Below are 113,091 nucleotides of genomic sequence, written 5' to 3'. Positions count from 1 at the left end.
GTGTACAGCTCCAGCAACATCGCCGACAACTACCTGCGTGGCGTGCAGGCCACCGATGCGAGCGGCACGGTCACCTTCACCACCATCGTGCCCGGCTGCTACGCGGGCCGCATGCCCCACATGCACCTGGAGGTGTACCGCAGCCTGGCCGCCGCCAGCAGCGCGAGCAACAAGATCAAGACCACGCAGCTGGCCTTCCCCACCGCGCTGCTCAGCACCATCTACAGCGCCAATTCGGGCTACAGCGCCAGCGTGCGCAACCTGGCCTCCATGTCGTTCGCCACGGACAACGTCTTCAGCGACGGCACCACGCTGGAGATGACCACCATGCAGGCCAACAGCGGCGGCGGGTACTCGGCCAGCATCACGATCTCGATCGCAGCTTGACTGAAAGCCCCCCTGAGTCGCCTTCGGCGCCTTCCCCCGGAGGGGGACGCACCCGGTGGTCCGGCGAAGCCGGTTCCTCGGGTGCACTGGCCTGGGCGGCGCCGGTTTCTGACAACGTGCCCCACCCGTCAACCGCTTTCCTTAATCCATTGCGCCCTCAGACGCGCCGCGCCGGTAGCACGTGCTGGCGCTGACTTGCTGATCTCCTTTCTCCACAACACTGAAAGAAAAAACACCATGCCTATGCACTCTCTTCGTCCCCGCTGGCTGGCCCGCGTGGCGCTCACGACCATGCTGGCTGCAATATCCGCCACCCCCGTGCTGGCGCAATCCCAGGGCCGGCAGGACCCACCCGCGCCGCCGCCCGAGGCCTATGCCGCCTGCAAGGGCAAGACCGAAGGCGCCAGCGTGACGTTGACCATGCCCGATGGCAAATCGCTCGCAGGCACATGCCGCACAATGGGCGGCACCCTGGTGGCCATGCCCGCAGGCGGGCCTGGCGGCCCCGGCGGAGCAGGCGGCCCGCCCCCCGCCCGCTGACGACACCTGCTCCCCTATCGATGCCCCACCTGACCCTGCACCGCAAAGCCTTCATCGCCCTGGCCGCCCTGCTGGTGGCCTTGCTGCTGATTTTTGCGGGCTTTTCGCGCCTGGGTCTGCAGCGGGGCCTGGGGCCGTATGTGGCAGAGATCGAACTGGCCCGCATGGGCTGGCTGGCCGAGCGCCTGCAGGCCCACCACACGCAGACGGGCGGCTGGGACACCCTGCGCAACCAGCCCCACCTCTGGGGCCAGCTCAGCCACCCGGGTGGCAGCCTGCGCCGATCAGGCACCCAGGGCGTGGAAGGTTCACCCCCCACCGACCGCGGCGGACCACCCGGCATGCCCCCCGAACTGGCTAATGGCAACCCGGCAGTGGGCCGCAGCATGCAGCAGCCCCCGCCACCGCCCCCCGACGGCGGCCCGCCCCCGGGCGAACGCAGCGCGGGTGGCCCACAACGCCACCCCGATGACCTGTTCCCCCGCCTGGGCCTGGTGGATGCACAGCAAAACCTGGTGGCAGGTGCCACGCCCCAGCCCGGCAGCGCGCGCCTGGCCCTGACCGGTGCCGATGGCCAGACCATCGGCCAGCTGGTGCTGGCCCCCCCGCAGGGCGTGCGCAGCGAGGCCGATCAGGCCTTTCTGGCGCAACACCTGGGCTTTGTGGCGTGGACAGGCCTGGCCGGCCTGGCGCTGGCACTGCTGCTGTCGGGCTGGCTGGCACGGCGCTGGCTGGCGCCGGTCGAAGCCCTGGCCACCGGCGCACGCGGCATTGCGCAGGGCCACCTGCACACCCGTGTGCCTGTGCACGGCAACGATGAACTGGCCCAGCTGGCCCGCACCTTCAACACCATGGCCGAACAACTGAGCAGCATCGAGTCCTCGCGCCGCCAGTGGCTGGGCGACGTGGCCCACGAGCTGCGCACCCCCCTGGCCGCCATGCGCGCCGAGATCGAAGCCGTGCAGGACGGCGTGCGCCCCTTTGACGACAAGACCGCGCTGCGCCTGCACCGGCAGGTGATGCGCCTGATCCAACTGGTGGGCGACCTGCGTGCCAGCCTGGACGCCGCTGGCACCAGCGCGCCATCGGCCCAGGTTCCCGTGCACCCGCTGTCGCTGCTGACCGAAGCACTGGCGTCGATGCGCCCGCGCCTGGCGCAGGCAGCCATCGATGTAGATACCACGGGCCTGGACGCCCTGGCCGCGCGGTCGTCCGTGTCAACGCCCGCCCCAATACCCGCCCCATTGGTGCGCGGCGACGCGCAGCAGCTGCACCAGGTGTTTTTGAACCTGCTGGAAAACAGCCTGCGCTACACCGACGCGGGCGGCCTGCTGCGCATCGCAGCGCGCCTGCTGCCACCGGCCGATGGAGCCCCCCAACTGCAGGTGCAACTGGACGACAGCGCGCCCGGCGTGCCCCCCCACGAGCTGCCACGCATCTTTGACCGCCTATACCGCGCCGAAACCTCGCGCAACCGCGACCATGGCGGTTCCGGCCTGGGCCTGGCGATCTGCCGCGCCATCGTGCTCGCGCACGGCGGCACGCTGGTGGCCGACACCTCCCCCCTGGGCGGTCTGCGCATCACGCTGCAACTGCCACTGCTGGACAACCCCTCATGAGCCACCGCATCCTCGTCGTCGAAGACGAACCCGACATCGCCGCCATCGTGGTCGACTACCTGCGCCACGCGGGCTATACCGTTGAGTACCAGGCCGATGGCCGCGCGGCGCTCGCCAGCATGCTGGCCGCGCCGCCCGACCTCACGCTGCTGGACATCATGCTGCCCGGCATGGATGGCCTGGAGGTGCTGCGCCAGGCACGCCGCCACACACAGCACCCCATCATCATGCTGACCGCACGCGTCGAAGAAGTGGACCGCCTCATCGGCCTGGAGCTGGGCGCGGACGACTACATCTGCAAGCCTTTTTCGCCGCGCGAAGTGGTGGCGCGCGCCAAGGCCGTGCTGCGCCGCACCGCCGCCGCGCAAGAGCCCCCGGCAGCCACCACCACGGTGGCGGCGCTGATGCTGGACGAATCGCACTGGCAGGCCACACTGCACGGCACGCCACTGGGCCTCACGCGGCGCGAGTTCCGGCTGCTGCAGGTGCTGGCCCGCCAGCGCGGGCGCATCTTCTCGCGCGCGCAGCTGCTAGACCAAGCGTACGACGACACGCTGGACGTGAACGAGCGCGCCATCGACAGCCACATCAAGAACCTGCGCAAGAAGCTCAAGGCCGCCAGTGCCGATGGCAGCGACTGGATTCGTTCGGTGTACGGCGTGGGTTTTGCCCTGGACCCGACTGCGGCCGATTGAGCGTGGTCCGATCAAGCAGGTTGCTAGATTTTTTGTAGCTATTGGCGCTTATCCAATAAGCGCAGGAGCCATTTTTTACCCACAATGGTGGCACAACAGGCTACCGATTCGGTCCCTGTCTCACCCCTGCGCACGGAGCGCACCTACACCGCCACCGCCCGGGCACAGGTGTGATCGGGGCCACGCACTGGCCCTTACCACCTGCTCGCCCCGATGCACACTCCCTCCCCAACGCCCCGCGCGCCTGCGCCAGCCCGGCCCCCAACGCGCCCACAGAAGCTGCCCGGTGGGCTGGTGTACGTCACACCCGCCATGCCCGGCCTCACCCGCGTGCGCAACGGCGCCAAGGCGTTTCGCTACCGCCAGCCCGATGGCCAGTGGCTCCAAGACCCGGATGAGATCACCCGCATCAATCGCCTGGCCATCCCGCCCGCCTACACCGACGTCTGGATCTGCCCGCTGCCCAACGGCCACCTGCAGGCCACTGGACTGGACGCACGCGGGCGGCGCCAGTACCGCTACCACCCGCAGTGGCGCAAGCAGCGCGACGAGGGCAAGTTCGAACACATGCAGGCCTTCGGCCGGGCGCTGCCGCGCATCCGCGCCCGCGTGGCCCGCGAGCTGGCGGCGCACCGCAGCGGCCAGCCGCTGACCCGCAGCCTGGTGCTGGCCACCCTGGTGCGCCTGCTGGACACCACCTTCCTGCGCGTAGGCAACGAGGAATATGCCACCACCAACAAATCGTACGGCCTGACCACGCTGCGCACGCGGCATGCGCAGGTCAAGGGTAGCCAGCTCAAGCTGCGTTTTCGGGGCAAGAGCGGCGTGCAGCAGGAGGTCGAGCTGAGCGACCCCCGTGTGGCCCGCGTGGTGCGCCACTGCCAGCAGTTGCCCGGGCAGGAGCTCTTCCAGTACGAAGATGAGGACTGCACCCCGCGCACCGTGGGCTCGGGCGACGTGAATGACTACCTGCGCGAGATCACGCACGGCGCGTCCGACACCGACTGCGATCACTTCACCGCGAAGGACTTTCGCACCTGGCACGGCACCACGCAGGCGCTGGAGCTGACGCGCCTGGCGTGCACCCAGACCGACGCCTCCGGCGCGGCCGACAAAAACGTGCGCTACAGCGCCAAGGCCATCCTGGCCGAGGTGGCGCGCCAGCTGGGCAACACGCCTGCCGTGTGCAAGAAGTCGTATGTGCACCCGGCCGTGCTGGATCTGGGCTCGCGGCTGGCATCCGACGCGGGGCCGGGCATGCAGGAGGTGTGGAATCACATCGGCAGCACCACATCGCCACGGGGCCTGAGTGCGGCGGAGCGCCGGCTGCTGGCGTTTCTGCGCAAGCCACAAAGGCAGCACAAGGCGCCCCAGCGCCAAAGCGTAGGCAGGGCTGCGGCACCCGGCGATGGGGTGTCGCGCAAGTGCCGTGCAGGACCATCGCGGTGCGGGCTGTATCGCTAAACTGGCATGCTGCGCCTTGTCACCGTCTTTCCGCCCGGCCCTGCGCACAGGCCGGCCCCGCCCAACTCCAGCCTGCCGCCATGCCCACCGCCACCATTGCCTTGCCAGAGTCCACCCATTCCCTGGCCGACCACCACCTGCAACGCCCGTTCCTCAGCCAGACGGAGCGTGAAGCCATCAACCGAGGCCGCTGGTTCGCCGCGCTCACGCCGTCGCTGCGGCATGACATCTTCCGGCTGGGCCGCATCACGCGCTATACGCATGGCCAGATGATCGTCGAGCAGGGGGATCTGGCGCAGGACTGGTTTGCCTGTGCCAGCGGTGCCATCCGGTTTCGGCGCACCACACCGTCGGGCAAGCAGGTGACGCTGGCTTACGTGGAGCCCGGCATCTGGGTGGGCGAGGCCGAGGTGCTGCACCGCGGCCCCAACACCTACGACGCGCATGCCCACGGCCCCACCACGGTGCTGAGCGTGGCCGAGGGCGTGTTCCGCCAGCTGCTGCGCGAACACCCCGAGTTCGGCGAGGCCCTGCTCACGCTGCAGGCGCGCCGCATGCGCTACCTGTACTGGATGATGGAAGACATGGCCACCCTGCCCCTGCGCGCGCGGCTGGCCAAGCAGCTGCTGCACGTGCTGCGCCGATTCGGCGAGCGCGCCGCCGTGCCCGGCCAGCGCGGCGCCATCGGGCTGTCGCTGGTGCAGGACGAGCTCGCGCAGCTCCTGGGCGGCTCGCGCCAGCGCATCAACGTGGAGCTCAAGTGGATGGAACGCGAAGGCATCATCGGCATCCACCAGCGCAGCATCGTGGTCTACCAGCAGGAGCAGCTCGAGGCGCTGGCGCAGCAGGAAGTGGCCGAGCCCCACGGCTAGGCCCCGCACATCCCCGCCCGCCGCAGCGCATCACCAGCGGTACGCGGCCGAAAGCGTGGCCGTGCGCGGGCTGCCGTCCCGGCAGTGGGCGCCGTTGCAGATCAGGAAAGCCTTGTCGAACAGGTTGCGCACGTTGAGCGCCACGCGCCACGGCCCGTCCTGCCAGGCGAGCATGGCATCGACGAGTCCATAACCCGGGATGCGGTAGGCGCTGGCCGTGCCATCGACCATGTCGCCGGTGTAGCGCAGGCCCGTGCCCAGCGTCCACGCCGGAAGGCCCCAGGCCGCCAGGCGGTAGTGCCCCCAGACCGAGGCCTGGTGGTAGGGCACCTCGGCCGCACGGCGGCCCACTTCGTCCGGCAGGTTGCTGCGCGTGATGCGGCGGTCGGTGTAGGCATAGGCGCCCACCACCTCCAGGTGGCGCGCCACCTGCCCGCGCACCTCCAGCTCGGCCCCGCGCGAGCGTGCCTGCCCCGTCTGCACGCTGAACTGCGGATGGGCGGGATCTGGCGTGAGCACGTTGTCCTGGCGCAGGTCGTACACGGCGGCCGACAGCATCATCCCCTCGCTGCCGCTCGGCTGCCACCGCACCCCCAGTTCAAACTGCTCGCCCTCGGTGGGCTTGAAGCGCCGGCCCTGCGCGTCCGTGCCGCCCTGCGGCTGGAACGACTGGCTGTAGCCCGCGAACGGCGCCCAGCCGCCCGGCGCCAGGTAGACCACGCCCACGCGGCCGGTGAAGGCATCGGTGCGCTCCACCGACCACGGCGCGGCCGTGAAGAACGGGCGCGAGCGGTCGTCGCTCCAGTCGTGCCGCAGGCCGGCCAGCACCACCCAGCGCTCGCCCAGCTTGATCTGGTCCTGCGCATACAGGCCCGCCTGCCAGCGCTGCGACGTGTCCGAGAACGCCATCGGCGCGGGCGCGCCGGGCACGGCGCCGTACTGCGGCTGGTACAAATCCAGCGGGGCGAGCGTGCGCGCGTACCACTCCGATTCCGAGCGGTAGCGGGTGTAGTCCACGCCGGCGATCAGCGTGTGCTCCACCTCGCCACTGCGCCAGCGCTGCTGCAAGCTCGTGTCCGACGAGAAGCCGCGCACGCGCTCGAACTCGTCGATGGCGCGGCGCTGCACGCGCGTGGGCGCGGCCGGGTCCACGGTGGCGTTGGTGAAGAAGATGTCCGCCTCGGAGTCGAAGAACCGCAGCCCCTGGCGCAGGGTGGCATGCTCGTTCACCTGGTGCTCGAACAAGGCGGTGAGCGTGGTCTGCCGCACATCCTGCCGGTCGTAGGCAGGCTCGCCCACGAAGCGAAAGCGCGCGATGCGCTGGCCGCCGGGGCCGGGCAACAGGGTGCCCACCCGCGGCAGCGGGTACGAATAGCCCAGGCGGCGCTTCTGGTGCTGCATCAGCAGGGTGAGCGATGTGGCGGCCGACGGCTGCCAGCGCAGCGCGGGCGCGATGTACACCGCGTCGTCCTGCAGCGGACGCACGGGTGTCTCGCTGTCGCGCGCCAGCGCGGTGAGGCGCCAGGTCCAGTCGCTGCCCGGTGCCACCTCGCCACCCAGGTCCACGCCGATCTGCCGGTGCGCATACGTGCCCGCCTCCACCACCACCTCGCGCACGGCATCGGCCGTGGGGCGCTTGCTCACCGTGGCCAGCACGCCGCCGGGCGCCGACATGCCGTACAGCACCGACGCCGCGCCCTTGACCAGTTCCACGCGCTCCAGCCCGTACGGCTCCTGCTTGCCCGAGGCCCAGGAGTTGTCGGACACCTTGAGCCCGTCGGCAAACAGGCTGCCATTGCGCGCATCGGCCCAGAAGCCCCGGCTGTAGATCGCGTCGTACGAACCGCTGTAACCGGACACGGGACGCACGCCCGCAGAGTATTCGAACGCCTGCTCCAGGTCGCGCACGCGCTGCACCTGCATCTGCTCGGCCGTGACCACGGTGATGGTCTGCGGCGTTTCCATGAGCGGCGTGTCCGTCTTGGTGGCGCTGGCGCTGCGCCGGGCCACCAGTCCGCGCATGGGGCCGGTGGCGGTTTCGACCTCGGCCTCGGCGGCCACGCGCACCTCGGGCAGCGCGGCGGCGCCGTCGGCCGGAGCGCGTTCCACCACCAGGGTGGCGCCGTCGCGGCGCATGCGCAGGCCACTGCCGCGCAGCAGCTCGGCCAGCGCCGCCTCGGGGCTGCGCGCGCCCTGCACGGGCTGGGCATGCCGGCCCTGCACCAGCTCGGGCGGGTAGATCAGCTGCACGCCCGACTGCCGGGCGAATTGCGCCAGCGCGTCAGGCAGGGGCTGGGCGGCAATGTCGAAGGCCGCCGGGGCCGGTGCGCCCTGGGCGGTGGCCATGTCCATCTGCAGCGACGCCATGGCCAGCATGGCGGCGGCGAGTGCGTGGCGGGCAGGACGGGAGGTGCGTGCGGGGCCGGAAGGCCGGGGGGCCGGGGTGCGGGGCCGTTGTCGGTTCATGGTGAAGTCCTTTCCCCGCTACAACGAATGGGCCCTCCCACTTCCTGAATGGCGGCGCGCCTGCCAGCGCCCTGATCGGCCAAAGAGCTATTAAAACAATAGCTTTCAGCGCTTATGGAGAAAGCGCTGGCGGCCACTTTCACCAAAATTCACCAAAGTCGCGCGTCCTGCCCCATCCTCCGGCCTGGCCGTCAGCGCGCGGCCACCCGCCATTGCCCCGCCACGAGCCGCACCTGCACCGGCACGACGGAAGGCAGTGCCCGCACGAAGTCCTCGGCCTGTGCAATGCGCACCTGCCCCGACAGGCGCAGCGCGGCGGCACCGGCCTCCACCTGAACCGGGCGCGGCAGGTAGCGGCGCAGGCGGTCCACGGCCTCGGCCAGCGGCGCATCGGCAAAAGCCACCACGCCGTGGCGCCAAGCGGCGGCCTCGTGCGCCGGGGCGACGGCCTGGGCGAGCGGTTCGCCCGGCCGCACCCGCAGCGCCTGTCCGCCCGCGAGTTCCCGCACCGCCAGGGGCTGGCCATCCGGCCCCAGCGACTCCACCCGCACGCGGCCCGACTCCACCTGCACATCGACCCCGCTGGCGCCGTGCTCCACGCCGAAGCGCGTGCCCAGCACGGTCACGCGCACGGCGCCCCCCTCGGCGCCACCGGGCACCTCCACCACGAAGGGGCGGTCCGCGTCGCGCACCACGTCGAAGAACGCCGCCCCGGCCAGCAGGCTCACGCGGCGCTGCCCGGCGTAGTACGCCATGTGCACGCGGCTTTGCGCGTCGAGCGTGATGCGGCTGCCGTCGGGCAGCGGGTGGCGCAGCGTCTGCCCCTGGCCGGTGCGTGCCACCTGCTGCCACTGCGCGACTGCGCTGCGCCACCATTGCCAGGCCCCCACGCCACCCACGCCCATTGCGGCAAAGCTCAGCAATGCCGCCAGCGAGCGGCGGCGGCCGGTGCGGCGGGCTTCGTGGTGCGACGCCGGTGCCACAGGAGAGCTGCGGCCCGCCGCGTGCCACTGCTCCATGGCGGCCTGCACGCGGTCCATGGCGAGCATCATGTCGCGCTCGACCATGTTGCGCGAGATGCCGTATTCGGCCGCGAGCGCGCCCTGGCCTTCGCCGTTGATGCGGTGGCGCAGGAAGACCTGGCGCGCGCGCTCGGGCACGGCGGCGAGCGCGGCTTCGACCGCGTCCACCGCCTGCCGGTACATCAGGGCCTCGGCGGCATCGGGGCCGTGGCGCGCCGCCGTGCCGGCGCCCGAGTCCGCATGGGCCTGGGCCAGCGCATGGCGGGCCACCACGCCCGCGTGGCGCTGCCGGTCGATGACGAGATTGCGCGCCATGGCGAATACATAGGCCCGCGCCTCGGCCTCGCACAGCGCGGGCCGCTCGCCGCGCAGGTCCATGTCGGCCAGGCGCAGCCAGGTGTCGTGCGCCACGTCGCGCGCGTCATCGGCATTGCCGGTGCGGTGCGAGAGGTAGCGCAGCAGGTCGCGGTAGCTGTCGCGAAAGCTCGCGAGCAGCGGAGATGACGGCAGTGCCCCCGTGCCCATGGCGTGCAGGCCGACCCGGGCGGAATCAGCGGCCCACCATGTTGCCCGGCACCACCCACTGGTCGAACTGCTCGCCCGTGACGTGGCCCGAGGCCACGGCGGCCTCGCGCAGGCTGGTGCCTTCCTTGTGCGCCTTCTTGGCGATGTAGGCGGCCTTGTCGTAGCCGATGTGGGTGTTGAGCGCGGTGACCAGCATGAGCGAGCGGTCCACCAGCTCGGTGATGCGCTCGCGGTTGGGCTCGATGCCCACGGCGCACTGGTCGTTGAAGCTCACCATGCCGTCGGCCAGCAGGCGCACGCTCTGCAGGAAGTTGTGGGCCACCATGGGGCGGAACACGTTGAGCTCGAAGTTGCCCGAGGCACCGCCGAAGTTGATGGCCACATCGTTGCCGAACACCTGGGCGGCCAGCATGGTCACGGCCTCGCTCTGCGTGGGATTGACCTTGCCGGGCATGATGGACGAACCGGGCTCGTTCTCGGGGATGCTCAGCTCACCAATGCCGCTGCGCGGGCCGCTCGCGAGCCAGCGCACGTCGTTGGCGATCTTCATCATGCTGGCGGCCAGGGTCTTGAGGGCTCCGTGGGCGTGCACCAGCCCATCCACCGAGGCCAGCGCCTCGAACTTGTTCGGCGCGGTGACAAAGGGCAGGCCCGTGAGGCGCGCCAGCTCGGCGGCGGCCTGCTCGGCATAGCCCTTGGGCGCGTTCAGGCCCGTGCCCACGGCCGTGCCGCCCAGCGCCAGCTCGTAAAGGTGGGGCAGCGCGGCGCGCACGTGGCGCTCGCCATGGTCGAGCTGGGCCACATAGCCCGAGAACTCCTGGCCCAGCGTGAGCGGGGTGGCGTCCTGCAGGTGGGTGCGGCCGATCTTGACGATGCCGTCGAAATCCTGCGCCTTCTTCGCCAGCGTGGCGCGCAGCCTGGCGATGGCGGGCAGGAGCCTGTGCGTGAATGCTTCCACGGCGGCCACGTGCATGGCGGTGGGGAACACGTCGTTGCTCGACTGGCTGCGGTTCACATCGTCATTGGGGTGCACCAGGCGGCCTTCGCCGCGCTCGCCGCCCAGGATCTCGCTGGCGCGGTTGGCCAGCACCTCGTTCACGTTCATGTTGGTCTGCGTGCCCGAGCCCGTCTGCCACACCACCAGCGGGAACTCGCCCGGGTGCTTGCCGGCGATCACTTCGTCGGCGGCGGCCACGATGGCCTCGGTCTTTTTCGCGTCCTGCAGGCCCAGGGCCTGGTTGACCACGGCCGAGGCGCGCTTGACCTGCGCCAGGGCCTTGATGATCTCGCGCGGCTGCTGCTCGCCCGAGATGTCGAAGTTCTGCAGCGAGCGCTGCGTCTGCGCGCCCCAGAGCCTGTCGGCGGGGACCTCGATGGGGCCAAAGGTGTCGCGTTCGGTACGGGAGGTCATGGGCAGTGGTTCTCCAAGTGAAACAACAGGCGGGCGGACGCCGGACGCCCGGCGTGGCGGGAAGGCCACGGCGGCGGGCCGGCGTCTGGCCGGAAAAGGGTGCGACCGGGGAATGTCGGCGCGACCGGCAGCATAATGCAAAAACAAACCATTCTCATTTACAGACTTGTATGGCCCGTGCGGGAGCGTGGAGCAGTCAGTGTGCGGCAAGCCTTGCCCCGGAAGGAAACAGCCCGCACCGCCACCACTGCAGGTGGGGACATCCGCCCGGCCCCCCGACCCGGCCCAGCCAGGGCAAACCCCCACTCCGGCGCGGCTTCGCGCCCCTGGCTACACTCCGTCGCGCGCGGCCCCTGCCCTGCAGGCTTTCGCCGCATGTCTGCCCAGGCCCTTGACGGCGCCGCGCGCCCGATGCACCCTGCCCTTCCAACCCCAGCACCTTTCGCACCATGAACACGTTCATGCCCTCCAGCTACAACCTGTTCGTGGTGGCCGCCTCCTTTGCCATTGCCATGCTCGCGTCGTACGTGACACTCGACCTGGCGCGGCGGGTGCGCACCGCGCAGCGCCGCGTCGGCCTGGCGTGGTGGGCCGCGGGGTCCATCGTCATGGGCACGGGCATCTGGTCCATGCATTTCCTGGGCATGCAGGCCTTCCGGCTGCCCATCGAGATCGGCTTTGCCGGCGGGCTCACGCTGCTGTCGTGGCTGGCCGCCGTGGCCGCCTCCGCCATGGCCCTGCAGCTCGCAAGCCGCACACACTTTGGCCGGATGCAGCTGGCGCTGGGCGCGCTGGTGATGGGGGCCGGCATCAGCGGCATGCACTACATCGGCATGGCGGCCATGGAAATGGCGCCAGGCATCGTGTGGAACCTGCCGCTGGTGGCGCTGTCGGTGCTGATCGCGGTGCTGGCCTCGGCCACGGCCCTGCTGATCTTCAAGCTGCTGCGCCGGGTGCGGCCCAGCCAGCGCCTGCCCTACCAGCTGGCGGCATCGTTCGTGATGGCCGTGGCCATCTGCGGCATGCACTACACCGGCATGGCGGCGGCCAGCTTTGCCATGGGCTCCGTGTGCCTGAGCGCGGGAGAGCTCGGCGGCCCGGGCCTGACGGCCATGGTGCTCATGGCCACCGGCATGCTGCTGGTGAGCACCTTGTTCACCTCCATCCTGGACGCGCGGCTGCAAGCCACGGCCGAGCGTCTGACGCGGTCGCTGCAGGACAGCAACACCCGCCTGCAGGCGGCCAATGACGAACTGCAAAAACGCGCATTCGCCGATGCCCTCACCGGCCTGCCCAACCGGCTGCTGTTCGAAGACCGCCTCATCCACGCGCTGCTGCGCCTGGACCGCACCAACCACCACCGCGTGGAAGACCGCCTGGCCGTGCTGTTCGTGGACCTGGACGGCTTCAAGCCCATCAACGATTCGTTCGGCCATGCCGCGGGCGATGTGATCCTGCGCAGCGCGGCCGACCGGCTGCGCCGCGAAGCCCGCGAGGGCGATACCGTGGCGCGCGTGGGGGGCGACGAATTCCTGATCCTGCTGGAGGACGTGAGCGACGTGGCCGACTGCGTGACAGTGGCCAACCGGGTGCTGTCCTCCCTGTCGCAGCCGTTCGAGGTGTCGGGCAAGCAGGTGCAGATCGCCTGCTCCATCGGCGTCGTGGTGCACCCCGACCACGGTGACCGCAACAAGCTCGTGGCCAACGCCGATGCCGCCATGTACGCCGCCAAGCGCGCGGGCGGCGGCTGCTATGCGCTGTTCGAACCCCACATGGGCTCCGATGCATCCGAGCAGCTGGAGTTGCAGAACGACCTGCGCCAGGCGCTGGACCGGGGCGAACTGGCCCTGCACTACCAGCCCAAGATCGACGGCACGCGCGGCCAGATCAGCGGCGTGGAGGCCCTGCTGCGCTGGAACCATCCGAAGCATGGCATGGTGAGCCCGGTGGTGTTCATCGCGCTGGCCGAGCGCTTCGGCCTGATCGGGCGGCTGGGCAACTGGGTCATCAACGAGGCCTGCCGCCAGGTCGCCGAGTGGGCGCGCAGCGGCATGCGCATGCGCGTGGCGATCAACCTGTCGGTGCACCAGCTGCGCGAAAGCGGGCTGGCCGAGCGCATCGGGCAGGCCCTGCTGCGCCACGGGGTGGATGCCTCGCAGCTGCTGTGCGAGATCACCGAATCCGTGGCCATGGAAGACATCAAGGCCACCCAGCGCACTTTCGACGGGCTGGCGCGCATCGGCGTATTCCTGTCCATCGACGACTTCGGGACCGGCTACTCCAGCCTGAACTACCTGCGCCAGCTGCCCGCGCAGCAACTCAAGATCGACCGCAGCTTCGTGAACGACCTGGAAAGCAGCGAGGACGCCCGCGCCGTCGTGGCCGCCGTGGTCAGCCTGGCGCATGCCCTGGGCCTGCGCGTGGTGGCCGAGGGGGTGGAGACCAGCGGCCAGCGCGACATCCTGCTGGGCATGGGCTGTGACGAGCTGCAGGGCTTCTTCTACGCCCGCCCCATGCCGGCAGACACGCTGCTGGCCTGGTCGCAGGGCGAAAAGCCCGTGGGCAGCGCGGACTTCACCCCGTCCGTCATCGGGACGCTGCCGGACTTCTGAGCGCGGCAACCAGCGCACGGGCACCTTTTCAAGGCCTTGGGAAGGTACCGGCGAAGATGGACGACACCCATGTCAGCGCTGCCTGACGCGGGGCAGCGCCGTGCACGCCGACGATGGCATTGCGGCGGTGTTTCCGCCTCCGCGCCGCGGATCCGCATGGAGCCCGCGCCCCCTCCTCAACCATCGGAGCAGACCATGGCCACCAGCAGCCTTCTCGGCATCGACGCCGACAACCTTCCCCCCGCCCACAGTGCCACCGGCATCGACAGCCTGGGGCCCAGTGACGCCTCCGACTCCGGCAGCGACAGCGCAGGGGCCTACAGCACGGAATCGGACAGCGACACCGACCGCTTTGGCACGGGCGAGCGCGGCAGCGTGGAGCCCGACCCGCAGCCCACCGCCCGCGACATCCTCCCCGACCATGTGGAAACCATGCAGGCTGGCGGTCCCGGTGACGGCGGCGGCCCGGATGAAGGGATGCAGGACGACGAACGCGACGCCGTGGATACCGAGCGCGAGACGCCGGGGCGCGGCAACCGGCAGGCCGGCGCGCCCTTGAGCGCGGACGACCTGCCGGGCAGCAGCGACACCGACGAAGAACCGGAGGACGGGGAGGGAACAGGCGCGCCGTGAACACGGCGGACCGAACACCACCCCATGGGGGTATCTGGCGCCCCCGTGCAGGCGCCAATGGCCGACCGGCGGCGCCCGCCTTTGCCCGGGCGCAAGGTGGCGCCAGCGGGGGTCTGTCAAAATACGGTCCGCCTGCCATCGGCAGCGCGGTTTGCGGCCCAGCGCTGGTCGACAGGCGGCGTGTGCGGCGGGCAGGACAGGAACGCGTTTGCGTTCTCCACAAAAGACTCCCCCACGAACCGCCATGACCACCTCCATCCGCCAGGACGATCTCATCGAATCCGTAGCCGCCGCGCTGCAGTACATCAGCTACTACCACCCCACCGATTACATCGCCCACCTGGCCCGCGCTTACGAGCGCGAGCAAAGCCCGGCGGCCAAGGACGCGATCGCGCAGATCCTGACCAACAGCAAGATGAGCGCCACCGGCCAGCGCCCCATCTGCCAGGACACCGGCATCGTCAACGTGTTCCTGAAGGTGGGCATGGACGTGCGCTGGGACGGCTTCACGGGCAGCCTGGACGACGCCATCAACGAAGGCGTGCGCCGCGGCTACAACCACCCCGACAACACCCTGCGCGCCAGCGTGGTGGCCGACCCGCAGTTCGACCGCAAGAACACCAAGGACAACACGCCCGCCGTGATCTTCACCGAGATCGTGCCCGGCAACACCGTGGACATCACCGTGGCGGCCAAGGGCGGCGGCTCGGAGAACAAGTCCAAGATGTACATGCTCAACCCCAGCGACAGCGTGGTGGACTGGGTGCTCAAGACCGTGCCCACCATGGGCGCCGGCTGGTGCCCGCCCGGCATGCTGGGCATCGGCATCGGCGGCACGGCGGAAAAGGCCGTGCTCATGGCCAAGGAGAGCCTGATGGACGACCTCGATATGTACGAGCTGCAAGCCAAGGCCGAAGCCGCCAAGACCGGCGGCCCCGCGCTCGACAAGGTCGAAGCGCTGCGCCTGGAGCTGTTCGAGAAGGTCAATGCCCTGGGCATCGGCGCTCAGGGCCTGGGCGGCCTGACCACCGTGCTGGATGTCAAGATCAAGATGTACCCCACGCACGCGGCCAGCAAGCCGATCGCGATGATCCCCAACTGCGCCGCCACGCGCCACGCGCACTTCGTGCTGGACGGCTCGGGGCCCGTCTACCTCACGCCGCCCAGCCTGGACCTGTGGCCCAACGTGAACTGGGCACCCGACTACAACAAGAGCAAGAAGGTGAACCTGGACACGCTGACCAAGGAAGAAGTGGCCAGCTGGAAGCCCGGCGACACGCTGCTGCTCAACGGCAAGATGCTCACCGGCCGCGACGCCGCGCACAAGCGCATCCAGGACATGCTGGCCAAGGGCGAGAAGCTGCCCGTGGACTTCACGAACCGCGTCATCTACTACGTGGGCCCCGTGGACCCGGTCAAGGACGAGGCCGTGGGCCCCGCCGGCCCCACCACCGCCACCCGCATGGACAAGTTCACCGACATGATGCTGGAGAAAACCGGCCTGATCGCCATGATCGGCAAGGCCGAACGCGGCCCGGTGGCCATCGAGTCCATCAAGAACCACAAGAGCGCGTACCTCATGGCCGTGGGTGGCGCCGCCTACCTGGTGAGCAAGGCCATCAAGACCGCCAAGGTCGTGGGCTTCGAGGACCTGGGCATGGAAGCCATCTACGAGTTCGACGTGGTGGACATGCCCGTGACCGTGGCCGTGGATTCCGGCGGCACCAGCGCGCACATCACCGGCCCGGCCGAGTGGCAAAAGCGCATCGCCACCGGGGAGTTCAAGGGCATCGGGGTCGCCGCCACCGCCTGACAGGCGGCCCGCGCAGCCTGGTGGGTGGCCTCCTCGGGCCCTCGCCAGGCACGCGCTCCCCGGAGTGCCTCCCGCCGCGCGGCATTTTGCGCGCGACTGCGGCACACTGTCGACTTCATCTCCCCCAGCATCGCAGTGATTTTTTCATGATCCAGCCAACGCCGCCGCAGCCACAACAACCCATCGGCGTGTTCGACAGCGGGGTCGGCGGCCTGAGCGTGCTGCGCGCCCTGCGGGCTGAGCTGCCCCACGAGCGTTTCGTGTACCTGGCGGACAGCGCCAACGCCCCCTACGGCGAGCGCGGCGATGCCTACGTGAGCGCGCGCACCCACGCCATCACGCAGTACCTGCGCGGGCAGCACCACATCAAGGCCCTGGTGGTGGCATGCAACACCGCCACGGCGGCGGCCATCCACGAGGTGCGCAGCAACCACCCCGACCTGCCCCTGGTGGGCCTGGAGCCCGCCATCAAGCCAGCGCTGGCAGCCACCAGAACAGGCCGCGTGGGCGTGATCGGAACGCGGGGCACACTCACCAGCAGCAAGTTCGGCAAGCTGCTGGGTTCGCTGGCGGATCAAGCGGAGTTCGTGGTGCAGCCGTGCGACGGCCTGGCCCATGCCATCGAGCGCGGCGTGGCCCAGCCCATGCCAGCACCTGGCGGCGCCGTCGGTGCCACCGAAACCGGCGCCCTGTGTGAGCGCTACATCCACGCCATGGGCATGTTCGGCGCTTCAGCCGGGCAGATCGACACGCTGGTGCTGGGCTGCACGCACTACATCTTTGTGGCGCATGAATTGCGGGCGCTGGTGGGGCCTGACGTCCAGTTCATCGAAACCGGCGCGCCTGTGGCACGGCAGACGCAGCGGCTCCTGGAAACAGCGGGATTGCTCAACACGCCCTCCAACGCGACCGCGGCGCAATCGCCGGACATCCGCCTGCTCACGACCGGTCCGGTGGCCATGCTCGAGGCGGCGGCGCAGCGCTGGCTGGGCCTGCCCACGGATTGCTGCGAAACCGTTGCGGTGCCTTGCCCGGGCGCCTCGGGGGCCCTCAGCGCGCGCAGCGCAGGCCTGCCCATCACCTCCTGATGCCGCACCGCCCGCGGCCGTAGCCATCGCGCTGGTGCCCAGGAGCCGCTTCACGCAGGCTCCGCGCTCCAGAGCCGCTCTCCGGCATGCTCCACGTGCGTGAGGTACAGCCGCAGGTCGAATTCGTACTGGTGGTACTGCGGCTCCATGTGGGTGCACAGCTGATAGAACGCCTTGTCGTGGTTCTTCTCGCGCAGATGCGCCAGCTCGTGGACTACGATCATGCGCAGAAACTCGTCCGGCGCTTGCTTGAACATTGCGGCAATGCGGATTTCATGCTTCGCTGCGAGCCGGTTGCCCTGCACGCGCGACACGGCCGTGTGCAAGCCCAGCGCATGGCGCACCACATGGATCTTGTTGTCGAAAAGCACCTTGTTGACCGTGCCTGCGTTGCGCAGGTGGCGCGCCTTGAGCTCCAGCGCATAGTCGTACAGCGCCTTGTCGCTGCGCACCGCATGCGCGCGGGGGTACTTGCGCAACAGCATCGCCCCCAGGCGCCCTTGCGCGAGCAGGTCGCGGGCCTGGTCCTGCAGGGACTCAGGGTAGGAGCGCAGGTAAGGAAGATCGGATGTCATGGTTCATGAACAGCGAAGAGGCAGCGACGGCTACTACGGTGCCGGTTCAGCGCCAGCGCTTGCACCGCGCGCTGATGCCCGAGCCCGCTGCGGCCCCACGAATAGCGGAGCGATGCGAAGCCGGCGGCCGCTCAGTGGAGGTGGCGCGGACGGCGCCCCCCCCCGCCACCGTGTCCGCTGCCCGAGCCCCCCGGGCCCCTGGGGGGCTTGCCGATTTCCAGCGAGTTCACCAGGGCATCGAAGCGCTGGCTGAACAGCTTGTCGATCTCGGCCACCACGCCGCCGAGTTCCGCGCCGTCGAAATGGCGCTCCATCATGTTCACCACGTCCTGGACCAGGAGATCGCGCTGCACCTGCATGATGGCCGCAGGCGTCGGGCCCACGAAAAGCATGACGAAATCATCGCGCGACTCTGCGTCCTGCTCTTCCTCTTCCTCGTCGAAGTCCGCATCGTAGAACGTGACTTCAATGGCGGCACCCTGCTCGGCCAGCTCGTTCAGGCTCATGCACATCTCGTCGAGCGATTGGCGAAAATCCTCATCCCCCCGCACGGTCCAGCACATCTGCAGTAGGTGCTCCTGCGTGTCGAACTTGATGCCCGGCTCTTCCTCGTAGGCGCTCGCAGCACCGTCGGCCAGGGAGCGGGCTCCTGCGTACTTCCACAAGGGTTTGAGCGCCTCCTGGAGCTGGTCGAAGCTGGCATCGGCGCGCAGCTGGACTTGTCCGTGGACGTGGATTTCAAAGGGAGCGTTGTAACTTGACATGATTGAATCGTAGTGGTGCCCCGAGCCGGGGTCGAACCGGCACGCCCCTTTTCAGGAAAGCGGCGGATTTTAAGTCCGCAGTGTCTACCAATTTCACCATCGGGGCGCCGGCTGCCCAACGCACTCCTGCGTCGCAGCGTAACCCGGGCAGCGCATGCGCGCAATGCCCTGTCGCATCTCTGGTCACAGGGCCGCTGGTCGCCAAACCACCTTTGCTGCGCCGCCAAGAAAAAAGGGAAGCCGAAGCTTCCCTTACAAATATGGAGCGGGAAAAGAGTCTCGAACTCTCGACCTCAACCTTGGCAAGGTTGCGCTCTACCAACTGAGCTATTCCCGCATTTTGCCTACTGCAGCCGATGTTTCCATCTGCATGAATTAGCAAGCCTCAAATTATATCGCTATTTTTTGGCTCTATTCGATTGCAAGCCAAAAAATCAACCAACTGACCACCATCCATCCTCCACGATCCGGTCGATGCAAAGATCCCGCAGGATCCTGTGCCGCATCGACGGCACAAACCGTATCTGGAGGCGCGGTCCGGAGTCGAACCGGACTAACCGGATTTGCAATCCGGGGCATAACCGCTTTGCTACCGCGCCAGGAATTCACATTCCTCTGACAAAAAAGGGAAGCAATTGCTTCCCTTTTTGTGGAAATTGGAGCGGGAAAAGAGTCTCGAACTCTCGACCTCAACCTTGGCAAGGTTGCGCTCTACCAACTGAGCTATTCCCGCATTTTACCGAAGCCTCACATTGTACAACGTTTGCTGCGATGGAATGAATTGTAGCGCATTTTTTGAAGCATCCCAAAAACTTTTTCTTCAATGCTTCAAGCCATCCGTGGCCGCGGCCGAACCCGCGCTCTTCTCCGCCGCAGCAGCGGCCACCACGGCCACCTCCTCGTCCGTCAGGGGCACGGGTTTGGTTTCCAGCGCGATCTCGAGCACCTTGTCGATCCAGCGCACGGGCACGATCTCCAGGCCGCTTTTCACGTTGTCCGGGATCTCGGCCAGGTCCTTGACGTTCTCTTCGGGGATCAGCACCGTCTTGATGCCGCCACGCAGGGCCGCCAGCAGCTTTTCCTTGAGCCCTCCGATGGCCGTGACCTCGCCCCGCAGCGTGATCTCGCCCGTCATCGCGACATCGCCACGCACGGGAATGCCCGTGAGCGCCGAAACGAACGCGGTGGTCATCGCGGCACCCGCACTCGGGCCGTCCTTGGGCGTCGCGCCGTCCGGCACGTGGATGTGGATGTCGCGCTTCTCGAAGGCCTCGTCCTTGATGCCCAGGATGCGCGAGCGGCTTCGCACCACCGTGCGGGCAGCCTCGACCGATTCCTTCATCACATCGCCCAGCGAACCGGTGCGCGTGATCACGCCCTTGCCGGGCATGGCCGCGGCCTCGATGGTCAGCAGGTCGCCACCCACCTCGGTCCATGCCAAGCCGACCACCTGGCCCACCTGGTTCTGCGCCTCGGCACGGCCGTAGGTGTACTTGCGCACGCCCAGGAAGTCGGGCAGGTTGTCGGCGGTGACGATGACCTTCGGCTCGAGCTTCTTGAGCTGCAGGCCCTTGACCACCTTGCGGCAGATCTTGGACAGCTCGCGCTCGAGCGACCGCACGCCGGCCTCCCGCGTGTAGTAGCGCACCATGTCGCGCACGGCGGGCTCGGTGATCTCGAGCTCCTCGTCTTTCACGCCATTGTTCTTGAGCTGCTTGGGCAGCAGGTACTTCATGGCGATGCTGGTCTTCTCGTCCTCGGTGTAACCCGACAGGCGGATCACTTCCATGCGGTCGAGCAGGGCCGGCGGGATGTTCATCGAGTTCGACGTGGCGACGAACATCACGTCGGAGAGGTCGAAGTCCACCTCGACGTAGTGGTCGCCGAAGGTGTGGTTCTGCTCGGGGTCCAGCACCTCCAGCAGCGCGCTCGAGGGGTCGCCCCGGAAGTCGGTACCGAGCTTGTCGATCTCGTCGAGCAGGAACAGCGGATTGCGCGTGCCCACCTTCGAGAGGCTCTGCAGCACCTTGCCCGGCAGCGCGCCGATGTAGGTGCGGCGGTGCCCGCGGATCTCGGCCTCGTCGCGCATGCCACCCAGGGCCATGCGCACGTACTTGCGGCCGGTGGCCTTGGCGATGGACTGGCCCAGGGAGGTCTTGCCCACGCCAGGAGGTCCCACCAGGCACAGGATGGGCGCCTTCACCTTGTCCACGCGCTGCTGCACCGCGAGGTATTCAAGGATGCGGTCCTTGACCTTGTCCAGGCCGAAATGGTCTTCGTTGAGCACGCCCTCGGCATTGACCAGGTCGTGCTTGATCTTGGTCTTCTTGCTCCAGGGGAGCGCCGTGAGCACGTCGATGTAGTTGCGCACCACGGTAGCCTCGGCCGACATGGGCGACATGAGCTTGAGTTTCTTCAGCTCGGCGTCGGCCTTCTTGCGCGCCTCTGCGGGCATCTTGGCGAGCTTGATCTTCTTCTCGATCTCCTCGATGTCCGCGCCTTCGTCGCCTTCGCCCAGTTCCTTCTGGATCGCCTTGACCTGCTCGTTGAGATAGAAGTCGCGCTGGTTCTTCTCCATCTGGCGCTTCACGCGCCCACGAATCTTCTTGTCGACGTTCAGGATGTCGACTTCGCGGTCAAGCTGCTCGAACAGGTTTTCCAGCCGCGCCTTCACGTCGGCGAGATCCAGCACGACCTGCTTGTTTTCGAGTTTGAGCGGCAGGTGGGCCGCAATGGTGTCGGCCAGGCGGCCGGGGTCGTCGATGCTGGAGATCGAGGTCAGGATCTCTGGCGGAATCTTCTTGTTGAGTTTGACGTACTGGTCGAACTGCTGCATCACCGCACGGCGCAGGGCTTCGATTTCGCTCGGCTTGTTGGCCTCGGGCGTGGCTTCGACCGGCGTCACGGTGGCCGTGAAATGGGTTTCGGCATCCTCGATGGAGGCCACCATGGCACGCTGCTGGCCTTCGACCAGCACCTTCACCGTGCCATCGGGCAGCTTGAGCATCTGCAGGATGGTGGAGACGCAGCCCACGTCGAACATGTCCGACACGGAAGGCTCATCCTTGGCCGCGGCCTTCTGAGCGACCAGCATGATGCGGCGATCCGCCTCCATGGCCATCTCGAGCGCCTTGATGCTCTTGGGACGGCCCACGAACAGCGGGATGACCATATGAGGAAACACCACCACGTCGCGCAGGGGCAACAGCGGCAGGTCAATGGGGGTGGCTGGCAGGGGGGGGTGTCCGGACATGGAAATCCTCAAAGTGCTCTGTGGAAGTTGGTCCACATGTGGGGATTTTCAACCCTGGCGCGCAGCCGCACTGCCGCCAGGGTTGATGGTTCAAGGGGCGGCAACAAGGCGCCCGCTCCGGGCATTTCAGGCCTTTTTGGCCGCTTCGCGGTAAACGAGCAGCGGCGGCTTGTTTTCTTCGATGGTGGACTCATCCACCACCACCTTTTCGACATTGCTGGTGTTGGGCAGGTCAAACATCGTTCCGATCAGCGATTGCTCCAGGATGGAGCGCAGGCCGCGCGCGCCAGTTTTTCTGGCCAGCGCCTTGCGGGCAATGGCCTTCAGCGCGGCGGGGCGGATCTCCAGATCCACGCCTTCCATGGCCAGGAGCTTGCTGTACTGCTTGACCAGCGCATTCTTCGGCTCGGTCAGGATCTGCACCAGCGCGTCCTCGCTCAGCTCGGCCAGGGCCGTCACCACGGGCATGCGGCCCACCAGCTCGGGGATCAGGCCGAACTTGATCAGGTCTTCTGGCTCGATCTCGGTGAACACCTCGGTCAGCGAACGCTGCTTCTTGCTCTTGACCGATGCGCCGAAGCCGATGCCGGATGCTTCGGTGCGGTTCTCGATGACCTTCTCCAGGCCCGCGAACGCGCCCCCGCAGATGAACAGGATGTTGGTCGTGTCGATCTGCAGGAAGTCCTGGTTCGGGTGCTTGCGCCCGCCCTGGGGCGGCACGCTGGCCATCGTGCCTTCGATGAGCTTGAGCAGCGCCTGCTGCACGCCCTCGCCCGACACGTCGCGCGTGATGCTGGGGTTGTCCGACTTGCGCGAGATCTTGTCGATCTCGTCGATGTAGACGATGCCGCGCTGCGCGCGCTCCACCTCGTAGTTACAGCTTTGCAGCAGCTTCTGGACGATGTTCTCCACATCCTCGCCCACGTAGCCGGCTTCCGTCAGCGTGGTGGCGTCGGCCATCACGAAGGGCACATCCAGCATGCGAGCCAGGGTCTGCGCCAGCAGCGTCTTGCCGGAACCTGTGGGCCCGATCAGCAGGATGTTGCTCTTGGACAGCTCCACCTCCTCCTTGTGGGCCTTGTCCTTGTGGCGCAGGCGCTTGTAGTGGTTGTACACCGCGACCGCCAGCGTGCGCTTGGCCACATCCTGGCCAATCACGTAGTTGTCGAGATTGGTCTTGATCTCCACCGGCGTGGGCAGATCGGCGCGGCCTTCGCGCGCCAGGTCACCGGCCGGGAGCTCATCGCGGATGATCTCGTTGCACAGGTCAATGCACTCGTCGCAGATAAAGACCGACGGGCCAGCGATCAGCTTCTTCACTTCATGCTGGCTCTTGCCGCAAAAAGAGCAGTAAAGGGTTTTTTCGCTGGAAGAGCCTTTTTTCTCGGCCATGGGGGCAATGCCTTGCTTGTTACGGAAAGTTGTCGGGATGATAACCAAATAAAAAACGGCGTCTTCCCTCAGGGAAAACGCCGCCGCGCGACCCTGTGGCTATCAGGAGCGCTTGCTGATCACCTGGTCGACCAGGCCGTATTCCTTGGACTCGTCGGCCGACAGGAAATAGTCGCGCTCGGTGTCGCGCTGGATCTTCTCCAGCGGCTGGCCCGTACGCTCGGCCAGGATCTTGTTCAGTTGCTCGCGCGTCTTGAGGATCTCGCGCGCATGGATCTCGATCTCGGTCGCCTGGCCCTGCATGCCGCCCAGCGGCTGGTGGATCATGACTTTCGAGTTGGGCAGCGCAAAGCGCTTGCCCTTGGCGCCCGCCGCCAGCAGGAAGGCACCCATGCTGGCCGCCATGCCCGTGCACAGGGTCGACACATCGGGCTTGACGAAATTCATGGTGTCGAAGATCGCCATGCCGGCGCTCACCGAACCGCCCGGGGAGTTGATGTAGAACGAAATGTCCTTGTCGGGGTTTTCGCTCTCCAGGAACAGCAGCTGCGCCACCACGAGATTGGCGGTCTGGTCGTTGACCGGCCCCACCAGAAAAATCACACGCTCCTTGAGCAGGCGCGAGTAGATGTCATAGGACCGTTCGCCACGGCCCGACTGCTCGATGACCATGGGGACCATGCCCAGGCCTTGTGTTTCCAATGCGCTCATGTTTTCTCCAGACAAGCAGGTACTGTACCCAGAAATGAATTGGGGCTTGTGCACGAAAGCACAAGCCCCTGTATGTGTCGGCAACAACCGGGCAGTTCGGTAACCGACAAGCCGCCCGGCCAGGCCTATCAGCCCTGCTGGGCCATCAGTTCGTCGAACGACACGGACTTTTCGACCACTTTGGCCTTGCCCAGCACGAATTCGGTCACATTGTTCTCGATCACGACCGCTTCAACTTCCGCCAGGCGCTGGCGGTCACCGAAGTACCAGCGCACCACGTCCTCGGGCTTCTCGTAGCTGGCGGCCAGCTCGTCGATGTGGGCCTTGAGCTGCTCGGGCTTGGCCTGCAGTTCGTTGGCACGCACCAGTTCGGCCAGCACCAGGCCCAGGCGCACGCGGCGCTCTGCCTGGGGACGGAACACGTCTTCAGGGATTTCGGCCTTGTCGGCGTCCTTGATGCCGCGCTGCTTGAGTTCTGCACGGGCGCCTTCGAGCAGGCGGGCGATTTCAGCCTGCACGCTGGAATTGGGCAGGTCCAGTTCGGCCTTGGACACGAGAGCGTCCATCACGGCCTGCTTGTTGCGGGCCAGCAGGCGGAACTTGACTTCGCGCTCCAAGTTCTTCTTGATGTCGGCGCGCAGGCCTTCCACGGAACCATCGGCGATGCCCAGCGACTTGGCCAGGGCGTCATTCACTTCGGGCAGGTGGGCCGCTTCGATCTTCTTGACCGTGACGAGGAAGTCCGCCGTCTTGCCGGCCACGTCCTTGCCGTGGTATTCCGCAGGAAATGCCAGGGGGAAGGTCTTGCTTTCGCCCGACTTCATGCCACGCACGGCTTCCTCGAACTCCTTGAGCATCTGGCCTTCGCCGACCAGGAACTGGAAGTCTTCGGCCTTGCCGCCTTCAAAGGGCTCGCCGTCGATCTTGCCTTCGAAGTCGACCGTCACGCGGTCGCCGTCTTGCGCGGCGGCTTCGAGCGCGCGCTGCGCAAAGCTGCGGCGCTGCTTGCGCAGGATGTCGATGGTCTTGTCGATGGCCGCATCGGTCACTTCGGCCGACAGCTTTTCGACTTCCGCGTCCGCCAGATCGGCGATCTTGACTTCGGGGAACACTTCGAAGATGGCGTCGAAGGTCATCTGGCCCTCGGGAGCGCCGTCCTTCTCGGAGATGCGGGGCTGGCCGGCGACACGCAGGTTGGCTTCGTTGGCGGCCACGGCGAAGGCTTCACCGACCTTGTCGTTGAGCACTTCGTACTGCACCGAGTAGCCGTAGCGCTGGGCCACCACGTTCATGGGCACCTTGCCGGGACGGAAACCGTCCATCTTGACCGTGCGGGCCAGGCGCTTCAAGCGCGTGTCGACTTCGGACTGGATCAGGGTGACGGGCACGCTCAGCGTGATCTTGCGCTCGAGCTTCTCAAGGGTTTCAACAGTAACGGCCATGGCTATTCCTCTTATGAATGTGGATCGTGCTGGCTGCAGCGCAGCGGCGCCGTGTTCCGCAAAGTCTCACATGGGTGGTGCGCGGGGGGGGACTCGAACCCCCACACCATTGCTGGCGTCAGGACCTAAACCTGGTGCGTCTACCAATTTCGCCACCCGCGCGGTTCTACAACAAACAAACAGGCGGCAACCTCAGCTGCCGCCTGTGTGAAATCGGTCAACCTTCTATTTTACCCTGATGCGGGCAGGGTGGGAATCAAACCCCTCCAAGGACCTCCGGCGCCGGCCTTTTGACACGGAACCAGGCAGCATACATCGCGGGCAGCGCCAGCAGCGTGAGCACGGTGGCCACCACCAGCCCGCCCATGATGGCCACGGCCATCGGCCCCCAGAACACGCTGCGCGACAGCGGGATCATGGCCAGCACCGCGGCCGCGGCCGTGAGCACGATGGGGCGCAGGCGGCGCACGGCGGATTCGACGATCGCATCCCACGCCGGCACGCCCCGCGCGCGGTCCTGCTCGATCTGGTCGATCAGGATCACCGAGTTGCGCTGGATCATGCCCATGAGCGCGATCACGCCGAGCAGCGCCACGAAGCCGAAGGGGCGGTTGAGCAGCAGCAAGGCCGCCGCCACGCCCGCCAGCCCGAGCGGCCCGGTCAGGAACACCAGCATCGCGCGGCTGAAGCTGTGCAGTTGCAGCATGAGCAAGGTGAAGGTGATGAACAGCATGACCGGAATGCCCGCCGCGATCGATGCCGAGCCCTTGGAGCTTTCCTCCACGGCACCCGCCACCTCGATGCGGTAGCCGGCCTGCCCCGCGGCACGCCACTTCGCCTCGATCTCCTTGAGGGCAGGCAGCAACGCCGCCGTCACCGTCGCGCCCTGCAGGCCCTCGGTCACATCGCCCTGCACCGTGATGGCGTAGTCGCGGTTCTCGCGCCACATCACGCCCGGCTCCCAGGTGAACACCGGCTTGGCGATCTGCGTGAGCGGAATCGACTTGCCCGACGCCGTGGGCAGATAGGCATTGGCGATGTCGGTGATCGCGTTGCGCTCCTCCTGCGGCTGGCGCAGCAGGATGTCGATGAGCTTGTCGCCCTCGCGGAACTGGCCCACCTGCGTGCCCGACAGGATGGTCTTGGAGGCCTGTGCGATGGACTGGCTGGTCACGCCCAGGGCGCGCGCCTTGGCCTGGTCCACTTCCAGGCGCAGCACCTTCACGGACTCGTTCCAGTTGTCGTTCACGCCGCGCATGTCGGGGTTCTGGCGCAGCTGGGCTTTCACCTCGTCCGCGCGCTCACGCAGCACCAGCGGATCGGGGCCCACCACGCGGAACTGCACGGGGTACGGCACGGGCGGCCCGTTGGGCAGCAGCTTCACCCGGCCGCGCACCTCCGGAAACTCCTGCGCCAGCAGCGCCGGCAATTTCACGCGCAGCGATTCGCGCACCTTCAGGTCCTGCGGCAGCACGATGAACTGCGACACATTGCTTTGCGGGAACACCTGGTCCAGCGGCAGGTAAAAGCGCGGCACGCCCGACCCCACCCAGGTGCTCACGGAGCGGACCCCAGGCTCGGAGAGCAGGCGCTGCTCCACCCGCTTGGTGACTTCTTCGTTGCCCGCGAACGAGGTGCCCTCGGGGAACCAGATGTCCACCAGGATCTCCGGGCGGCTCGAATCCGGGAAGAACTGCTGCTGCACCTTGCCCATGCCGGCGATGCCCAGCGCGAAGGTGAGCACCGTGGCGCCGATGGTGAGCCAGCGGTGCTGCACGCACCAGTCCACCAGGCGGCGGAAGGTGCGGTAGAACGGACTGTCAAACACCTCGTGGGGATCGTCCGTGATGCCTTGGCTGGCCTGCGCGGCCAGCACGTGTGGCGGCACCTTGAGCAGCAGCGTGCCCAGGTACGGCACGAAGTACACCGACACGATCCAGCTGAGCACCAGCGCGATCACCGTCACGGCAAAGATCGCGAACGTGTATTCGCCCGTGGTGGACTTGGCCAGGCCGATGGGCAGGAAACCCGCCGCCGTGATCAGCGTGCCCGTGAGCATGGGCATGGCCGTGATCTCGTAGGCGAAGGTGGCGGCACGCACCTTGTCGTAGCCCTCCTCGAGCTTGAGCACCATCATCTCGACCGCGATGATCGCGTCGTCCACCAGCAGGCCCAGCGCGATGATGAGCGAGCCCAGCGAAATCTTGTGCAGGCCGATGCCCCAGTACCACATGGCCAGGAAAGTCACGGCCAGCACCATCGGGATGGTGATGCCCACGACCAGGCCGGGGCGCGGGTCGATGTACCAGCGCTTCCACAGCGGATTCTTGCCGGGGCGCCTGTGGAAACCCAGCGCGATGAAGCTCACCGCCAGCACGATGACCACCGCCTCGATCAGCACCTTGACGAACTCGTTCACCGAGGTCGCCACGGCCTTGGGCTGGTCCTGCACGTTGACGAGCCTGACGCCCGCCGGGAGGGTGCTGCCAATGCGGTCGGTGGCCGTGTGCAGTGCCTTGCCCAGCGCGATGATGTCCCCGCCCTTGGCCATGGACACCCCGAGCGCGATCACTTCCTGCCCCTGGTGGCGCACCTTCACGGAGGCCGGGTCCACATAGCCGCGCTTGACCTCGGCGATGTCCGAGAGACGCAGCTGCGCGCCCGACGGCCCGCGGATCGGCATGGCGCCCAGGTCTTCGACGGCATTGAACTGCCCTTGCACGCGCACCTGCACCTGGTCCTGCGGCGTCTGGATGGCGCCCGCGCTTTCCACCGCATTCTGCTGGCCCAGCTGGGCCAGCACCTGGTTCATGTCCAGGCCCAGCTGCGACAGGCGCTTTTGCGAAATTTCGATGAAGAGCTTCTCGTCCTGCACACCGAAGAGTTCGACCTTGGCCACGTCAGGCACGCGCAGCAGCTGCTGGCGCGCGTCGTCGGCGAACTGTTTGAGTTCGGCATAGCTGAAGCCCTCGGACTCCAGCGCGTAGATCACGCCGTACACATCACCGAAGTCGTCGTTGAAGAACGGCCCCTGGATGCCCTGCGGCAGGGTGTAGCGCATGTCGCCCACCTTCTTGCGCACGCTGTACCAGACGTTGGCCACCTCGCTGCCCTTGGAGGAGTCCTTGATCTGGAAGATGATCTGCGACTCGCCCGGCTTGGAGTAGCTGCGGATCTTGTCCGCATAGGGCACTTCCTGCAGGGTGCGCTCGATCTTGTCGGTGACCTGCTCGGCCACCTGCTGCGCCGTGGCGCCGGGCCAGTAGGTGCGCACCACCATGGCACGGAAGGTGAACGGCGGGTCTTCGTCCTGCCCGAGCTGGAAGTAGGCCGCGAAGCCCAGCAGCATCAGCACCACCATCAGGTAGCGCGTGAGGGCGGGATGGTCGAGCGCCCACTTGGAGAGGTTGAACCCCTCTTTGGGTTGTACTTGCGTCATGGCCGGCCTCAGTTGGCAGTGGAAGCCACGGGCACCGCAGTAGCTGCGGCAGGATTTGCTACTGAATTTATAGCTGTTTGCGCTTTACCGGCGGGCGCCGAGGCCACTTTTGGCTGATAAACCAGCACCTTCTGCCCGGGTGAGAGCACGTGCACGCCCGTGGCCACCACCTGCATGCCGGGCGTGAGGCCCGCGGCCACCACGGCCTCGTTGCCATCGGCCGTGGCGATCTGCACCACCTGCGACTTCACGGTGCTGCTGGCCGCGTCGTACACCCACACGGCCGTGGACTGGCCCTCCTGGCGCAACGCACTGGTGGGCAGCTTGATCGCCTGGATGCCAGCGTGGCTCAACGCCTTGGGCGTCACATACACCGTGGAGCCCAGCGCGGGCGCGTCGGCGCTGTCGATGGCCACCTTCACCTGGTAGGTGCGGGTGGCGGCGTCGGCACTGGCCGCGACTTCGCGCACGCGCCCCGCCAGGGGGGCGCCGCCCGACCAGCCGCGCACCGCCACCTCGGAGCCTTGGGCAATCTGCGCCACCTTGTCTTCCGGCACCGCGAACACCACGTCGCGGGGGCCGTCCTGCGCGATGCGCACCACGGGCGTGCCCGCCGACACCACCTGGCCCGGTTCGGCATCGATGCCCGTCACCACGCCCGACACGTCGGCCACCAGCGTGGTGTAGGCCGCCTGGTTGCCCTGCGACGACAGCTGCGCGCGGGCCTGGTCCAGCGTGGCCTGCGCGGCCTTGAGCGTGGCATCGCGGCGCTCGAGCTCGGCGCCGCTGATGAAGTTCTGGTCCTTCAGGGCCTGGTAGCGCTTGTAGTCGGCGGCCGCCAGATCGCGCTGCGTGGTCGCCGATGCGAGTTGCGCGCGCGCGGCGTCGGCAGCCAGCTGGTAGTCCTTGGGGTCCAGCTGCGCCAGCACCTGGCCGGCCCGCACATGCTGGCCCAGTTCGGCCTGGCGCTGCACGATCTTGCCGGCCACGCGGAAACCCAGGCGCGATTCCACGCGCGCCCGCACCTCGCCCGAATACTCCAGGCTCGACTGCAGCGCGCCCACGCCCACCGTCAGCAGCTTCACGGAGCGCACGGGCTCCTCGGGCGGAGCGGGGCGCGAACAGGCGGCCAGCAGGGCCGCCGTGGCCAGCACCAGCAGGTACCTGGAATGCCGTTGAAAGGGCCGCGAAGCGGAAGGTGTGCGCATGGAAAATCCGGTGAGTAAAAAAGGGCCGCAAGGAGCTGCGGGCAAACGCGGGCACGGGCCAGCCTCCTTGTCCCTGTCGAAGATTATTTTGATTACTGACTGACCGGTTAGTAATCTATGAGAAGCCTCCCGCCTTGTCAAGCGACAATCCCGGGTGTGAACGACCGATCCAGCCCCCCTTCTCCAACCGCCCCCACGCCGCCGCCGGCCACCCCGGTGGCCGCGCCGCCCGTGACCCACTACGAGAATTTCCCCGTGGCATCGCTGCTGTGCCCGCCGCGCCTGCGCCAGCCCATCGCAGCCATCTATGGCTTTGCCCGCACCGCCGACGACATCGCGGACGAAGGCGATGCCCCGGCCGCCAGCCGCCTGGCGGACCTGGCCGCATACCACGCCGATCTGCAAGCCATCGCCCAGGGCCGGCCCCCGTCGCCCCGCTGGGCCGGCGTCTTCCTGCCCCTGCAAGGGGTGCTGCGCAGCCACCAGCTGCCCCTGCCGCTGCTGCAGGACCTGCTCAGCGCCTTCGTGCAGGACGTGGAGAAAACCCGCGACGCCGAGGGCTACGCCGACCGCAGCGAGCTGCTGGACTATTGCCGCCGCTCGGCCAACCCGGTGGGCCGCCTGCTGCTGCATCTGTATGGCGTGACGGATGCCAAGGCGCTGCAGGAGAGCGATGCCATCTGCACCGCGCTGCAGCTGATCAACTTCTGGCAGGACCTGAGCGTGGACATCCCCCGAGGACGCCACTACCTGCCGCGCGCCGACTGCGCGGGCCACGGCGCCGGCCAGGCCGAACTGCTGGCGCTGCAAAGCACACCCGAAAACGCCCGCCTGATCACCAACTGCGCGCGCTGGGCGCGCGCCACCATGCGCAGCGGCGCCCCCCTGGTCCACCGTCTGCCCGGCCGTGCGGGCTGGGAGCTGCGGCTGGTGGTGCAAGGCGGCCTGCGCATTCTCGACAAGGTGGACGGGCTCCAGGGCGGTAGCCTGCACACCCGCCCCCGGCTGCACGCCTGGGACTGGTGCGTGATGCTGGCACGCGCACTGCGGATGTAGGGACAGCGGTGCAGGCGGAGCCTGGGGCACACTCGGGCAACAGCGGCCAGCCGCACCATCGCCATACCGGAGAGGGAGCATCCATTGCCATACAGGCATCTCTTCAAGGCCCTCCAGTGGGGGCTGATCCTCTTTTGCCTCTGCTTCGCCATGGTGGGCGGCACGATGGCAGAGCGCCTGCTGGAGCTGCTGCAGTGCCAGCCGCACGCCAACCCCGCGCTGCGCAGCTGCGCCTGGCTGCCCAATGCCCTCGGCCTCAGGCTTGCACCGTTTCTCTCGGCCGGCGGCATTTCGGACTACCCCTTCGTCCTGCTGCAAAACTTCTGGGCGCTGATCGCAGTGTGGATGGTTGCGCTCATTGCCACACACCGGGCGGCGCGCAATGCCGCAAGCACGGCCGCTCTGCCGGACCGGGGGAAAACACGCTACCCCGGCATCACAGGCGCCGATGCCGGGCGGTGGGCATCGCGCGCCGCCTTCTGGGTACTGCTGCTCGGCCTTGCCGGTTTTTGCATGGCCTTTGGCACGCCCATCCTCGGCAACCGGGTGGCGCTGGAAGTACTGGGTGCCCTGGGCTGCTCGCCGGGCACGTTCGACCCTTTCTCGTCGCCCTGCATGTCAGCCCCGGGGTTCTGGACGCACCGCCTCGCGGTCTACGTCATCCCACTCGCAGGCCCCTTGCTGGCGCCCGTGTGGCTGTTCATGGCGTTCTGGGACATCCTGCTGGCATGGACGCTGCTCACCGCGGCCGCTTACATACTGCAAGACCATCTGTCAAAGCGCGCCCGACGGCCGGCGCCATAACCCGAACGCGGTGCGGCCGCCCTTGCCTTGAACCCATGGAGCACCGGCGTGCGCCGGCTGCCCGCGCTCACCGGCTAGGCCACCGCCAGCCACGCGCAGAACGCAACCGACACCGGGTCGTCCGCCGCGCGCGCGGGCCGCAGCCAGTAGTAGTTCTTCTCGCCCGACAGGCGCTGGGCAAACGGCATGACCAGCAGGCCGCCCGCGAGCGCATCGCCCAGAAATCGGGGGTTGCCCAGCGCCACGCCCAGGCCCTGGATGGCGGCTTGCACGCTCAGGTGCGCGTGGTCGAACACCAGGTCGCCCGCAGGCTGCAGGCCTGGCGCGCCCGCCTCTTCCAGCCACCGCTGCCAGGCCACCGGCGTGGACCGGCTGTGCAGCAGGGTGTGCCGCGCCAGCCCCTGCGGCGACTCCATCGCCCCATCGCCCGCCAGCAGGGCCGGGCTGCACACCGGGGTGAGCTTGTCGGGGATGAAGGGCCCCAGCGCCACGTCCCGCCAGCCCGCGCGCGCGGGCAGCGCCGCCAGCTCGCTGTCGGCGAAGCAGCGGATCGACACGTCGTACTGGGCGGGCTCGAAATCCAGGTGGCCTAGCGTGGTGACCAGTTGCACGTCCAGCCCCGGCATCTGTGCGCAAAAACCCGCCAGCCGCGGGATCAGCCACTGCGAGGCCAGCGTGGACGTGGCATTCACCACCAGCGTGCCGCGCCGCGTGAGCCGCTCGATGCCCGCCGTGGATTGCGCCATCAGATCCAGCGCGCGGGTGAGCCCGGGCAACAGCGCCGCGCCCGCGGTGGTGAGCGCCAGCCGACGGCCTTCGCGCGCCACCAGGGCCACGCCCAGCCAGGACTCCAGGGCCTTGATCTGGTGGCTCACGGCGCTTTGCGTCACGCTCATTTCGCGGGCCGCATGGGTCACGCTCAGCAGGCGCCCTGCCGCCTCGAACGCACGCAGCATGTTCAGCGGCGGCAGGCGGCGTGCGCCGTTGCCCCCGCCCGGACCGGCGGGCGGCAGGCCGGCACCGCTTTTTCCATGAGCTGAATTCATGATTAGACGAAATATTGTCGATAGTCACAGGCTGGCGTGCTACATACGATCACCGGCATGCATCGAAACCCACCTGCGGACTGGATAGATTTACTCATTATGTGCCGGGTGTGCACGGCACCGGTGGCCGTGCCCTGCCGTCCGCCCTCGCCAGCGCCCTCGCGCAGAGGCTACGCCCGGTGGTTCTTCGCGCCATGGGCCGCCTCCCAGGCCGCGAGGGCGCTGTCCAGGAGCGGGCTGCAACCGGGGCACCTCCGCAGCGAAGGCCCCGCATGACGGCGGGACACGCCGCGCGGGCCCTGTGCGTGGGGGTATGGCATGCACGCACCACGCTCTCCATCCGCGTGGCCTGCATGGCCTCTGATTCACCGCCCGGCGGGCGGCAGGACGACCATGGGCAGTTCATGCAGGTGCTCGCGGCGGCCGAGCGCCTGCTGCGCGAAGCCGGCGCCGATCCCCGGAGCATCCTGTCGTGCGACGTGTTCGTGCGCGGCCCCGCCGCCCGGACCGCCGTGCTGGCGGTGCTGCGCCCACGGGCCGCGCGCTGGCCCACACTCCCCCGCATCACGCCGCACCCTTCGCCGTGCACACCCCAGGCCACGGTGTCCCTCGCACTCGTGGCGGCCCGGCCCACCCCACTGTAAGAAACATTCATGGGTGGCAAGCCGCGCCATGCGGCCTGGTGGGAGCGGCCAGAGCGATACGGCAAAATCGCCGCTACCGCTTTTGCCCGTTCAATATTTTGCTATCAATATTGAAGTTCAGCACGTGCAACGCCGCGCAGGGTGATGGACCCGGGGCTCCCGCTCATCAGGGATTACGCGTGTGCCGGCCGGCGCCTGCACGGTTAGCCTCGCGCCCACTGCGGGCACCAAGAGTACCGGCAGTGCGAAAGATGCTGTTGCCTCGAGAACAGCGATGGCGCCACCCGCGCCATCGCTGCTTTCCATGGACCAGGGCCCCAGGGGTTCCACGCATCCCCAAAACCTACCCAGTATGCCACACACCATGTCCGTCAGCGTTTTCGACCTCTTCAAGATCGGCATCGGCCCGTCCAGCTCCCACACCGTGGGGCCCATGATCGCGGCGCGGCAGTTTGCCTGCCACCTGCGGGATGGCGTGGGGCTGGCCGCCGTGCACGGTGTCACGGTGGAGCTGTTCGGGTCGCTGTCGGCCACGGGCGTGGGCCACGGCACCGACAAGGCCGTGCTGCTGGGCCTGGCCGGGTACGAGCCCGACCACATCGACCCGGACCGCATCGCCCCCGCCATTGCCGAGATCCGCGGCCGCCAGTCGCTGGCCCTGCTGGGCGAGCGCGCCATTGCCTTTGTAGAAAAAGACCATCTGCTGTTCAGGCGCAGGAGCCTGGCGCTGCACCCCAACGGGCTGTGCCTGCATGCCTTTGACGCACAGGGCCGGGAAATTGCCCAGCGCGAGTACTACTCGGTGGGTGGCGGCTTCGTGACCGACGCCGCGGGGGAGCGCGTGCTCAATCTGGCAGCCACCTGCGGGGCCGACGCCGCGGGCCACGCCCGGGGCCTGCCCTACCCCTTTCGCACCGGGGCCGAGCTGCTGGCCCAATGCCAGGCCAGCGGCCTCACACCGGCCCAGCTCATGGCCGCCAACGAAGAGCATTGGCGCAGCGCCGGCGAGGTGCGGCGCCAGCTCATGGCGATCTGGCGGACCATGGCGGCCGCCGTGCAGCGCGGCTGCGCCAGCACCGGCCACCTGCCCGGCCCCATGCAGGTGCGCCGCCGCGCGGCCGAACTGCACAAGAGCCTGAGCGGCTCGCCCGAGGCCGCCCTGCGCGACCCGCTGTCCATGCTGGACTGGGTGAACCTGTATGCCATGGCCGTCAACGAGGAAAACGCCGCCGGCGGCCGCGTGGTGACCGCCCCCACCAACGGCGCCGCCGGCGTGATACCGGCCGTGCTGCACTACTACGTGAACTTTCTTCCAGGCGCGAACGAGGACGGCATCGCCACCTTCCTGCTCACCGCCGGCGCCATCGGCATCATCTACAAGGAGAACGCCTCGCTCTCGGGCGCCGAGGTCGGCTGCCAGGGCGAGGTGGGCGTGGCCTGCTCCATGGCGGCCGGCGCGCTGGCCGCCGTGATGGGTGGCAGCCCCGAGCAGATCGAGAACGCCGCAGAGATCGGCATGGAACACAACCTCGGGATGACCTGCGACCCCGTGGGCGGCCTGGTGCAGATTCCCTGCATCGAGCGCAACGCCATGGGCGCCATCAAGGCCATCAACGCCGCCCGCATGGCGCTGCGCGGCGACGGCCAGCACGTGGTCTCGCTCGACAAGGTCATCAAGACCATGATGCAGACCGGCGCGGACATGAAGGTCAAATACAAGGAGACCTCGCGCGGCGGGCTGGCGGTGAACGTGGTCGAATGCTGAGGCGCCGCCGCACCGCCCCATCGCTATCAAAAAAATAGCGACTCGCGCTGGATGGAAGAGCGCCAGGGGCCAAAAGCACGCCAAACCGCGGATCTCCGCCGCGCGGGGTGCGCCATGGGACAATTCCGCCCCATGACACCGCAGCAGTACGTACAGCAAAAAGCCGTGGCCTCGGGCAGCAGCTTCTATTACGCCTTTCTCTTCCTGCCCGCGCCGCGCCGCGCGGCCATCACGGCGTTCTATGCGTTCTGCCGCGAGGTGGATGACGTGGTCGATGAGGTCAGCGACCCCGGCGTGGCGCGCACCAAGCTGGCCTGGTGGCAGGCCGAAGTGGCCAAGGCCTATGCCGGCCAGCCCACCCACCCCGTGATGCTGGCGCTGATGCCGCACACCGCCGAATACGGCATCGAGCAGCGCCACCTGCAGGCCGTTATCGATGGCTGCCAGATGGACCTGGAGCAGACGCGCTACCTCGACTTCGCGGGCCTCAAGGGCTACTGCCACCTGGTGGCCGGCATCGTGGGCGAGGTCACGGCGCGCATCTTCGGCCAGACCGACGGGCGCACCACGCAGTACGCCCACACGCTGGGCCTGGCCTTCCAGCTCACCAACATCATCCGCGACGTGGGCGAAGACGCCATGCTGGGCCGCATCTATCTGCCCGTGAGCGAGCTGCAGCAGTTCGACGTGAAGGCGCACGAGATCCTCAAGCGCACCTACTCCGACCGCTTCACCGCGCTCATGCGCTTCCAGGCCGAGCGCGCGCACCGCCTGTACGACGAGGCGTTTGCCCTTTTGCCCGATGCCGACCGCCGCGCGCAGAAGCCCGGCCTGATGATGGCCAGCATCTACCGCACGCTGCTGCGCGAGATCGAGCACGAGAACTTCCAGGTGCTGCACCAGCGCATCCGCCTCACACCGCTGCGCAAGTTCTGGCTGGCGTGGAAGGTGCAGGCGCTCGGACGGATGTAGCGGCCGTGCGGCAGCATCCATGAAAGTCGCCGTCATCGGCGCGGGCTGGGCCGGCATGGCCGCAGCCATCGCGCACGCCCAGGCGGGCCGCGAGGTCACGGTGTTTGAAGCGGCCCGCACCGTGGGCGGCCGGGCGCGTGCCGTGCACGCCACGCTGCCGGGGGGCGAGGTGGTCACGCTCGACAACGGCCAGCACATCCTCATCGGCGCCTACGCCGAAAGCCTGCGCCTGATGCGCCTGGTGGGGGTGGATGCCAGCACCGCGCTGCTGCGCCTGCCGCTCACGCTGCAGTTTCCGGATGGCCAGGGACTGCGTCTGCCCGACCTGCCGCCCCCACTGGATGCCTTGCTGGGCATCGCGCGCGCCAGGGGCTGGAGCTGGCGCGACAAGCTGGCCCTGCTGCGCACGGCCACCGCCTGGCAGATCAGGGGGTTCCGCTGCGCGCCCACGACCTCGGTGGCCGACCTGTGCGCACCGCTCACGCCCCGCCTGATGGCAGAGTTCATCGACCCGCTGTGTGTGTCGGCCCTCAACACCCCGGCGCACCAGGCCAGCGGCCAGGTGTTTCTGCGCGTGCTGCAAGACAGCCTGTTCAGCGGGCGCGGTGGCTCCAACCTGCTGCTGCCGCGCGCCGACCTGGGCGCGCTTTTTCCCGAGCCTGCGGCGCGCTGGCTGCAGGCGCAGGGCCGCCACCAGGTGCTCACCGGCCAGCGCGTGCAGCGGCTGCAGCCGCAGCACGCCGGGCGCTGGCAGGTCGTCGGCGCCGCTGGTGCGCCGGGCGCCACGGACAATGCACCGGAGGTGTTCGACCACGTGACCCTCGCATGCCCTTCGTGGGAGGCCAGCCGGCTCGTGGCGGGTGTGGCCGGCATGGCGGGGCTGGCCAGTGCCGGCCGGTGGAGCGCCCTGGCCGGCGCCCTGCACTTCGAGGCCATCACCACCGTCTACGCCCACGCGGCGGACGCGCGCCTGGCCCAGCCCATGCTGGCGCTGCGCAGCGCCCCGGACAGCCCCGCGCAGTTCGTGTTCGACCGTGGCCAGCTGGACGGCAACCAGGGCCTGCTCGCGTTCGTGGTGAGTGCCAGCGAAGGCGAGCGCACCCACATCGAACAGCAGGTGCTGCGGCAAGCCGCCGCGCAGTTGGGCATCGGCTCCCTGTCGCCCGTACAGACGGTGGTGGAAAAACGCGCCACCTTTGCCTGCACGCCCGGCCTTGCACGCCCCGGCATGCAGGTGCTGCCCGGGCTCTCGGCCTGCGGTGACTATGTGGACGGCCCCTACCCCGCCACGCTGGAAGGGGCGGTGCTCAGCGGCACCGCGGTGGCCGCGCTCCCCTGACCCGACGCTCGGGCGCCCTGGCCGCGCCCCCCGGGAAAACCCCAGGCCGACTGACAGCATTCCGAAAGCACGCGGCGCGCACCATGGCGGCTGTCACGCCTTGATGGCTTTCACGGAGACAAGCATGCCTACAGACACCCCCCATTCCCACACCCTCCACCCCAACCGCCGCCACCTGCTCGGTGCCGGCGGCGCCCTGGCGCTGGGCGGCCTGCTGCCCGCATCGGTGTCGGCACAGGCCGCATGGCCTTCCAAGTCGGTGCGTTTCGTCGTGCCCTTCGCGCCGGGCGGCAGCTCCGAGATCGTCGCCCGCTCCACCGCCGCCGAGCTGACCAAGACGCTGGGCCAGAGCGTGTTCGTGGACAACAAGCCCGGTGCGGCCGGCAACATCGCCATGCAGGAGGTGGCGCGCGCCGACGACCAGCACACGCTGATCCTGGGCCACATCGGCACGCTCGCCGTGAACCCGTACATCTTCGACAAGCTGCCCTACGACGCGAACAAGGACTTCAAGCCCGTGAGCCTGCTGGCCAAGGTGCCCAGCCTGTACGTCGTGCACCCCGACGTGCCGGCCAAGAACCTCAAGGAATTCATCGCCTACGCCAAGAAGAACCCCGCCAAGCTCAGCTACGGCTCGGCGGGCAACGGCAGCGCCGGCCACCTGGCCTTCGAGTACCTGAAGATGACGGCCGAGATCTTCATGCTGCACGTGCCCTACCGCGGCACCGGCCCCATGATGACCGACCTGCTCTCGGGCCGGCTTGACGCCGCTTCCGTGGGCGCCGCCGCCATGCTGCCTTTCATCAAGTCGGGCAAGGTGCGCTGCATCGCCACGGGATCGACCCAGCGCCTGCCCCAGTTGCCCGATGTGCCCACCGTGGCCGAGCAGGGCTTCCCGGGTTTCGAGATGACGCAGTGGTACGGCATGCTGGCCCCGGCCAGCCTCACGCAGGAGCACCTGGACAAGCTGGCCGCCGAAACCATGAAGGCCGTCAAGGCGCCGGAATCGCTCAAGCGCCTGAGCGGAGATGCGGCCGAAGCCATCGGCGGCACGCCGGCGCAGTTCGCGCAGTTCATCGCCTCCGAACAGGCGCGCTGGCAGAAGGTGCTCAAGCGCGCGCAGGTCAAGCCGGATTAGGAAGCCCCCTGAGTCGCTTCGCGTCTTCCCCCCAGAGGGGGACGCCACCCGTGGCCTGGCAAAGCCAGTTCCACGGTGGCGCTGGCGGGGCGCGCCAGGCCTGCGGCCCGGGCGCACGTGCCTCGGCGATGGCACTGCACAACAGCATTAGCATCCCCTCCATGCGCATCCTTCTGGCCGAAGACGAACACAGCCTGGGCACCTGGCTCAGCCGCGCGCTGGAGCATGCGGGCATCCAGGTGGAATGGGTGAATGACGGCCGCCTGGCCGACCGATCGCTGCAGCAGCACGACAACTACGACGCACTGGTCCTGGACCTGGGCCTGCCGGGCCTGGACGGTCACGCGGTGCTGCAGCGCCTGCGCGACCGCGACCAGCGCCTGCCCACGCTGATACTCACCGCGCGCGATTCGCTGGACGAGCGCGTGCGGCTGCTCAATGCCGGGGCGGACGACTTCCTGGCCAAGCCGTTCGAGCTGGCCGAGCTGGAGGCGCGCCTGCACGCCCTGGTGCGCCGCGCGCGCGGCACCGACCACCCGCGCCTGGCATGTGGCCCGCTGGCGTACGACAGCGCGCGCAGGCAATTCGTGCTGCAGGGCGAACCCCTGGCGCTGTCGCCGCGCGAGCAGGCCGTGCTGCGCGTGCTGGTGCAGCGCAGCGGTGAGCCGTTCTCCAAGCAGCAGATCCTGGAGCGCGTGTTCTCCGACGATGACGACGTGCACCCCGAGGCCGTGGAAGTGTTCGTGCACCGCCTGCGCAAGCGGCTCGACGGCAGCGGCGTGCGCATCGTCACGCTGCGCGGCCTGGGCTACGCACTGGAATCGCACTGAACATGGGCCTGGCCGCACGCCTGCGCCGTGCCAGCCTGTGGCGGCTGCTGGCGTGCCTGCTGCTGCCGCTGCTGGCCGTGGTGACGGGCGTGGAGCTGTGGATGACCCGGCACGACGCGCTGGAGGCCGCCAACGCGGCCTACGACCGCTCGCTGCTGGGCGCGCTCAAGTCCATCGATGCCAACATCTCCACCGCCTCGGGCGGGCTCTCGGCCGAGCTGCCCTACAGCATGCTGGAATTCTTCGAGCTCACGGCCAGCGGACACGTGTATTTCCGCGTGGCATCGTCGGATGGGCTGGTGGAGCTGGGCAACGCCGACCTGCCCCTGCCGCCCGGGCCGCTGGAGCCCGGTGTGCCGCGCTTCTACGATGCGACCTACTTTGGAGAATCCGTGCGCCTGGCCGCCTACCGCCGCGCGATGGAAGGGCCGCCATCCGCCCCCGGGACAAGCAGCGTGCTGGTGCAGGTGGCGGAAAGCACCCAGTCGCGGCAGGAGTTCACGCGCCGCTTCGTCCGCCGCGCCGCGCTGCGCGATGGCCTGGTGCTGGCGCTCATGGTACTGGGCACGGCGGCCACGCTGGCCCTGGCGCTGCGCCCCCTGGCACGCCTGGCCCGCGAGGTGCAGGCCCGCAGCCCTGACGACATGACACCGGTCGCCGGCGCCGAACTTCCCGCGGACATCCGCCCGCTGGTCACCGCCGTCAACCAGCAGATGGCGCGCACGCAGGACCTGGTGGCGCAGCAGCGCCAGTTCCTCGACGATGCGTCGCACCAGCTGCGCACACACCTCACCACGCTGCAGATGCAGATCGACTACGCACGCCGCGAACCCGACGCGGCCCGGCTTCAGGACACGCTGGCAGCCCTGGGCGGCGAGATCGCGCGCGCCACGCGCAGCACCCAGCAGCTGCTGGCCCTGGGGCGCAGCGACACCGCCGCGGTGGAGTTCGCACCCTGCGACCTGGCCTTGCTGCTGCGCACCGTGGCACTGGAGCTGCTGCCGCAGGCCCGCGCCAAGCAGATCGACTTCGGCATCCACACCGCCACGGCCGAACTGGCCGCCGTGGCGGACAGCGGGCTGCTGCGCGAGGCGCTCACCAACCTGGCGGCCAACGCCATCGCCTACACCCCGGAGCAAGGCACCATCACCGTGTCGGCCGCCGGCGACAGCCTGGGCTGGAGCCTGAGCGTGGAAGACAACGGCCCGGGCCTCCCGCCCGAAGAGCGCGACGCCCTGGGCCACCGCTACCGGCGCGGCTCGCAGGCCGTGGCGGGCGGCTCGGGCCTGGGCCTGGCCATCGCCCGGTCGATCGCGGAACGCCACCGGGGCCGGCTGCGGCTGGAGGCCCGCGCCGGCGGCCCCGGCCTGCTGGCCATACTCTGGTGGCCCCGGCCATGAAGAACCCGGCCCGCCACACCGCCATGCAACCCCTTGCCCCCCACCCCTTGCGCGAAGACGGCATGGCCGCGACCCCGAGCCGCCGGCAGATGCTGGCAACGCTGGCGGCCTGTGGCGGCGCGGGCGGCGCCCTGCCCGCGCGCGCAGCGGCCGCGGATGCCTCCACCGAGCCCGCGGAATGCGTCGCGCCCTCACGCCCCGGCGGTGGGTTCGACCTGACCTGCGGCCTGGCCGGGCAGGCCCTGCAGGCCGTGCGGCCCGCGCGCACCCCGCTGCGCACCCGCTACCTGCCCGGGGGCATCGGGGCCGTGGCGTTTGACCAGGTGGCCACCGGGCGCCTGGGCGGCCCGGGCACCCTGGTCGCTTTCTCCAGCGGTTCGCTGCTCAACATCGCACAGGGCCGCTTCGGCCCGCATCCGGTGGGCACCGTGCGCTGGATCGCCACACTGGGCACCGACTACGGCGTGGTGGCCGTGCACCGCGATGCGCCTTACCAGCGCCTGCAGGACGTGGCTGCCGCGCTGCGCAGGGACTCCAACCGCGTGGTGTTTGGCGCCGGCGGCACACTGGGCAGCCAAGACTGGATCAAGGCCGCGCTGCTGGTACGTGCGGCGGGGCAGGACCACAAGCGCATGCGCTTCGTGTCCTTCGAGGGCGGCGGCGAGGCGCTCAAGGCCCTGCGGGGCGGGCACATCGGCATTTTCACCGGCGATGCGGCCGAGGCCCTGCAGGCAGCCGCGCAGGGCGCGCCGCTGCGCGTGCTGGCGGTGCTCTCGCAGGCACGTCTGGGTGGCAGCCTGGCGGGCCTGCCCACGGCACGCGAGCAGGGTCTGGACCTGGTCTGGCCCACGGTGCGCGGCCTGTACATGGCCGCCAGCGCGCCCGATGCGGCGGTGCGCGCGTGGACCACCGCGCTGCGGGATGCCTTGGCCGCCCCCGGCTACGCCGCGCTGTGCGCGCAGTACGGCCTGTACCCGTTCGCGCTGACGGGCGCGGCGCTCGAAGATTTCGTGCAGCGCAGCCTGGCGGACTACCGGCGCCTGGCGCAGGACCTGGGACTCCGGGCCTGGGCTCGCTGAGCCGTGTACCGCACCAACCCGACACGCTCCAGGCGCCCGTGAAGGACTGCGCCTGCACGGGGCCGCAGTTTTTTCCTACCTGCATCCGCCCCCTGCGGCGGCAGAGTGCAAGACCGCGCGCCCACAACCCGCCACGCACTGGAGGAAGCCCATGCCCGCCACACTGAAGCCCGCGGCCGAAATGGCCCGCAACGCGAAGACGCCCTTCCCCGGCGCCTCGGCCGCATACGAAGAGGCCCGCCGCGCGCTGCTGGCCGAGGAGATCGAGTTCCGCCGGCACATGAGCCGCCTGACCGAGCAGCGCCGCGCGCTGCCGCCCGGCCCGGTCATCGCGAAGAACTACCGCTTCCAGGACGAACAGGGGTCCGAGGTGGGGCTGATCGACCTGTTTGGCGACAAGCAAACCCTGGTGGCCTACTTCTGGATGTACGGGCCGCAGCGCGAGCGCCCGTGCCCCATGTGCACGAACTGGCTGGGCGCCGTCCATGGCAACGCGGCCGACATCAAGCAACGGGTCGCGCTCAAGGTCCTGGGCCGCTCGTCGGTGGAGCGGCAGCTCGCGTTTGCGCAGGAGCGGGGTTGGCGCGACCTGAACTTCGTGCAGACCGTGGGGGACGACTACGCCCGCGACCTGGGCATCCTGATGCCCGACGGCAGCGAGTACCCGGCGCTGACCATCTTTCGGCGCGACGGCGACAAGGTGCGCCTGTTCTGGGCCAGCGAGATGGCGCGCGAGATGGCCGACCCCGGGCAGGACCCGCGCGATGCGCCCGACATCGCCGCGCTGTGGTCCATCCTGGACCTCACGCCCGAGGGCCGCGGCACCGACTGGTATCCCCGGCTCCGCTACGACTAGGCAGCATCAGGGCATGGGGCGTTTGCATCCCGGCCCGGCCCAGCACCCGCCTCACACCGGCGCCAGCACCCGCCATGCCAGGAATTCACCGCCCGCCACCGGCTCCGGCACGATGCCATTGGCCACCAGGCCATCGTCGCTTTCCGCTTCGCACGCGTACACCGCGATCGCGCCGTGGCGCTGGCCGGTGGGCACCACGCACCAGCCTTGCGGCAACGCGCGCTGCGCCCGGCGGTAGCTTGCCTGCCAGTGCGTGCTGGCCTGCGCCTCCAGGATGGCGGGCCCCGGCACCGCCACGGGCTGCTGCATCACCGGGACTTCTGCATCGAGCAGCGTGCCAGGCGCAACGGCGGCCCGCCGCAAGCCATGGCCCTCCAGCCAGTCGGCCACGGCGGCAGGCACCGCATAGGCCCAGGGCCGCTTCACGGTGGCCACGGGGACGAAGTGCGCGAAATGCGGCACCTGCACGCTGATGGGGGCGCCTTGCAGCGCATAGGGTTCCCGCGTGAGAACCTCCACCGTGGTGCCTGGGATAGGCTGCAATGCATAGCGGATGGCGACCTCGGCGGGCGGCTCGGCACACCCGTCCAGCAGCTGCACGATCTCCGTGCCATGGCCGGCGACGTAGTGCAGTGCCTCGCGCAGCACGGCATACGTCACCGCCACGCGCTCCTTGAAGCTGATGTACGAATAGGCCTCCAGCAGCACGTCGAGCCGATTGGTCAGCCCCCGGTAGTTGCAGCCAAAGCGCGGGTGGTGGGTGTAGGTGATCCAGCCCTGGCCCTGCCCGCCCTCGTCGCGCACGAAGTTGCCATACCAGAAGGTGTCCAGGCCCTCGGTGCGCTTCACCGCGGCCTGCACGGCGGGCATCATGCGTTCGCGCATATAGGCCACGGGCTCGCTGCGGCCCGTGTGCTCGGTGTGGGGAATGTCGTAGGTCAGCGCGAAGCGGTGGATGGAGCCGTTGGTGGCGTGGCAGTCCAGCGTGAGGTGGGGGTTCCAGGGCTGGCACACGCGCGTCTGCAGCAGGCGCATCTCGGAAGCCCGATGGCGCATGTAGTCGCGGTTGAGATTCACCCCCGCCGCATTGTTGCGCGTGCCCACGAGCGCCGGGCCGTCCTGCCCGCGCAGGTGGGCAACGTCCAGCGGGCGGTTGTCTGTGTCCAGCCGGTCATTGCCGTCGGGGTTGAACAGCGGCACCACCACCACGGTGCAGTGCGAGAGCACGTCGCCGTGCTCGCCGCGCAGCAGGTCGCGCACCAGCATCAGCGCGGCCTCCTTGCCCTCCACTTCGCCAGCGTGGATGCCGCACAGTATCAGCACCACGGGCAGGCCGCTGGCCTGCGCGGCCCGCGGCGTGAAATGGCCTTGCGCGGACAGCACGAGCAGCGGCAACAGGCGGCCCTCGGGCGATGCGCCGAAGTCCGCGACATGCAATCGGGCATCCCCCAGCGCCGCCAGGCCGCGCACGTACGCCATCACGTCGGCGTGGGTCGATGTCTCGGTGTAGCCGCTGGTTTCAGCGCGGGTGAGCAGGGATGGGGCGGAAGGCAAGGACATGGGCGAGGCGGTCGGTAGATCGGCCCATCACCTTACCTCACTGCGGCCGTGTCCCGGCGCCGATGCGCTGCGGCCTCACCGCTCCAGCCACCACTGGATCACGACCTTCGCCAGGAACCCGAGGAAGCCCACGCCCAGGCCCAGGAACAGCACGAAGGTGCCAAACCGGCCGGCCTTGGACTCCCACGCGAGCTGGCCGATGATGAACAGCATGTACAGGATGAACGCACCCACGCCGTAGGTGAGGAAGAAGCCCGAGATCTGCGCCTCGGTGAAACCGAAGATCACGGCGCCACCCCGCGGTTCTGCGTGGGCGCTGCCGCCCCCCGCCCGGGCAGGCTGGAGGCATCGACCAGATCCCGATAGGCATGCCAGCTCGCGTGGCCCAGCATGGGCATGACGGCGATCAGCCCCAGCAGCAGCGAGCCCAGGCCCAGCAGCGTGAAGCCCAGGATCAGCGCCGCCCAGAACGCCATCGGCAACGGGTTGCCGATCACCGCCTGCCAGCTGGTGAGCACGGCCTGCAGCAAGGTGGCGCGCCGGTCCAGCAGCAGGGGCATGGCCACCACGCTGGAGGCGAAGATCGGCGCCGCCATGAGGCTGCCCAGCGCCAGCCATATCTCGAACAGCCAGCCCTCGCGGGCCAGTACCACATGGCGCAGGAAATCCAGGGGCGTCTGGATGGGCACGGGCGCCAGCAGCGTGATGAGCGCCGCCGACGTCATGACCCAGCCCGTGGCCGCCAGCGCCAGCAGGGCGCCGAACTGCACCATGCACCAGTAGTCGTTGCCCCATTTGTTGACGTGGCTGTCCTGCCAGTTCAGCCAGGTCTTGAGTACCACGCCCAGGTTCGCGGGCTCGCCACGCTCCAGCGCGCGGCTCAGCGCATACAGGCTGGTGGCCAGCACCGGGGCTATCACCAGAAAGCCCGACAGTGCCCCGGCCAGCAGCCAGAACCTGTGGTGGGCCACCGCGAAGATCGCCGCGCCAAAAAGCGCCAGGGCCAGGCCGTGGGCAAAGCTGATCCAGCCCGCGCGGGCCATGTCGCGCCAGGCCAGGACGAGCCAGGTCATGGGCTGCATGAGGCCAATGGTGCGGATGGCGGGCAAGGCGGGAGGGTTTCTCGGCATGGCCTGCAGTGTGGCCGGATCGGTGACCGGGATCAAGCCGGCACACACCGCGGCGCGCCGGGCCCTTGACCTGGGACAAGAAATTGCCCCCGGATAGCGCGGAGCGCGCGGGCTACGCCGTCAGCAGCCGGCACAGCTCCGTGAGATTGCTCACGGTGGCATGCGGCGGGGTGTCGTAGGGCCAGGCGGCCTCGGCGGGATTCAGCCACACCGCCTGCATGCCGGCCTCCATGGCGCCCCGGGCGTCCAGCGTGGCATCGTCGCCCACATGCAGCACCGCGTGCGGCGGCACCTGCAGCGCCTGGGCGGCCGCCTGGAAGATGCGGGCATCGGGCTTGGCCACGCCCAGCACCGATGCGCTCAGGCTGTCCTTGAAGTAGTGGCCGATGCCCACCTTGTGGATGTCGGCGTTGCCGTTGGACACCGCCACCACCGGGTAGCGCGACGACAGGAAGGCCAGCGCATCGTGCGCATCGTCGAACAGCGTCACGCGCTGGCGTTCGGCAAAAAACAGGTCGAACGCGGGCTCGGCCAGCGCGCCGTCATCGCCCGCCTGGGTCAGCGCCAGGCGGATGGATTCGCGGCGCAGCGCGCTCAGGTCGTGCTGCAGGTCGGGCCGCAGGTTCACCATCTGGTTGCGGATGGCGCGCAGCGCCTCGGTGCTCTGGAACAGGCGCGCGGTGGCGGGCGCATGCTCGGCCATCCACTGCAGCAGCACGGCTTCGGCGCGCTCGATGGTGGGCCAGATGGGCCACAGCGTGTCGTCCAGGTCGATGGTGACGGCGCGAATGCGGGGGATGTCCAGGGAGGGGGTCGGCAAGGGGGCGCACCTGCAAAAAACAGCGTGGAGGCGGAAGGCCCGGTGGGATGCCGGGCGGCGGCCGCACAGCATACCGCAGCGCCTGTGCGCACGCCCTTCGGGGTCAGGTGCCCAGCGACGACCCGCGCACGATGAGCGTGCCGGGCAACAGGTTCTCGCGCACCGGGCCCTGCAGGCCGCCGATGCGCTCCAGCAGGCACCGGGCCGCGCGCTGGCCGATGGCATCGGTGGGCTGCGCCACGGTGCTCAGGCCCGGCCGGATCAACGGTGCCCATTCCGGGTCGTCGAAGCCCACGAAGCCCAGCTCCAGCCCAAAGGTCCAGCCCAGGCGCGACACCGAGGCCGCCACGCGCAGCGTGACCACGGAATTGCCTGCGACCACCGCGCAGCGCGCTCCCCGCCCCGCACGCTGGCGAAAGGCCGCCAGCGCCTGGGCCAGCGCGTCCTCGCCCTCCTGCTGCGCATCGATCTCCAGCACATCGCCGCGCACATTCCTGCCCTGGGCCGCCACGCAGGCGCGAAAGGCCGCCGTGCGCTCCAGGCGCGAACTCACACCCTGCAGCGGCTGCGTGACATAGAGCAGGTCCTGCCAGCCTTGCTGCACCAGGTGCGCGCAGGTGTCGCGCATGGCGGCTTCGTTGTCGAGCGCCACGAAATCCGCCGCCAGGCCCGCATGGCGGCGATCCACCAGCACCGCGGGCTTGCCGTGCAGGGTGGTCACGTCGGCCAGCCCCTCGCCCTGCCCCAGCGTGTTGAGGATGAAGCCGTCCACCTGGTAGCTCGCCAGCGCATCGATGGCGGCACGCTCGCGCTCGCGGTCGTTGCCCAGGTTGAACAGCATCACCAGGTAGCCCGCCTCCTGGCACGCCTTTTCGGCGCCGCGCAGCACGGCCACCGAATATGGATTGGTGATGTCGGCCACCACCAGCCCGATGAGGCGCGAGCGGCCGTGGCTGAGCGCCTGGGCCATGGGGCTGGGCACGTAAGCCAGCTTGGCGATGGCGGCCTCGACGCGCGCGGCGATGTCGGGGCTGAGCAGGCGCTCGCGGTGGTTGAAGTAGCGCGACACCGTGGCCTTGGACACGCCGGCCTCGGCCGCCACATCGGCGATGGTGGGGCGGGCGCGGGGCGTGGTCGATGGTGCGGGTGTCGGTGAGGTCATGCTTGCGCGGCGTTATACACGGCGGCGGGCCGCTCACCGGCCAGCGCCTGTAGCAAGCTGGTGGTGGCAAGCACGGCCATGGCGTGGCGCGTGCCGTGCGTGGCCGAGCCGATGTGCGGCAGCGGCGTCACGCGCGGGTGGGTGCGCAGGGGCGAGTCGAGCGGCAGCGGCTCGGTGGCAAACACATCCAGGCCCGCTGCGCGCAGCGTGCCGTGGTCGAGCGCGTGCAGCAGGTCCTGCTCCACCACCGTGGCGCCGCGCCCGCCGTTGATGAAGATGGCGCCGGGCTTCATGGCTGCAAAGACGTCGGCGTTGACCAGGCCCCGCGTGCTGCCAGACAGTGGCAGCATGGCCACCACAAAGTCGGACCGCGCCAGCAGCTCGGCCAGCGGCACGTGCGCAGCCTTGCCCACCAGTTCAGGCGCCGTGGCGGCCAGGTCCACCGGTCGGCGCGCGTGGTAGACCACCGGCATGCCAAAGCCCAGCGCCGCACGGCGCGCGATGGCCTGGCCGATGCGGCCAAAGCCCAGCAGCCCCAAAGTCTTGCCATGCACGTCGCTGCCGAACAGGTCTTCGCCGATGTTCCTGGTCCAGCGGCCCTCGCGCACCAGTTGCGCCAGTTCCACCACGCGGCGGCTGGTGGCCATGAGCAGGGCGAACACGGTGTCGGCCACGGTTTCGTCCAGCACGCCGGGCGTGTGGCACAGCACGATGCCCCGGGCCTGCAGTGCGTCGAGCGCGTAGTTGTCCACGCCCACCGACACGCTGGAGACCACCTCCAGCCGGGGAGCCCGCGCCAGCAGCGCGGCATCGACGGGGTAGCTCGACCCGATCAGCCCCTGCGCCTGGCCCAGCGCTGCGTCGAACAGTGCACGCTCTTCGGGCTTGCGCGGGTTGGCCTCCGTCGCGTCGTGCAGGGCCTGCAGGCGTGCCAGCTGGTCGGGCGGCAGTTCACGAAAGACCAGCACCTTCTTGCGCTCGGGCCTGCCCTGCACCGCCGGTGCGGACACGTTCACAGGCCGGCCTCCTGCAGCTGCGCCCGCGTGGGCAGGCCTTCGGTGTCGCCCAGCACCTGCACCGCCCGCGCGCCGATCCAGGCGCCGCGGCGCACGGCGGCGGGCACGGGTAAGCCTTCGAGCAGTGCGCTGATGATGCCCACCGCAAAGCCATCGCCCGCGCCCACGGTGTCCACCACCTGGGCCACGGGCACGCCGGGCACGCGGCCGGTGCCGGCCACGTCGCTATCGTAGTAGGCGCCCTCGGGCCCGAGCTTCACGACCACCAGCCTGGCGCCGCGCTCGCGGTAGAAGCGCGCCACGCCTTCGGGCGTGGTTTCGCCGGTCAGGAACACGCCCTCTTCCAGGCCCGGCAGCACCCAGTCTGCATAGCCGGCCAGGGTGTTGATCCAGTGGCGCATGGCCTCGGGCGACGCCCAGAGCGTGGGGCGCAGGTTGGGGTCGAACGAGATGGTGCGGCCCGCGGCGCGCGCGACCTCGAGCGTGCGGATGGCCGCCTGCAGGCTGGTGTCCGAGATGGCCGCGAACACGCCCGTGGCGTGCAGGTGGCGCGCGGACCGCAGCCAGGGCTCGTCCACATCGGCCGGCCCCATCTGGCTGGCGGCCGAGCCCTTGCGGTGGTATTCGACCTGCGGGTCGCGCCCGTCGGTCACGCGTTCCTTGAACTGAAAGCCCGTGCGCTGGGTGGCATCGCACACCACGTGCGAGCAGTCGATGCCTTCGCCGCGCATGGCGGCCAGCAGCGCGCGGCCCATGGAGTCGGTGCCCAGGCGGCTGGCCCAGCCCACCTTCAGGCCCAGGCGTGCCAGGCCAATGGCCACGTTGGTCTCGGCCCCCGCGGTGCGCTTGTGAAAGCCCGTGGCGTTCTCCAGCGGGCCGGGCTCGTTGGCCACCAGCAGCAGCATGGCCTCGCCGAACAGCGCCACGTCGAATGTGGTGTCGCCGGATTTGGAAACAGCGTCGCTCATGCAGCACCTCGCACCGCACGGATGAAGTCCACCTGCCCGCGCGTGACGGCCACCAGGTCGTCGCCCACCAGCGGGTACTCGATGGCATGCGGCACATCGGCGGGCAGCGCGCGCAGCACGGCGCGCCAGGGCGCCACCGACTCCGCCAGCGGCACCGCGATCCACTTGGCCGGCAGGCGCTGCACGCCCTTGCAGTGCACGTAGCGCACATGGGGCGCGAGGGCCTGTGCGGCCTGCAGCGGGCATTCGCCCTGCCAGTGCCAGTTGCCCATGTCGAAGGTCATGCCCAGGTCGAGCCCGGCCTGCGCCTGCGCCTGCGCGGCAAAGAATGCCTGCAAGGCGGCCAGCGTGCCGGCGGTGGCGGTCTGGTCGTTTTCGATCACCAGTTCCACCTGCGGGGTGGCGGCCAGCAGCGCCTTGAGGCGCTGCAGCGACGCCTCGGACCGCACGCCAAAGCCGCCGATGGACATCTTCAGGCGCGGCGCGTGCAGCACCTGCGATGCATGAATGCCGCGCTGCAGGGCGGCTTCGTCCAACTGGCCCTGCACGGTCCACAGGCCCTCGGGACTGGAATACACAGCGGCCAGGCCCGCCAGCCCGGGCAGCTCGGTGGCCGCGTCGCGCAGCAGCTCGCCGCGCACTTCCACGCCGTCGGCGCCCGCCTGGCGGGCCAGGTCGGTGCACCACAGCTGGCCGTGGCGTCCCGTTTCGGCCGCGCCGAAGGAGGACAGGGAGATCAATACCTTCATGGATGTTCTTTCAAGCCCGTCAGCCGGGCCTTCGTCAACGTGCGGCCACCACGGCCTCAGTGCGCGTGGTGGGAGCTCAGGATCTGGCCGAGGAACTGGCGCGTCTTCTCATGCTCCGGCTGGCCGAAGAACTGCGCGGGCGGCGCCTGCTCCAGGATCTTGCCGTCGGCCATGAAGATCACGCGGTCGGCCACGCTGCGCGCAAAGCCCATCTCGTGCGTCACGCACAGCATGGTCATGCCGTCCTCGGCCAGGCCGATCATGGTGTCCAGCACTTCCTTGACCATCTCCGGGTCCAGCGCCGACGTGGGTTCGTCGAACAGCATCACCTTGGGGGCCATGCACAGCGCGCGGGCAATGGCCACGCGCTGCTGCTGCCCGCCCGACAGCTGGCTGGGGTGCTTGTGCGCCTGCTCGGGAATGCGCACCCGCGTGAGGTACTTCATGGCGACCTCTTCGGCCTCGGCCTTGCTCATGCCGCGCGATCGCATGGGCGCCAGCGTGCAGTTCTCGAGGATGGTGAGGTGCGGAAACAGGTTGAACTGCTGGAACACCATGCCCACCTCGGCACGCACGGCGTCCACGTTCTTGCCGCCGGCGGTCAGCTCGATGCCGTCGACCACGATGCGACCCTTTTGCACCGTCTCCAGCCGGTTGATGCAGCGGATCAGCGTGGACTTGCCCGAGCCCGACGGCCCGCAGATCACGATGCGCTCGCCGGCCCGCACCGACAGGTCGATGTCGGTCAGCACCTGAAAGCTGTCGTACCACTTGTTGACCCCCTCCATCGTGATGATGGGGGGTGCACCGGCGGTGGTCTTCGTCGTCGTGACTGCGTCCGTCATTGTCAAAGGCTCCTGGGGTGGCTGGGGCTCACGCTCATCCGATATGGGTTATTGCAGCTTGGGCAGGTCCGCGCCCAGCCACTTCTGATACAGCTTGTTCAACTCGCCGTTGGCCGTGTTGCGCGCCACGAAGTCGTTCACCGCGCGGGTCAACTCGTCCTGGCCGGGGCGCAGGGCAATGCCCATGGCCTGCTGCAGCAGGTTGAATTTGTTCTCGAAGGTGTTGGCGGGCACGCGCTTGGCGATCTGCGCGGCCACGGTGACCGAGCAGCCGATGGCATCGACCTGGCCGGAGATCAGTGCCTGCATGGCCGATGCGTCGTCGTCGAAGCGGCGGATTTCGGTGCCCTCGGGCGCGGCCTTGGTCACGGCCACGTCCTGCGTGCTGGCACGGGCCACGCCCACGCGCACGCCCTTCAGGTCCGCCGCGCTCTTGATGGCACTGCCGGTCTTGCCGTACAGCACGATGGTGGCGGCCGCATAGGGTTGCGAGAACTGCACCTGCTTGGCGCGCTCGGGCGTGATGGCGAGCGACGCCACCAGCACGTCGACCTTGTTGGTCAGCAGGAAGGGAATGCGGTTGGGGCCGGTGACGGGCACGATGTTGGCCTTCACACCCAGCTCCTTGGCCAGCAGCTTGGCCACGTCGGCGTCGTAGCCGTCGGGCTGGTTCTGCGCGTTGGTCGTGCCGTAAGGCGGGAAGTCCACCAGCATGCCGATGGTGAGCTCGCCCTTTTTCTTGATGTCGGCCACGGACTGTGCCGAGGCCAGCGGCGCAAACGCCGTGAGCGCGGCGCCCAGGCCCAGTGCGGCCAAGGCGGTGGTGACGGTGCGGCGGTGCAGGGAAAAGGTCATGGCATGTCTCCTGGTAGTGGTTATGAACGAGAGATAAAAAAGCAATGAATGAACGAAGGCGCTGTTGGCGTTGGCGGCGATGCCGTCAGCGCGCCAGCGCCCGGGCCCGCTTGCGCTCCATGCGCGCGGCCAGCAGCGACAGCGGCCAGCAGATCACGAAGTACAGCGCCGCCACGGTGGTGAACACATGCAGCGGCTGGAAGGTGGCGTTGTTGATGATCTGCCCGGCCCGCGTGATCTCGGTGAAACCGATGATGGCGGCCAGCGATGTGCCCTTGATGATCTGCACCGTGTAGCCCACGGTGGGTGGCAGCGCGATCTTGAAGGCCTGCGGCAGCACCACGAAGCGCATGCGGTTGATGTAGCTCAGGTTCAGGGCCTGCGCGGCCTCCCATTGGCCGCGCGGCACCGCCTCGATGCAGCCGCGCCATATCTCGGCCAGAAACGCCGCGCTGTTGAGCACCAGCGCCACGCCCGCCGCCACCCAGGGGTTGATGTCCAGCCCCAGCACCGGCGCGCCGAAGAAGATCAAAAACAGCTGCAGCAGCAGCGGCGTGCCCTGAAACACCTGGATGAACACGCGCGACGCATTGCGCGCCACGGCGCTCTCGGACGTGCGCGACAGCGCCACCACAAGGCCCAGCAGCGCCCCGCCGACGAAGGCAATGGCCGACAGCGCCAGTGTCCACTGCGCGGCCTGCAGGATGAAAAGGAATTCGGAGACTCCGAAGGTACGCATGGTCCGGGTCTCTTTATCGGCGGTCGGGGTAGTTGAGCGCGCGCTGGTAGATCAGCTTGAACAGCGCAGAGAACGACAGCGCCAGCACCAGGTAGATCAGCGCCACCACGATGTAGATCTCGAAACTGCGGAAGGTCTGCGACTGCAGGTTCGCCGCCACCGAGGTCAGGTCGTCCGCCGAGATCACCGACACCACGGCCGAGCTGAGCATCAGCAGGATGAACTGGCTGGTGAGCGCGGGGTAGATGGCCTTGAGCGCGGGTTTGAGGATGACGAAGCGAAAGATCTCCCAGGGCTTCAGGTTGAGCGCCTTGCCCGCCTCGATCTGCCCCTTGGGGATGGACTCGATGCCCGCCCGCACGATCTCTGCCGCGTAGGCCCCCAGGTTGACCACCATCGCCGTCAGCGCCGCGGTGTAGGGCGACCAGCGCAGGCCGATGGACGGCAGCGCGAAGAAGAAGAAAAACAGCTGCACGATGAACGGCGTGTTGCGGATGACCTCGATGTACGCGTTGATCAAGAACCGCAGCCACGCCGGCCCGCCCGTCTTGCCCCAGGCGCAGAACACGGCCACCACCAGCCCCAGCACCGTGGCCGTGAGCGACAGCTGCACGGTGATCCACGTGCCTTTGAGCAGCAGCGGCCATGCGGCGAAAACGGCGTCGAACTGGAACTGGTAATTCACGGCGTGGGTGGTTCGGAGTGGATGCGCAGAGTTTATGAAACCGGTTTCACAACCACATCGGGGATTACCCGAGCGCCCCCAAAAACAGGCGCCGGGCCCACATCCAACCCCCAGCCCCCACCAGGCACCACGCGTGGGCGAAAATGCCGCATGCCCTCCTTCCGCCCCGAACCCCCTTACACCCACGGCCAGGCCGAGCGAACCGCAGTGCTGCTGTGCAACCTGGGCACGCCCGACGCCGCCACCGCGCCCGCCGTGCGGCGCTACCTGGCGCAGTTTCTGGGCGACCACCGCGTGGTGGAGATCCCGAAGCTGGCGTGGTGGCCCATCCTGCACGGCATCATCCTGCGCACCCGCCCCGCCAAGTCGGCCGCCAAGTACGCCAGCATCTGGACGGCCGAGGGCTCGCCCCTGGCGGTGTGGACGGCCAGGCAGGCCACGCTGCTGCGTGGCTGGCTGGGCGAGGCTGGGCACGCAGTGCTGGTGCGCCACGCCATGCGCTATGGCAACCCTTCCATCGACAGCCAGCTCGACGCCTTGAAGGCCGAGGGCGCCACGCGCATCCTGATCCTGCCGCTGTACCCGCAGTACTCCGGCACCACCACGGCCAGCCTGTTCGACGCGGTGTACGCCTGGGCCGCACGCACCCGCCACGTGCCCGAACTGCGCTTCGTGAACCGCTACCACGACGCCCCCGGCTACATCGACGCGCTGGCCCGCACCATCGAAACCCACTGGAAGCACCACGGACAGCCCGACCAGCTGGTGATGAGCTTTCATGGCGTGCCCGAGCGCACCCTGCACCTGGGCGACCCCTACCACTGCGAGGCCCGCAAGACCGGCCGCCTGCTGGCCGAGCGCCTGGGCCTGCGCGCGGAGCGCTACCGCATCACCTTCCAGTCGCGCTTTGGCAAGGCCAAGTGGCTGGAACCCTACACCCAGCCCACCATCGAGGCGCTGGGCAAGGCCGGCACGCGGCGCGTGGACGTGGTGTGCCCCGGCTTCACCAGCGACTGCCTGGAGACGCTGGAAGAAATCAACATGGAAGTGCGCGAGGCCTTCTTGCACGCGGGCGGCAAGGAGTTCCACTACATCCCGTGCCTGAACGACAACAACCACTGGATCACGGCCCTCAGCCGGGTGGCGCAGCAGCACCTGGCGGGCTGGCCCACCGAGGCGCCCACCGCCGCGGCGCTGGCCGATGCGCGCAGCCATGCGCAGGCAGGGGGCGCACCTGCCGGGCCCTGCCCTGTGTCCCATTGACTGGTCACTATATTTTTTATAGCTACTAGCGCTTATCCATCAAGCGCTAGCGGCCATTTTCATTCAAATTCTGGAGACGGCAGCCCCTGACAACCGCGCAGCTTGCGCACCCCAACACGCTGGCCTGCCCTCTCCCACCCACCCTGTACCGATGCCCGCCTTCGCCCTCGCCCCCCACCAGCTACGGCTGACGATCGACCCCGCCACGCTGGGCTTTGCCAGCACGGCCGAACTGCAGGACTTGGCCCTGCCCTGGATCGGCCAGGAGCGCGCGCAGGCCGCCGCGCAGTTCGGCCTGGGGCTGCACCAGCCCGACTACCACCTGTTCGTGCTGGGCGAAGTGGGCAGCGGGCGCGCGTCGCTGCTGCGCCAGGCCATGCAGGCTGCGGCGGCAGAACGCGCCGTGCCGCCCGACCTGTGCTACCTGCACAACTTCGACAAGCCCGACCACCCCCTCGCCCTGCGCCTGCCGGCGGGCCAGGGCCGGCAGTTGCGCCAAGGCATGGCCGACATGGCCAAGAACCTGCAGGCCGATATCCCGAAACACCTCGCAGCCGCCGACTTCAAGGCCGAGGCGGAGCGCATCGAGAAAACCTGGCAAGCGCAAGAGAGCGAGGCCTTTGCCGTGCTGGACGCGTTTGCCGAGGCGCGCCAGTTCCGCATTTCGCGCGAAGGCGGGCAGATGGTGTTCACCCTCACCGGCCCCAAAGGCCAGCCGCTGACAGAAGCCGAAGCCCGCGCCTTGCCCCGCGAGCGCCGCGCAGAGATTGACGCCGCCGAGCACGCCTTGCGCACCGAGATCGCCCGCTTTCTTGAAGCCGCACGCCCGCTGGAGCGCGCCCGCGACGACGCCCTGGCCACCCTGCGCCGCCAAACCATCAAGCCCCTGGTGGAACACGCCCTGCACGACATCCGCCAGGGCCTGCGCAAGCAGATCAAGGACACCGTCAAGCTCACGCACTGGCTTGACCAAGTGGAGCATGCGGTGCTGGCCGACATCGACCTGTTCGAGCCCCTGGGCGCCGAACGCGGTGGCGACCAGGGCACCGACGCCGAAGACGACCGCAAGGATGCGCTCGATGACCTGCTGGCCCGCTGCCAGGTGAACCTGGTGGTGGACAACCACGGCCGCACCGCCGCGCCCGTGGTGGTGGAAGACAACCCCACCCAGCGCACGCTGTTTGGCAGCATCGAGCACGGCTCGGACGCCGACACCGTGCAGGCCGACCACACCGGCATCCACGCGGGCAGCCTGCTCAAGGCGCATGGCGGCTTCATCCTGCTGCACCTGCACGACCTGGCTGCCGAAGAAGGGCTGTGGCAACGCCTGCGCCGCTTCTTGCGCTGCGGCCGCCTGCAGATCGAAGATGCCAGCGGTGGCCCCGGCCACGCGCCGGGCGGCGCAGCGGCGCTGCAGCCCGAGCCGGTGGACGTGGATGTGAAGATCGTGCTGATCGGATCGGTGGACGAGTACTACGCGCTGCAAGACGCCGACCCCGACGCCGCACGCCGCTTTCGCGTGAAGGTGGATTTTTCAGACCACTTTGCCGCCACCCCTGCCACGCACCACGCCACCGCCATCCTGGTGGCGCAGGTCTGCAAAAAGCGCGGCCTGCCCCACTTCGGCCCCGACGCCGTGGCCCTGCTGCTGGAGCAAACCCACCGTGAGGCCGATGACCAGCGCCGCCAGAGCGCGCGCTTTGCACACACCGAAGCGCTGGCCATCGAAAGCGCCGCCCTGTGCAAGGCGCGCGGCGGCACGCTGGTGCAGGCGGGCGACGTGTTGGCCGCCCTGGCCGCCCGCACCCAGCGCCACAACCAGCCCGAAGAAGAACTGCACGACTCCATCACCGAAGGCGAGCGCCTGATCTCGCTGGCGGGCTCCATCACCGGCCAGATCAACGCCATGACGCAGATCGACCTGGGCGACTACCGCTTCGGCTTCCCCGTGCGCATCACCGCGCGCACCTTTGCCGGGCAAGAGGGCCTGCTCAACATCGAGCGCGAGGTCGATATGTCCGGCCCCATCCACGACAAGGGCGTGCTGATATTGCACAGCTACCTCACCGCCCTGTTCAGCCACGTGGCACCCCTGGCGCTCAACGCATCCATCGTGTTCGAGCAGGAATACAGCGGCGTGGAAGGCGACTCGGCCTCGTGCGCCGAGCTGTATGCGCTGCTGTCCAGCCTGTCAGGCCTGCCCCTGCGCCAGGGCATTGCTGTGACCGGCGCGCTCAACCAGCACGGCGAGGTGCTGCCCGTGGGCGGTATCAATGAAAAGATCGAAGGCTGGTTCCAGGCCTGCATGGCGACGGGGCTCGACGGCACGCACGGCGTGCTGATCCCCGCGCGCAACCAGCGCCACCTGATGCTGGACCGCACGGTGCTGGACGCGGTGGAGCGCGGCCTGTTTCATGTCTACACCATGGGGCATGTGAGCGAGGGGATTGCGCTGCTGACGGGGGAGGCGTCGGGGATGAGCCCGGCGGAGTTGTTGCAGGCGCAGGCGGATGAGCTGGCCGGAGGGGCTGCTACGGTGGAGGACACGGTGATGCAGCGCGCGGAGCTGACCTTGCGCGCGTACCGGCGCGCTTGTCAGATCGCGGGGGCTGCGCGGAGGGGGCGAGGGGTTCGGGGGCGGTAGTTAGGTCCGTACCCCATAGACGGATTTTGCAAAAGAGCTCAGTGAGTGACCGTACACAAGTACTTGTGGTCTCGTTGAGACGGCGGCGGACGATGAGAGTCAATCTGGAGGAATCAGCTTGCTCGAAAGCATCGTGCTTAGGAACGGCGAGGAAGCTGGAGACATCACGCTGGATGTCATTGCCGAGGCGCCTCTCTTTTATCAAAACAGTCGCATCGTTGTTGGGCACGGATTTGCGGGCCGCCGGTCCGGCAGATGCCGCAAATTTCTATCAACGGCCAGCGCGCAGGTGGACTGGCCGGGCTGCAGGCAGCATTGGCGCAAATCGCCCCGCAGACTCCGACTTAACGGCCAGAACTACCGGTACTGCGCCGCGGTGATGAACTCGCTGAAGGTCTCACACCACACGATCACGGTGTTGAACTTCGTAAGGTCCACGCCCTGCGGCACCGGGACGATGAAGTTGTTGAACGTCTTCACATCCCCCACGCGCAGCATCTGGGGCTTGAGGCGCTTGAATTCGGCCTCGGTCTCGACAAACTCGGGCGACAGGTAGAGCTTGTAGTCCGGCCCCGGGGCCAGCTTGCCCAGCAGGCTGACGGCCTGCGGGCCGAGGGACACGGCGCCCTCGCCCCAGTGCAGGGCGTCGCTGTCCTTGAGGTCACGGCGGAAGGTGGCCGTCCATGGGGCAGTGGGCAGGCTGGATTGGATCTCCTGCTGCGTGGGCGCATCCGGCGCTATCAAGATCGGCAGCACATACACACCCAGCGCAAACCCCAAAGCCAGGGCAAGCAGGTGCGAGGCGATGAGCAGCAGGGGTTTCATGGCGAGGGGTTGAGTGGTGTGGGCCCAATGTACCGCGCAGCGCCCTCGCCTTCAACGCTGCGCGACTCCCCGCTCCATCCGTTCAGAATGCGCGTGCCAGAAACCCGTCTACCAGCGCGTAATGCTCCGGCACATTGAGCGCGGGGGCATGGCCGCAGCCGGGCACCTCCACCACCTGCGCCAGCCCGCGCGCGCCGGGGCCCCGCGTGAGCATCTCGGCGGTGGTCTCGCGCAGCACCAGGTCGGATTCCGCACCGCGCAGGCACAGCACGGGGATCTCCAGCGCGTCGTAGTGGTCCCAGATCAGATAGTCGTTGGTGTGGTGCGTGAACTGCTGCACCATGGCCGGGTCGTAGTGCGGCGTCACGCGGCCGTCGGGCAGGCGCCGGGTCGAGGTCTCGGTCAGGCGACTCCACTGCGCATCGCTGAGCCAGCCGTAGGGTTGGTACACCTGCCGGAAGAAGGCTTCCAACTCCATCACGGTGTCAAACGAGGGCGGGTGGCCCGCATAGGCCTTGATGCGCTCGAGCGCGGCATCCGCCAGGCGGGGCGCGTTGTCGTTGAGCAGCAGGCTGGCGATGCGCTCCTTGAGCTGCGGCTGGAACAGGCCCGATGCGCACACCGTGCCGATCGCCCCACCCATCGACGTGCCCACCCAGTGCGCCTTCTCGATGCCCAACTGGTCGAACAGGCCGGCCGCGATGCGCGCGTAGAACGACAGGCGGTACTCGTCCTGCGGCGCCCGCGCCCACTGGCTCAGGCCCCGGCCGATGGTGTCGGGGCAGATCACGCGGTAGCGCGGGGCGAGGTGCGCGGCGAGTTCGTCCATGTCGCGCCCGGTGCGCGCCAGGCCGTGCCATGCCACCACCACGGGGGCATCGCGCGCGCCCCACTCCATGTAGTGGATTTCATAGCCGGCGCAAGTGGCGTAGCGCGAGATGGGGGACATGGTGGCAACCTTTGGGAACAACAGATGGAAAACAGGTGGCGGCCGGCTACTTCATGAGGCGGCCATTGCTGCCAATGACGGTGACCTCGACATAGCGCGAGCCGATGCGGTTGGTGGGCGAATAGCCCAGCGTGATGCCGCCCAGGTCATAGCTCTGCATCGACTCCAGCGCCTTGACGACCTTGGTGCGCGTGGGCAGGGGCCCGGCGCGGCGCAGGGCTTCGACCAGTACCTTGGCGCCCAGGAACTGCTCGAAGCTGGTGTAGTTGACCTCGGCATCGGGCGCGTATTTCTTGAGCAGCGACTGGTACTCGCGCACCACCGGCAGCTGAGGCCGGTAGGGGTACGGCACCACCTGGCTGATGCCCAGGCCGTGGGCGTTTTTCAGGCCCGCCAGCTTGACCAGTTCGGTCGGGTCCACCACGGAGATGTTGTACAGCTGCGCGCCGCCGCCCTGCTCGCGGTAGCGCTGGATGAACGCGGCCGCGGGCTTGTTGACGGCGATCATGATGACGGCATGCACGTCGGCCGCCTTGATGGCCTTCACGGCATCGTCCACCTTGTCGGTGTTGCGTTCATAGCCGGCCGCCACCACGAGCTTGAGGTTGCGCTTGGCCAGCGCCGCCTCCACGCCCGCCAGGCCCGCCTTGCCAAAACCGTCGTCCTGGTACATCACGGCCACGCGGTTCATGCCCAGCGTGGTGAGCTGCTGGACCATGTGTTCAGTCTCGTCCGCATACCCGGCGCGCACATGGAAGATCCACGGGTTGAAAGGGTTGCGCAGGGATTCGCCCCCCGTGTAGGGCGCCACCAGCGCGGCGCCGCCCTGCTCCAGCACGCCGTCGGCCAGCAGCTGGGTGATGTTGGCCGTGCCCGCGAAACCGTACAGCGCCACCACCTCGGGCCTGGCCAGCATCTCGCGGGTCAGCTTCACGGTGTCGTCCACCTTGTAGGCATCGTCCACCACCGCCTGGCGGATGGAGGCGCCATGCACGCCGCCCTGGGCGTTGATCCAGTCGAAGTAGATCTTGCCGCCCAGCACCATCTGCGCGCCGGTGCTGGCCAGCACGCCCGACAAGGGCGCCACCTGCCCCACCACGATCTCGGCGGCACGCGCGGGCGCAGTGCCGCCAGCGGCGCCAAGGGCCAGCACAACGGGCACCGCCAGCGCCGACGCCATGCGGCGGCCCCAGGTCTTCATCACAGCGTTCATACATCCATCCTTTGCGCCAGAAACACATGGCCCCGGCGCCACGCCCACCGCGGGCGCGGCACACGGGGTGATTCCCTCTTTCGCCAGCCGGGGGCCCGCGTCAGTCGGGGATGGAGATGGCGCCTGCCGCAATGGCAATGGCATTGGCCGCAGCGGGCACGGTGGCCAGTGGCGGCACGTTGGCGGCAGTGATGGCCGGCGCGCTGCCGGGTGTGCCGCCCCGGGGCACGGTGCGCACCACTTGGCTGGCGGGCAAGGCCTTGCCATTGGCCAGGTGCTCGTACACGGCATCGAGCGCGTGGTTCAGGTACACGTGCAGCGGTACGTAGCGCGTGTCGTAGCCCGGCAGCACCGTGGGCAGGCCGATGAAACTGTCGAAATGCTGGGCGTTGGCCACTTCCACATAGCTGAGCCGGCTGGCTGCGCCCTCGATCTTCTTGTTCAACGCGGCATAGGGGCGCGAGGTGTGGCTCACGGGCAGCAGCGCATCGGCCCGGCCGTGCACGATGACGGCGGGCTTGCCCCGCAGGTTGCCGTTGCGGCGGGTTTCATCCACGCCGGCCTGCAGCTTCCTGGCCGCTGCGTCGGTGCCGGTGACCAGGTTGCGCAGGCACAGCGCGCCCGCCGTGTTCCAGTCGGCCACGCCCGCGTCCGAGAACGACAGGAAGTCGCGCGCCGGGCCCAGCTTGCCCAGGTTGTTCACGAGGTTGATGCCACCGGAAGGCGGCACGCCGTTGCCGGTGGCGAACATGCCCGGCAACGCTGCGGCCGCCAGGGGCACCACCGCGCCCGTGGTCGCCGTGGCCGCGTAGCTGAAGCCGCACAGGTGGTCCTTCACGCTGCTGCGCGACAGGCTGTTGGCAAAGGTCACCGCCACGGCCGGGGCCACTTCGAACGCGGCCAGCGACGCATGCAGGTCGTTCGACTCGGGCTCCCAGCCATAGGCGCGCAGCTTTTGCAGCGCCTCTTCGGCCTGCGCTGCGGTGGTGGAGGCCGACAGCAGCCCCGCCGTCTTGAGCGCCGCGCAGCGGTTGGGCGCGATGGGCAGCGCCGCGCTGGCAAACCCGGCCGCGAACGCCGCGGCGAAGGGGCTGGCGCTGACCGACGGCGCCAGCGATGCACAGGCCTGGTACAGGTTGGCGTAGGTGGTGAAGTCCACCAGCGTCTTGCCCGTGACCGCCACCTCGGTGCTGCCACGGCGCACCGTGACGCCAGGGTTGGCGGGCAGCTCCAGCGCGGGCTCGGACACGGCCACGCCGCTGATCAGGCCCTGCGTGTCCTGCTCGGCGGCGGCGATCGCCGCGCCGCCACCGTTGGAAATGCTGGACGCAATCACGATGGTGTTGCGGGGCGTGAGCGTCTTCAGGCGCTGGCCGGCCGCGTTGGTCTCGCCGTGGCGCTGGTTGAGGACGTAGTAGCCGAACTCCACCGCCTGCAGCGTGGTGGTGCCCCAGTCCTTCTCGGCGTTCTGGCCTGAATGGGCATGCTTGAAGGCGAAGCGGTCGGGGGTGGCCTTGTTGAAGGCCGCGAGCTCCGATGCCGTGAGCCCGGCATTGAAGGCCGCATCCTTGCCCGCCGCGGTGGCGGTGGTCCGGGTGCCGTCGATGAGCGGCACGGTGTCGTTCTGCAGGTCGTGCGGCGCACCGCCCGTGCCCTTGTCCGAATACGCCACGGCGCAGCCGCGCTTGAGGCCCCACTCGCCCGTGGAGATGCCGCCATACACGCCGCGCGAACCCGATGTGGTCGCGGTGATCATGCAGGGCTTCCTGGGATCGAAGCTCGCAGGCACCTGCACCATCAGGGTGACGTTCTTGCGGCCCGTGCCGTCGTCGGCGAACGCGATGTACTCGGTGCCCGCCACCTTGCCCTCGCCCGCCGTGACCTTGCCCTGCGCGTCCACGTTGGGGCCGTACAGCAGGCCGTAGCCACCCGCGGCCGTCATGTCGAGCATGGCGCGGTAGTTGGTGTGGATGGCCGTGCGGCGCAACTCGGCGGCGGTGGGCTTGAGCGGGTCGGCATAGGCGGGCGGCAGCGCCGCCGCCATGCCGGTGGCACCGAGGCCCGCGGTCAACAGGTCGTTGCTGCTGCCGTCATAGGCAGTCTCGGCAATGGCGCCCAGGTATGCGGGCTTTGCATTGAGGGGGACTTGCTCGCCATCCCCACCGCCACAGGCGGCGAGAACGGCGGCTGCCACCGCGGCGGGAACGAACGGACGAAACCCTGTCTTCATGCTCATCATGTGCTTGTCTCCTGGTATTTTTCTTCGCGTTGCTTCTTGCACAGCTGACCCATGCCCCTTCCGCACCAGCCCGCGTGCGGGAAGGGGCCGCCTACCCCGCCTTGCGCGCAGCTGCCGCGCGCAGGCGCCCCACCACACCGGTAGGGAAGTAATACACCGACAGAACGAACAGCACGCCCAGCCACAGCAGCCAGCGGTCCGGCGAGAGCAGCGCAGACAGCCAGGGCAGGCCCGAGGTGGCCTCGTGCCCCAGGCGCAGCAGGTCCTGCAGGTAGCTTTGCGCCACCAGGAAGAGCACGGCGCCGATGGCCGATCCGTAGATGGTGCCCATGCCGCCGATCACCACGATGAGCAGGCAGTCCATCATGATTTCGAAGCTGAGCGAGGTGTCGGGCCCGTTGTAGCGCAGCCAGAGCGCGAGCATCGCGCCCGCCATGGTGGCGAACAGCGCCGACAGCACGCTCGACGTGGTGCGGTACACCACCACGCGGTAGCCGATGGCCTCGGCGCGGAACTCGTTCTCGCGGATGGCCTGCAGCACGCGGCCGAACGGTGAATTGACGATGCGCAGCAGCGCCAGCACCAGCGCCACGGCCGCGACGAACAGCAGGTAGTAGCAGATCAGGCGGCCGTCGATGGCCACGCCCAGGAAGGGCTCCTCGAAGGGCTCGAAACTGGGCGACAGGATCTCGGGCACCTTGAAGGTCAGGCCGTCCTCGCCGCCCGTGATGTCGGACAGCTGCGAGGCCAGCGTCTGGAACGCCGCGGCCACGGCCAGCGTGATCATCGCGAAGAAGATGGCGCGCACCCGCAGCGAGAACAGCCCCACCGCCAGCGACAGCAGCAGCGACAGCAGCAGCGCGCCGCCAATGCCCACGCCCAGCGCCGTCCAGGTCGGCCCCAGGCGGGTGGTGGCCACCGCGATGCCGTAGGCCCCGATGCCGAAGAACATGGTGTGCGCGAAGCTCACGATGCCGGTGTAGCCCAGCAGCAGATCGAAGCTGGCCACCAGCACCACGAAGATCAGCACCTTGGCTGCCACCGACAGCGCCTTGACGCCCGGGAACAGGAAGGGTGCAAACGCCAGCCCGATGAGGATGGCCACCAGGATCACCGCGAGCACCTTGCTGCGCGGGTAGTCGTTGGAAAGAAGTCGGTTCAGCATGTCTTGGGGCTCCTCTTCAACGGTTCGCGACCGGGTACACACCCTGCGGACGCCAGAGCAGGATCGCAACCATCAGCGCGATGTTGGAGAACAGCGCCACCTTGGGCACCAGGAAGCCGGTGTAGTTGGCCATGAGCCCCACCAGCAGCGCGCCGATGAGGGCGCCGCCCGTGGACCCGAGGCCGCCGATGATGATCACGATGAAGATCAGCACGTTGACCTGCGCGCCCATCTGCGGCACCACGTTCTGCTGGTACAGGCCCCACATCACCCCGCCCAGGCCCGCCAGGGCCGAGCCCACCACGAACACGCCGATGAACAGGCGGCGGATGCGGTAGCCCAGGCTCTCGACCATCTCGCGGTCCTGCACGCCGGCGCGGATGAGCAGGCCGACCTTGGTGCGCGACAGCGTCCAGGCCAGCACGGCGAACACCAGCAGCCCCACGGCCACGGCCACCAGGCGGTATTTCTCGATGGCGGCATCGCCAATGAGCAGCGAGCCACGCATGCCCTCGGGCAGCGGCAGCGGGATCTGCGCGGGGCCCCAGATGACCTTGATGAGTTCTTCACCAATGATCATGCCGCCCATGGTGATGAGGATCTGCTTGAGGTGCTGGCCGTACACGGGCCGCACGATGAAACGCTCGAACGCCAGGCCCACCGCGCCCGCCACGGCCATGGCCACCAGCATGGCGGGCAGCACGGCCAGCAGGTTGCGCCACAGCTCGGCGCTTTGCGTCCAGTCGCCCATGGTGCCCAGCACGCTGGTGGCCACGAAGGCGCCCAGCGCGATGAACACGCCGTGGCCAAAGTTGAGCACGTCCATGAGGCCGAACACCAGCGTGAGGCCCGAGGCGATGATGAACACGATCATGCCCATGGCCAGCCCCGCCACCGTGAGCGTGAGCCAGGTGCTGGGCGAGCCGATGAAGGGCAGCACCAGCAGTGCCAGCGCGGGCACCAGGGCCAGGGGCTTCCAGTCGAAGTCGCGGGTGATGCTCATGCCCGGTCTCCTTGCGTGGCAAGCGCCACGCGCTTGAATGCTATATTTTTAATAGCTTTCGGCGCCTTGCCATCCAGCGCCAGAGGCCAAAATAGCTTGAAATTTTTTGTGGAATTCATAGTGCCAACCCCAGCAGCGACCGCTGCAGTGCCTCGTCCTGCGCCAGCGCGGCCATGCTGCCCGCATGCACCACCTGGCCGTTGTCCATCACAGCCACGGTGTCGCCGAGCCGCTTCGCGAAGTTGATGTTCTGCTCCACCAGCAGGATGGTCACGCCGCTCTTCTTGAGCTGGTCGAACGCCTCGATCATGTTGTTGATGATGGCGGGGGCGAGGCCCTTGCTCGGCTCGTCCACGATGAGCAGGTCGCGCGGCTCGACGATGGCGCGGCTCACGGCCACCATCTGCTTTTGCCCGCCGCTGAGCTTGCCGGCCGGGTGGTTCCAGAATTTCTCCACGGCCGGGAAGAGCTTGAAGATCCATTCGAGCCGTGCCGTGTCCATCTGCGCCGCGTTCTTGGCGCCGCACGCGGCCAGCAGCATGTTTTCCTTCACGGTCAGGTCCGCGAAGATGCCCATGTTCTCGGGCACGTAGGCGATGTTCATGCCCGCGATCTGCGGTGTGTTCAGCGCCGTGATGTCCTTGCCCCCGAAGTGGACCGAGCCCTGGGACGCATGCCACAGGCCCATGATGGTGCGCAGCGTGGTCGTCTTGCCCGCGCCGTTGCGGCCCAGCAGCATGGTGAGCTGGCCCTTGGGCACGGCCAGGTCGACGCCGTGCAGGATGTGGTACGCGCCGATGTGGGTGTGCACGCCCTTGAGTTCGAGCAGGTTGCCGGTATTGTTGTTGGTGGTGGTGGTCATGCTGCCGCCTCCTTCGTCACGCCCAGGTAGGCCTCTTGCACCACGGGCGAGGCGATCACTTCTGCCGGCGGGCCGTCGGCCACCAGCGTGCCGTTGGTCAGCACGATGATGCGGTCGGCCAGCTCGCGCACCACGTCCATCTTGTGCTCCACCAGCAGGATGATCTTGGTCTTGTCTTTTTTCAGCTCGCGGATCAGGTTCAGGATCACGGGCGCCTCGTCGTGGCTCATGCCGGCCGTGGGCTCGTCGAACATGTAGACCTGCGGCTCCAGCGCCATGAGCAGCGCCACTTCGAGCTTGCGCTGGTCGCCGTGCGGCAGGCTGGCCACAGGGGTGTCGCGGCGCTCGTGCATGGCCACCGTGTGCAGGATGGCCAGCGCCCGTTCGGTCAGCGCGCGGTGGTCGCTCCAGATGCTCCACAGGTTCAGGCCCCGGCGGTGCTTGCCCTCCTGCGTGGCCTGCACGGCCAGGCGCACGTTCTCCAGCACGCTGAGGTTCGGGAACAGGTTGGTGAGCTGAAACGCCCGGCCCAGGCCCGCATGCGTGCGCGCCGAGACCGACTGGCCCGTGAGGTCCTGCCCGCCCAGCGTGACGCTGCCCGCCGTGGCGCGCAGCTGCCCCGAGATGAGGTTGAAGTACGTGGTCTTGCCCGCACCGTTGGGGCCCACGATGGCGGTCAGCGTGCCGGGCTCGAAGGAGCAGGTCACGGCGTTGACCGCCACGTGGCCGCCGAAGCGGATGGTCAAGTCCTTGGTGGCCAAGGTGCTCATGGGTGGTGTTTCACTTTCACGGTCGTCGTCATTTCATTCAAAGAGCCCGGCAACCCAGCCCTGCGGCGGGATGCCAAGACCTGCACTGCGTTTTCATCGCCAAACAGTCTCCGCAACTGGCGCGGGCGAAACCAGCAATCGCCGCGCAAGGGCCGCCCAAGCTGCACAGCGGCGTTTCTCCTGCGTGCGCTGGCGCCTCCCCTTCCCGAATGGCGCAGCCCTCCGAGAGAAGGGGGAAGACGCGAAGCGGCTCACGGGGTTGTACATGCTTCAGCAGGTACCGATCACGTAGTACCCGGGGCTGGTCTGCTTGAGCGTGGTGGTCACGAACACGTTCCACCAGCCCATGCCCTGGTTGGAGCCCAGGGCATACGCGAAGCCCGCATAGGCGTACGCCCGGCCCGCGAGGGTGTGCGCATAGTTGCTGGCCGTGGTGCAGGTGCCCGTGCCGCCACCCGGCGCCGCCAGCGTGGTGCCGGATGCCGCGGCGGACACGGCGCCTTCGGCGCCGTTGGCATCGGCGGCACGCACGGTCCAGCTGTAGGTGGTGGAAGCGGCCAGGCCGGTGTCGCTGTAGTTCGTGGCGGTCACGGGCAGCGCGTTGACCTTGTTGGCGTTGCGGTACACGTTGTAGCTGGCAGCGCCCGAGACGGCATTCCAGGCAATCGCCATGCTGCTGGCGGTGGCGCCCGAGGTGCTCACGCCCGTGGGGGCAGGCAGGTCCACCGGCGGGTTGGTGGTGCCGCCGCTGGAGACCCGGTCCACCATGGCCTTGATGGCCGCCATCTGCGGACCGGACTTCTTGGCGTAGTTGGCGTTGTCGTAGCCCCACCAGTCAAAGCAGCTGTTGGTGGCGGCCGTGCTGGTCTGTGGGTACAGCATCACCATGTTGTTGGTGTCGGCCCAGCGGTTGTAGCCGGTGTTGCGCACGTACTGCTGCTGCACATCGCTGATGTTCTGCTTGCAGCCATGCAGCACCACATGCAGCTTGCAGGTGGTGCTGCCGCCCGCCTGGCAGGCCTGCGGCACATAGGCCCAGCCCGTGGCGGCCATGCCGTGGTTGGAGATGAATTCGCTCTGGTTGAACTCGATGAAGTTGCCGGTGGGCAGCGCCGCGTTGTTGCGTGCATTGAGCGGGCCGTACAGGTGCTGCAGCATGGCACCGGCCAGGTCGAAGTTGCAGTTGCTGATGTAGGGCGCGGCCTTGGTGGTGCAGCCGTTGCCGTAGTCGTCGGTGACCATGGCGTGCTCGGCCGCGATGTCCTTCTTGTAGACCACGTTGGCGGCCGGCACGAAGCTGTTGTAGTAGGTGCGCAGGGCATCCATCACGCCGGTCTTGACCGCACTGTCGAGCGTGCCCGAGAACAGGTAGACCTTCGAGTTCTGGAGATTGGCCACGGGGTCGATGGCGCCTTGGCTGGCCCAGGTGTTGGTGGTGCTGACCAGCGTGCTGGTGGGAATGCCCGCCGGGCTGGCCATGCAGCGCCCCGTGGCATTGACGACCGAGCCCTCGGCGCAATAGAACGGCCCGCCCGCGACCACGCCCACCCCTTTGGCAAACGTGGCCGAATACGCCACGTGCAGCTGCACGGCCATGAAGCCGCCAGCCGACAGGCCCGACACGGTGGTCTGGGTCTTGTCGATCTTGAGCGCGGGCAGGTTGACGGCGGCCATCGCGCCGCCCGCTGCGCACATTGAAATTACAGCCCCTGCTGCAGCCGCCCGGATGAAATTGAAAGCCATGTTGTCTTGTCTCCAAATAATTTTGAGAAAAACCGACCCTGCCCCCGTGTGATCCGGGGGTTCATGCATCAATTCACTGGAAAAAGAGGGGCGGCCGCCCCTGCGGGATGAACCCCGAAGGAGCAGGATGGTTGTCCTGTCCGTCGGGCCTCGCTAACGCATCGAAAAAACCGGCCTATCGCTTGTTGCGGATCGGCACGTTCATTTCTTCAGGCTTGATCTCGCGCACCAGCTCGGGCACGCCCCAGGCGAAGGCCGGGTCCACCTTGATCTTGAAGTGGTACATGCTCTGCATGGCCTGGTGGTCTTCCTTGCGGAAGGTCATCTTGCCCTTGGGGGTCTCGAAGCTCATGCCCTCCATGGTCTTGATGAGCTTGTTGGTGTTGGTGTCGCCGTTCGTGGCCTTGAGGGCCGTGACCAGCGCCATGGCGGAGCTGAAGCCGCCGGCGGTGAAGAAGTCCGGCGGGGTCTTGAACTCCTTGTAGTGCGCGGCCACCATGGCTTCGTTCACGGGGTTCTTGGGGATGCCGAAGTAGTAGTACGTGGCGCCTTCCATGCCAGGGAAGTTCTTGTACGCGGCCATGGCGGGCAGGATGTTGCCGCCCGTGGCGATCTCGATGTTGTAGCGCTTCAAGTCCATGTCGGCGATCTTGAAGGGGTTGCCCGCGCCGGCCCAGATGATGAAGATGACCTTGCGGCCGGGCACGTCCTTGAGCTTGTCGATCAGGCGCTGGGCACCGGCAGTGAAGTCGGTGGTGGTCGTGGGCAGGTACTCCTCGTGCACGAGCTTGGCGTTCTTGAGCGCGTCCTTGAAGGCCTTCACGCCGTCGCGGCCGAAGGCATAGTCCTGCGCCAGCGTGGCCACCGTGACGCCGGCCTTGTCGACGGCCACGGCGTTGGAGATGGCATCCTGGCTGCTGTTGCGGCCGGTGCGGAAGATGTACTTGTTCCACTTGTCGCCGGTGATGGCGTCGGCCACGGCGGGCTCCACCAGCAGGATCTTCTTGTATTCCTCGGCCACGGGCAGCAGCGCCAGGGCCACGCCCGAGGACGTGGGGCCGACGGCGATGTCGGCCTTGTCGTCCGAATAGGCCGAGGCCAGCAGGCTCTTGCCCAGGTCAGGCTTGCCCTGGTCGTCCTTTTCAATCACGACGAGCTTCTTGCCATTGACGGTCATGCTGCCGCCGGTGGCGTAGTTCAGGCCCATCAGCAGGCCGGTCTGGGTCTGCTTGCCATAGGCCTCCAGCGGGCCGGTCTTGCTGTAGATGTGGGCGATGCGGATTTCCCCGGCCTGGCCGAAAGCGGGGGAGGAAAGCGTGGCGGCGGTGACGGCAGCGGTGGCCAGGGCGACCAGGGTGCGACGATGCATGGCGATGTCTCCTTGTTGTGATGCCTGAACATTGCACAGTTCATGCCAGCATGCAAGCTGTTGATTTGTATAAAAACCCTGCTGACGCCTGCGGGACATGGTCTGATTTTTGAACAATCCAATTGTAGAAATATCAGACATATGTCTGATATTTATTCAGGGTTTTCCAGACGTCCATACAGCGTGGCCCGCGAGATGCCCAGTTGCCGTGCGGTGGCGAGCTTGTTGCCGCCATGGGCTTTCAGGGTCGCCGCGATGGCGCGCCGCTCCAGCTCGGCCACCTGCTCGGCCAGCGGACGCAGGTAGCGGCTTTCGTCCTGGGCATCGGCCATGGAAGCCGTGTCCAGCACCGGCGCGGGAGCGGCCGGCTCCACGCCGGCCTCGCGCAGGACACGCTCGAGCTGGGCGGCGTCGATGGACGGCGAGTCGCTGCGCATCACGGCCTGCTCCAGCACGTTGCGCAGTTCGCGGATGTTGCCGCGCCAGGGCTGGCCCGCCAGCAGCGCCATGGCATCGGGCAGCAGCTCGGGCGGGGCCGTGCTGTTGCGCAGCGCCAGGTCTTCACCCAGCGCCTCCACCAGGGCCGGGATGTCGGTGCGCCGCACGCGCAGCGGCGGCACGCGCACGGGCAGCACGTGCAGGCGGTAGAACAGGTCCTCGCGGAACTTGCCTTCGCGCACCAGCGCGGCCAGGTCGCGCGACGTGGCGGCCAGGATGCGCACGTTGAAGGGCACGAGCTTATTGGAGCCCAGCGGCTCGATCTCGCCCTCTTGCAGGGCCCGCAGCAGCTTGGCCTGCAGGCTTTGCGGCATGTCGCCGATTTCGTCGAGGAACAGCGTGCCGCCGTCGGCCAGCTTGAACTTGCCGTCGCGCCCCTTGCGGTCGGCACCGGTGTAGGCCCCGGGGGCCACGCCAAAGAACTCGGCCTCCAGCAATGTGTCGGGCACGGCGGCAATGTTGACGCTCACGAACGGGCCGCTCGCGCGGCTCGATGCCGCATGAATGGCGTGGGCCAGCAACTCCTTGCCCGTGCCCGTCTCGCCCAGCAACAACACGGGGCTGCTGGACTGCGCCGCGCGCCGCGCCTGGCGCTTGACCTCGGCCGCCGCAGGGCTGGAGCCAATGAAGCTGGCAAAGGTGTACTTGGCGCGCCGCTCGCCGTCGCCCGCCACGGCCAGGGAGCGGCTGCGCTGGCTGGCCAGTTCGCGCCGCGCGTCGTCCAGGTCGCGCTGCAGCAGCGCGAACTTGCTGATCAGCGGCTGCAGCGTGGTCTCGGGGTGGTCGAACAGCACGATGCCGATGGCGCCGATCACGCGGTCGGCATCGTCGCGCAGCGGGATGCGGCTGACCACGAAGGTGCCCGCCTTGTTGGTGAGCAGGTCGATCAGCACGGGCTGGCCGGTCTCCAGCACGCGGCGCATCTGGGTGTTGGGGATCACCTCTTCCACCGTGCGGCCCACGAACTGGTCGACCGAGGAGAACCCCAGGTCGGGCAGAAAGCGCTGGTAGCCTTCGTTGACCCACACGATGCGCCCGCTGCGGTCCACCAGGAACATGCCCTGGCTGACGCTGGAAAACAGCTGGAACATGGACCGCGCCGCCAGTTCGAGAATGCCCTGGGCATCCAGCGGCAGTGCGGGGGCGTCGTCGGTGAGCAGGGGCATCCGCGGATGGTAGCGCGGCGCGGCCGCCACATGCGCCACGGGCCCGGCGCAGCGCCTCGAACCCGCGCCGCCAAATACTATCAAATCAATAGCATCTTGCGCTTATTCCTTCAGCGCTAGCGGCCATTTTCATTCAAGATCAACGCCTTCTGCCCGGTGGTGGTGCCGTCCGCAGGGCGCTGCGCGCGCACCATGCGCAGGACCACCATGGGCTGGATGGCGGCCAGCGCCTCTGCCTCTCGCACGGCCAGGGGCTGGTCCACCAGGATGCAAGGCTTGCCCGTGCGGCGGCAGTGGTCCTGCACCCGCCAGTACTCGTCATGGCTGATGCAGCCGGTCTGGCAGATCACCAGGTCGGCCGCGGCCAGGTTGGCGTCGAGCGCCGAGCCCGCGGGCGCCCCGCGCAGGGCGCCGGCCGGGGCATGCACGCGGCCGCCGCAGCGCCGCAGGCGGGCTCCACGGCGCTGGCGGGAGCCGCATCGGCCTGTGCCGCCAGCCGCCAGCGCAGGCATTCGCGCGACAAGCTCGCGATGCGCTCGGCAAGCACGCCGATGTGGAGCGCCATGGCCTTGCGGCGGGGCAGGCCGGGGTGCGCGGCCTTCATCCGCTCCAGTTCATCCCGCGCCATCGCCAGGCGCGTGTCCCGCACGATGACCTGGGCGCGCAGCCGCACCACCTGGCGCTGCAGTGCCTCGATCTGCGCGGCCTGGGCGGCCATGGCGGTGCTGCAGCGCTTCTGTGCATCGCCCAGTTGGCGGCAGAGCGCCAGAAACTCCTGCGGAAGTGATTGCATGCACCATCCTTGCAAATAAGAACTATTCGCATTTTATGGTACGATTCACGGCTTGTGAGCACGCAAGTCACCTTGGTGGGGAAGGCAACGGGGGCATGAAACCCTTGTGGTCTGGCTTGCGAAATCCGCCGTCTGCACCAGCCGGTGCCCGCATGAAAAAACCGCGCCATGTGGCGCGGTTTTCTTTTTTGCGAGCCTTTGTGTGTATCAGCGCTCCAGCGCCGCCAGCTTGCGTGCCGCCCAGCGCCGCAGCAGGCGCGGCACGATGAGCACGGACAGCACGATGACGATCAGCGTCAGCGAACCGGGGCGCTCCAGGAAGATCGTCCACTTGCCTTCGCCAATCGACACGGCGTTGCGCATCTGCGCCTCGGCCAGAGGCCCCAGGATCATGCCCACCACCACTGGAGCGGCCGGGAAGTCGAAGCGGCGCATCACCACGCCCAAGAGGCCGATCGCATACAGCAGCACCAGATCGAACGCGCTCTGGCGCATGCCGTACACGCCCAGCGTGGAGAACACCAGGATGCCCGCGTACAGGTACGACTTGGGAATCTTGAGCAGCTTCACCCACAGGCCCACCAGCGGCAGGTTCAGGATGAGCAGCATCACGTTGCCGATGTACATGGAGGCGATCAGTGCCCACACCAGCGCGCCATTGGTGTCGAACAGCTGCGGGCCGGGCTGGATGCCGTAGTTCTGGAACGCACCCAGCAGGATGGCCGTGGTGTTGGACGTGGGAATGCCCAGCGTGAGCAACGGGATCAGCGTGGCCGTGATGGCCGCGTTGTTGGCGGCCTCGGGGCCCGCCACGCCTTCGATGGCGCCGGTGGTGCCGAACTCTTCCTTGTGCTTGCTCAGCTTCTTTTCAGCGGCGTAGCTCAGGAAGGTCGGGATCTCGCTGCCGCCCGCGGGCACGGTGCCGAACGGAAAGCCGATGAAGGTGGCGCGGATCCATGCGGGCCACGAACGCCTCCACTCCTCCTTGGTCATGTGCGTGCTGGTCAGGCGGTTCTGGGTTTCGTCGGTCTTGCCTTCGTACATCACGTTGTACAAGGCCTCGCCCACGGCAAACAGGCCCACGGCGATCAGCACCACCTCGATCCCGTCCATCAGCTCGGGCACGCCACCGGTGTAGCGCGCCTGGCCCGAGATCTGGTCGATGCCGATGAGGCCCATGGCCAGGCCGACGAACAGCGCCACCATGCCGCGCAGCGTGCTCTTGCCCAGCACCGCGCTCACGGTGGTGAAGGCCAGCACCATCAGCATGAAGTACTCGGGCGGGCCCAGGCGCACGGCGTATTCAGCCACCAGGGGGGCAAAGAACGTGACCAGCACGGTGGCGATGGTGCCCGCCACGAACGAGCCGATGGCGGCGGTCGCCAGCGCCGCGCCCGCACGGCCGTTCTTGGCCATCTTGTTGCCCTCCATGGCGGTGACCATGGAGCCCGCCTCACCGGGCGTGTTCAGCAGGATGGACGTGGTGGAGCCGCCATACATGGCGCCGTAATAGATGCCCGCGAAGAAGATCATGGAGGCCGTGGCCTCGACCTTCACGGTGATGGGCAGCAGCATGGCCACCGCCACGGCCGGCCCGATGCCGGGCAGCACGCCCACGGCGGTGCCGATCATGCAGCCCACGAAGGCCCACATCAGGTTGATGGGAGTGGCAGCGGTGGCAAAACCCTGCATCAGGAGGTTCAACGTTTCCATGGCGTGCAGGCTTTACAGCCACCCCGTGTTGGTGAGGCCGGGCAGGTTGATGGCCAGCAATTGCGTAAACATCCAGAACACCGGCGCGGCCACGGCCACGCCAATGAGGGAATCCTTGATCCAGGCCCGCAGGCGCAGGTCCAGCTCGCCTTCCGAGCTCTTGAAGCCCCGCACCGACAGCACGAAGCACAGCGCGCAGCTCAGGATGAAGCCCAGCGTCGTGATGAGCAAGGCATTGAGCAGCAGCCCGGCCGACACCCAGATGAAGCCCTTCCAGTGGGCGCGCTCGTCGCCCGAGCCCTCTTCCAGCTCACGAAAGCCCCCAGTCAGTGCATGCACCACGCAGAGCACGCCGCAGATCAGCAAGGCGATGCTGACCACCCAGGGAAAGAAATTGGGGCCCACGCCGCCGTAGCCCGCCTCCGAGCTGACCGTGCTGGCACCCCAGGCCAGAAACAGCGCAAGCACCACCAGGCCCGCCCCTATCAGGGTCTGCAAGGGCTTGGAGCGCGATGAATGTTGTTGTGTCATGTTTTTCCTTCACCGGGCGGGCAGCAAGGCCGCGCACCCCGCAGGGGCCGCGCAGCCGAGGCCTAACTTGCTGGCCTCAGATCATCCCCGACTTGGCCATGGTGGCTCGCATGCTGGCGAACTCGGCATCCACGAAGTTGGCGAACTCGTCGCCGGCCATCCATGCGGGGGTCCAGCCGTTCTTCTCCATCGCATCTTGCCAGGCCTTGTGCTTGAAGGTCTTGGACAGGGCCTCGATCAGCGCCTTGCGCTGCTCGGGGGTGATGCCAGGCGCGCCGTACACGCCGCGCCAGTTGCCGATTTCCACGTTGATGCCCTGCTCCTTGAGCGTGGCGACGTTCACGCCCTTCAGGCGCGAGCCCGAGGTGACGCCCACGGCGCGCATCTTGCCCGCGGTGATGTACTCGGCGAACTCGCTGTAGCCGCTGCCGCCGACCGTGACGTTGCCGCCCAGGATGGCGGCGGTGGCCTCACCACCCCCACGGAAGGCCACGTAGTTGATCTTGGCGGGGTCCACGCCCACTTCGCGGGCGATCATCGCTGCCGCGATGTGCTCGGTGGAACCACGCGAGCCACCGCCCCACTTCACGCTGCCGGGATCCTTCTTGAGCTGGTCCACCACGTCCTTCATGGACTTGAAAGGCGAATTGGCGGGCAGCACGAACACGTTGTATTCGCTGGTCAGGCGCGCGAGCGGGGTCACCTTGTCCAGGCCCACGGGCGGCTTGCCCGTGATGATGCCGCCCAGCATCACGGCGCCCATCACCATCAGGGCGTTCGGGTCGCCCTTGCTGGCGTTGACGAACTGGGCCAGGCCGATGGCGCCAGCGGCGCCGCCCTTGTTGTCATAAGACACCGACGACGCGACGCCTGCATCCTGCATGGCCTTGCCCAGCGCACGGCCCGTGGTGTCCCAGCCACCGCCAGGGTTGGCGGGAATCATCATCTTGACGGCGTGGGCGCTCTGGGCCGATACCGGCAGCACGCCGGCGGCGGCCATGGCAGCCAGTGATTTCAGAAACATATCGCGACGCATGGTGTCTCCTTGTAAGGTTTGCGAACCGTTCGATGATGCGCGCGCTGCCTGTCAAACGGCTGTCCTGCGACTCAGGGAAAACACCCATACGGCGCATGCGATGAGACGATGCTATGGTGCCGCGCATGCAATTGCTCCTCGTTGAAGACGACCCCACCATGCAGGCGACCCTGCACCGTGCACTGACCCGGCGCGGCATGGAGGTGACCGCGGTGGGCGACGGCAAATCCGCCCTGAGCCAGTGGGCGTCCCGCCAGCCCGACGCCGTCATCCTGGACCTTACCCTGCCCGGGCTCGACGGCCTGCAGGTGCTGCAGCAGGCGCGCGCGCGCGGCCTGCGAACGCCGGTGCTGATCCTCACCGCCCGAGGCACCGTGGGCGACCGGGTGATGGGGCTGAACGCAGGGGCGGACGATTACCTGCCCAAGCCCTTCGACCTGGACGAACTCGAGGCCCGGCTGCGTGCCCTGGTGCGCCGCAGCGCGGACCCCCTACCCGGCACGCAGCTGGCTCCCAGCACCGTGCAGATCGGTGCCATCCGCTATGACAAGAACAGCGGCGCGCTGTATCTCCAGGGCGAGGTGATGGAGCTGACGCCGCGCGAGCTGGCGCTCATGCACGCCCTGCTCGCCCAGCCAGGCCACGCCGTCACCAAGGAGCGGCTGTACGAGCTGGTGTTCCCCGGCCAGCTGGACGTGCAGTACGAGGCCATCGAGGTCGTGGTGTACCGCCTGCGCAAGAAACTGGCGGGCACCGGCCTGACCCTCATGACGCTGCGCGGGCTGGGCTACCTGCTGCGGACCGACGCATGACCGCAGCCCCCGCCGGCGGGCACCGCCACCCTTCGCTGCGCAGGCGCCTGCTGCTGGGCATCCTGCTGCCGGTGGCGCTGTTCATCGGCTTCAATACCTTCAGCCTGTACCAGCAGACGCTGGCATCGCTGCACACCGCCTACGACCGCACGCTGCTGGCGTCCGCCAAGACCATCAGCGAACAGCTCGACGTGAAAGGCTTTGACGACGCGGCCGAATTGCGCGCCACCGTGCCCTACTCGGCCCTGGAAGCCTTTGAGGCCGACAACCAGAGCCAGATGTTCTACCGCGTCTCCAACCTGCATGGCGAACTGGTCTCGGGGTTTGCCGAACTGCCTGTCTGGCGTGGAAAGATCCCGGACCGCCCGCCCTACGCCGCGCTGGTGGACTTCTACGACGACCGCTTTCGCGACCGCGACGTGCGCGTGGCCGTCCTGCTGCAGCCCGTGGCCAGCTCCGAAGGCCGGGCCATGGCCGTGATCCAGGTGGCAGAGACGCTCGAAGTGCGTGAAACGCTGGCCCTGCAGATCCTGCGCAACACGTTGCTGCGCCAGGCCCTGCTGATTGCCGTGATCGCCCTCACCGTGGTGCTGGTGGTGCAGCGGGCCATCCATCCCGTGCGGCAGCTGAGCCTGCAGCTGCAGGACCGCCGGGAGGGCGACCTGAGCCCCATCGCCGCCCCCTCCACGCCGCGCGAACTGCAGCCGCTGATCGACGCCACCAACGAAGTGATGCAGCGCCTGCGCCACCTGCTGCGCCACCAGAAGCGCTTCGTGCGCGATGCCTCCCACCAGCTGCGCACCCCCCTGGCCGTGCTGAAGACCCAGGTGCAATCGGCCCTGCGGGGCGACGTGGAGCCCCGGCAGGCCCTGCACGAGATCAGCGACACGGTAGACCGCGCCACCCAGCTGGCCAACCAGATGCTGGCGCTGGCGAAGGTGGAGCAACTGCGCCAGCAGAGCGCACCGCCCACCACGCGGCTGGACGATGTGCTGCGCACCGTGGCGCTGGAGATATCACCACTGATCGCGCAGCGCGACCTGGACTTCGGCATACAGACCGTGCCCGCGCGGGTCCAGGCCCACGAGTGGATGCTGCGCGAACTGAGCCGCAACCTGCTGCACAACGCCGTGCGCCATGCGCCGCAGGGCAGCGAGCTGACGGTGGACCTGCGCACCGACAGCCACCATGTGGCGTTGACCCTCAGCGACCAGGGCCCCGGCATCGACGGCGAGCTGGCGGCCCGCCTCTTCCAGCCGTTCTCGGCGGGCGACGTGCGCGCCGGCAGCGGCCTGGGCCTGGCGATCTGCCGCGAGATCGTGGAGGCCATCGGGGGCAGTATCTCGCTGACCAACCGCGTGGTGGGCCACCGGGTGGCGGGCCTGGATGCCGTTGTACGCCTGCCACTGGCTGCGCCATCGGCTGACAGTGCAAACCACGCACACGCGTCACAATCCTCCGCATGAACACCTCGGAGACAATGCGGCTGGACAAGTGGCTCTGGTGCGCCCGCTTCTACAAGACGCGCAGCCTGGCCACCGAAGAGATCGGCAAGGGCCGCGTGACGGTCAACGGCCAGCTGGCCAAGCCTGCACGCGACCTGCGCTGCGGCGATACCGTGGCCTTGCGCCAGGGCCCCCTCGCCCGCACGGTGCTGGTGCGGGGCCTGAGCGGGGCGCGCGGACCCGCCCCCATTGCGCAGCAACTGTACGAGGAAACGGCGGACAGCATCACGGCGCGTGAACAGGCTGCCGAACAGCGGCGGCTGGCCCCCGAGCCCGCCGCCACGCTGCAGGAGGGCCGCCCCACCAAGCGCGACCGGCGCGATATCGAGCGCGTGGGCGCGCGCAGCTGGGGAGACCGCTGGAGCGCGTCGATCGACGAATAGGCCGTCCCCGAAACACCCGGCCAGGCTCCGTGCCACCAGCCCTGGCTTGAAACACGCCAGGAGCAGGAGGGCCCGCCCCCGGGGGCTCCGCCTCCTTCGGCCCCGCGCGGACAGGATCGCCCCCTGCCTAGCTGGCAGGCAGCTCCAGGCCGATGGCCGTCACCCCGCCAGACGATGTGGCCACCGTCCGCCCGCCATGCATGCGGGCTATGGCGTCCGTGATGGCCAGTCCCAGGCCATGGTTCCTCTGGCCGTGGGCCCGCGAGGGATCCGCTCGGAAGAATCGGTCGAACAGCCGCGCCAGCACCTCGGGCGCCACGGTCTCCCCCTCGTTGACGACCATCACTCCGCCCCCGCCTCCCGGCAGGGGAGCGATGCGCACCTGCACCGCCGTACCCTGGCGGGCGTGGCGCACCGCATTGCCGATGAGATTGGACAGCGCTCGGTGCAGCAGCGGGACATCGAACTGCCCCGCCGCATCGCCCGAGATGTGCAATGCCAGCCCCGCGTCCGCCAAGGCGGCCTCGTGAAATTCCGCCACCTGCGCCACCACCCGGGCGAGGCTGGGGGTGGGCTCGCGGCGGGCGCCCGCGCCCCGGTCGGCCTGGGAAAGAAAAAGCATGTCGTTGACGATGCCCGTGAGGCGCTGCAATTCCTCCAGGTTGGAGGCCAGCACCTCGCCCAGCTCTCCCGCATTGCCCGCGCCGCCGCCAAGCAGCCCGCGCAACGCCAGCTCGTTGCTGGCCTGCAATGTCGCCAATGGCGTGCGCAGTTCATGGGCCACATCCGCGTTGAATCCCTCCACCTGGACGTAGGCCTTTTCCAGCCGGCCGAGCAGGCCGTTGAACTGCTCGACGAGCGGCTGCAACTCGGCGGGCTGCCCTTCCGTGCCGAGGCGCTGGTGCAGCGTGTCGGGCGAAAGCGCCCGCACCTGCGCCGAGAGGGCGCGCACGGGCGACAACCCCAGGTGGACCAGCGTGAAGCCGCCCAGCGACACCACCACCGCGCCCGCCAGCGCAGCGACCCACAGCGTGACGGCCATGCGGCGCAGCAACTGCTCATCGGCCTGGATGTCCAGCGCCAGCCATACCCGCAGCACGCGGCCGGGCGCCTCAGGGCGCTGGGCCGCCACCTCGAAGCTGCGCTCGCGCCAGGCCAGCAGCGGCGGATCGCCCCGCGCAACGCGGGGGTAGACCACCTCCCCCTCCCCGGTCGACACCCGCAGCCGGAAGTTGTCGTGCCCGGCCAGGAAATCATCCAGCAGATGGACGTCGTTCCAGGGCTGCGGCATGGGGTGCATTCCCCCGCCCGACAAAAGATGCCGCACCACGGCTTCCTTCTGCTCCAGCTGGCTGTCCTGCCGTTCGCGAAATCCCGCCGCCGTGACCAGATACACCAGCAGGCACACGGCGCCCAGGCCCGCCAGGCTCTGCGCGGCAAGCCACCAGGACAGCCGCCGGCGCAGCGACCCGGGTGCACGCGTGCCCGTCATGTGCCGCGCGCTTCCATCACATACCCCATGCCACGGATGGTGTGCAGCAGGGGTTCGGGAAAGGGCACGTCCATCTTGCTGCGCAGCCGCCGGATGGCGACCTCGACCACATTGGTCTCGCTGTCGAAGTTCATGTCCCATACCTGGGCGGCGATCTCGGTGCGCGAGAGCACTTCCCCCTGGCGGCGCAGGAAGAGCGTGAGCAACAGAAACTCCTTGGCCGTCAGGTCCAGGCGCTGGCCCGCGCGCGTGGCCTTGCGCCGCAACAGATCCACTTCCAGGTTCGCCAGTTGCAGCACCGTGGCGCACGCCGATCCTGGTTGCGCCACCCGGCTGCGCCGCACGATGACCTCGATGCGCGCCATGAGTTCGGAGAAAGCAAACGGCTTGACCAGATAGTCATCCGCGCCCGACTGCAGGCCCAGCACGCGGTCCTCCACCTTGGTACGGGCCGTGAGCATGAGCACAGGGGTCTGGCGGGTCTTGCGCAGCGCGGCAAGCAGGCTCAATCCGTCGATGCCGGGCAGCATCACGTCAAGCACCAGCAGCGCGTAGTCGCCCTCCAGGGCCATGTGCAGGCCATCGACCCCGTTGTGCGCCACGTCCACCACATATCCGGCCTCCGTGAGCCCCTTGCGCAGGTAGTGCGCAAGCTTGACTTCGTCTTCGATGAGCAGAACTTTCATGCCCGGATTGTCAAAGAACATGGCGGGGGCCGCGATTACAAATTCGTCAGGCAGCGGTGGGCGCCCTGTCGGCATGGCGTTTTTACAGTATCCCCATGCACTGGCAAGCACCTGCGGCCAGGGCATGCAACCCCGGATCACTCCCCCTGAAAGGAAACACCCTCCATGTCCCGCAAAACCATCCTCAACGCACGCACCGCCTTGTTCGCGCCATTGGCAGCGCTCGCCATGGCGATGCCTGCCGTCGCCACCGCCTCATCCCTGTATCACCCGGCGGGCGGCGAGGTGGGCTACACCACGCACCCGGACCACCTGCAAGGGGGAAAGCAGCGCAGCGACGTCCTGCGGGACATCGAAGCCGCCCGCAAGGACGGCAGCCTCGCCCTGCTCGCGCGCGGCTATGCCCTGCCGCAAAGGAATACCGGCACGCCCAAGACACGCGAACAGGTGCAGCGGGAATTCCTGGAGATGCCCGCCGCGGAGAAGCAGCGCCTGCAGGAAATGCACGGGGGCTGATGCCCCCCACGGATGCAGCCCCGCCAGCAAGGGCCCGGGCCAGCACCCCACCCGCAGTCACCGGTCCCTCCGGTCTGTGAAAGCGCCGCCTCGACCCAGCCACCATTTCTGCAAGCGTGGATCGTGCGGGCCCGTCCGCATCAATCAGCCAGCACGGGTGGCGCGCAAGGCCCGGCGGCGCTCGATCCATTCGAAACCGGCCATGCCCGCCAGCATGGCCCCCACAAACGCCATGGCCTTGGGCTCCCCGGCCCCGACCGACACGATGGCGGGCCCCGGACAGAACCCCGCCATCCCCCACCCCACGCCAAATAGCAGGCTGCCAGCCACCAGGCGCCTGTCGATGCCGCGCGATGCAGGCAAGTGCATGGCCCCGCCCAGGAAGGCCCTGGTGCGCCGGCGTGCCACGGCGAATGCGAGGGCACTCACCGCAAGGGCCCCGCCCATCACAAAGGCCAGTGAGGGATCCCACAGTCCCGTCACATCCAGAAACCCCACGACCTTGCCCGGGTCGGTCATGCCCGAAACCACAAGGCCCAGGCCAAAGACCAGGCCGACGGCGAATTCAGCGATACGGTGGCGCATGGGCCGCTCCCAGAAAATTGAAAATGTTGACCCCAGCCATCCGCAACGCCGTCAGGACAGAACGTGCCGGATGACAAAAACACTGGCAAAACCCGTCCCCATGAAGGCCAGCGTGGCCACCAGTGATCTTGGCGACAGGCGCGCCAGGCCACACACGCCATGGCCGCTGGTGCAGCCCCCGCCGTAGCGGGTGCCAAGGCCCACCAGCAGGCCGGCCAGCACCACCATTGCCCAACTGGCATCGATCCGGGGGCCCTGGCTGGCGCCCACCACACCGCGGTAGAGCGCGGGCGCGGCCAGCAGGCCCAGCACCAAGGCAATACGCCACGCAATATCTCCGCTGCGCGGCCGCAGCAGCCCTCCGACAATGCCGCTGATGCCCAAGACCCGACCATTGAGCAGCACGAAGCCCGCGGCCGCGAGCCCCAGAAGAATGCCCCCGGCCAAGGCAGACCAGGGGGTGAAATGGTTCCAGTCGATCTGCATGCGCGGTACTCCTTGGGCGTAAAGGGAATCGGGTGGATTGTAAAACAATATATTTTTATACAAACTATAATTTTCTTTATTGATTTCGACGGGTACCCCCATGCAACCACAGGTCCACGCGTTCTTCGACCCCTCCACCCACACCGTGACCTATGTGGTGTTCGATCATCCCGGAGGCCACTGCGCCATCCTTGATTCCGTCCTTGACTATGACCCCAAATCGGGCCGCACCAGCACCGCGGCGGCGAGCGAGGTGATGGCCTTCGTGACGGCGCAGCAACTCACGGTCCAGTGGATTCTGGAAACCCATGCCCATGCAGACCACCTGTCGGCCGCGCACCACCTGCGGGAAGCGCTGGGCGGCAAGATCGCCATCGGCGCCGCCATCACCAAGGTGCAAAACACCTTCAAAGGCATCTTCAACCTGGAGCCCGGTTTCCGGGCCGACGGCAGCCAATTCGATCATCTGTTCGCCGACGGGGAGGCATTCGCCATTGGCACCCTGCAGGCCCGGGCCCTGTCGGTACCGGGCCACACACCCGCCTGCATGGCCTTTCAGGTAGGCAACGCGGTATTCGTGGGCGACACCTTGTTCATGCCCGACGTGGGCACGGCACGGTGCGACTTCCCGGGCGGCGACGCACACATGCTGTACCAGTCGGTGCGCAAGCTGCTGGGCCTGCCACCCGAAACCCGGCTGTTCATGTGCCACGACTACCCGCCCGCAGGCCGCGAGCCCGCGTGGGAAACCACCGTCGCCGAGCAGCGGGAGCGAAACATCCACGTCCACGACGGCATCACCGAGGCTGGCTTCGTGGCCATGCGCACCCGCCGCGACGCGACACTGGACGTGCCCGTGCTGATCCTGCCGGCAGTACAGATCAACATCCGCGCGGGGGAGCCTCCGCCAGCGGAAAGCAACGGGATCTCCTACCTCAAGATTCCGCTCAATGCGCTGTGACGCCACGCCCGACTGACGCGGCCTTGTCCGACACGGCGGGAATTGCGTTCGTTTTACGATGCCCTCGTCGCTATCCTCTGGCGACACCCTCCCCTCTTGCCTTGAGCAAGTTCAAGCCCGCTTCGTGCGGGCTTTTTTTCGAACGCCCTTGCGCCCAGGCTCCCGGCGCGCGCCCGCTGATAGATCAAGCGGCGCTGGTCCTACAGGCGAAGGGATGGCGTCCGGAGCACCATGAAGCTGCCGGTGTGTCAGGCATCGGTAGATGAAGCGTTTGGGCCCGCCTCGTGCGGGCCCCTTTTTAAGCCAGCTACTTCCTCGCCGTGCCACCCGGGGCGGCCCCTGGAAACAGCCCATTTTCTCCATAGGAACTCCGCACCTTCTTTCGAGCCCAATACGGGTAACTTATCGAGAGGAAGATGGAGGGGTTGCGCCGTCCTGCCGGTACTCGACCCGGTGTTTCATGAACCGGTGGTAGGACATGCGCAGATGCAGCTGCATGACCTGCCGGGCCAGCTCACCATCCCTGGCGCGCACGGCAATCGCCAGATCGCGGTGGTGGTGGAGGCTTTGCACCAGTTCTTCGGGCGTGTAGATGTAGAACGAGCGCTTGATGATCGGCATGTCGATCATGGTCGCCAGCATGGTCTTGAGGCGCGGCGAGCCCGACGCCTCGATCAGCGCGTGGTGGAAATCCCGGTTGGCGGACTGCACCTCGGCGATGCCATCGTGGCCAGCGGCAATGCCGGCCTCCATGCGCTGGTTGCTGGCCTCCAGCTCATCGGCCAACCCCTCGCCGCCGCGCGTGGCCGCGAGGAACGAGGCATACGGCTCCAGCAGCATGCGCAACTGGAAGGTCTCCTCCACATCCCAGTCGCTCCACTCCGACACCCGGATGCCCTGGCCCGCGCCATCGGTCGCCAGGCCGTCTTCCACCAGGCGGTGCAGCGCATTGCGCACTGGTGTGCGGCTCAGCCCCAGGTCGCGGGCGATGGGCTCTTCCTTGAGCTGCTCACCCGGGCGGTAGTGCCCGCCGATGAGCCGCTGCCGCAGAACCTCGTACGCCTTGTCTTTCACGTTTTGCACTGTTTTTGCACCAAGGGGATGGGATGGAGTGCGCTCATTCTAGGTGAGCGGTGCAGTCAATGCCGCCTCTGTAGGCGACTTTAGGAAAATACAAAATAAGTGCAAATTTGCCTTGATCTACGGGAAACCCCTATGAAACCATTCCAGTCACGCTCAATAAGATGGCATAAATGTTTTAAATTTGTACTTTCATGAAAATCGCAATCCTGGGTGGTGGAATGGTCGGCGCCTGCTACATGCAGGCCTTCCTGGAGCAGGGGCACAGCCTGGCGGGCCTGTGCGACCTGCAGCCAGGCGCAGCGGTGGCTGCCGCCGTGCAGGCCGCCGGTGCACAGGTGCATACCGCGCCCGGGGCCTGGCTGGCCGGAGCCGACGTGGTGGTGAGCGCCGTGTTCGGCACTGTGGCGCGCAGCCTGTTCGAGGCCTGTCTGCCCCATCTGCAGGATGGGGCGCTGTATGTGGACATGACCACGGCCGACCCCGGCGAGATGCGCGAATGCGGCGAGCTGGCCCAACGCGGCGCACACGGCACGGCGGTCCACTTCGTGGACGTGGCCATCACAGGGGCCGTCAACCTGGGCGGCAAGAAGACGCCGCTGCTCGTGGCCGGCGGCAAGGCCGGTTTTGTACAGGAATTGTTCTCGCCCTTCGGTGGATCGGTCCGCGTGGTGGGCGATCAGCCGGGCGATGCCGCCTCGCTCAAGCTCTTGCGCAGCATCTACACCAAGGGAGTCGAGGCGCTCGCGGTGGAATGCCTGGTCACTGCCCAGCAAATGGGCCTGCGCGAGCAGTTGTATGCCGTGCTGCAGGATATCGACGAGACACCGCTGCGCACGCTGATGGAATCCATGGTGCGCACGCATATCCCGCACGCGGGGCGCCGCCGCAACGAGGTGGCCGAGGCGCAGCAGCAGATGGCCCGCCACGGCCTGGCGCCGGTCGTCTCGCCCGCCGTCGAATCGTTGTTTGCCGCCACCGCACAGGCCCATGCGGCACAGCCTTTCACCGGCACCTCCACCGACGAAGCCATCGCCTGGCTGGGCAGCCACGTGCTCGCCAGCCACCCTTGATCAGCGCGCACCCCGCGCCCACCGACCGACATCACTACAGGAGACATTCGCAATGACCTTGACTCGACGCACCCTGGCCCTCGGCGGCCTGCTGGCCGTGGCGGCCGCCACGGCAACCATCGCCCCGGCCCATGCCCAGGGCAACTACCCGCAACGGCCCATCAAGTTCATCGTGCCCTTCCCGGCGGGCGGCGGCACCGACAACCTGACCCGGCTGGTCGGCACCAAGCTGACCGATGCCTACGGCTGGGCCATCGTGGTGGAGAACAAGCCCGGCGCCGGCGGCAACCTGGCGCTGGACCAGACGGCCAAGGCCCCCGCCGACGGGCTGACCCTGGTGATGGCGCAGACCGACAACGTGGTGCTCAACCCGCTGCTGTACACCAAGCTCACCTACAACCCCGACAAGGACCTGCGCGCCGTGGCCCTGGTGGCCGCCGGCCCGGCCGTGCTGGTGGTGAACGCCGACTCGCCCTACAAGACCCTGGACGACATCATCCAGGCCGCGAAGAAGGACCCCGGGCGCCTGAGCTTTGCCACGCCGGGCACCGGCACCATCTCGCACATCATCAGCGAGGCCTGGCAGAAAAGCTCCAACGTGAAGTTCACGCACGTGCCGTTTCGCGGCATGGCCCAGGCCATGCCCGACCTGCTGGGCGGGCGCATCGACATGTACATGGGCTCCATCCCCACGCTGCTCTCGCACATCCAGTCGGGCAAGGTACGCGCCATCGGCGTGACCACCGCGCGCCGCTCCAAGCTGCTGCCCGACGTGCCCACCTACACCGAGTCCGGCATCAAGGGCGTGGAGCTGGCCAGCGTGTGGGGCGTGATGGCCCCGGCCGGCACGCCGGACGCCATCGTCAGGCAGCTCAACGAGGCCATCAACAAGGTGGTGAACGCACCCGATACCGCCAAGAAGATCGCGGACTCCGGCGCCGAGCTCATCACCGGCACGCCCGACGACATGGCCAGGCTCTATGCCAGCGACCGCGCGCGCCTGGCGCCCATCGTCAAGAGCTCGGGCACCACGCTCGACTGATCACTCCACCCATCACTTATCCACCATCCCAGTGAGAACCACACCATGATCGGCTGCCAAATCTTGAAACGCCAACGCGCCGTGAGCCTGGAACTGGCCCGGCAATTCCTCGACGTGCCCGTGGCCAACGTCAGCGACTGCATGTCGCGCATGACGGCCGGCGGCCCACGCCTGCGCCCCATGCACGACGGTACCGCCATGGCCGGCCCGGCCCTCACCATCAAGACCCGCCCTGGCGACAACCTGCTGATCCACAAGGCCTTGAAAATCGCGCAACCCGGCGACGTGATCGTGGTGGACGCGGGCGGCGACCTCACCAACGCACTCATCGGCGAGATCATGGTGGGCGAAGCCAAGCTCAAGGGCTTTGCGGGCATCGTCATCAACGGAGCCATCCGCGACAGCGCCGTGCTGCGAAAGGACAGCTTCCCCGTGTTCGCCGCCGGCGTCACGCACCGCGGCCCCTACAAGGATGGCCCCGGCGAGATCAACGTGCCCATCGCCATCGACGGCATGGTCATCGAACCCGGCGACCTGGTCATCGGCGACGACGACGGTCTGCTCTGCGTGCCCTACGGCCAGGCCGAGCAGTTGCTAGCCGCTGCGCACAAGAAGCAGGAGATCGAGGCCGTGATGGTGGCGGAGATCGCGGACGGCTCCCAGGACAACGCCTGGATAGATGCTGCGCTCAAGCGGGCCAATTGCGCGACGGAAGAATAGGTCGGGCGTATTTGCCCCATCCATGGCTCAGCAGCGCCCGGCAGACGGATTGCGCGCTGAGCATACCCAGGATGCCACTGCGCATTCCTTCCGGTTGCATGGCCGGGCAGTCCACCGGTCAATCCTGGCGGGATTGAATTCGATGCCGGAGCATTCACCAGCGCGAGGGGCTGGCCGGGTGGGGCTCCGCATCGTGCGATGCAACGGCGTCGCGCATTTCCTTCAGCCCACGTTCCGCGCATGACCGCAGCTCCTGCAGCGGGATGGCAAAGGAGCGTTCGCCTGCAGCTTCCAGCGAGGCCAACGAATGCAGCGTCTGAGCCAGTTCACCAAGTCGATTGAGGCCAAAGCTTCCTGCCGTGCCCGCAAGATCGTGCGCTTCCTTGCGCAGCCGAGCCCGGTCGTTGTCCGTGGCGGCCTGCTCCAGGCGCCGCAGACGCTGGGTGCAGTCCTGTTCGAATTTCGCCGTCAAGGCGCTGAGCTCTGCGGGGGACAAGCCTGCGCGCATTTCCTCCAACGCGGCGGGATCAAAGTCCACGCCATATCTTTCCCTGGCCTGCAATGCAATCGTGGCAGGAACATGGCGCGCCCTGGCTTGCATGTCGCCCGGCAGAATCCAGCGGTGGAGCGTGTCCCAGAGATTGCTTTCCAGGACAGGCTTGATGAGATGGTCGTTCATGCCCGCTTGGCGGGACCGCTCGATGTCCCGGGCCGTGGCGTTGGCCGTCATGGCCACGATGGGCAGCGCAGCGAATCTCGGCTGTGCGCGCAGCTCGCGCGTGGCCGTAAGCCCGTCCATGATGGGCATCTGCATATCCATCAGCACGGCGGCGTAGGTGCCATCGGGGGCGGACTGCAGTTTGTCCAGTGCGGCCGCCCCGTCCTCGGCCAGGTCAACACGCATGCCCCCGGCTTCCAGCAGGCCGCGCGCCACAAGACGATTGAGTTCGTTGTCGTCCACGACCAGCACGCGCAGGCCGCTCAGTCCTGCGATATCGGGCGCTGCCTGAAGGATGTGCGCGGTGTGTTCCCCGGAGGCCGGCGTGGTCCTCTGAACCAGCGCGGTAAACCAGAAGGTGCTGCCGACTCCCGGCGTGCTCGCCACCCCCACGGCGCCGCCCATCAAGTCGGCCAGGCGGCGGGAGATCGCCAGCCCCAAGCCCGTGCCGCCGAAGCGGCGGGTGATGGAGGCATCGGCCTGGTGAAACGCCTGGAACAGCCCGGCCTCCTGGTCGGGCGAGAGGCCGATCCCCGTGTCCCGCACGGCGCAGCGCAGCAACAGGCCTTGGCTGTGTTCGTTCGCCAGCTGCAGGTGGATGGAGACAGTACCCCGTTCCGTAAACTTGATGGCATTGTTGACATAGTTGATGAGGATCTGCCCCATCCGGTGCGAATCGCCAAACACTGCCGTGGGCACGTCGCTGTCCACGTCAATCTGCAGCTCGAGCCCCTTTCCATCGGCCTTGTCGATGAACATGCCAGCGACATCACCAACCATCTGGCGCGGCTGAAAAAGCGCATGCTCCAGAACCATGTGGCCACCGTCGATCTTCGAGAAATCAAGAATGTCGTCGACGATGCCCAGCAGATGCCGGCCAGCCCGCTGCATCTTCTCGATCCGCTCGCGCTGCGGGCTGTCCAGCCGGTCTTTGAGCGCAAGCTGGGTCAATCCCAGGATGGCGTTCAGCGGCGTGCGGATCTCGTGGCTCATCATCGCCAGGAACTCGGCCCTTTCTTCCGCCGTGCGTTCGGCCTCCTCCTTGGCTTTCGATAGCGCATGGGCCTGCAACTGGGCCTGCGTCACATCCAGCCATACACCGTTGAACAAGGCGCCTCCGTCAGGGGTTCGCCGCGCTGTCGCCAGCGTCTCGAGCCAGACGATCTGGCCACCCCGCTCCATTTGCACCGCGAAGTGAACCGGCTCCAATGTGCCCAGGCTTTTCATGAACCGGTCGCGCGCCGTATCGCCCGCGTTTCCGTACTCAACGCCGATCCGGCCCTCGTCCCCCAGCAGTTCCTTTGCAGTGCGGCTGTGCAGATCCTCCGCCTTGTCGCTCACATACAGATAGCGGCGGGTGCCATCCGGCTGCACATGGAGCTGAAACACCGCGCCGGGAATCGCGCTGGTCAGGTCTACGAGTTGCTCCGACAGGCGCCTCGCCTCGGCGCTGGCGGCGACTTCGATGGCCAGGCGGTCTGCGCGTTGCATGCTGTCCTTGAAAACCTGCATCGCCTTCGCCATGGTACCCACCTCGTCCCGGCGGTCGGTGCCCAGCACCGGGGTGTCGTATTGGCGCAAGGTGAGCTGATGCATGCCTTGCGTCAGACGCGCGATGGGTCTTGATATCTGATGAACCCCCACCCACCCGGAAAGCGCCATCACGGACAGCAGGCCCAGGCCCACGCCGAGCAACGTAGTCGCCACCGTGGTGCGCGTCGCTTCGCCCAGTTGCTGGCTCGCTTGCTGGAAGCCCGCGACAGATCTGCTGCGCAGCTGCGCCATGTCCCGCTGCAGGGACCGCAGCACCGGCTCGAACTCATCGTGGATGATCTGCAAGGCGCGGTCGCCGCGCCAGCGGGCGGCGGATTCAACGATGCGGTTGGCCTGTGCAAAGGACAAGTCGGCCTGCTGGCCGATGGCCTGCAGGGCAGCTGCTTCATCCGGCATCAGCGACAGCACCGAAGCAACCTTGGCGTTGAACCCCCCATGCAACCGCTTGAGCGATTCGAGCTCCGCCAGCATCGTTGCTTCCTCCTGCGCGGTCAGGACGGCATACACGATGCGGTTGGATTCCGACAGCAATAGCGCAGCATCGCTCAGCTCCAGGGCACCTTGTGCCTCCTTTGCGATGAGGTGCGTGTATCGCTGGTCGATGCTGCGCATCTGGGTGGTGGCGTAAACCGTGATCGCCACGGAAATCAGGCCCATCAAGGCGACCAGGAAAACGATCTTTGCCGCCAGGCGCCAATGTGAAATGTGTCTTGCGAGAAACATGGTCAGAGGTACGGTGGATGGGCGACGGCTTATCGGCTGGCCTGTGCGATGGCGCCGCGAAGGGCTTTGACTGCGTCGGGCGTGTTCAACTCCCCCTTGAAGTGCCGGGACACGACCTCGTAGATGGCGGTCTTGACCGCCGGAGGGTTGGCGTTGCCCATTGCGATGGAGCCCATCATCGCCCGGCGCATGTTGGCGTTGCGCATGTCGGTGATGTTGCGGCGCCCGCAGCTGTTGAAGCGCTGGTTGGACACATCCACCCGCGCCGGCGCGGCGCCAGTTCGCAGGTTCACGTCTTCCTGGAGCGCCGGGCCCATGACGACCGTGGCGAACGCGGCCTGGGCGGGTTGCCGGCCTTGAGGCTGGCGCAGAAAGACGAACTGATCGCTATTGAACAGGTAGACCCCCTGGGTATCGGGAAACCTCCAGCAGACGTATTCCCGCCCGGGCGCCAGGCCCATTGCCGTGAATTCGCCGTCCACCCAGGAGCCCTGCACCTGCAAGAGGGCTTCCCCCCGGCTGACCAATGTCGTTGCCTCGTCCCAGCGCCGTGTCGGAAAACGGGGCCCCAGGTAGCCCGCCAGCTGTTTCATGCGGTCAAAGATCAGCGTCAGCCGGGCCTCATCGAGCACGCCGGGATCCAGGTCGATGAATGCCTTGCGGTAGAACTGCGCGCCCCCGACCCCCACGGCCACGGACTCGAACAGCAACGTGTGCTCCCACGCTTCGTGGCCAATGGCCAGCGGCAACACGCCGCTGGCCTTGGCCTTGTCCAGCAGGGCAATGAGATCCGCCCAACCGTCTGGCGCCTGCGCTGCCCCAAGCTGCTGTGCCAGTGCCTTGTTGACCCACAGCCAGTTGGTGGAATGGGCGTTGAAAGGGGTCGCCACCCATGAACCGTTCCATTTGGACAAGCGTTGAATGTCCATGGGAACGACCTCGTCCCATTCTTCGCGCATTGCAATGTCGTCCAGGTTCTCCAGCAAGCCCTTGCGGGCCCAGGCATGGATTTCAAATCCGATCATCTGCGCGACCGTGGGAGCTTCGGGGCCCAGCCGGCGCTTGGCGAGCGCTTCGGTATAGCGGGCCGTCCCACTGCCGGCAGACGAGTGCTCGGCCCATCCCACGCCATTCAGCAGGGCATGGTCACGAACCGCATTCATGCTGGCACGCTCTCCGCCCGCGACCCACCAGTGCATGACCTTGACACCCCCCTGCGGTGCCTTCGGCGTTGCGCCCCATCCGGGCAGGGCGATGGCCGCGAGCCACAAGGCAAGGCAATGAAGCGAAAAGCGATGGGACATGGTCAGAGGGGAAGAAAAACGAGAGACCGCGGGAAGATGGGAGACCGTGGACATGCAGCCTATGGCGCAGGCAGGTGCAACCGGAAGACCAAGGCTGCGCCTGCGAATCTACGGGCCTGCAAGGCTGCAGCCACCCCAGCCCATCATCACCCGGATTGGTGAATCTTGTCGAGCCGGTAGCCGATCCCGTAGACGGCGGAAAGTGCATAGCCGCTGTCCGGGGTCAGGAGCAATTGGGTCCGAATCCGTGAGGCGTGTGTGTCAAGCGTGCGGGTGTGGACATCCCTGGCGTCTGCCCATACCTTCTCGCGCAGATGGTCCCGCGACATCAAGCGCCCGAGGTTCTGAAAGAGGCACAACGCGAGTTCGTATTCCTTGTTCTTCAGCTCGATGCTTTTGCCGTCGAGCACGACCGTCCGCGTGCTGGGTTCAAACCGGTACCGACCGAAGTCCAGCACATCCGCCATGACGGTCGGGTGCGCCCTGCGTAGCAACGCTTGAATACGCGCCAGCAACTCACCCATGCGGACGGGCTTGGTCATGAAGTCATCGCCGCCAGAGGTCAGCCCCTCGATGACATCCTGCTCGCCGTTGCGCCGGGTGAGGAACAGAATCGGCATCGCATCGGGCCTGACCTTGCGGACGGCCTGGGCAACCTCCGGCCCGTCCATATCCGGCAGGTGCCAGTCCAGTATCAAGAGGTCAAACGTCTGATGGCGCAAATCCTTGAGGAGGGATTCGCTTGTCATGTACGCATGGCACACGTGCCCCGCACCTTGGGTCGCGGCGCGAAGGACATCTTGCAGAAGGGCATCGTCTTCTAGAACGGCGATACGCATGGCACCTGGAGCATTGAAACAATGGCCCAAGCTTACTGTGTTTGCCCTGACGGGGCATTGCCACCCGAACCAAGGACTCCTGAGGTAGCCTCAGGGGCAGAGTCCACTGAATTCGACAAAGGGCCACATGGCGAAAGTAAATATCCTGCATCTCCAGACGCTGTGCCAGATTGCACAGCTAGGCAGTTTCCAGGCCACTGCGGACCACATGTACACCACCCAGCCCACGGTTTCCGCGCGCATGCGGGAACTGGAGGGAAGGCTGGGCTTTCCGGTGTTTCACAAGCGTGGCCGCAGGATGGACCTGACGACGCAAGGGCGGGAGCTGGTTCAGCAGATCAAGCCCCTCCTGGCCGCCATCGATGATGTCATTCACACGCTCGACGATGCCTCCCATGCCTCGGGGCTCATACGCCTGGGCATTGCCGGCCTGATCGGCCAGACCTGGTTTTCGCAGTTCATTACCGCTGCGCGGGCGGCCATGCCGCAACTGAATTTTGAGGTGGAGGTCGGGCAGACCTCGCTGAGCGTCAACAAGCTGGAGACGGGCCACCTGGACCTGGTGTTCATGGCCACGCCTTCCCTGACCTCCGACCGCTTTCATGTGGAGCCCATAGGCTCTGTCGACGTGATGCTGGTGGGCTCGCCGGCCCTTGTGGGGCGCGAGGGTGACCAATCCGCGACCCACTGGCTTGAACTGATGCGCTCGCAGCCCGTGTGGTCGCTGTCCAAAGAATCGCCCATGCATCCGATCCTGGCGAAACTCGTCAAGGAGAACAGCCTCCGCATCAAGATCGATATCTGCGGCGATGTATTGACACTGAAGGAGCTGCTCCGGTGCGGCACGGGCATCGGCTTGATGACCTATCCCCTGATTGAATCGGAATTGAAAAGCGGCGAACTCATTGCGCTGAAAGGCGCACCGGCTTTTCCCCGCATTTCCTTCAATGCCGCGTGGGGCATGGACCAGAGCCAGACCGTCATCCGCAAGCTGGTGGCCTTGGCCAGGACCATCTCCACGTTCCAATGAGACGGGGAGGCCGGGAGAGCCTTTGCCTCTACTCCGGTTTCACGCCCGCTTCGCTCAAGAGCTTTTGCCAGCGCGCCACTTCCTCGGCCAGCAGCTTCTCGGCGCCTTCCGTGCTGCGCTGCGCGGCGCTGGGGACCGCCAGGCCCATTTGCCTGTAACGCTCCAGCAGGTCCGCTTGGGCCAGCGTCTTGTTGATGGCCTCGTTGAGCGTATTGACCGTCGCCATGGGAACGCCCTTCTTGACCAGCAGCATGTTCCAGATGGTGTAGTTCAAATTCTTGTAGGAGGTCTCGCTGGCCGAGGGAACGTTCGGCAGCACGCCCACGCGCTGCGCACTCAGCACCACCAGCCCCTTGATCTTGCCCGATGCAATCGAGCCCACCGCCGTGCTGCTGCTTTCCACGGTGTAGTCGATCTGCCCTGCCATCACATCGGACGTCGCCTGGGCCGCGCCACGATAGTGAACGGGCGGCACGTTGATGCCCAGGCCTGCGTTGAGCAGCACGCCCCCCAGGAAGGCGCCCGAGCCGACGCCCGCATCGCCGAAGTTCATTTTCGCGCCATGCGTCTTGGCATAGGCGGCGAACTCATCCAGGTTCAACGCCGGGAAATCGGCGCGCACCGAAAGCACCTGCGGAGCATCACCCACGGAGGCGAGCGGGGTGAAGTCCTTGAGAACGTCGTAAGGCAGATTTTTGTAGACCGAGGCATTCGCAGCCAGCGTTCCGACATTGCCCAGAAGGAGGGTGTAGCCATCGGCCGCGGCCCTGGCCACACGCGACTGGCCTATCGATCCCCCGGCACCGGGAACGTTCTCCACGACGATCGGCTGTTTCAGTTCCTGAGACAGGCCTTTGGCCAGCATTCTGGCCAGGACGTCTGTCGCCCCCCCTGCGGTATATGGAACGATCAAGCTGATGGGCCGCTCGGGATAAGGCCCGGCCTGCGCCCCCAGACTCAACGCCAGCCCCAGGGGGCCCAGCACGACACGCACGATCTTCGAGATGCTGAAAGTCTTCTTCGTATTCATGGTTTGTCTCCAAAAAAATCAAGCAACGGTCGGTTTCATCTTTTGCCGCCAGGCCGCCCCACGACAAAAGGCGGCCTCCTCGGAAGGCGGTGGCCACACGCGGTGGGCCAGCGTGGCGGCCACTCTTCGAACGGCAAGCAAAGGCCATTGCGCTCAGCAAGGGCGCATGCAGGCTGGTGAAATTCGCGGCGTCCGCTGCGGGGCGCCGAGCCATCTCAGGCCGGGGTGCTCAGCGAAAACGTCACGACCTTTTCGTCGGTCATGTCGCGGATCGCATACTTCGGACCTTCGAAGCCGTAGCCGCTGTCCTTGACGCCGCCATAAGGCATGCCGTCATTGCGCGAGCTGGAGGTTTCGTTCACATGCAAGCCGCCCACGCGCAGATGGCGGGCCATGTAGAAAGCGGTGTTCACGTCATTGGTGAAGACGCCGGCGGCCAGGCCGTAGGGCGTGGCGTTGATGCTGTCGATGACCTCGGACACCGTCTGGAACGGCATCAGGGTGACGACCGGCGCGAAGATTTCCTGGTCCACCACCTTCATCCCGGGCCGCACGTCGGCCAGGATCGTCGGCTCCAGCACGGACCCTTCTCGCTGGCCGCCCGTGACCAGCCGTGCGCCCTGGGCCACCGCCTCGTGCACCCAGGCCTGCGCGCGCATGGCCTCTTTCTCGGCAATCATCGGCCCCACATCGGTCCCGGCCTGCCGCGGATCGCCGCTCTTGAGAGCGCGCGTGGCCTGTTCCAGCCGGACCGCGACTTCCTCGACCCGGGATTGCGCCACATACAGGCGCTGGATCGACGTGCACACCTGGCCCGCCTTGCGGAACGTGGCACGCAGAATGCGCGGCAAGGCCATGTCGAGATCGGCGTCGTCACAGATCACCGTGCAGGCGATGCTGCCCAGTTCGAGCTGCGTGCGCCGGCTGCCCGCCTTTTGCTGGATGATGCGGCCGACCCGCGTGCTGCCGGTGAAGGTGTAGAAGTCGATGCCCTGCTCGTCCAGCAGCCATTCCCCCGCCTCCGCGCCTTCTCCATGGACCAGGGAAATGAGTTCGGCGGGCCAGCCGGCCTCCAGCAGAACGTCGCAGATCAGGCTGGCAGTCAACGGGGTGTATCCAGAAGGTTTCAGGATGACCGCATTGCCCGCGGCAATGGCCGGAGCGATTTTGTGCAGCAAGGCGTTGAACGGCGCATTGAAAGGCGTGATGGCGCACACGACGCCCACCGGCGTGCGCAGGGTAAAGGCGATGCGATCTTTCTGGCCGGGGTTGCCATCCATGGGGATCATCTCGCCGCAGATGCGCTTGGCCTCCTCGGCCGAGATTTCCAGCGTATCCAGGCCGCGGTCGATTTCACCAGACGATTCTGCCGCGGTGAACCCCGCCTCCAGCACCATGATGTCGATGAAGCGCTGTCTGTGGGCCTGGATGATCTCCGCCGCCTTGCGCAGGATGCGTGAACGCTTGTAGCCGTCCGGCGCCTGCTTCACATGGCGGCGCGCCACGGCCACGGCCTGCCGGATGTGCTCCCGGGAGGTCTGGTCCACCTGGGCGATCGTCTCGCCCGAGTAGCGGTCGCGCACGGCGAAGCTGGCGCCGCTGCCCACGCGTTGCCCCGCGATCAGGCTCAGCGTCGAAACGGATTCGAGAACTTGGGGAAGGGATGCTGACATTGCGTTGTCTCCAGTCATAGATGCTTTACTTCGCCAAAATCATGTCGGCCGCCTTTTCGCCAACCATCAGGCTGGCGGCCAGGGTGTTGGCGGACGGAACCTGGGGCATGACGGACGCATCCGCGACGCGCAGGTTTTCGCAGCCATGGACCCGCAGCGCGGCATCGACCACGGCCATGCGGTCCTCGCGCGGACCCATCTTGCAGGTGCCCACCATGTGATAGCCGGTGGTGCCCTTCTGCCGGGCATAGTCCAGCCACTCGTCGTCGGTGGCGATGTCCTTGCCAGGCTGCAGCTCCTTCACCAGGTAGGGCGCCATCGCCGAGGAGGCCATCAGTTGCCGGGCGAGCTTCAGCGCTTTGACCAGCGTGCGCTGGTCCAGCTCATGGCTGAGAAAGTTCGGCTGGAGCAGCGGCGCCTGCAGTGGGTCCCTGGACTGGATGTGCACATAGCCGCTGCTTTCAGGCCGCTGCTGCCTGGCGCCCGTGCTCATGCCCGGCATGTCGTCGAGCACGTAGTTGCTGCCCTCCTTGTAGCTGGCCGGCGTGAACAGGATCTGGATGTCGCCGCGCGCGGGGCTGAGTGGGGTTCGCCAGAAGACATGCACGAGCGAAGGGCTCAGCGCCAGGATGCTCGGCTTGCCCGCGAACCACCTGAGCACCTCCTTGCCCAGGCGCCATCCCCGGGACAACTCGTTGAGCGTCGTGGCGCCTTGCGCCCGCGCAATGCTGCGCACCGTATAGTGATCGCGAAAATTCGCGCCCACACCAGGCAGATGCTGCTTGACGGCGACGCCATGCGGGCGCAGCAGCTCGGAGTCTCCAAGGCCTGACAGTTGCAGGATCTTGGGCGAGTTCACGGCCCCCGCGCTGAGGATCACCTCCTTGTTGGCGTAGACCGTGTGCGACGCGCCATGCCGGATGTACTTCACGCCAACGGCGCGATGGCCCTGGAACAGGACTTCCGACACCACGGCGTTTGTCTTCAGTTGCACCCGACCGGTCTGCATTGCCGGCCGCAGGAAAGCATCGGAACAATTGACGCGCCGGTTCCTGTGGATGTAGCGCTGGAAATACCCCGCGCCCAGCTGCTCCCTGCCGTTGTAGTCGGGGTTGCAGGGAATACCGAATTCCTCGCATCCCTTGATGAAGGCATCGCACAGCGGCGAAGCCCAGTCGGGATTCGTGATGGGCAGTTCCCCGGCCGTGCCGCGAAACTCCGGATCGCAAGGCCCCAGCCGGCGCTCCGAACGCTTGAAGTAGGGCAGGACGTCGGCATAGCCCCAGCCGGCATTTCCCATTTTTTCCCAGTCATCGAAGTCCTCGCGCTGACCGCGCGAATACACCAGGCCATTGACCGAGCTGGAGCCCCCCACCACCCGCCCCTGCGGCATGGCAATTTTTCTGTTGTGCGTCGCGGCGGCAGGTTCGGTCTGGTAGTTCCAGGTGATCTTCCCGCCATACAGGGTTTTGACGAAACCGACAGGAACGCGAATGAAGAAATCCTTGTCCTCGGAACCCGCCTCGATGACGCAAATGCTGTGATGGGTCCGCTCGCTCAGCCTTCTGGCGATGACGGAACCCGCCGGCCCTGAGCCGACGATGATGTAGTCCACGTACTCGTGCATTGTTGTTTCTCCGCCGTGCTTGCGGCGCGTTTGATCTAACTTGCACGTAGACTAAGCCCGCAGAAACATTCAAACAATCAATCTTTTTTTATATAAAAACATAGGAATTTTTTATATTTTTAATGGGCAGCCACTTCGACGACTGGAAAATCAAGAAGTAGCCTGTCGATATCCACACAAAGCTGAACGTGCCCGCACAGAGCCGAGCGCATCGGCCGCACGCCCGGCATCGGCCCGAATCCTGTGGACGGAACCAAGAGCCTGCGCGTACCGGCGGGAGACACGGCCCCCCTGATTCACGCTGCAGGAGGTCGAACCAGCGCTGGCAGACCTGTGCAAGTGCTGCAGCCCGGAGGGGGCGACGCTTTTTGAGTTCGCGACCTTTGCGGGGCTGCGCGTCAGTGAGCCGACCGGGCGGCAGCCGTGATCGGGCGATCAGCGGGGCGGCCGCAAGCAGTTGGGAGAGTCATCGGTGGTGTTCGCGCCCTGATGCCTGGCACTCATCGCGGGAGCTGGCTCGTAGCCTTCAGGTGGTGGCGCGGGACTGCGCCAGGCGACTCCCCAACGCGGACCGCGAACGCAACCCGGCTGTCCGTCAATGCGGCGCGAGGCCCCTCAGGACGAAGCACGGGCAACCGGGTGAAATGCCCGTTGCGGTGCCAGTTCCTTGGGCACAAAAGAGAAAAGCCCCAAGTGAATCAATCACTCAGGGCTTTTGCGCCTGGCGGAAACGGAGGAATTCGAACACCCGATAGGGGTATTTCTGGCGCATTCCAGCGTATCCGCCCCTATGAGGAGCCACGCTGCAACACGCTGGAAGCGGTCTGTTTAGGTTCGCTTTTAGGTTCCGAGCGCGTAGCCGAGCATGTGCCTCGGCGCACCGATGATGCGGTTTTGTCCGACATATCGGTGGCTCTCACGGTTTTACGATGCACATGTCGCCCCCCCTCTGGCGACACCCTCCCCTCCTTGCTCCATGCAAGTTAAAGCCCGTCGAGTGCGGGCTTTTTTTTGGGGTGCTATCAACGTTCCACGGCATCGTGCGATGCAACGTTTGAGGCCAATGTATGCAACCGGACTCTGCAAACGGCGTTCTCGCCCGTATTCGCGAAGTAGAAATCCTGGCTGCCAGCCAAAAGCTGCCACCAGCCGGTCCTGAGCAACCTTCCGTGATGGGCACTGAGGTCCATGCCATGCTGCTGTCCCAGCGTGTTCGCATCTCGTTCAAGCTCGTTCCGGACCTTACGGGTGAGGGTTATCGATGGAACGCATTTCACGCGACGCCCGTCGAAGTGCCCGACGAGAATTTCAGGAGGAATTGACCTATCTTTCTAACTGTTGCGGCTTGTAGCACATGGATACGCCCGTTTCCGACACGGAAATACGCCATCCATTACTTCGGACGCTAGGATCTGAATACCGTCATAGGGCGGTCGACTTCACCCTGGTCGAGAACTGCAAATGGCCCGCCTCGTGCGGGCCATTTTTTATCTGAAGTCATGCAGCGCGTCTGGCGCCAGATCGGACCAGCGCCGCCTTTTTGGACTCGGGTGCCTTCTTGGCTGGCACCTTCTTTGCGGTCGTGTTTTTCCCTGCAGGGGGCGTAGCGCCGCCCCGGATGCTGCGCAACAGCAGCTCCGACAGGTCCACCACATTTGAGCTCGGGGGTGAGGCCTCGCCAGCGACCTTTTCGACCTGGTGCACCTCACCTTTCTGGGCCTTCTCTTCCACCAGTTTCATGACGGACTCGGTGTAGCTGTCTCGAAATTCGTCGGCGCTCCAGTTGGAGGTCATCGATTCGATCAGCTGCTTGGCCATGGCCATCTCGGCGGGCTTGATGCCCATCTGGGCCGCCGGGGGCGGCAGCTTCAGGTCTTCATAGGAGCGGATCTCCCCACCCCAGCGCAGCAGGTTCAGCACCAGGGCGGGGCCACAGGGCATGAGCACCGCCAAATGCTGCTTGCTGGCGATGACGACTTTCCCGACGCCTACTTTGTCAGTCTGTGCCAACGTGTCACGAAGGAGCGCGTAGACGCGGTCACCCCGGTTGATCGGCGCGATGTAATAAGGCTTCTCCAGATAGACAAACGGTACTTCATCAGTGGGAATGAAGGCCTCGATGTTGATTTCCACGCAGAAGTGACCCACTAACCCCCAGGATTTCCATCCAAATCTGATCCACGTACTAACCCTAACCTGCTGCTTTGTTGAGCAGCAGGAGACCAGGAGTGATAGACGTGGCAACACTGAGTGTCATCAGGCGCTGGGCCCTGCGAGAGCAGCTGTCCATCAGGGAGATCGCCCGCCGCACGGGCCTCTCGCGCAACACCATCCGCAAGTACCTGCGCGCAGGCGAGGCCGAGCCGCACTATGCCAAGCGAGTCAGTCCATCCAAGCTCGATCCCTTCGCCTTGAAGCTCGCCGGCTGGCTCAAGACGGAGGCTGGCCGATCCCGCAAGCAGCGGCGCACCGTCAAGCAGATGTACGTGGATCTGCAGGCGCTCGGTTATGGCGGCTCCTACAACCGTGTGGCGGCCTTTGCGCGCCTCTGGCACGAGCAGCGCCTGGTTGCACAGCAGACCACCGGCCGAGGTACCTTCGTTCCGCTGACCTTTGGCCCGGGTGAGGCCTTCCAGTTCGACTGGAGCGAGGACTGGGCTGTTCTCGCCGGCGTGCGCACCAAGCTGCAGGTAGCCCACTTCAAGCTCAGCCACAGCCGAGCGTTCTACCTGCGCGCCTATCCGCTGCAGACGCACGAGATGCTGTTCGATGCCCACAACCATGCGTTCGTGGTCCTGGGTGGCGTGCCCCGCCGTGGCATCTACGACAACATGCGCACCGCTGTAGACCGGGTGCGCCGTGGCAAGGAGCGCGACGTCAATGCGCGCTTTGCGGCCATGGTCAGCCACTTCCTGTTCGAGGCCGAGTTCTGCAATCCCGCGTCGGGCTGGGAGAAGGGCCAGGTGGAGAAGAACGTGCGCGATGCCCGCCATCGCCTGTGGCAAGTGGTGCCGCCATTCCCAAGCCTGCCCGATCTCAATGCCTGGCTTGAAGAGCGCTGCGTGGCGCTGTGGCACGAGATCGAGCACGGCAAGCTGCCGGGCACCGTCGCGGATGTCTGGGCTCAAGAGAAGCCCGCCTTGATGCCAATGCCCCGGCCCTTCGATGGCTTTGTGGAGAACACCAAGCGCGTCTCACCCACCTGCCTTGTCCACTTCGAGCGCAATCGCTACAGCGTGCCGGCGCCGTATGCCAATCGGCCGGTGAGCCTGCGGGTCTATGCGGATCGCTTGGTGATTGCCGCCGAAGGCCAGATCGTGTGCGAGCATCAGCGCCTGATCGAGCGTAACCACCATGGTGCGGGACAGACCGTGTACGACTGGCGCCACTACTTGGCGGTGCTGCAGCGCAAACCAGGAGCTTTGCGCAACGGCGCCCCATTCCTGGAGCTGCCAGCGGCCTTCAAGCGACTGCAAGCCACCTTGCTCAAGCAAACCGGCGGCGACCGGGAGATGGTGGAGGTACTGGCACTGGTGCTGCACCACGATGAACAGGCTGTGCTCGCTGCAGTGGAGTTGGCACTGGAGTCAGGGGCTGCCAGCAAGACGCACATCCTGAACGTGCTGCACCGCCTGCTGGACGGCAAGCCCGCTCCAGCACCGGTCACGTCGCCGCAGGCCCTCAAGCTGGCGGTGGAACCCCAGGCCAATGTGCTTCGCTACGACCAATTGAGGGAGGTGCGCTATGCGTCATGACCCTGCCATCGCTTCCATCGTGATCATGCTGCGCGAGCTCAAGATGCACGGCATGGCCCAGGCGGTTGCGGAACTGGCTGAGCAAGGTGCACCGGCCTTCGATGCGGCGCAGCCCATCCTGTCCCAACTGCTCAAGGCCGAGACCGCCGAGCGCGAAGTGCGCTCTGTGGCCTACCAGCTCAAGGTGGCCAGGTTCCCTGCGTACCGGGACATGGCGGGCTTTGACTTCAGCCACAGCGAGGTGAACGAGGCACTGGTACGCCAGTTGCACCGCTGCGAATTCTTGGAGAACGCCAACAACGTGGTGCTGGTGGGTGGACCGGGTACGGGCAAGACCCACATTGCCACGGCCCTCGGGGTGCAAGCCATTGAGCACCATCACCGCAGGGTGCGGTTCTTCTCCACGGTGGAGCTGGTCAATGCACTGGAAGAGGAGAAGGCCCAGGGCAAGCCGGGGCAGATCGCGCACCGCCTGGCCTATGCTGACCTGGTGATCCTGGATGAGCTGGGCTACCTGCCGTTCAGTACGTCAGGAGGAGCCTTGCTGTTCCACCTGCTGTCCAAGCTGTACGAGCGCACCAGCGTCGTGATCACCACCAACCTGAGCTTTAGCGAGTGGGCCAACGTGTTCGGCGATGCCAAGATGACCACGGCGCTGCTGGACCGACTCACGCATCACTGCCATATTCTGGAAACCGGCAACGACAGCTACCGGTTCAAGAACAGCTCCGCACAGCAACCACCACAGACCACCAAGAAGGAGAAGATAGCCAAGAACTTATCCACAACGTGAGCGTGAAGTTCACGAACAAGGGTGGGTCAGATCGAGATGGAAATGGTGGGTTACGGTTGGATGGAAATCAACAGCCCGCCTGCATGGTGTCGTAGAAGGCCTCAAGATCTGCCACCGCCTGCTCAGCTCTGCGCCTGATTTCTGGCGACCATTGGTGTGCGTTCATCACTCATCTGTCGGCAGTTGGGATACCCAATGATGCCGCGAGTTAGGAGTCTTTGCTTGAGGCTGCGGGCCAAGCCAGTCACACGACTGTTTGGGACCGGCTGAGTTGGGAGAGGGGGCAAAGAAAAACCGCCTCGGCGGGCGGTTTCTCCGGTTGAGGGCAGGGAAGGACTTTAGGCAGCTTTGCGCAGCTCTACCTGCACATCTTCAGCCTCAACTTCTGGCTGTGGTTGTGCGGCCGCAGCTCTCTCTCTAAGCATATGCTTCAACTCGCAATCCACCCAGCGCGTAAGCACTTGGCGGATCAGTGGCTGATAGCCCAGCCCGTTGAGTTTTGCCAAGGCCTTCAGGTTGTCCAGCAGGTCGCGTTGCAGTCTAATGGAAATTGGCTGCAGGTCGAGTGCGTCGTCAAGCGCTACCGACAGCTCTGCCGGAGCGACGGCAACATAGGCATTGCTCGTGCCAACGCTGTCATAGTCGATCTCGCGGTCTTCGTTCATGTTCTCTCCTAGGTCAGTAAATCTGCGTGCTTTGTATAAATCCGTTCCACTTCTGCGGTGGCTGAGTAGGCGCTTTTGATGTCAATAATGCCGCTCTTCGTGTCGAGGATGAAGACGATTTTGAGCTTTCTGCCGTAGTCCGTCTCTGACACAAACCACTGTGTAGGGATCGGCGTCTGGTGCTCTGGACGCGTGTCAGTCAGGAACTTGCGGTCCCTGTTCGCGAAGCATTGGATGATCTCAAGATCGGTTACGTTGTGATCTGGCTTTGCCAGCTTGGCCCTTGTTGCTGGCGATATGAACATACGCATAAATGCATTGTATATACAGAGTGGGCCGGAAAGCTAGAGTTCCGCGATTAAAGTGGCCGTTTTGAGACGCTCAGTTGGCCCTGTCGGTGCGCCTCTTCATCCCCTACGGCCACTCACAGACCTACTCATCCAGCCCGGATTGCGCAGGGGCCCACGCCAGCCCCCGCCTGATCAACGGTTCACTTCAACGCCGTCGATCATTCTTTGCAAGGTTGTCTCACGTGGATCGCGCGGGATGTCCGCAATCCCAAGACTCTTCATCTGCAGGGACTTGAACACGATGGCATTCATATCTGTGATGGATAGGGTGACGGTGTGCAATTGGCCGTCACCCGATTTGTCCAGAGTCGAAGCGCAAACAGGCTCGCCAGGAAGTACGGAGACGAATACTGCGGCATCGGTTTGCTTGACTGGCGCGCGCAGCAAAGTCGGGTAGAGCAGGCCGCCATTTGGATCAACATCACGAAGATTAAGGTGGCCCGTCTGTCCATTGGCGGACACATCAATGCCATCCGCCCAATCGTTGTTTGTTGTCACGTAGTCCCGTTTGAGCGACCAGACCCGCAGGTCTGGATTCCCATTCCCCTCGGCCAGAACGACCAGGATGACAGACCCAGAAATCAAGGTCGTCCCAGTGTCCACAATCGTGCACGCGACCGCCGCCTGTGTCGCGGTTTGGGTGGCATTGGTGCTGATGTTCACAAGCTCGGCGCTCGACAGTGCCGAAACAGCAGCCAAAGCCGCGCCAACTATCAATCTCTTCATCCCGCTCTCCTTCTATAAGTAAGCACATGTTACTCAGGAGTCACGAGCCGGTGAAACAATTTGCCGCTCCGCCTGCGCAGTTCGCAAAAAATAGAACGCCGCCCTTGACGCGCATCAAGCATCCGAAGCCCATGTGACAGCGCGCGGCGGTTTTTCTCTTGCCTGCCCTTTGCTGCGCAGTAGCATGGCCCGACACCCGACCGAGAAGAAACGATGAGCCCCACCATCACTGAAGCCATCAAGCAACACCGCATCCTGACCGTGTTCTACGACGGCTACAGCAGAACGGTCGAGCCCCACGTCTACGGTATCAACTCCGCTGGCCATGAGGCGGTGAGCTGCTACCAGGTGGGAGGCGGCAGCAGTTCGGGGAAAGCTGAGGGCTGGAAGATGCTGCTGATCTCAAAGCTGGGCACTGTGATGATGACTGAGCAGAAGTTCACCTCCAGGACAACGCCCTCCCCTTGGGCTGACAACCCGATGAGGCAGGTATTCGCCCAGGTTTGAGCGGGCCGAGTGAGGGCTACCGTTGTGCACACGTGTGCACAGTACAGAAATCTCTACGGTCGGGGCGAGCTGCTTGTGCAATTTGCACCGGCATCAGCGCCTATACACCGGCGAACATCAACCGTCTTAAGCATTCACCGGGCCACCCGCGTCGGGTTTACCCCGAAAAACCCCTTTGTGCATACGTGTACACGGCGTAAGCGTCGTCGCGACGAGGGCTCAACTGCCGAGTTAGTTCACAGACTTCAGTCGCTGCACATAAATTGAAATTTAGATTTCCGGGGGAGGCGTCACGCTGACAAATGCACATTAACACTGACAGGTCAGCGCTGTGTATGCATTGATGGTCGACAACACGCACCTTTACAAAGCAACATCGTTGCGTCAGGACCTGACGGGCGGGAATCTTCACGGAAGACTGGCTAGCAAGCGGGATTCACGCTTTAAACGGAAGCCACCTCAACTCCTCACGCTTTCCTCGGCGCCGCCAATGCAATAGCTATGCATCCTAGAAAAGGCGTGTTATCATTTGTCTTATGCGTCACTCATTTGTGAGCAGACAAGGAAAAGCCCGCGATTGCGGCGCGGGCTTCATGTGTCAAAAAGCATAGTCTTTCTGATCTGGTTTCCTTGGAGGCTTCCAGTAAGAACTGCCTCTTTTGGGCAGCTCGGGTGGAACAACGGATGTTGGCGCCTCTTTACTTCCCGTGCAAAGGAAAGCGATGCTTATTCTATCGAAGTATCAAGCCCTGGTCAACGAGCACATCGCCGTCCAGGAGAAGCTGGCTCGCCGCTTCGCGCCAGAAGCCAAGGGAGCGAACGAATTTCGACATTCGCTCCACCAGAGTAACGTGGAGCGTTTCAAAGAACTCGCAGCCGCGCTTGAGGAAGCCGACAAGCAGTTGGCAGCAGCCCCCGCAGCTTCCACCCCGAGTTCTAACCCGCCAGTCCTAACGCTCTCGCTCAACGAGATCGCAGATCTTCCAGAAGAGTTGCGCGGCGAGCTCTCAGAGAGCGCAATCCCAGACAAACTCGAAATGGCGATTCTTGGGGTATTGGAAGACCGCGGCGGGATCGCCTCCCTCGACCAAATCCTTGTAGGCATCTATCGCAAGACCGCCGAGATCACGAAGCGCACGACTCTGACCTCGCGGCTCTACCGCATGACTTCCAAGAGCAGCGTTCATACGGTTCCCAACAAAAAGGGGGTCTATTCACTTCGCAAGTTCACCGCCGAAGAAGCAGCACGTCTCTTCGGTGAAGACACCCCAGAAGGCCAGCAGCTTGCATTGAACGACGAGTAACTTCCTCACATCAATGTTGGCGAAAGGAGGAGGGACCTAGCTCCCACGCTAAACGAAAAAACCCCCAGGGTGAGCTGGGGGTTTGATCGGCCCAGGTGCATGCGCACACAGGACATCTTCTTGGCGGAAGGGTGACCAGTGTACAACGGCAGATGAATTGCCGCGCGCATGTATTTTTTCACCACGCTCAGAGCGAGGAGAAATATGAAAGCATGCGCTTACCCGAAGAGCGTGCATGTGCGCCCCTACGTGCGCTGGCGGTTTGGCCGCCTGGAACACGTATGCGAACATTGCCGTTCTCACCCCGGACAGATGAACCTCCCGTGGTAACTCCGCCCAATAGCTGACCGGTTATGCCGGTGTCGGCTCTACACAGCCGACCTAACGCCCGCCGTTGAGCGGGCGTTTTCATTGATGACCTGCATCAAAATGGGCTGACACATGACTAACGGCTCAGCAAATCCAGCCCGCTCCAAGAGCGCGTTTTAGCCTCTGTGACCAATATCGCGTGGCGCTTACCTGTTGTTTGAGCTGCAACAGCGCAAATTTGGCGAACCTGCTCTGCAGTCAGATCACCCTGGCACTGGTACTCGGCCGGGGGCATTTTGTAGCCAACCCCATCGTCGCTGAAGATCACATCAGTGATGTTTCTCTCGGCGAGCGCCAAGGCCAATTGATCGTAGTCATCCCAAGTCGGGCCATCATGCAGGACCACTCGAATTGTGAATCTAACCATCGCTCCCTCCGCATAGAAGTGGATATAGTGCCAGCGCTCTCAAAATTCGCCAGTCGAAAATTGCACGCATGGTGATACGGATCACTTGTTTGAAGAAACACAAGGCTTGACACGCTTTTACCGATCCGCTCTCGTCGGCGTCCCTCCGTCAGCAGGGCATGAAAGGCGAGGGGCGAAGCACAGCAAAAGTGGAGTGACGGATGGATGAAGAATGGTTGGCTCAACACGATAAAAACAGAGGCGGCTCATGGACCGATGCGGTGCAGTCTGTCGAAAGCATGCGCCTACCAATGGCGCTAGATCTGCCGTCGACGATTCGCGGTCTGCACAGTCGAGCAAACGATCAATATGCGCGAAGTTATGGACAAATGCAGGAGGCGCAGCCAGACTTACCTGGCTTGTTTGCCTACAGCCAATGGGTGATGTGGGCAGCGTGCTGGGAGGGAGTCCATTGGTTTCGGCGATCCATCGACACCGGAGCGATACAGGACACACATGACACGCGGGCCCTTTGCACCCCCTCTGGCTATGCTGGGTCGGAAGGCTGGGCCTACTCAGCGTACAACAAAATGGCCGAACTGGATTTCGGCCGTCAGTTCTCAGCAGTGATCGAGCGCTTCGGGTTCAGCACGCAGCCAAGCGATATCTCAGTATTAACGGCTATGGAACTGAACTGGCTTTGGTGCGCTAGTGACGGCAATCTTCCCCATCTTGAATTTCTCGAAGCTATCCACGAAGCCTCCGAAGCGTCGTCGCTTGCCAATGGACTCCACATGTGGAACCAAAGCGAAAAACTAGTACTTGAGTCAATTCACTATCCTGCCGATAGCCAGGCGGCGGCGGTAGCAAGGACCGTTTTTGCAAAAAAAGCGGCCAATGCCAGGCATTCGGAAAACCGAGCTATGAAGCAACAGGTCTTCGAATGGTGTGACACGCATATGGCCGATGCGCCGAGCATGGACACGGCCGCCAGCCGAGTTGCCGGCGTTGTCGTCCCCGTCGCGTGGCGCACAGTCCGCGACTGGATGACTGAGTGGAAAAAACTCCGCTCTGCGGGCACAGCGTAGGCCCTGCAGGCAGACCGTACAGCCTGCGGGCATGGAGACTTACCTCCACCCTGCCCCCGTAAGAAACTCATCCCATACCGCAAACGCGGGACCTACTGGGATGACGAAAAAGGACTATGACCTTCTACGCGCAGCAACCGCGGACTAAAGAGATCGTCGAGTCGTTTTCACCGCGACTCGCGGCAGTGCCCCGCTGCGCAAGAAGCAATGGCAACAAAGCATATTTTCACTCGTTGTCAGGAACTGGATCGTGGAGCGGTCCTCGTTCTTCATACTCGCGCAGAACGTTCAACAGTTTTCTTTCGGGCTCCCCCGCGCTGGCTAACGCAAGACGTTCAAAAGAGCTTTTCGCTGTACCCGCGGTGTCGATGACTTTGTTCAACTCGGCTTTGGAAATCGTGCTGCTCTGGCTGACAAGATCCGCCATCGTTCGATATGTGCGCAATCGGTCCGGCTCAACCGGCACACCACTCTCAACTGCTTCTACAAGTTCACGAAGCACTGTTGAAATCGTTCCCATGGTCAACTTATTTGCTGCAATAGCCAGCGCGGACTCCGCTAAGAACTGCTCCATCTTAGCCATAACCAATGGGGTTGAACCCGCGATCACTTCAAACGATTTTTCAAGGCGAGAGCAAACCTCCGTGTGGAGACTCCTGCCCGATGCGCTGGCTGCAGCACTCAGCCTTTCGTGAAGTGCCTTGTCCAAAAACAGATCCAGCGGCGCCGGGTCGTCCGTGACGCTCAGCCCCATAGAAAGCCAACTGAAATCCACACCCATCGCTTTAGCTAACTTGGACAGAACCTCCGGCCTGGGCTTACTTCTGCCTTGCTCGTAACGGGAGATCTGGGCCGCCGCAACCCCGCTTTCGTTAGCTAGGTCTGCTTGACTCCAGCCCTTGTCCGAGCGCGCCTTTATCAGGCGAGTGGCTAGTTCATTGTCCATTTTGCGGAATTATTAGTACTCAATGGTATTGACAAGTAGTGTTCAGTCATTAAAATACTAATCAAGACTGTTCAGTACCGATCATCAAGAAAGGGGATTCTATGGGCAATCGAAAGAAGCAAAAACCGAGTGTGGCCGTGCGCTTGGACAACGAACTCGAAACCTACTTACGGGCCCGCGCTGCCGCGGGGCATCGAAGCTTGAGCGGCGAGATCCGAATGCGCCTTGAAGCCAGCCAGGAAGCCGATCAGCAATCCACCGAGCGGAAAGGTCAGCCTTAATGATCAATATCACCCCATTTAGCTTTGACGGTGCTCGCCTGCGCGCTTTGGTGCTCGAAGGCGAACCATGGTTTGTAGGTCGAGATGTAGCGGACGTGCTCGGCTACCGCGATCACAACGCGGCTATGCGGGATCACTGCAAGGGTGTGCGGAAATCGCACCCCCTTCCAACCCCAGGAGGCGTCCAGGAAGTGCGTCTGATCTCCGAGCCCGACATGCTCCGCATGATCGTCAACAGCAGCCTGCCCTCTGCGGAGCGCTTCGAACGCTGGGTGTTTGAGGAGGTCCTGCCCAGCATCCGCAAGACCGGCAGCTACACCGCTAAGAACTCGCTCACGCCGCTCAAGGCGACAGCGGAAGCAGCGAAGGCCTTCGGTCCACTGGTCCGCGTTGCACGCCTGCTGGGTTGTGACAAGAATGCGGCGGCGATCTCTGCGAACCAGGCCATCTACTCGATGACCAACATCAACCTGATGCAGCAACTCGGGCACACGCACCTGGAAGCTGAGAAGCAGGACCACTGGTTCACGCCGACTGAGCTCGGCAAGCAGATGACTCCGCCAGCCTCAGCGCGTCAGGTCAACCTGCTGATGGCTGAAGCTGGGCTGCAGTTCAAACGCGGCGATGTATGGGAAGCGACCGAGGCGGGGAAAGACTTCGCGCGGATCTACGACACAGGCAAGCGTCATGGGAGCGGCGTGCCGGCCACCGTGATCGCCGTGCTGCAGGCCCTTCCCGCAGAGCAGAAAGAAGCCGCATGAAACCGAAGCATGTACGAAGTCGAGAGGGCCCACCCCGCCCACTAGACATATGGTGTAAACCGGGAAGGTGCACCCCTGAAAAGGCGAAGCCGGTAAGCGCTTGGACCCGCAAACCGGCTTCTAGACCAAAAACCCCGTTGAAAAAGGATCGGATCTATGTCTGAGGTTATCACGCGCCCTTCCGCTGGCGCAACTAAACACCCACCGCAGGCCCAGACTGCAACGCAACCAGTCTCCCAGGCTGCGAATGGCTACACCACCGGGCAGATATCCCTCGCTCTGAGCACCATTGCGGTCCAGGCAGAGGCTCTGCGCGACTACCTTACCCAGGCCATGTACCGCATGGGCACGGTGCAGGCCACCACGTCGCAGGCAGCGAACGACTTCTACGTCGCCTCGCAGCTGACCATCTTGATCGGGTCTATTGCCGATCAGATGGCCGGGCTCACCCACCTGGGCAGCGTGGCCGCCTGGGCGTGTGGCGATGACATGGAACCGGAGGTAACACCATGAGCGCCAATGCCTCGCTAGTTCATCTCATCCGACTCGACGCTCGGCACGGCCTACCTCCCATGAGCGAACAGGAGCTGAGCGCCTTCTGCAGGCGCAACCATGTCGCCCCCGAGGCAATTCGAGCCGCAGAGAAGGAAGGGCGCGAACTGCGTGCTTCGGGTGCGCGCTGCAACTGCGTACGTTGCCAACCAGACCCTCTGAACGACCGCGAACGCACCCGCTCGAACTACGCCGAGCGCCGCCGCTACGAACTTAAGGAGTCTGGCGTCACTGACTCAACCAAGCGTGACCGACTGATCGAAGCTGAGCTGGATGCTGGGGCCGCCCTCCAAGAAGGGCCCACCAAAGTGACCAGGACCATCGGGAGTCGCTCATGAAAACCGCTGCCCTCCTCTACCGCTTGGCAAGCATGCGCCGCTCCGCTGGTGCCGGGCCTATCGAGTCCGTCACCTGGGCTGCGGGTTTGCTCTGGCGCTCCCGCTCGAGAGCCTGAACGGCCCTCCCCCTTCGTCTTTTTTCCACCGTCAAGAAAAGGATCAGATCATGTCTGAGGTCATCACTCGCCCGCGCGCCAGCGCAACCAAGGCCCCTACCCCCATCAGCGAGGCGCCCGCCCCTGCCCCCGCGCAGAATCCACCAGCATCAGAAAGCGAGCGCAAGGTCGCGGCGACCGGGGCCACCCTGCTCGGCCAAGCGGTCGCTCTCATTGGCGAAGAAGACGGCCCCGCCTACGCAGCGGCCCTTCTGGAGCTTGGGCAAAAGATCCTGCTCCAAGCCGCCGAGGGGCTGACCACGCTGGGGAAGCCACAAGATGTGTTCTATTTCGCGGCCGGGGCCTGCAGCGGCGCATTGGCCATCGAGCGGCAGGATTGCCCTGGTTCGGTTCACCGCCATGAGTTGATCACGACCGCGTTCAACTTGCTGAACAACACTTGCCTTAGCTACGACTGCGATCTGCATCCATGCGAGGAGGCTGCGGCAGCTATCGAAGCTGGCGCCCACCGTTTTCGTGACCGGCCATTGCCGCCCATCCGCCGCCTGGGTGACGCACCCGTGGAGGGGCGCTACAACCAGGCCCAGATGGAGCGTGTGCTCGAGTTCGTTGCAGGCTCTGCACACACCCTGCACCATGTTTTGCTGATGGCGCAGGTCGCGGAAAATGGTGAAGACCTCTCGCGGCTGGTGGATTCGGCCGAGCTCATGACTCGCCACATCGGCGCATCTGCAGACGCGGCCGTGAGCGGAATGGTCATCGGAGGTTTCGAGCGCTGGAGCTATGGGCCCAACTTCCCACGCACAGGGGGCGCAGCATGAGTGCCGTCATCGACCGCCCGCCCAAGGTGGCCAAGCCAAAGGCTGCCCCGAAAACTCGCGAAAAGGACACGCCCGAACCGCAGAAGCTTGATGTCCAGACGCAGTGCAACTTGATCCAGGAGGGGATTTATCGGATTGAGTGCGCCGCCCACACGGTAGGACTTGGCCTGGGTGAGAGCGATGAAAGCGAGTTGCGGGCAGTCCACATCCTCATTGATGACCTGGTGCACCGGTTCGCAGGTATCGCGGATCTGCTCCCTGCGCCCGTATGCGATGTGCACGAATCCGCCAGAGAGTTCTCCTGCGCGCTGTCGATAGTGATTCCCACCATCAAGCGCCTGAATGAAAACAACCTGGAGAGCAGCGTGCTCTATACCGCAACCTATTTGCTGGAAGACGCCAGGCGCATGGTGGACGAGGCGCAAGCCCTGCGGGCCGAGTGCAGCACCCCCGAAAGGGCTGGACCATGACAGCGCGATACGTTCGCATCCCCAAATTCTGCGAGGAGACGGGCTACACCGCCCGGGCCGTGGAAACGAAGATCCATCGCGGCGTATGGGCTGAAGGCAAGCAGTACCGCAGAGCCCCAGATGGCTGCATTTTTATCGACATGAAAGGGTTTGGAAAATGGGTCGAAGGCCAGGAACCGGGGGAGTCCGACCGAACCGGGATCGCATAGAGGTGCGCTTCATGTGGGAGGGCAAGCAAATTGCGCCGACGCTGGATCTCAAGCCCACGGCCTCGAACCTGAAGCACGCTGCGCGGGTCCGCGACAAGGTGCTGCAGGAGATCGAGCGCGGAACGTTCAAGTTCAAGGACCACTTCCCAGACTACCGCCACGCAGACAAACGGCAGCCGCCCAGCGAGGCGGAGAAGCGCACGCTGACGGCGTGGGCAGAAACCTGGTATCTGTTGGCGGCTCGGTCGGTGGAGTTCTCCACTCTGGCGATCTACAAGCGCCACATGAAGGCCTATTGGCTATCAGCCTTCGGCCACATGCGCCCCGAGCAGGTCACCCACCGTATGGTGCTGGAGCGCCTGGCGCTGCTGGCCCAGGATCGTTTCGACGAGGAAACCGGCAAGGTGCACAAGGGCCTGGGCCGCAAGACGCAGAACAACATCATGATCCCCTTGCGCGGCGTGTTCGATCTGGTGTGCAAGCCGCCCAGCGCCATCGCGAATCCCACGGAGGGGATCGACAACCTGAAGACGCAGAAGTCCAAGCCCGACCCCTTCAGCCCGCACGAAGTCGAAGAGATCCTGGCCACGATCCGCCGCCAGTGGGGGGATGAGTTCCATGACTATTTCGAGTTCAGCATGTTCGCCGGCCTGCGGGCTAGCGAGCAGATTGCGTTGCGGTGGCAGGATGTGGAACTGCCCACGGGCCGCGTGCTGGTGCATCGATCCCGGGTAATGGGTCAAGACAAGGAGCGCACGAAAACGCACGTCGAGCGGGAGGTGGAGCTGAACGCCCGCGCACTTGGCGCACTTGAGCGGCAACGGGCCAGGACGCAGGCCATTGGCAAGGAGGTGTTCTACAACCCCGCGACCAGCCGTGCATACGCTGATGAACAGAAGCAGCTTCAGGTATGGACGCGGAGCTTGCAAGCATGCCAGGTCCGATACAGGCCGCCGAAGGAATGCAGGGACACCAGCGTGACCCTCGCCTTAATGGCTGGCGCCAATCCTGTGTGGGTTGCAAACCAGCACGGCCATAGCGTTCAGGTGATGATGCGCGACTATGCCAAGTGGATTCCGAACGCAGACAAAGGCTCCAACCTCGCGGCCGTAAACCTGTCGCTTGGGATGACCGGGCAGCAGGTCAAACATGCGATTTAGGTTCAATTTAGGTTCGCCGCGCCGCTGATCGGAGCCACAAAGAGAAAAGCCCTAAGTGAATCAATCACTTAGGGCTTTTGCGTCTGGCGGAAACGGAGGGATTCGAACCCTCGATGAGGCTCTACACCCCATACTCCCTTAGCAGGGGAGCACCTTCGGCCACTCGGTCACGTTTCCAATCCCGCTATTATGCCCCATTTCCGGGGCGCTTCTGGCGGGTGAGGCGGCTTGCTGGTCCAGCTCGAACGCCTTGTGCAGGCTGCGCACGGCCAGTTCGACGTACTCCTCGTCGATCACGACGGAGGTCTTGATCTCGGAGGTAGAGATCATCTGGATGTTGATGCCCTCCTCGCGCAGCGTGCGGAACATCTTGCTCGCCACGCCCACGTGGCTGCGCATGCCGCTGCCGACGATGCTCACCTTGCAGCAGCTGGTGTCGCCCACGACCTCCTGCGCGCCCAGCACGGACACCACTTTCTCCTTGAGCAGCTCGACGGTGCGCGCGCAATCGTTGCGGTGCACGG

Annotated in this window: 101 protein-coding genes, 6 tRNA genes and 1 pseudogene (2 of these 108 only partly in view); 45 read left to right on the top strand and 63 right to left on the bottom strand. The window is 66.5% G+C overall.

All coding sequences use genetic code 11. The features are described 5' to 3' along the window. The 6 genes from AC3RCE_RS09260 to AC3RCE_RS09235 all read left to right on the top strand — a co-directional run. A protein-coding gene (locus AC3RCE_RS09260; protein ID WP_492254986.1) for a dioxygenase family protein crosses the window boundary here: on the top strand, positions 1-387 show its end. Its footprint begins 471 nt before the window's first position; 387 of the gene's 858 nt are visible here — the last part of the coding sequence; the start codon falls outside the window, past its left edge; the stop codon is at positions 385-387. A 237-nt stretch (positions 388-624) separates the two neighbouring features. Beyond that, positions 625-927 (top strand): hypothetical protein, encoded by a 303-nt coding sequence (locus AC3RCE_RS09255; RefSeq protein ID WP_255594561.1) that lies wholly within the window; start codon positions 625-627, stop codon positions 925-927. 20 nt (positions 928-947) lie between these two features. Beyond that, complete coding sequence (locus AC3RCE_RS09250; RefSeq protein ID WP_492254985.1) at positions 948-2,546, top strand: ATP-binding protein; 1,599 nt, start codon at positions 948-950, stop codon at positions 2,544-2,546. After that, the gene (locus AC3RCE_RS09245) at positions 2,543-3,241 is read left to right on the top strand and encodes a response regulator (protein WP_492254984.1); all 699 of its coding nucleotides are present in this window, start codon (positions 2,543-2,545) and stop codon (positions 3,239-3,241) included. Before AC3RCE_RS09250 ends, AC3RCE_RS09245 begins: the two co-directional genes overlap by 4 nt. A 213-nt stretch (positions 3,242-3,454) precedes the next feature. Continuing rightward, positions 3,455-4,705 (top strand): DNA topoisomerase IB, encoded by a 1,251-nt coding sequence (locus AC3RCE_RS09240; protein ID WP_492254983.1) that lies wholly within the window; start codon positions 3,455-3,457, stop codon positions 4,703-4,705. Positions 4,706-4,785: 80 nt separating this feature from the next. Beyond that, positions 4,786-5,577 carry a Crp/Fnr family transcriptional regulator gene (locus AC3RCE_RS09235; RefSeq protein WP_218294115.1) on the top strand — a complete coding sequence of 264 codons (792 nt, stop codon included), beginning with the start codon at positions 4,786-4,788 and terminating at the stop codon, positions 5,575-5,577. Between the two features lie 30 nt (positions 5,578-5,607). Here AC3RCE_RS09235 and AC3RCE_RS09230 read toward each other — a convergent pair whose 3' ends face one another. The 3 genes from AC3RCE_RS09230 to fumC form a co-directional block, all read right to left on the bottom strand. Further along, complete coding sequence (locus AC3RCE_RS09230) at positions 5,608-8,043, bottom strand: TonB-dependent siderophore receptor (RefSeq protein WP_492254982.1); 2,436 nt, start codon at positions 8,041-8,043, stop codon at positions 5,608-5,610. A gap of 191 nt (positions 8,044-8,234) precedes the next feature. Further along, positions 8,235-9,590, bottom strand: a complete 1,356-nt coding sequence (locus AC3RCE_RS09225) for a sigma-70 family RNA polymerase sigma factor (RefSeq protein WP_492254981.1) — start codon at positions 9,588-9,590, stop codon at positions 8,235-8,237. Positions 9,591-9,615: 25 nt separating this feature from the next. After that, entirely contained in the window at positions 9,616-11,001 is a 1,386-nt protein-coding gene (fumC, locus tag AC3RCE_RS09220) for a class II fumarate hydratase (protein WP_218340782.1), read from the bottom strand. A 449-nt stretch (positions 11,002-11,450) separates the two neighbouring features. Here fumC and AC3RCE_RS09215 point away from each other — a divergent pair, with 449 nt between their 5' ends. The 4 genes from AC3RCE_RS09215 to AC3RCE_RS09200 all read left to right on the top strand — a co-directional run bounded on the left by AC3RCE_RS09215 (position 11,451) and on the right by AC3RCE_RS09200 (position 17,147). Continuing rightward, positions 11,451-13,613, top strand: a complete 2,163-nt coding sequence (locus AC3RCE_RS09215; protein ID WP_218294111.1) for a putative bifunctional diguanylate cyclase/phosphodiesterase — start codon at positions 11,451-11,453, stop codon at positions 13,611-13,613. 195 nt (positions 13,614-13,808) lie between these two features. Then, a complete protein-coding gene (locus tag AC3RCE_RS09210; protein WP_492254980.1) occupies positions 13,809-14,246 on the top strand; it encodes a hypothetical protein in 438 nt (145 codons plus the stop codon). A gap of 244 nt (positions 14,247-14,490) precedes the next feature. Continuing rightward, positions 14,491-16,059, top strand: coding sequence for a fumarate hydratase (locus AC3RCE_RS09205; protein WP_218294109.1), 1,569 nt, complete (start codon positions 14,491-14,493; stop codon positions 16,057-16,059). A gap of 146 nt (positions 16,060-16,205) precedes the next feature. Further along, on the top strand, positions 16,206-17,147 hold the full coding sequence (locus AC3RCE_RS09200; protein WP_492254979.1) for a glutamate racemase: 942 nt from the start codon (positions 16,206-16,208) through the stop codon (positions 17,145-17,147). A 50-nt stretch (positions 17,148-17,197) separates the two neighbouring features. On the opposite strand, the gene AC3RCE_RS09195 is transcribed toward AC3RCE_RS09200, so the two are convergent. From AC3RCE_RS09195 to AC3RCE_RS09135, 13 genes are all read right to left on the bottom strand, one after another. Further along, positions 17,198-17,722: a M48 metallopeptidase family protein gene (locus AC3RCE_RS09195; protein WP_218294107.1), complete on the bottom strand. Its 525-nt coding sequence runs from the start codon at positions 17,720-17,722 to the stop codon at positions 17,198-17,200. 131 nt (positions 17,723-17,853) lie between these two features. Beyond that, on the bottom strand, positions 17,854-18,486 hold the full coding sequence (locus AC3RCE_RS09190) for a DUF6806 family protein (protein WP_218340779.1): 633 nt from the start codon (positions 18,484-18,486) through the stop codon (positions 17,854-17,856). Between the two features lie 13 nt (positions 18,487-18,499). Beyond that, a tRNA-Leu gene (locus AC3RCE_RS09185) sits at positions 18,500-18,592 on the bottom strand. A 155-nt stretch (positions 18,593-18,747) separates the two neighbouring features. After that, positions 18,748-18,823, bottom strand: a tRNA-Gly gene (locus AC3RCE_RS09180). A gap of 188 nt (positions 18,824-19,011) precedes the next feature. Then, positions 19,012-19,085, bottom strand: a tRNA-Cys gene (locus AC3RCE_RS09175). Between the two features lie 58 nt (positions 19,086-19,143). Beyond that, positions 19,144-19,219: transfer RNA gene (locus AC3RCE_RS09170), tRNA-Gly, on the bottom strand. An 87-nt stretch (positions 19,220-19,306) separates the two neighbouring features. Beyond that, on the bottom strand, positions 19,307-21,739 hold the full coding sequence (gene lon / locus AC3RCE_RS09165; RefSeq protein ID WP_492254978.1) for an endopeptidase La: 2,433 nt from the start codon (positions 21,737-21,739) through the stop codon (positions 19,307-19,309). Positions 21,740-21,865: 126 nt separating this feature from the next. Continuing rightward, positions 21,866-23,131, bottom strand: a complete 1,266-nt coding sequence (gene clpX, locus AC3RCE_RS09160) for an ATP-dependent Clp protease ATP-binding subunit ClpX (protein WP_492254977.1) — start codon at positions 23,129-23,131, stop codon at positions 21,866-21,868. Between the two features lie 102 nt (positions 23,132-23,233). Continuing rightward, on the bottom strand, positions 23,234-23,842 hold the full coding sequence (gene clpP, locus AC3RCE_RS09155; protein WP_304505098.1) for an ATP-dependent Clp endopeptidase proteolytic subunit ClpP: 609 nt from the start codon (positions 23,840-23,842) through the stop codon (positions 23,234-23,236). Positions 23,843-23,970: 128 nt separating this feature from the next. Then, the gene (gene tig, locus AC3RCE_RS09150; protein WP_218294103.1) at positions 23,971-25,284 is read right to left on the bottom strand and encodes a trigger factor; all 1,314 of its coding nucleotides are present in this window, start codon (positions 25,282-25,284) and stop codon (positions 23,971-23,973) included. Between the two features lie 75 nt (positions 25,285-25,359). After that, a tRNA-Leu gene (locus AC3RCE_RS09145) sits at positions 25,360-25,446 on the bottom strand. A gap of 94 nt (positions 25,447-25,540) precedes the next feature. After that, positions 25,541-28,723 (bottom strand): efflux RND transporter permease subunit, encoded by a 3,183-nt coding sequence (locus AC3RCE_RS09140; RefSeq protein WP_492254976.1) that lies wholly within the window; start codon positions 28,721-28,723, stop codon positions 25,541-25,543. 8 nt (positions 28,724-28,731) lie between these two features. Then, the gene (locus AC3RCE_RS09135) at positions 28,732-29,931 is read right to left on the bottom strand and encodes an efflux RND transporter periplasmic adaptor subunit (RefSeq protein ID WP_492254975.1); all 1,200 of its coding nucleotides are present in this window, start codon (positions 29,929-29,931) and stop codon (positions 28,732-28,734) included. A 117-nt stretch (positions 29,932-30,048) separates the two neighbouring features. Between AC3RCE_RS09135 and hpnC the strand changes: the two genes are divergently transcribed. Beyond that, complete coding sequence (gene hpnC / locus AC3RCE_RS09130; protein ID WP_369642160.1) at positions 30,049-30,987, top strand: squalene synthase HpnC; 939 nt, start codon at positions 30,049-30,051, stop codon at positions 30,985-30,987. Positions 30,988-31,071: 84 nt separating this feature from the next. Next, positions 31,072-31,791, top strand: coding sequence for a hypothetical protein (locus AC3RCE_RS09125; protein ID WP_255594560.1), 720 nt, complete (start codon positions 31,072-31,074; stop codon positions 31,789-31,791). Between the two features lie 74 nt (positions 31,792-31,865). Here the strand turns inward: AC3RCE_RS09125 and AC3RCE_RS09120 are convergent, their stop codons facing one another. Next, positions 31,866-32,837 carry a LysR substrate-binding domain-containing protein gene (locus tag AC3RCE_RS09120; protein ID WP_492254974.1) on the bottom strand — a complete coding sequence of 324 codons (972 nt, stop codon included), beginning with the start codon at positions 32,835-32,837 and terminating at the stop codon, positions 31,866-31,868. 272 nt (positions 32,838-33,109) lie between these two features. On the opposite strand from AC3RCE_RS09120, the gene AC3RCE_RS09115 reads away from it, so the two are divergent. From AC3RCE_RS09115 to AC3RCE_RS09075, 9 genes are all read left to right on the top strand, one after another. Beyond that, on the top strand, positions 33,110-33,481 hold the full coding sequence (locus tag AC3RCE_RS09115; RefSeq protein WP_492254973.1) for a RidA family protein: 372 nt from the start codon (positions 33,110-33,112) through the stop codon (positions 33,479-33,481). Positions 33,482-33,845: 364 nt separating this feature from the next. Continuing rightward, positions 33,846-35,246, top strand: a complete 1,401-nt coding sequence (locus AC3RCE_RS09110) for an L-serine ammonia-lyase (RefSeq protein ID WP_492254972.1) — start codon at positions 33,846-33,848, stop codon at positions 35,244-35,246. Between the two features lie 132 nt (positions 35,247-35,378). Further along, positions 35,379-36,218 (top strand): presqualene diphosphate synthase HpnD, encoded by an 840-nt coding sequence (gene hpnD / locus AC3RCE_RS09105; RefSeq protein WP_218340771.1) that lies wholly within the window; start codon positions 35,379-35,381, stop codon positions 36,216-36,218. A gap of 19 nt (positions 36,219-36,237) precedes the next feature. Further along, positions 36,238-37,557, top strand: a complete 1,320-nt coding sequence (gene hpnE / locus AC3RCE_RS09100) for a hydroxysqualene dehydroxylase HpnE (RefSeq protein WP_492254971.1) — start codon at positions 36,238-36,240, stop codon at positions 37,555-37,557. Positions 37,558-37,681: 124 nt separating this feature from the next. Beyond that, positions 37,682-38,695, top strand: a complete 1,014-nt coding sequence (locus tag AC3RCE_RS09095) for a Bug family tripartite tricarboxylate transporter substrate binding protein (protein ID WP_218294095.1) — start codon at positions 37,682-37,684, stop codon at positions 38,693-38,695. A 161-nt stretch (positions 38,696-38,856) separates the two neighbouring features. After that, positions 38,857-39,525: a response regulator gene (locus AC3RCE_RS09090; RefSeq protein ID WP_218294094.1), complete on the top strand. Its 669-nt coding sequence runs from the start codon at positions 38,857-38,859 to the stop codon at positions 39,523-39,525. A gap of 2 nt (positions 39,526-39,527) precedes the next feature. Then, positions 39,528-40,925 (top strand): sensor histidine kinase, encoded by a 1,398-nt coding sequence (locus AC3RCE_RS09085; protein ID WP_218294093.1) that lies wholly within the window; start codon positions 39,528-39,530, stop codon positions 40,923-40,925. 89 nt (positions 40,926-41,014) lie between these two features. Further along, positions 41,015-42,004, top strand: a complete 990-nt coding sequence (locus AC3RCE_RS09080) for a tripartite tricarboxylate transporter substrate-binding protein (RefSeq protein WP_492255370.1) — start codon at positions 41,015-41,017, stop codon at positions 42,002-42,004. 151 nt (positions 42,005-42,155) lie between these two features. After that, positions 42,156-42,860, top strand: coding sequence for a DUF899 family protein (locus tag AC3RCE_RS09075; RefSeq protein ID WP_369642152.1), 705 nt, complete (start codon positions 42,156-42,158; stop codon positions 42,858-42,860). 51 nt (positions 42,861-42,911) lie between these two features. On the opposite strand, the gene AC3RCE_RS09070 is transcribed toward AC3RCE_RS09075, so the two are convergent. From AC3RCE_RS09070 to AC3RCE_RS09015, 12 genes are all read right to left on the bottom strand, one after another. Then, positions 42,912-44,420, bottom strand: a complete 1,509-nt coding sequence (locus tag AC3RCE_RS09070; RefSeq protein WP_492254970.1) for a M14 family metallopeptidase — start codon at positions 44,418-44,420, stop codon at positions 42,912-42,914. 75 nt (positions 44,421-44,495) lie between these two features. Then, positions 44,496-44,708, bottom strand: coding sequence for a DUF2788 domain-containing protein (locus tag AC3RCE_RS09065; protein WP_044402495.1), 213 nt, complete (start codon positions 44,706-44,708; stop codon positions 44,496-44,498). Then, a complete protein-coding gene (locus AC3RCE_RS09060; RefSeq protein WP_218340767.1) occupies positions 44,705-45,550 on the bottom strand; it encodes a DUF2189 domain-containing protein in 846 nt (281 codons plus the stop codon). Before AC3RCE_RS09060 ends, AC3RCE_RS09065 begins: the two co-directional genes overlap by 4 nt. Before the next feature lie 112 nt (positions 45,551-45,662). Continuing rightward, positions 45,663-46,370, bottom strand: a complete 708-nt coding sequence (locus tag AC3RCE_RS09055; RefSeq protein ID WP_492246066.1) for an HAD family hydrolase — start codon at positions 46,368-46,370, stop codon at positions 45,663-45,665. A gap of 103 nt (positions 46,371-46,473) precedes the next feature. Continuing rightward, complete coding sequence (locus AC3RCE_RS09050; protein WP_218340765.1) at positions 46,474-47,532, bottom strand: LacI family DNA-binding transcriptional regulator; 1,059 nt, start codon at positions 47,530-47,532, stop codon at positions 46,474-46,476. Then, the gene (locus AC3RCE_RS09045; RefSeq protein WP_492255369.1) at positions 47,529-48,542 is read right to left on the bottom strand and encodes a 2-hydroxyacid dehydrogenase; all 1,014 of its coding nucleotides are present in this window, start codon (positions 48,540-48,542) and stop codon (positions 47,529-47,531) included. Before AC3RCE_RS09045 ends, AC3RCE_RS09050 begins: the two co-directional genes overlap by 4 nt. Positions 48,543-48,544: 2 nt before the next feature. Then, on the bottom strand, positions 48,545-49,516 hold the full coding sequence (locus AC3RCE_RS09040) for a sugar kinase (RefSeq protein WP_492254969.1): 972 nt from the start codon (positions 49,514-49,516) through the stop codon (positions 48,545-48,547). Next, a complete protein-coding gene (locus tag AC3RCE_RS09035) occupies positions 49,513-50,265 on the bottom strand; it encodes a sugar phosphate isomerase/epimerase family protein (protein ID WP_492254968.1) in 753 nt (250 codons plus the stop codon). Before AC3RCE_RS09035 ends, AC3RCE_RS09040 begins: the two co-directional genes overlap by 4 nt. 56 nt (positions 50,266-50,321) lie before the next feature. After that, positions 50,322-51,110, bottom strand: coding sequence for an amino acid ABC transporter ATP-binding protein (locus AC3RCE_RS09030; protein WP_492254967.1), 789 nt, complete (start codon positions 51,108-51,110; stop codon positions 50,322-50,324). A gap of 48 nt (positions 51,111-51,158) precedes the next feature. Then, on the bottom strand, positions 51,159-51,965 hold the full coding sequence (locus AC3RCE_RS09025; RefSeq protein WP_396506906.1) for a transporter substrate-binding domain-containing protein: 807 nt from the start codon (positions 51,963-51,965) through the stop codon (positions 51,159-51,161). An 85-nt stretch (positions 51,966-52,050) separates the two neighbouring features. Further along, entirely contained in the window at positions 52,051-52,704 is a 654-nt protein-coding gene (locus AC3RCE_RS09020; RefSeq protein ID WP_492254966.1) for an amino acid ABC transporter permease, read from the bottom strand. A 13-nt stretch (positions 52,705-52,717) separates the two neighbouring features. After that, positions 52,718-53,389: an amino acid ABC transporter permease gene (locus AC3RCE_RS09015; RefSeq protein WP_218294083.1), complete on the bottom strand. Its 672-nt coding sequence runs from the start codon at positions 53,387-53,389 to the stop codon at positions 52,718-52,720. A 150-nt stretch (positions 53,390-53,539) separates the two neighbouring features. Here AC3RCE_RS09015 and hemH point away from each other — a divergent pair, with 150 nt between their 5' ends. Both hemH and AC3RCE_RS09005 read left to right on the top strand, forming a co-directional pair. Beyond that, positions 53,540-54,652: a ferrochelatase gene (hemH, locus tag AC3RCE_RS09010; RefSeq protein WP_369642143.1), complete on the top strand. Its 1,113-nt coding sequence runs from the start codon at positions 53,540-53,542 to the stop codon at positions 54,650-54,652. Between the two features lie 151 nt (positions 54,653-54,803). Beyond that, positions 54,804-57,296 carry a Lon protease family protein gene (locus AC3RCE_RS09005; protein ID WP_492254965.1) on the top strand — a complete coding sequence of 831 codons (2,493 nt, stop codon included), beginning with the start codon at positions 54,804-54,806 and terminating at the stop codon, positions 57,294-57,296. Between the two features lie 357 nt (positions 57,297-57,653). Here the strand turns inward: AC3RCE_RS09005 and AC3RCE_RS09000 are convergent, their stop codons facing one another. The 16 genes from AC3RCE_RS09000 to AC3RCE_RS08925 form a co-directional block, all read right to left on the bottom strand. Next, a complete protein-coding gene (locus AC3RCE_RS09000) occupies positions 57,654-58,121 on the bottom strand; it encodes a DM13 domain-containing protein (RefSeq protein ID WP_218340758.1) in 468 nt (155 codons plus the stop codon). A gap of 82 nt (positions 58,122-58,203) precedes the next feature. Then, positions 58,204-59,070: an alpha/beta fold hydrolase gene (locus AC3RCE_RS08995; protein ID WP_492254964.1), complete on the bottom strand. Its 867-nt coding sequence runs from the start codon at positions 59,068-59,070 to the stop codon at positions 58,204-58,206. 46 nt (positions 59,071-59,116) lie between these two features. Beyond that, a complete protein-coding gene (locus AC3RCE_RS08990; protein WP_218294061.1) occupies positions 59,117-60,283 on the bottom strand; it encodes an ABC transporter substrate-binding protein in 1,167 nt (388 codons plus the stop codon). A gap of 100 nt (positions 60,284-60,383) precedes the next feature. Beyond that, complete coding sequence (locus AC3RCE_RS08985; RefSeq protein ID WP_492255368.1) at positions 60,384-62,513, bottom strand: D-(-)-3-hydroxybutyrate oligomer hydrolase; 2,130 nt, start codon at positions 62,511-62,513, stop codon at positions 60,384-60,386. Between the two features lie 100 nt (positions 62,514-62,613). Further along, positions 62,614-63,687 (bottom strand): branched-chain amino acid ABC transporter permease, encoded by a 1,074-nt coding sequence (locus tag AC3RCE_RS08980; RefSeq protein WP_492246074.1) that lies wholly within the window; start codon positions 63,685-63,687, stop codon positions 62,614-62,616. 16 nt (positions 63,688-63,703) lie between these two features. Further along, positions 63,704-64,690, bottom strand: coding sequence for a branched-chain amino acid ABC transporter permease (locus AC3RCE_RS08975; RefSeq protein WP_218294058.1), 987 nt, complete (start codon positions 64,688-64,690; stop codon positions 63,704-63,706). Between the two features lie 115 nt (positions 64,691-64,805). Further along, positions 64,806-65,552, bottom strand: coding sequence for an ABC transporter ATP-binding protein (locus AC3RCE_RS08970; protein ID WP_492254963.1), 747 nt, complete (start codon positions 65,550-65,552; stop codon positions 64,806-64,808). Then, a complete protein-coding gene (locus AC3RCE_RS08965; protein WP_218294056.1) occupies positions 65,549-66,322 on the bottom strand; it encodes an ABC transporter ATP-binding protein in 774 nt (257 codons plus the stop codon). The genes AC3RCE_RS08970 and AC3RCE_RS08965 overlap by 4 nt, the downstream gene beginning before the upstream one ends. A gap of 270 nt (positions 66,323-66,592) precedes the next feature. Continuing rightward, the gene (locus tag AC3RCE_RS08960; protein WP_369642117.1) at positions 66,593-68,065 is read right to left on the bottom strand and encodes an extracellular catalytic domain type 2 short-chain-length polyhydroxyalkanoate depolymerase; all 1,473 of its coding nucleotides are present in this window, start codon (positions 68,063-68,065) and stop codon (positions 66,593-66,595) included. A 175-nt stretch (positions 68,066-68,240) separates the two neighbouring features. Then, positions 68,241-69,434 (bottom strand): substrate-binding domain-containing protein, encoded by a 1,194-nt coding sequence (locus tag AC3RCE_RS08955; protein ID WP_492254962.1) that lies wholly within the window; start codon positions 69,432-69,434, stop codon positions 68,241-68,243. A 152-nt stretch (positions 69,435-69,586) separates the two neighbouring features. Beyond that, positions 69,587-71,098 carry a sigma-54 interaction domain-containing protein gene (locus AC3RCE_RS08950; RefSeq protein WP_218340750.1) on the bottom strand — a complete coding sequence of 504 codons (1,512 nt, stop codon included), beginning with the start codon at positions 71,096-71,098 and terminating at the stop codon, positions 69,587-69,589. A gap of 116 nt (positions 71,099-71,214) precedes the next feature. Then, positions 71,215-71,526 carry a DUF2325 domain-containing protein gene (locus AC3RCE_RS08945; protein WP_492254961.1) on the bottom strand — a complete coding sequence of 104 codons (312 nt, stop codon included), beginning with the start codon at positions 71,524-71,526 and terminating at the stop codon, positions 71,215-71,217. Next, a complete protein-coding gene (locus AC3RCE_RS08940; RefSeq protein WP_492254960.1) occupies positions 71,445-71,891 on the bottom strand; it encodes a hypothetical protein in 447 nt (148 codons plus the stop codon). Before AC3RCE_RS08940 ends, AC3RCE_RS08945 begins: the two co-directional genes overlap by 82 nt. Positions 71,892-72,098: 207 nt before the next feature. Then, positions 72,099-73,604 carry a tripartite tricarboxylate transporter permease gene (locus AC3RCE_RS08935; RefSeq protein WP_218340748.1) on the bottom strand — a complete coding sequence of 502 codons (1,506 nt, stop codon included), beginning with the start codon at positions 73,602-73,604 and terminating at the stop codon, positions 72,099-72,101. Between the two features lie 12 nt (positions 73,605-73,616). After that, a complete protein-coding gene (locus AC3RCE_RS08930; protein WP_218294050.1) occupies positions 73,617-74,135 on the bottom strand; it encodes a tripartite tricarboxylate transporter TctB family protein in 519 nt (172 codons plus the stop codon). 76 nt (positions 74,136-74,211) lie between these two features. Next, a complete protein-coding gene (locus tag AC3RCE_RS08925; RefSeq protein WP_492254959.1) occupies positions 74,212-75,171 on the bottom strand; it encodes a Bug family tripartite tricarboxylate transporter substrate binding protein in 960 nt (319 codons plus the stop codon). A gap of 125 nt (positions 75,172-75,296) precedes the next feature. Here AC3RCE_RS08925 and AC3RCE_RS08920 point away from each other — a divergent pair, with 125 nt between their 5' ends. From AC3RCE_RS08920 to AC3RCE_RS08910, 3 genes are read left to right on the top strand one after another with little or no spacing between them, the layout of a single operon-like run. Continuing rightward, positions 75,297-75,983, top strand: a complete 687-nt coding sequence (locus tag AC3RCE_RS08920; protein ID WP_255591356.1) for a response regulator transcription factor — start codon at positions 75,297-75,299, stop codon at positions 75,981-75,983. Next, on the top strand, positions 75,980-77,449 hold the full coding sequence (locus AC3RCE_RS08915) for a sensor histidine kinase (protein ID WP_218294047.1): 1,470 nt from the start codon (positions 75,980-75,982) through the stop codon (positions 77,447-77,449). Before AC3RCE_RS08920 ends, AC3RCE_RS08915 begins: the two co-directional genes overlap by 4 nt. Then, complete coding sequence (locus AC3RCE_RS08910; protein ID WP_218294046.1) at positions 77,446-77,871, top strand: RNA-binding S4 domain-containing protein; 426 nt, start codon at positions 77,446-77,448, stop codon at positions 77,869-77,871. Before AC3RCE_RS08915 ends, AC3RCE_RS08910 begins: the two co-directional genes overlap by 4 nt. A gap of 127 nt (positions 77,872-77,998) precedes the next feature. Here AC3RCE_RS08910 and AC3RCE_RS08905 read toward each other — a convergent pair whose 3' ends face one another. Further along, on the bottom strand, positions 77,999-79,363 hold the full coding sequence (locus AC3RCE_RS08905) for a heavy metal sensor histidine kinase (protein ID WP_492254958.1): 1,365 nt from the start codon (positions 79,361-79,363) through the stop codon (positions 77,999-78,001). Then, a complete protein-coding gene (locus AC3RCE_RS08900) occupies positions 79,360-80,049 on the bottom strand; it encodes a heavy metal response regulator transcription factor (protein ID WP_492254957.1) in 690 nt (229 codons plus the stop codon). Before AC3RCE_RS08900 ends, AC3RCE_RS08905 begins: the two co-directional genes overlap by 4 nt. 165 nt (positions 80,050-80,214) lie before the next feature. Here AC3RCE_RS08900 and AC3RCE_RS08895 point away from each other — a divergent pair, with 165 nt between their 5' ends. After that, positions 80,215-80,565, top strand: a complete 351-nt coding sequence (locus tag AC3RCE_RS08895) for a DUF4148 domain-containing protein (RefSeq protein ID WP_492246081.1) — start codon at positions 80,215-80,217, stop codon at positions 80,563-80,565. Positions 80,566-80,709: 144 nt separating this feature from the next. Here AC3RCE_RS08895 and AC3RCE_RS08890 read toward each other — a convergent pair whose 3' ends face one another. Continuing rightward, entirely contained in the window at positions 80,710-81,150 is a 441-nt protein-coding gene (locus AC3RCE_RS08890) for a DUF6691 family protein (protein ID WP_492246082.1), read from the bottom strand. Positions 81,151-81,201: 51 nt separating this feature from the next. Beyond that, positions 81,202-81,636, bottom strand: coding sequence for a YeeE/YedE family protein (locus AC3RCE_RS08885; RefSeq protein ID WP_218294041.1), 435 nt, complete (start codon positions 81,634-81,636; stop codon positions 81,202-81,204). Between the two features lie 100 nt (positions 81,637-81,736). Here AC3RCE_RS08885 and AC3RCE_RS08880 point away from each other — a divergent pair, with 100 nt between their 5' ends. Then, positions 81,737-82,597, top strand: coding sequence for an MBL fold metallo-hydrolase (locus tag AC3RCE_RS08880; RefSeq protein WP_492246083.1), 861 nt, complete (start codon positions 81,737-81,739; stop codon positions 82,595-82,597). Between the two features lie 402 nt (positions 82,598-82,999). On the opposite strand, the gene AC3RCE_RS08875 is transcribed toward AC3RCE_RS08880, so the two are convergent. Beyond that, positions 83,000-83,680, bottom strand: coding sequence for a GntR family transcriptional regulator (locus AC3RCE_RS08875; RefSeq protein ID WP_218294039.1), 681 nt, complete (start codon positions 83,678-83,680; stop codon positions 83,000-83,002). Positions 83,681-83,898: 218 nt separating this feature from the next. On the opposite strand from AC3RCE_RS08875, the gene AC3RCE_RS08870 reads away from it, so the two are divergent. From AC3RCE_RS08870 to AC3RCE_RS08860, 3 genes are read left to right on the top strand one after another with little or no spacing between them, the layout of a single operon-like run. Then, positions 83,899-84,750, top strand: a complete 852-nt coding sequence (locus AC3RCE_RS08870; protein WP_492255367.1) for an NAD(P)-dependent oxidoreductase — start codon at positions 83,899-83,901, stop codon at positions 84,748-84,750. A 52-nt stretch (positions 84,751-84,802) separates the two neighbouring features. Beyond that, positions 84,803-85,792: a Bug family tripartite tricarboxylate transporter substrate binding protein gene (locus AC3RCE_RS08865; RefSeq protein WP_492254956.1), complete on the top strand. Its 990-nt coding sequence runs from the start codon at positions 84,803-84,805 to the stop codon at positions 85,790-85,792. Positions 85,793-85,837: 45 nt separating this feature from the next. Continuing rightward, on the top strand, positions 85,838-86,512 hold the full coding sequence (locus tag AC3RCE_RS08860) for an RraA family protein (RefSeq protein WP_218294036.1): 675 nt from the start codon (positions 85,838-85,840) through the stop codon (positions 86,510-86,512). Between the two features lie 154 nt (positions 86,513-86,666). Here the strand turns inward: AC3RCE_RS08860 and AC3RCE_RS08855 are convergent, their stop codons facing one another. The 3 genes from AC3RCE_RS08855 to AC3RCE_RS08845 form a co-directional block, all read right to left on the bottom strand. Further along, positions 86,667-89,507, bottom strand: coding sequence for an ATP-binding protein (locus AC3RCE_RS08855; protein ID WP_492254955.1), 2,841 nt, complete (start codon positions 89,505-89,507; stop codon positions 86,667-86,669). A 29-nt stretch (positions 89,508-89,536) separates the two neighbouring features. Further along, positions 89,537-90,865 (bottom strand): ABC transporter substrate-binding protein, encoded by a 1,329-nt coding sequence (locus AC3RCE_RS08850; protein ID WP_218294034.1) that lies wholly within the window; start codon positions 90,863-90,865, stop codon positions 89,537-89,539. A 92-nt stretch (positions 90,866-90,957) separates the two neighbouring features. Further along, complete coding sequence (locus AC3RCE_RS08845; RefSeq protein ID WP_218294033.1) at positions 90,958-91,650, bottom strand: response regulator transcription factor; 693 nt, start codon at positions 91,648-91,650, stop codon at positions 90,958-90,960. 208 nt (positions 91,651-91,858) lie between these two features. On the opposite strand from AC3RCE_RS08845, the gene AC3RCE_RS08840 reads away from it, so the two are divergent. Beyond that, positions 91,859-92,680 (top strand): LysR family transcriptional regulator, encoded by an 822-nt coding sequence (locus tag AC3RCE_RS08840; protein WP_492254954.1) that lies wholly within the window; start codon positions 91,859-91,861, stop codon positions 92,678-92,680. Positions 92,681-92,708: 28 nt separating this feature from the next. Here AC3RCE_RS08840 and AC3RCE_RS08835 read toward each other — a convergent pair whose 3' ends face one another. The 3 genes from AC3RCE_RS08835 to AC3RCE_RS08825 all read right to left on the bottom strand — a co-directional run bounded on the left by AC3RCE_RS08835 (position 92,709) and on the right by AC3RCE_RS08825 (position 97,010). Then, complete coding sequence (locus AC3RCE_RS08835) at positions 92,709-93,710, bottom strand: Bug family tripartite tricarboxylate transporter substrate binding protein (protein WP_492254953.1); 1,002 nt, start codon at positions 93,708-93,710, stop codon at positions 92,709-92,711. A 215-nt stretch (positions 93,711-93,925) separates the two neighbouring features. Beyond that, positions 93,926-95,383 carry an aldehyde dehydrogenase family protein gene (locus AC3RCE_RS08830; protein ID WP_492254952.1) on the bottom strand — a complete coding sequence of 486 codons (1,458 nt, stop codon included), beginning with the start codon at positions 95,381-95,383 and terminating at the stop codon, positions 93,926-93,928. 25 nt (positions 95,384-95,408) lie between these two features. Beyond that, positions 95,409-97,010, bottom strand: a complete 1,602-nt coding sequence (locus AC3RCE_RS08825; protein ID WP_492254951.1) for a GMC family oxidoreductase — start codon at positions 97,008-97,010, stop codon at positions 95,409-95,411. 1,067 nt (positions 97,011-98,077) lie between these two features. Here AC3RCE_RS08825 and AC3RCE_RS08820 point away from each other — a divergent pair. Further along, positions 98,078-98,332 carry a hypothetical protein gene (locus AC3RCE_RS08820; protein WP_492254950.1) on the top strand — a complete coding sequence of 85 codons (255 nt, stop codon included), beginning with the start codon at positions 98,078-98,080 and terminating at the stop codon, positions 98,330-98,332. A 175-nt stretch (positions 98,333-98,507) separates the two neighbouring features. Here AC3RCE_RS08820 and ku read toward each other — a convergent pair whose 3' ends face one another. After that, positions 98,508-99,143, bottom strand: a complete 636-nt coding sequence (gene ku / locus AC3RCE_RS08815) for a non-homologous end joining protein Ku (protein ID WP_492254949.1) — start codon at positions 99,141-99,143, stop codon at positions 98,508-98,510. A 95-nt stretch (positions 99,144-99,238) separates the two neighbouring features. Between ku and istA the strand changes: the two genes are divergently transcribed. Together istA and istB are read left to right on the top strand one after the other, a co-directional pair. Next, positions 99,239-100,765 (top strand): IS21 family transposase, encoded by a 1,527-nt coding sequence (istA, locus tag AC3RCE_RS08810; RefSeq protein ID WP_492253782.1) that lies wholly within the window; start codon positions 99,239-99,241, stop codon positions 100,763-100,765. Then, the gene (gene istB / locus AC3RCE_RS08805) at positions 100,755-101,558 is read left to right on the top strand and encodes an IS21-like element ISThsp10 family helper ATPase IstB (RefSeq protein WP_492253781.1); all 804 of its coding nucleotides are present in this window, start codon (positions 100,755-100,757) and stop codon (positions 101,556-101,558) included. The genes istA and istB overlap by 11 nt, the downstream gene beginning before the upstream one ends. A gap of 338 nt (positions 101,559-101,896) precedes the next feature. Here istB and AC3RCE_RS08800 read toward each other — a convergent pair whose 3' ends face one another. The 3 genes from AC3RCE_RS08800 to AC3RCE_RS08790 form a co-directional block, all read right to left on the bottom strand. After that, positions 101,897-102,223, bottom strand: coding sequence for a hypothetical protein (locus AC3RCE_RS08800; RefSeq protein WP_492254948.1), 327 nt, complete (start codon positions 102,221-102,223; stop codon positions 101,897-101,899). An 8-nt stretch (positions 102,224-102,231) separates the two neighbouring features. Further along, positions 102,232-102,534: an ADP-ribosyl-(dinitrogen reductase) hydrolase gene (locus AC3RCE_RS08795; RefSeq protein WP_228897804.1), complete on the bottom strand. Its 303-nt coding sequence runs from the start codon at positions 102,532-102,534 to the stop codon at positions 102,232-102,234. A 171-nt stretch (positions 102,535-102,705) separates the two neighbouring features. Next, entirely contained in the window at positions 102,706-103,299 is a 594-nt protein-coding gene (locus AC3RCE_RS08790) for a hypothetical protein (RefSeq protein WP_492254947.1), read from the bottom strand. Positions 103,300-103,512: 213 nt separating this feature from the next. Here AC3RCE_RS08790 and AC3RCE_RS08785 point away from each other — a divergent pair, with 213 nt between their 5' ends. The 3 genes from AC3RCE_RS08785 (at position 103,513) to AC3RCE_RS08775 (ending at position 106,913) form a co-directional block, all read left to right on the top strand. Further along, positions 103,513-103,806 carry a hypothetical protein gene (locus AC3RCE_RS08785; protein WP_492254946.1) on the top strand — a complete coding sequence of 98 codons (294 nt, stop codon included), beginning with the start codon at positions 103,513-103,515 and terminating at the stop codon, positions 103,804-103,806. Between the two features lie 722 nt (positions 103,807-104,528). Continuing rightward, positions 104,529-105,110: a hypothetical protein gene (locus tag AC3RCE_RS08780; RefSeq protein WP_492254945.1), complete on the top strand. Its 582-nt coding sequence runs from the start codon at positions 104,529-104,531 to the stop codon at positions 105,108-105,110. A 936-nt stretch (positions 105,111-106,046) separates the two neighbouring features. After that, on the top strand, positions 106,047-106,913 hold the full coding sequence (locus AC3RCE_RS08775) for a hypothetical protein (RefSeq protein ID WP_492254944.1): 867 nt from the start codon (positions 106,047-106,049) through the stop codon (positions 106,911-106,913). A gap of 226 nt (positions 106,914-107,139) precedes the next feature. Here the strand turns inward: AC3RCE_RS08775 and AC3RCE_RS08770 are convergent, their stop codons facing one another. Next, complete coding sequence (locus tag AC3RCE_RS08770) at positions 107,140-107,859, bottom strand: helix-turn-helix domain-containing protein (RefSeq protein WP_492254943.1); 720 nt, start codon at positions 107,857-107,859, stop codon at positions 107,140-107,142. A 280-nt stretch (positions 107,860-108,139) separates the two neighbouring features. On the opposite strand from AC3RCE_RS08770, the gene AC3RCE_RS08765 reads away from it, so the two are divergent. The 7 genes from AC3RCE_RS08765 (at position 108,140) to AC3RCE_RS08735 (ending at position 112,567) form a co-directional block, all read left to right on the top strand. Next, the gene (locus tag AC3RCE_RS08765; RefSeq protein ID WP_492254942.1) at positions 108,140-108,901 is read left to right on the top strand and encodes a BRO-N domain-containing protein; all 762 of its coding nucleotides are present in this window, start codon (positions 108,140-108,142) and stop codon (positions 108,899-108,901) included. Positions 108,902-109,057: 156 nt separating this feature from the next. Beyond that, positions 109,058-109,414 carry a hypothetical protein gene (locus AC3RCE_RS08760; protein WP_492254941.1) on the top strand — a complete coding sequence of 119 codons (357 nt, stop codon included), beginning with the start codon at positions 109,058-109,060 and terminating at the stop codon, positions 109,412-109,414. Beyond that, a complete protein-coding gene (locus AC3RCE_RS08755) occupies positions 109,411-109,791 on the top strand; it encodes a hypothetical protein (protein ID WP_492254940.1) in 381 nt (126 codons plus the stop codon). Before AC3RCE_RS08760 ends, AC3RCE_RS08755 begins: the two co-directional genes overlap by 4 nt. 166 nt (positions 109,792-109,957) lie before the next feature. Next, positions 109,958-110,728, top strand: a complete 771-nt coding sequence (locus AC3RCE_RS08750; protein WP_492254939.1) for a hypothetical protein — start codon at positions 109,958-109,960, stop codon at positions 110,726-110,728. Next, complete coding sequence (locus AC3RCE_RS08745; protein WP_492254938.1) at positions 110,725-111,198, top strand: hypothetical protein; 474 nt, start codon at positions 110,725-110,727, stop codon at positions 111,196-111,198. The genes AC3RCE_RS08750 and AC3RCE_RS08745 overlap by 4 nt, the downstream gene beginning before the upstream one ends. Next, a complete protein-coding gene (gene xisR / locus AC3RCE_RS08740; protein ID WP_492254937.1) occupies positions 111,195-111,407 on the top strand; it encodes an excisionase family protein in 213 nt (70 codons plus the stop codon). The genes AC3RCE_RS08745 and xisR overlap by 4 nt, the downstream gene beginning before the upstream one ends. Positions 111,408-111,418: 11 nt before the next feature. Beyond that, complete coding sequence (locus tag AC3RCE_RS08735) at positions 111,419-112,567, top strand: Arm DNA-binding domain-containing protein (protein WP_492254936.1); 1,149 nt, start codon at positions 111,419-111,421, stop codon at positions 112,565-112,567. An 84-nt stretch (positions 112,568-112,651) separates the two neighbouring features. Here the strand turns inward: AC3RCE_RS08735 and AC3RCE_RS08730 are convergent. After that, a tRNA-Ser gene (locus AC3RCE_RS08730) sits at positions 112,652-112,744 on the bottom strand. Between the two features lie 45 nt (positions 112,745-112,789). Beyond that, positions 112,790-113,091, bottom strand: a pseudogene (locus tag AC3RCE_RS08725) (ACT domain-containing protein); its annotated part runs 412 nt beyond the window's last position; the annotation flags it as partial.

Source organism: Acidovorax sp. GW823-FHT05D11, assembly GCF_058795695.1.
Note: the sequence above shows the minus strand (reverse complement) of the source record. Positions and strands in the feature narration are given on the sequence as shown.

What these genes read in the sequence shown, in the direction of transcription:
- AC3RCE_RS09255 (WP_255594561.1), top strand. Translation starts at nt 625, where the DNA reads ATGCCTATGCACTCTCTTCGTCCCCGCTGGCTGGCCCGCGTGGCGCTC.
- AC3RCE_RS09250 (WP_492254985.1), top strand. Translation starts at nt 948, where the DNA reads ATGCCCCACCTGACCCTGCACCGCAAAGCCTTCATCGCCCTGGCCGCC.
- AC3RCE_RS09245 (WP_492254984.1), top strand. Translation starts at nt 2,543, where the DNA reads ATGAGCCACCGCATCCTCGTCGTCGAAGACGAACCCGACATCGCCGCC.
- AC3RCE_RS09240 (WP_492254983.1), top strand. Translation starts at nt 3,455, where the DNA reads ATGCACACTCCCTCCCCAACGCCCCGCGCGCCTGCGCCAGCCCGGCCC.
- AC3RCE_RS09235 (WP_218294115.1), top strand. Translation starts at nt 4,786, where the DNA reads ATGCCCACCGCCACCATTGCCTTGCCAGAGTCCACCCATTCCCTGGCC.
- AC3RCE_RS09230 (WP_492254982.1), bottom strand. Translation starts at nt 8,043, where the DNA reads ATGAACCGACAACGGCCCCGCACCCCGGCCCCCCGGCCTTCCGGCCCC.
- AC3RCE_RS09225 (WP_492254981.1), bottom strand. Translation starts at nt 9,590, where the DNA reads ATGGGCACGGGGGCACTGCCGTCATCTCCGCTGCTCGCGAGCTTTCGC.
- fumC (WP_218340782.1), bottom strand. Translation starts at nt 11,001, where the DNA reads ATGACCTCCCGTACCGAACGCGACACCTTTGGCCCCATCGAGGTCCCC.
- AC3RCE_RS09215 (WP_218294111.1), top strand. Translation starts at nt 11,451, where the DNA reads ATGAACACGTTCATGCCCTCCAGCTACAACCTGTTCGTGGTGGCCGCC.
- AC3RCE_RS09210 (WP_492254980.1), top strand. Translation starts at nt 13,809, where the DNA reads ATGGCCACCAGCAGCCTTCTCGGCATCGACGCCGACAACCTTCCCCCC.
- AC3RCE_RS09205 (WP_218294109.1), top strand. Translation starts at nt 14,491, where the DNA reads ATGACCACCTCCATCCGCCAGGACGATCTCATCGAATCCGTAGCCGCC.
- AC3RCE_RS09200 (WP_492254979.1), top strand. Translation starts at nt 16,206, where the DNA reads ATGATCCAGCCAACGCCGCCGCAGCCACAACAACCCATCGGCGTGTTC.
- AC3RCE_RS09195 (WP_218294107.1), bottom strand. Translation starts at nt 17,722, where the DNA reads ATGACATCCGATCTTCCTTACCTGCGCTCCTACCCTGAGTCCCTGCAG.
- AC3RCE_RS09190 (WP_218340779.1), bottom strand. Translation starts at nt 18,486, where the DNA reads ATGTCAAGTTACAACGCTCCCTTTGAAATCCACGTCCACGGACAAGTC.
- lon (WP_492254978.1), bottom strand. Translation starts at nt 21,739, where the DNA reads ATGTCCGGACACCCCCCCCTGCCAGCCACCCCCATTGACCTGCCGCTG.
- clpX (WP_492254977.1), bottom strand. Translation starts at nt 23,131, where the DNA reads ATGGCCGAGAAAAAAGGCTCTTCCAGCGAAAAAACCCTTTACTGCTCT.
- clpP (WP_304505098.1), bottom strand. Translation starts at nt 23,842, where the DNA reads ATGAGCGCATTGGAAACACAAGGCCTGGGCATGGTCCCCATGGTCATC.
- tig (WP_218294103.1), bottom strand. Translation starts at nt 25,284, where the DNA reads ATGGCCGTTACTGTTGAAACCCTTGAGAAGCTCGAGCGCAAGATCACG.
- AC3RCE_RS09140 (WP_492254976.1), bottom strand. Translation starts at nt 28,723, where the DNA reads ATGACGCAAGTACAACCCAAAGAGGGGTTCAACCTCTCCAAGTGGGCG.
- AC3RCE_RS09135 (WP_492254975.1), bottom strand. Translation starts at nt 29,931, where the DNA reads ATGCGCACACCTTCCGCTTCGCGGCCCTTTCAACGGCATTCCAGGTAC.
- hpnC (WP_369642160.1), top strand. Translation starts at nt 30,049, where the DNA reads ATGAGAAGCCTCCCGCCTTGTCAAGCGACAATCCCGGGTGTGAACGAC.
- AC3RCE_RS09120 (WP_492254974.1), bottom strand. Translation starts at nt 32,837, where the DNA reads ATGAATTCAGCTCATGGAAAAAGCGGTGCCGGCCTGCCGCCCGCCGGT.
- AC3RCE_RS09115 (WP_492254973.1), top strand. Translation starts at nt 33,110, where the DNA reads ATGACGGCGGGACACGCCGCGCGGGCCCTGTGCGTGGGGGTATGGCAT.
- AC3RCE_RS09110 (WP_492254972.1), top strand. Translation starts at nt 33,846, where the DNA reads ATGTCCGTCAGCGTTTTCGACCTCTTCAAGATCGGCATCGGCCCGTCC.
- hpnD (WP_218340771.1), top strand. Translation starts at nt 35,379, where the DNA reads ATGACACCGCAGCAGTACGTACAGCAAAAAGCCGTGGCCTCGGGCAGC.
- hpnE (WP_492254971.1), top strand. Translation starts at nt 36,238, where the DNA reads ATGAAAGTCGCCGTCATCGGCGCGGGCTGGGCCGGCATGGCCGCAGCC.
- AC3RCE_RS09095 (WP_218294095.1), top strand. Translation starts at nt 37,682, where the DNA reads ATGCCTACAGACACCCCCCATTCCCACACCCTCCACCCCAACCGCCGC.
- AC3RCE_RS09090 (WP_218294094.1), top strand. Translation starts at nt 38,857, where the DNA reads ATGCGCATCCTTCTGGCCGAAGACGAACACAGCCTGGGCACCTGGCTC.
- AC3RCE_RS09085 (WP_218294093.1), top strand. Translation starts at nt 39,528, where the DNA reads ATGGGCCTGGCCGCACGCCTGCGCCGTGCCAGCCTGTGGCGGCTGCTG.
- AC3RCE_RS09080 (WP_492255370.1), top strand. Translation starts at nt 41,015, where the DNA reads ATGCTGGCAACGCTGGCGGCCTGTGGCGGCGCGGGCGGCGCCCTGCCC.
- AC3RCE_RS09075 (WP_369642152.1), top strand. Translation starts at nt 42,156, where the DNA reads ATGCCCGCCACACTGAAGCCCGCGGCCGAAATGGCCCGCAACGCGAAG.
- AC3RCE_RS09070 (WP_492254970.1), bottom strand. Translation starts at nt 44,420, where the DNA reads ATGTCCTTGCCTTCCGCCCCATCCCTGCTCACCCGCGCTGAAACCAGC.
- AC3RCE_RS09060 (WP_218340767.1), bottom strand. Translation starts at nt 45,550, where the DNA reads ATGCCGAGAAACCCTCCCGCCTTGCCCGCCATCCGCACCATTGGCCTC.
- AC3RCE_RS09050 (WP_218340765.1), bottom strand. Translation starts at nt 47,532, where the DNA reads ATGACCTCACCGACACCCGCACCATCGACCACGCCCCGCGCCCGCCCC.
- AC3RCE_RS09040 (WP_492254969.1), bottom strand. Translation starts at nt 49,516, where the DNA reads ATGAGCGACGCTGTTTCCAAATCCGGCGACACCACATTCGACGTGGCG.
- AC3RCE_RS09035 (WP_492254968.1), bottom strand. Translation starts at nt 50,265, where the DNA reads ATGAAGGTATTGATCTCCCTGTCCTCCTTCGGCGCGGCCGAAACGGGA.
- AC3RCE_RS09030 (WP_492254967.1), bottom strand. Translation starts at nt 51,110, where the DNA reads ATGACGGACGCAGTCACGACGACGAAGACCACCGCCGGTGCACCCCCC.
- AC3RCE_RS09025 (WP_396506906.1), bottom strand. Translation starts at nt 51,965, where the DNA reads ATGACCTTTTCCCTGCACCGCCGCACCGTCACCACCGCCTTGGCCGCA.
- AC3RCE_RS09020 (WP_492254966.1), bottom strand. Translation starts at nt 52,704, where the DNA reads ATGCGTACCTTCGGAGTCTCCGAATTCCTTTTCATCCTGCAGGCCGCG.
- hemH (WP_369642143.1), top strand. Translation starts at nt 53,540, where the DNA reads ATGCCCTCCTTCCGCCCCGAACCCCCTTACACCCACGGCCAGGCCGAG.
- AC3RCE_RS09005 (WP_492254965.1), top strand. Translation starts at nt 54,804, where the DNA reads ATGCCCGCCTTCGCCCTCGCCCCCCACCAGCTACGGCTGACGATCGAC.
- AC3RCE_RS09000 (WP_218340758.1), bottom strand. Translation starts at nt 58,121, where the DNA reads ATGAAACCCCTGCTGCTCATCGCCTCGCACCTGCTTGCCCTGGCTTTG.
- AC3RCE_RS08995 (WP_492254964.1), bottom strand. Translation starts at nt 59,070, where the DNA reads ATGTCCCCCATCTCGCGCTACGCCACTTGCGCCGGCTATGAAATCCAC.
- AC3RCE_RS08990 (WP_218294061.1), bottom strand. Translation starts at nt 60,283, where the DNA reads ATGAACGCTGTGATGAAGACCTGGGGCCGCCGCATGGCGTCGGCGCTG.
- AC3RCE_RS08985 (WP_492255368.1), bottom strand. Translation starts at nt 62,513, where the DNA reads ATGAAGACAGGGTTTCGTCCGTTCGTTCCCGCCGCGGTGGCAGCCGCC.
- AC3RCE_RS08980 (WP_492246074.1), bottom strand. Translation starts at nt 63,687, where the DNA reads ATGCTGAACCGACTTCTTTCCAACGACTACCCGCGCAGCAAGGTGCTC.
- AC3RCE_RS08975 (WP_218294058.1), bottom strand. Translation starts at nt 64,690, where the DNA reads ATGAGCATCACCCGCGACTTCGACTGGAAGCCCCTGGCCCTGGTGCCC.
- AC3RCE_RS08970 (WP_492254963.1), bottom strand. Translation starts at nt 65,552, where the DNA reads ATGACCACCACCACCAACAACAATACCGGCAACCTGCTCGAACTCAAG.
- AC3RCE_RS08965 (WP_218294056.1), bottom strand. Translation starts at nt 66,322, where the DNA reads ATGAGCACCTTGGCCACCAAGGACTTGACCATCCGCTTCGGCGGCCAC.
- AC3RCE_RS08960 (WP_369642117.1), bottom strand. Translation starts at nt 68,065, where the DNA reads ATGGCTTTCAATTTCATCCGGGCGGCTGCAGCAGGGGCTGTAATTTCA.
- AC3RCE_RS08955 (WP_492254962.1), bottom strand. Translation starts at nt 69,434, where the DNA reads ATGCATCGTCGCACCCTGGTCGCCCTGGCCACCGCTGCCGTCACCGCC.
- AC3RCE_RS08950 (WP_218340750.1), bottom strand. Translation starts at nt 71,098, where the DNA reads ATGCCCCTGCTCACCGACGACGCCCCCGCACTGCCGCTGGATGCCCAG.
- AC3RCE_RS08940 (WP_492254960.1), bottom strand. Translation starts at nt 71,891, where the DNA reads ATGCAATCACTTCCGCAGGAGTTTCTGGCGCTCTGCCGCCAACTGGGC.
- AC3RCE_RS08935 (WP_218340748.1), bottom strand. Translation starts at nt 73,604, where the DNA reads ATGGAAACGTTGAACCTCCTGATGCAGGGTTTTGCCACCGCTGCCACT.
- AC3RCE_RS08930 (WP_218294050.1), bottom strand. Translation starts at nt 74,135, where the DNA reads ATGACACAACAACATTCATCGCGCTCCAAGCCCTTGCAGACCCTGATA.
- AC3RCE_RS08925 (WP_492254959.1), bottom strand. Translation starts at nt 75,171, where the DNA reads ATGCGTCGCGATATGTTTCTGAAATCACTGGCTGCCATGGCCGCCGCC.
- AC3RCE_RS08920 (WP_255591356.1), top strand. Translation starts at nt 75,297, where the DNA reads ATGCAATTGCTCCTCGTTGAAGACGACCCCACCATGCAGGCGACCCTG.
- AC3RCE_RS08915 (WP_218294047.1), top strand. Translation starts at nt 75,980, where the DNA reads ATGACCGCAGCCCCCGCCGGCGGGCACCGCCACCCTTCGCTGCGCAGG.
- AC3RCE_RS08910 (WP_218294046.1), top strand. Translation starts at nt 77,446, where the DNA reads ATGAACACCTCGGAGACAATGCGGCTGGACAAGTGGCTCTGGTGCGCC.
- AC3RCE_RS08905 (WP_492254958.1), bottom strand. Translation starts at nt 79,363, where the DNA reads ATGACGGGCACGCGTGCACCCGGGTCGCTGCGCCGGCGGCTGTCCTGG.
- AC3RCE_RS08900 (WP_492254957.1), bottom strand. Translation starts at nt 80,049, where the DNA reads ATGAAAGTTCTGCTCATCGAAGACGAAGTCAAGCTTGCGCACTACCTG.
- AC3RCE_RS08895 (WP_492246081.1), top strand. Translation starts at nt 80,215, where the DNA reads ATGTCCCGCAAAACCATCCTCAACGCACGCACCGCCTTGTTCGCGCCA.
- AC3RCE_RS08890 (WP_492246082.1), bottom strand. Translation starts at nt 81,150, where the DNA reads ATGCGCCACCGTATCGCTGAATTCGCCGTCGGCCTGGTCTTTGGCCTG.
- AC3RCE_RS08885 (WP_218294041.1), bottom strand. Translation starts at nt 81,636, where the DNA reads ATGCAGATCGACTGGAACCATTTCACCCCCTGGTCTGCCTTGGCCGGG.
- AC3RCE_RS08880 (WP_492246083.1), top strand. Translation starts at nt 81,737, where the DNA reads ATGCAACCACAGGTCCACGCGTTCTTCGACCCCTCCACCCACACCGTG.
- AC3RCE_RS08870 (WP_492255367.1), top strand. Translation starts at nt 83,899, where the DNA reads ATGGTCGGCGCCTGCTACATGCAGGCCTTCCTGGAGCAGGGGCACAGC.
- AC3RCE_RS08865 (WP_492254956.1), top strand. Translation starts at nt 84,803, where the DNA reads ATGACCTTGACTCGACGCACCCTGGCCCTCGGCGGCCTGCTGGCCGTG.
- AC3RCE_RS08860 (WP_218294036.1), top strand. Translation starts at nt 85,838, where the DNA reads ATGATCGGCTGCCAAATCTTGAAACGCCAACGCGCCGTGAGCCTGGAA.
- AC3RCE_RS08855 (WP_492254955.1), bottom strand. Translation starts at nt 89,507, where the DNA reads ATGTTTCTCGCAAGACACATTTCACATTGGCGCCTGGCGGCAAAGATC.
- AC3RCE_RS08850 (WP_218294034.1), bottom strand. Translation starts at nt 90,865, where the DNA reads ATGTCCACGGTCTCCCATCTTCCCGCGGTCTCTCGTTTTTCTTCCCCT.
- AC3RCE_RS08845 (WP_218294033.1), bottom strand. Translation starts at nt 91,650, where the DNA reads ATGCGTATCGCCGTTCTAGAAGACGATGCCCTTCTGCAAGATGTCCTT.
- AC3RCE_RS08840 (WP_492254954.1), top strand. Translation starts at nt 91,859, where the DNA reads ATGTACACCACCCAGCCCACGGTTTCCGCGCGCATGCGGGAACTGGAG.
- AC3RCE_RS08835 (WP_492254953.1), bottom strand. Translation starts at nt 93,710, where the DNA reads ATGAATACGAAGAAGACTTTCAGCATCTCGAAGATCGTGCGTGTCGTG.
- AC3RCE_RS08830 (WP_492254952.1), bottom strand. Translation starts at nt 95,383, where the DNA reads ATGTCAGCATCCCTTCCCCAAGTTCTCGAATCCGTTTCGACGCTGAGC.
- AC3RCE_RS08825 (WP_492254951.1), bottom strand. Translation starts at nt 97,010, where the DNA reads ATGCACGAGTACGTGGACTACATCATCGTCGGCTCAGGGCCGGCGGGT.
- AC3RCE_RS08820 (WP_492254950.1), top strand. Translation starts at nt 98,078, where the DNA reads ATGCAACCGGACTCTGCAAACGGCGTTCTCGCCCGTATTCGCGAAGTA.
- istB (WP_492253781.1), top strand. Translation starts at nt 100,755, where the DNA reads ATGCGTCATGACCCTGCCATCGCTTCCATCGTGATCATGCTGCGCGAG.
- AC3RCE_RS08800 (WP_492254948.1), bottom strand. Translation starts at nt 102,223, where the DNA reads ATGAACGAAGACCGCGAGATCGACTATGACAGCGTTGGCACGAGCAAT.
- AC3RCE_RS08795 (WP_228897804.1), bottom strand. Translation starts at nt 102,534, where the DNA reads ATGCGTATGTTCATATCGCCAGCAACAAGGGCCAAGCTGGCAAAGCCA.
- AC3RCE_RS08790 (WP_492254947.1), bottom strand. Translation starts at nt 103,299, where the DNA reads ATGAAGAGATTGATAGTTGGCGCGGCTTTGGCTGCTGTTTCGGCACTG.
- AC3RCE_RS08785 (WP_492254946.1), top strand. Translation starts at nt 103,513, where the DNA reads ATGAGCCCCACCATCACTGAAGCCATCAAGCAACACCGCATCCTGACC.
- AC3RCE_RS08780 (WP_492254945.1), top strand. Translation starts at nt 104,529, where the DNA reads ATGCTTATTCTATCGAAGTATCAAGCCCTGGTCAACGAGCACATCGCC.
- AC3RCE_RS08775 (WP_492254944.1), top strand. Translation starts at nt 106,047, where the DNA reads ATGGATGAAGAATGGTTGGCTCAACACGATAAAAACAGAGGCGGCTCA.
- AC3RCE_RS08770 (WP_492254943.1), bottom strand. Translation starts at nt 107,859, where the DNA reads ATGGACAATGAACTAGCCACTCGCCTGATAAAGGCGCGCTCGGACAAG.
- AC3RCE_RS08765 (WP_492254942.1), top strand. Translation starts at nt 108,140, where the DNA reads ATGATCAATATCACCCCATTTAGCTTTGACGGTGCTCGCCTGCGCGCT.
- AC3RCE_RS08760 (WP_492254941.1), top strand. Translation starts at nt 109,058, where the DNA reads ATGTCTGAGGTTATCACGCGCCCTTCCGCTGGCGCAACTAAACACCCA.
- AC3RCE_RS08755 (WP_492254940.1), top strand. Translation starts at nt 109,411, where the DNA reads ATGAGCGCCAATGCCTCGCTAGTTCATCTCATCCGACTCGACGCTCGG.
- AC3RCE_RS08750 (WP_492254939.1), top strand. Translation starts at nt 109,958, where the DNA reads ATGTCTGAGGTCATCACTCGCCCGCGCGCCAGCGCAACCAAGGCCCCT.
- AC3RCE_RS08745 (WP_492254938.1), top strand. Translation starts at nt 110,725, where the DNA reads ATGAGTGCCGTCATCGACCGCCCGCCCAAGGTGGCCAAGCCAAAGGCT.
- xisR (WP_492254937.1), top strand. Translation starts at nt 111,195, where the DNA reads ATGACAGCGCGATACGTTCGCATCCCCAAATTCTGCGAGGAGACGGGC.
- AC3RCE_RS08735 (WP_492254936.1), top strand. Translation starts at nt 111,419, where the DNA reads ATGTGGGAGGGCAAGCAAATTGCGCCGACGCTGGATCTCAAGCCCACG.